At 70.4% G+C, this 115,343-nt stretch carries 98 protein-coding genes and 1 pseudogene (2 of these 99 cut by a window edge); 47 read left to right on the top strand and 52 right to left on the bottom strand.

Annotation, left to right across the window (positions count from 1 at the left end):
- A protein-coding gene (locus BC793_RS28085) for an SDR family NAD(P)-dependent oxidoreductase (RefSeq protein WP_109597522.1) crosses the window boundary here: on the top strand, positions 1–565 show its 3' portion. 209 nt of this gene lie to the left of the window's left edge; only the last 565 of its 774 coding nucleotides appear in the window; its start codon lies beyond the left edge, outside the window; its stop codon occupies positions 563–565.
- Between the two features lie 75 nt (positions 566–640).
- On the opposite strand, the gene BC793_RS28080 is transcribed toward BC793_RS28085, so the two are convergent.
- Entirely contained in the window at positions 641–1,384 is a 744-nt protein-coding gene (locus tag BC793_RS28080) for an SDR family NAD(P)-dependent oxidoreductase (protein ID WP_109597517.1), read from the bottom strand.
- Positions 1,385–2,227: 843 nt separating this feature from the next.
- Here BC793_RS28080 and BC793_RS28075 point away from each other — a divergent pair.
- Together BC793_RS28075 and BC793_RS28070 are read left to right on the top strand one after the other, a co-directional pair.
- Positions 2,228–2,743, top strand: coding sequence for a VHL beta domain-containing protein (locus BC793_RS28075; RefSeq protein ID WP_158319399.1), 516 nt, complete (start codon positions 2,228–2,230; stop codon positions 2,741–2,743).
- Positions 2,744–2,947: 204 nt separating this feature from the next.
- Positions 2,948–3,988 (top strand): CehA/McbA family metallohydrolase, encoded by a 1,041-nt coding sequence (locus tag BC793_RS28070; protein ID WP_109597506.1) that lies wholly within the window; start codon positions 2,948–2,950, stop codon positions 3,986–3,988.
- A 153-nt stretch (positions 3,989–4,141) separates the two neighbouring features.
- On the opposite strand, the gene BC793_RS28065 is transcribed toward BC793_RS28070, so the two are convergent.
- Genes BC793_RS28065 through BC793_RS28050 form a run of 4 tightly spaced genes read right to left on the bottom strand, consistent with a single transcriptional unit; the run spans position 4,142 to position 6,634 of the window.
- Entirely contained in the window at positions 4,142–4,384 is a 243-nt protein-coding gene (locus BC793_RS28065; protein WP_146246483.1) for a PrgI family protein, read from the bottom strand.
- A gap of 47 nt (positions 4,385–4,431) precedes the next feature.
- On the bottom strand, positions 4,432–5,580 hold the full coding sequence (locus BC793_RS28060; RefSeq protein WP_146246482.1) for a hypothetical protein: 1,149 nt from the start codon (positions 5,578–5,580) through the stop codon (positions 4,432–4,434).
- Positions 5,547–6,095 carry a hypothetical protein gene (locus BC793_RS28055; RefSeq protein WP_109597489.1) on the bottom strand — a complete coding sequence of 183 codons (549 nt, stop codon included), beginning with the start codon at positions 6,093–6,095 and terminating at the stop codon, positions 5,547–5,549. The genes BC793_RS28060 and BC793_RS28055 overlap by 34 nt, the downstream gene beginning before the upstream one ends.
- 47 nt (positions 6,096–6,142) lie before the next feature.
- The gene (locus tag BC793_RS28050; protein ID WP_109597484.1) at positions 6,143–6,634 is read right to left on the bottom strand and encodes an SRPBCC family protein; all 492 of its coding nucleotides are present in this window, start codon (positions 6,632–6,634) and stop codon (positions 6,143–6,145) included.
- Positions 6,635–6,804: 170 nt separating this feature from the next.
- On the opposite strand from BC793_RS28050, the gene BC793_RS28045 reads away from it, so the two are divergent.
- The gene (locus BC793_RS28045; RefSeq protein ID WP_203896401.1) at positions 6,805–7,785 is read left to right on the top strand and encodes a GNAT family N-acetyltransferase; all 981 of its coding nucleotides are present in this window, start codon (positions 6,805–6,807) and stop codon (positions 7,783–7,785) included.
- Positions 7,786–7,812: 27 nt separating this feature from the next.
- Here the strand turns inward: BC793_RS28045 and BC793_RS28040 are convergent, their stop codons facing one another.
- Positions 7,813–8,946: a hypothetical protein gene (locus BC793_RS28040; RefSeq protein WP_109597479.1), complete on the bottom strand. Its 1,134-nt coding sequence runs from the start codon at positions 8,944–8,946 to the stop codon at positions 7,813–7,815.
- Between the two features lie 1,308 nt (positions 8,947–10,254).
- Here BC793_RS28040 and BC793_RS49785 point away from each other — a divergent pair.
- Positions 10,255–10,401: a hypothetical protein gene (locus tag BC793_RS49785; RefSeq protein ID WP_158319398.1), complete on the top strand. Its 147-nt coding sequence runs from the start codon at positions 10,255–10,257 to the stop codon at positions 10,399–10,401.
- Positions 10,402–10,417: 16 nt separating this feature from the next.
- A complete protein-coding gene (locus BC793_RS28030; protein ID WP_158319397.1) occupies positions 10,418–13,072 on the top strand; it encodes an FG-GAP-like repeat-containing protein in 2,655 nt (884 codons plus the stop codon).
- Between the two features lie 6 nt (positions 13,073–13,078).
- On the opposite strand, the gene BC793_RS28025 is transcribed toward BC793_RS28030, so the two are convergent.
- On the bottom strand, positions 13,079–14,230 hold the full coding sequence (locus BC793_RS28025) for a PucR family transcriptional regulator (RefSeq protein ID WP_239170375.1): 1,152 nt from the start codon (positions 14,228–14,230) through the stop codon (positions 13,079–13,081).
- 92 nt (positions 14,231–14,322) lie between these two features.
- Between BC793_RS28025 and BC793_RS28020 the strand changes: the two genes are divergently transcribed.
- The 3 genes from BC793_RS28020 to BC793_RS28010 all read left to right on the top strand — a co-directional run bounded on the left by BC793_RS28020 (position 14,323) and on the right by BC793_RS28010 (position 19,538).
- Positions 14,323–16,545: an aminotransferase class III-fold pyridoxal phosphate-dependent enzyme gene (locus BC793_RS28020; RefSeq protein ID WP_109597463.1), complete on the top strand. Its 2,223-nt coding sequence runs from the start codon at positions 14,323–14,325 to the stop codon at positions 16,543–16,545.
- A 2-nt stretch (positions 16,546–16,547) separates the two neighbouring features.
- Positions 16,548–18,140, top strand: coding sequence for a xylulokinase (locus BC793_RS28015; RefSeq protein WP_109597458.1), 1,593 nt, complete (start codon positions 16,548–16,550; stop codon positions 18,138–18,140).
- A 150-nt stretch (positions 18,141–18,290) separates the two neighbouring features.
- Positions 18,291–19,538 carry a polyamine ABC transporter substrate-binding protein gene (locus BC793_RS28010; protein WP_109597453.1) on the top strand — a complete coding sequence of 416 codons (1,248 nt, stop codon included), beginning with the start codon at positions 18,291–18,293 and terminating at the stop codon, positions 19,536–19,538.
- Positions 19,539–19,557: 19 nt separating this feature from the next.
- On the opposite strand, the gene BC793_RS28005 is transcribed toward BC793_RS28010, so the two are convergent.
- Together BC793_RS28005 and BC793_RS28000 are read right to left on the bottom strand one after the other, a co-directional pair.
- On the bottom strand, positions 19,558–20,079 hold the full coding sequence (locus tag BC793_RS28005; protein ID WP_109597448.1) for a DUF6817 domain-containing protein: 522 nt from the start codon (positions 20,077–20,079) through the stop codon (positions 19,558–19,560).
- 79 nt (positions 20,080–20,158) lie between these two features.
- Complete coding sequence (locus tag BC793_RS28000; protein ID WP_158319396.1) at positions 20,159–20,671, bottom strand: 2'-5' RNA ligase family protein; 513 nt, start codon at positions 20,669–20,671, stop codon at positions 20,159–20,161.
- 78 nt (positions 20,672–20,749) lie between these two features.
- Here BC793_RS28000 and BC793_RS27995 point away from each other — a divergent pair, with 78 nt between their 5' ends.
- Both BC793_RS27995 and sigJ read left to right on the top strand, forming a co-directional pair.
- Complete coding sequence (locus BC793_RS27995) at positions 20,750–21,223, top strand: carboxymuconolactone decarboxylase family protein (protein ID WP_109597438.1); 474 nt, start codon at positions 20,750–20,752, stop codon at positions 21,221–21,223.
- Positions 21,220–22,194 (top strand): RNA polymerase sigma factor SigJ, encoded by a 975-nt coding sequence (gene sigJ, locus BC793_RS27990; protein ID WP_239170374.1) that lies wholly within the window; start codon positions 21,220–21,222, stop codon positions 22,192–22,194. Before BC793_RS27995 ends, sigJ begins: the two co-directional genes overlap by 4 nt.
- 68 nt (positions 22,195–22,262) lie before the next feature.
- Here sigJ and BC793_RS27985 read toward each other — a convergent pair whose 3' ends face one another.
- Positions 22,263–22,874 carry a DivIVA domain-containing protein gene (locus BC793_RS27985; protein ID WP_109597433.1) on the bottom strand — a complete coding sequence of 204 codons (612 nt, stop codon included), beginning with the start codon at positions 22,872–22,874 and terminating at the stop codon, positions 22,263–22,265.
- Between the two features lie 63 nt (positions 22,875–22,937).
- Entirely contained in the window at positions 22,938–23,816 is an 879-nt protein-coding gene (locus BC793_RS27980; RefSeq protein WP_109597428.1) for an AbfB domain-containing protein, read from the bottom strand.
- A gap of 241 nt (positions 23,817–24,057) precedes the next feature.
- Between BC793_RS27980 and BC793_RS27975 the strand changes: the two genes are divergently transcribed.
- Positions 24,058–25,119: a LacI family DNA-binding transcriptional regulator gene (locus BC793_RS27975; RefSeq protein WP_203896400.1), complete on the top strand. Its 1,062-nt coding sequence runs from the start codon at positions 24,058–24,060 to the stop codon at positions 25,117–25,119.
- A gap of 171 nt (positions 25,120–25,290) precedes the next feature.
- On the opposite strand, the gene BC793_RS27970 is transcribed toward BC793_RS27975, so the two are convergent.
- Positions 25,291–25,989, bottom strand: a complete 699-nt coding sequence (locus BC793_RS27970; RefSeq protein WP_158319395.1) for a DUF4184 family protein — start codon at positions 25,987–25,989, stop codon at positions 25,291–25,293.
- A gap of 49 nt (positions 25,990–26,038) precedes the next feature.
- Here BC793_RS27970 and BC793_RS27965 point away from each other — a divergent pair, with 49 nt between their 5' ends.
- Positions 26,039–26,767, top strand: a complete 729-nt coding sequence (locus tag BC793_RS27965) for a dienelactone hydrolase family protein (protein WP_109597708.1) — start codon at positions 26,039–26,041, stop codon at positions 26,765–26,767.
- Positions 26,768–26,951: 184 nt separating this feature from the next.
- Here the strand turns inward: BC793_RS27965 and BC793_RS27960 are convergent, their stop codons facing one another.
- Positions 26,952–27,314, bottom strand: a complete 363-nt coding sequence (locus BC793_RS27960) for a VOC family protein (protein WP_109597419.1) — start codon at positions 27,312–27,314, stop codon at positions 26,952–26,954.
- Between the two features lie 48 nt (positions 27,315–27,362).
- Here BC793_RS27960 and BC793_RS27955 point away from each other — a divergent pair, with 48 nt between their 5' ends.
- Together BC793_RS27955 and BC793_RS27950 are read left to right on the top strand one after the other, a co-directional pair.
- Positions 27,363–28,367 carry a helix-turn-helix transcriptional regulator gene (locus BC793_RS27955; RefSeq protein ID WP_239170373.1) on the top strand — a complete coding sequence of 335 codons (1,005 nt, stop codon included), beginning with the start codon at positions 27,363–27,365 and terminating at the stop codon, positions 28,365–28,367.
- 10 nt (positions 28,368–28,377) lie between these two features.
- The gene (locus tag BC793_RS27950; protein ID WP_146246480.1) at positions 28,378–29,400 is read left to right on the top strand and encodes a hypothetical protein; all 1,023 of its coding nucleotides are present in this window, start codon (positions 28,378–28,380) and stop codon (positions 29,398–29,400) included.
- Positions 29,401–29,404: 4 nt separating this feature from the next.
- Here BC793_RS27950 and BC793_RS27945 read toward each other — a convergent pair whose 3' ends face one another.
- From BC793_RS27945 to BC793_RS27930, 4 genes are all read right to left on the bottom strand, one after another.
- Positions 29,405–30,799: a sensor domain-containing phosphodiesterase gene (locus tag BC793_RS27945; protein ID WP_158319394.1), complete on the bottom strand. Its 1,395-nt coding sequence runs from the start codon at positions 30,797–30,799 to the stop codon at positions 29,405–29,407.
- Between the two features lie 49 nt (positions 30,800–30,848).
- Positions 30,849–32,315, bottom strand: a complete 1,467-nt coding sequence (locus BC793_RS27940) for a hypothetical protein (protein ID WP_109597400.1) — start codon at positions 32,313–32,315, stop codon at positions 30,849–30,851.
- Between the two features lie 61 nt (positions 32,316–32,376).
- Positions 32,377–34,326, bottom strand: a complete 1,950-nt coding sequence (locus tag BC793_RS27935) for a cellulase family glycosylhydrolase (protein WP_109597395.1) — start codon at positions 34,324–34,326, stop codon at positions 32,377–32,379.
- A 341-nt stretch (positions 34,327–34,667) separates the two neighbouring features.
- Positions 34,668–36,155, bottom strand: a complete 1,488-nt coding sequence (locus tag BC793_RS27930) for an endo-1,4-beta-xylanase (RefSeq protein ID WP_239170372.1) — start codon at positions 36,153–36,155, stop codon at positions 34,668–34,670.
- A 408-nt stretch (positions 36,156–36,563) separates the two neighbouring features.
- On the opposite strand from BC793_RS27930, the gene BC793_RS27925 reads away from it, so the two are divergent.
- The 6 genes and pseudogenes from BC793_RS27925 to BC793_RS27905 all read left to right on the top strand — a co-directional run bounded on the left by BC793_RS27925 (position 36,564) and on the right by BC793_RS27905 (position 42,697).
- The gene (locus BC793_RS27925; protein WP_146246479.1) at positions 36,564–37,769 is read left to right on the top strand and encodes a M48 family metalloprotease; all 1,206 of its coding nucleotides are present in this window, start codon (positions 36,564–36,566) and stop codon (positions 37,767–37,769) included.
- Between the two features lie 3 nt (positions 37,770–37,772).
- Positions 37,773–39,185, top strand: a complete 1,413-nt coding sequence (locus tag BC793_RS27920) for a type IV secretory system conjugative DNA transfer family protein (protein ID WP_109597384.1) — start codon at positions 37,773–37,775, stop codon at positions 39,183–39,185.
- Positions 39,182–39,262: pseudogene (locus BC793_RS52865) on the top strand (zinc-ribbon domain-containing protein); the annotation flags it as partial. The gene BC793_RS27920 and the pseudogene BC793_RS52865, both read left to right, overlap by 4 nt.
- Positions 39,263–39,436: 174 nt before the next feature.
- Positions 39,437–40,420 carry a hypothetical protein gene (locus tag BC793_RS27915; RefSeq protein ID WP_239170371.1) on the top strand — a complete coding sequence of 328 codons (984 nt, stop codon included), beginning with the start codon at positions 39,437–39,439 and terminating at the stop codon, positions 40,418–40,420.
- A gap of 100 nt (positions 40,421–40,520) precedes the next feature.
- Complete coding sequence (locus BC793_RS27910; protein ID WP_109597380.1) at positions 40,521–41,051, top strand: hypothetical protein; 531 nt, start codon at positions 40,521–40,523, stop codon at positions 41,049–41,051.
- Positions 41,048–42,697: a hypothetical protein gene (locus tag BC793_RS27905; protein WP_146246478.1), complete on the top strand. Its 1,650-nt coding sequence runs from the start codon at positions 41,048–41,050 to the stop codon at positions 42,695–42,697. The genes BC793_RS27910 and BC793_RS27905 overlap by 4 nt, the downstream gene beginning before the upstream one ends.
- Before the next feature lie 179 nt (positions 42,698–42,876).
- Here BC793_RS27905 and BC793_RS27900 read toward each other — a convergent pair whose 3' ends face one another.
- The 4 genes from BC793_RS27900 to BC793_RS27880 all read right to left on the bottom strand — a co-directional run bounded on the left by BC793_RS27900 (position 42,877) and on the right by BC793_RS27880 (position 46,234).
- Complete coding sequence (locus tag BC793_RS27900; protein ID WP_109597376.1) at positions 42,877–43,449, bottom strand: hypothetical protein; 573 nt, start codon at positions 43,447–43,449, stop codon at positions 42,877–42,879.
- A 96-nt stretch (positions 43,450–43,545) separates the two neighbouring features.
- Complete coding sequence (locus BC793_RS27895; RefSeq protein WP_109597374.1) at positions 43,546–44,385, bottom strand: hypothetical protein; 840 nt, start codon at positions 44,383–44,385, stop codon at positions 43,546–43,548.
- Between the two features lie 611 nt (positions 44,386–44,996).
- Positions 44,997–45,458, bottom strand: coding sequence for a nitroreductase/quinone reductase family protein (locus BC793_RS27885; protein ID WP_109597366.1), 462 nt, complete (start codon positions 45,456–45,458; stop codon positions 44,997–44,999).
- Positions 45,455–46,234 (bottom strand): SDR family NAD(P)-dependent oxidoreductase, encoded by a 780-nt coding sequence (locus tag BC793_RS27880; RefSeq protein ID WP_109597364.1) that lies wholly within the window; start codon positions 46,232–46,234, stop codon positions 45,455–45,457. The genes BC793_RS27885 and BC793_RS27880 overlap by 4 nt, the downstream gene beginning before the upstream one ends.
- A 126-nt stretch (positions 46,235–46,360) precedes the next feature.
- On the opposite strand from BC793_RS27880, the gene BC793_RS27875 reads away from it, so the two are divergent.
- A complete protein-coding gene (locus BC793_RS27875) occupies positions 46,361–47,020 on the top strand; it encodes a TetR/AcrR family transcriptional regulator (protein WP_109597362.1) in 660 nt (219 codons plus the stop codon).
- A gap of 59 nt (positions 47,021–47,079) precedes the next feature.
- On the opposite strand, the gene BC793_RS27870 is transcribed toward BC793_RS27875, so the two are convergent.
- The 9 genes from BC793_RS27870 to BC793_RS27830 form a co-directional block, all read right to left on the bottom strand.
- On the bottom strand, positions 47,080–47,661 hold the full coding sequence (locus BC793_RS27870; RefSeq protein WP_146246477.1) for a hypothetical protein: 582 nt from the start codon (positions 47,659–47,661) through the stop codon (positions 47,080–47,082).
- A gap of 396 nt (positions 47,662–48,057) precedes the next feature.
- A complete protein-coding gene (locus BC793_RS27865) occupies positions 48,058–48,603 on the bottom strand; it encodes an SRPBCC family protein (RefSeq protein ID WP_109597358.1) in 546 nt (181 codons plus the stop codon).
- Between the two features lie 133 nt (positions 48,604–48,736).
- Complete coding sequence (locus BC793_RS27860; RefSeq protein WP_109597356.1) at positions 48,737–49,678, bottom strand: NADP-dependent oxidoreductase; 942 nt, start codon at positions 49,676–49,678, stop codon at positions 48,737–48,739.
- Positions 49,679–49,738: 60 nt separating this feature from the next.
- Positions 49,739–50,218, bottom strand: a complete 480-nt coding sequence (locus tag BC793_RS27855; protein WP_109597352.1) for an MmyB family transcriptional regulator — start codon at positions 50,216–50,218, stop codon at positions 49,739–49,741.
- A gap of 115 nt (positions 50,219–50,333) precedes the next feature.
- On the bottom strand, positions 50,334–51,167 hold the full coding sequence (locus BC793_RS27850) for a helix-turn-helix transcriptional regulator (RefSeq protein ID WP_109597347.1): 834 nt from the start codon (positions 51,165–51,167) through the stop codon (positions 50,334–50,336).
- A gap of 14 nt (positions 51,168–51,181) precedes the next feature.
- Entirely contained in the window at positions 51,182–51,688 is a 507-nt protein-coding gene (locus BC793_RS27845; RefSeq protein WP_109597343.1) for a MarR family winged helix-turn-helix transcriptional regulator, read from the bottom strand.
- A 59-nt stretch (positions 51,689–51,747) separates the two neighbouring features.
- Positions 51,748–53,226 carry an arabinofuranosidase catalytic domain-containing protein gene (locus BC793_RS27840; RefSeq protein WP_109597338.1) on the bottom strand — a complete coding sequence of 493 codons (1,479 nt, stop codon included), beginning with the start codon at positions 53,224–53,226 and terminating at the stop codon, positions 51,748–51,750.
- Positions 53,227–53,253: 27 nt separating this feature from the next.
- A complete protein-coding gene (locus BC793_RS27835; protein ID WP_109597334.1) occupies positions 53,254–55,077 on the bottom strand; it encodes an RICIN domain-containing protein in 1,824 nt (607 codons plus the stop codon).
- Between the two features lie 76 nt (positions 55,078–55,153).
- Positions 55,154–56,167, bottom strand: coding sequence for a LacI family DNA-binding transcriptional regulator (locus BC793_RS27830; protein WP_109597332.1), 1,014 nt, complete (start codon positions 56,165–56,167; stop codon positions 55,154–55,156).
- Between the two features lie 786 nt (positions 56,168–56,953).
- Between BC793_RS27830 and BC793_RS27825 the strand changes: the two genes are divergently transcribed.
- The gene (locus BC793_RS27825) at positions 56,954–58,483 is read left to right on the top strand and encodes a non-reducing end alpha-L-arabinofuranosidase family hydrolase (RefSeq protein WP_109597330.1); all 1,530 of its coding nucleotides are present in this window, start codon (positions 56,954–56,956) and stop codon (positions 58,481–58,483) included.
- Positions 58,484–58,514: 31 nt separating this feature from the next.
- Here the strand turns inward: BC793_RS27825 and BC793_RS27820 are convergent, their stop codons facing one another.
- The 6 genes from BC793_RS27820 to BC793_RS27795 are packed head-to-tail and all read right to left on the bottom strand — an operon-like array spanning position 58,515 to position 64,546.
- Positions 58,515–59,549 (bottom strand): aldo/keto reductase, encoded by a 1,035-nt coding sequence (locus tag BC793_RS27820; protein WP_109597328.1) that lies wholly within the window; start codon positions 59,547–59,549, stop codon positions 58,515–58,517.
- A complete protein-coding gene (locus tag BC793_RS27815; protein WP_203896399.1) occupies positions 59,546–60,148 on the bottom strand; it encodes an amidohydrolase family protein in 603 nt (200 codons plus the stop codon). The genes BC793_RS27820 and BC793_RS27815 overlap by 4 nt, the downstream gene beginning before the upstream one ends.
- Complete coding sequence (locus tag BC793_RS27810) at positions 60,145–61,308, bottom strand: mandelate racemase/muconate lactonizing enzyme family protein (protein ID WP_109597326.1); 1,164 nt, start codon at positions 61,306–61,308, stop codon at positions 60,145–60,147. Before BC793_RS27810 ends, BC793_RS27815 begins: the two co-directional genes overlap by 4 nt.
- A 28-nt stretch (positions 61,309–61,336) precedes the next feature.
- Positions 61,337–62,248: a carbohydrate ABC transporter permease gene (locus BC793_RS27805; RefSeq protein WP_109597322.1), complete on the bottom strand. Its 912-nt coding sequence runs from the start codon at positions 62,246–62,248 to the stop codon at positions 61,337–61,339.
- 4 nt (positions 62,249–62,252) lie between these two features.
- Entirely contained in the window at positions 62,253–63,185 is a 933-nt protein-coding gene (locus BC793_RS27800) for a carbohydrate ABC transporter permease (RefSeq protein WP_109597317.1), read from the bottom strand.
- Positions 63,182–64,546 (bottom strand): ABC transporter substrate-binding protein, encoded by a 1,365-nt coding sequence (locus BC793_RS27795; RefSeq protein ID WP_109597313.1) that lies wholly within the window; start codon positions 64,544–64,546, stop codon positions 63,182–63,184. The genes BC793_RS27800 and BC793_RS27795 overlap by 4 nt, the downstream gene beginning before the upstream one ends.
- Before the next feature lie 94 nt (positions 64,547–64,640).
- Between BC793_RS27795 and BC793_RS27790 the strand changes: the two genes are divergently transcribed.
- On the top strand, positions 64,641–65,669 hold the full coding sequence (locus tag BC793_RS27790) for a zinc-dependent alcohol dehydrogenase (RefSeq protein WP_109597311.1): 1,029 nt from the start codon (positions 64,641–64,643) through the stop codon (positions 65,667–65,669).
- Positions 65,666–66,421: an SDR family oxidoreductase gene (locus BC793_RS27785; protein WP_109597309.1), complete on the top strand. Its 756-nt coding sequence runs from the start codon at positions 65,666–65,668 to the stop codon at positions 66,419–66,421. Before BC793_RS27790 ends, BC793_RS27785 begins: the two co-directional genes overlap by 4 nt.
- Here BC793_RS27785 and BC793_RS27780 read toward each other — a convergent pair.
- A complete protein-coding gene (locus BC793_RS27780; protein WP_109597307.1) occupies positions 66,370–67,179 on the bottom strand; it encodes an RNA polymerase sigma factor in 810 nt (269 codons plus the stop codon). The genes BC793_RS27785 and BC793_RS27780 overlap by 52 nt on opposite strands.
- A 113-nt stretch (positions 67,180–67,292) precedes the next feature.
- On the opposite strand from BC793_RS27780, the gene BC793_RS27775 reads away from it, so the two are divergent.
- On the top strand, positions 67,293–68,063 hold the full coding sequence (locus BC793_RS27775; protein WP_109597305.1) for a FadR/GntR family transcriptional regulator: 771 nt from the start codon (positions 67,293–67,295) through the stop codon (positions 68,061–68,063).
- A 14-nt stretch (positions 68,064–68,077) separates the two neighbouring features.
- Here BC793_RS27775 and BC793_RS49780 read toward each other — a convergent pair whose 3' ends face one another.
- The 6 genes from BC793_RS49780 to BC793_RS27750 all read right to left on the bottom strand — a co-directional run bounded on the left by BC793_RS49780 (position 68,078) and on the right by BC793_RS27750 (position 73,988).
- Positions 68,078–68,236 carry a hypothetical protein gene (locus BC793_RS49780; RefSeq protein ID WP_158319392.1) on the bottom strand — a complete coding sequence of 53 codons (159 nt, stop codon included), beginning with the start codon at positions 68,234–68,236 and terminating at the stop codon, positions 68,078–68,080.
- Positions 68,237–68,425: 189 nt separating this feature from the next.
- Entirely contained in the window at positions 68,426–69,322 is an 897-nt protein-coding gene (locus BC793_RS27770) for a sugar phosphate isomerase/epimerase family protein (RefSeq protein WP_109597303.1), read from the bottom strand.
- 3 nt (positions 69,323–69,325) lie between these two features.
- Positions 69,326–70,510: a substrate-binding domain-containing protein gene (locus BC793_RS27765; RefSeq protein ID WP_239170368.1), complete on the bottom strand. Its 1,185-nt coding sequence runs from the start codon at positions 70,508–70,510 to the stop codon at positions 69,326–69,328.
- 9 nt (positions 70,511–70,519) lie between these two features.
- Positions 70,520–71,503 carry an ABC transporter permease gene (locus BC793_RS27760; protein ID WP_109597299.1) on the bottom strand — a complete coding sequence of 328 codons (984 nt, stop codon included), beginning with the start codon at positions 71,501–71,503 and terminating at the stop codon, positions 70,520–70,522.
- A gap of 2 nt (positions 71,504–71,505) precedes the next feature.
- On the bottom strand, positions 71,506–72,480 hold the full coding sequence (locus BC793_RS27755; protein WP_109597295.1) for an ABC transporter permease: 975 nt from the start codon (positions 72,478–72,480) through the stop codon (positions 71,506–71,508).
- Positions 72,480–73,988 (bottom strand): sugar ABC transporter ATP-binding protein, encoded by a 1,509-nt coding sequence (locus BC793_RS27750; protein WP_109597291.1) that lies wholly within the window; start codon positions 73,986–73,988, stop codon positions 72,480–72,482. The genes BC793_RS27755 and BC793_RS27750 overlap by 1 nt, the downstream gene beginning before the upstream one ends.
- 490 nt (positions 73,989–74,478) lie before the next feature.
- On the opposite strand from BC793_RS27750, the gene BC793_RS27745 reads away from it, so the two are divergent.
- The 9 genes from BC793_RS27745 (at position 74,479) to BC793_RS27705 (ending at position 88,853) form a co-directional block, all read left to right on the top strand.
- The gene (locus BC793_RS27745) at positions 74,479–78,033 is read left to right on the top strand and encodes a ThuA domain-containing protein (protein WP_109597286.1); all 3,555 of its coding nucleotides are present in this window, start codon (positions 74,479–74,481) and stop codon (positions 78,031–78,033) included.
- Between the two features lie 56 nt (positions 78,034–78,089).
- Complete coding sequence (locus tag BC793_RS27740; protein WP_109597282.1) at positions 78,090–79,418, top strand: ricin-type beta-trefoil lectin domain protein; 1,329 nt, start codon at positions 78,090–78,092, stop codon at positions 79,416–79,418.
- A gap of 311 nt (positions 79,419–79,729) precedes the next feature.
- The gene (locus BC793_RS27735; RefSeq protein WP_109597281.1) at positions 79,730–81,193 is read left to right on the top strand and encodes a ricin-type beta-trefoil lectin domain protein; all 1,464 of its coding nucleotides are present in this window, start codon (positions 79,730–79,732) and stop codon (positions 81,191–81,193) included.
- A 118-nt stretch (positions 81,194–81,311) separates the two neighbouring features.
- On the top strand, positions 81,312–83,828 hold the full coding sequence (locus BC793_RS27730) for a sensor histidine kinase (RefSeq protein ID WP_158319391.1): 2,517 nt from the start codon (positions 81,312–81,314) through the stop codon (positions 83,826–83,828).
- A gap of 128 nt (positions 83,829–83,956) precedes the next feature.
- Positions 83,957–84,745: a hypothetical protein gene (locus tag BC793_RS27725; protein WP_109597278.1), complete on the top strand. Its 789-nt coding sequence runs from the start codon at positions 83,957–83,959 to the stop codon at positions 84,743–84,745.
- A gap of 7 nt (positions 84,746–84,752) precedes the next feature.
- Positions 84,753–85,448 carry a class F sortase gene (locus BC793_RS27720; RefSeq protein WP_109597276.1) on the top strand — a complete coding sequence of 232 codons (696 nt, stop codon included), beginning with the start codon at positions 84,753–84,755 and terminating at the stop codon, positions 85,446–85,448.
- 36 nt (positions 85,449–85,484) lie between these two features.
- Positions 85,485–86,234, top strand: a complete 750-nt coding sequence (locus BC793_RS27715) for a fasciclin domain-containing protein (protein ID WP_307784587.1) — start codon at positions 85,485–85,487, stop codon at positions 86,232–86,234.
- Positions 86,235–86,300: 66 nt separating this feature from the next.
- Entirely contained in the window at positions 86,301–87,866 is a 1,566-nt protein-coding gene (locus BC793_RS27710; protein ID WP_109597272.1) for a molybdopterin-dependent oxidoreductase, read from the top strand.
- Positions 87,867–88,133: 267 nt separating this feature from the next.
- Complete coding sequence (locus BC793_RS27705) at positions 88,134–88,853, top strand: pectate lyase (RefSeq protein WP_109597270.1); 720 nt, start codon at positions 88,134–88,136, stop codon at positions 88,851–88,853.
- Between the two features lie 74 nt (positions 88,854–88,927).
- Here the strand turns inward: BC793_RS27705 and BC793_RS27700 are convergent, their stop codons facing one another.
- Positions 88,928–89,935 (bottom strand): NADP-dependent oxidoreductase, encoded by a 1,008-nt coding sequence (locus tag BC793_RS27700; protein WP_109597267.1) that lies wholly within the window; start codon positions 89,933–89,935, stop codon positions 88,928–88,930.
- 119 nt (positions 89,936–90,054) lie between these two features.
- Here BC793_RS27700 and BC793_RS27695 point away from each other — a divergent pair, with 119 nt between their 5' ends.
- The 3 genes from BC793_RS27695 to BC793_RS27690 all read left to right on the top strand — a co-directional run bounded on the left by BC793_RS27695 (position 90,055) and on the right by BC793_RS27690 (position 91,233).
- Positions 90,055–90,576 carry a winged helix-turn-helix transcriptional regulator gene (locus BC793_RS27695; protein WP_109597264.1) on the top strand — a complete coding sequence of 174 codons (522 nt, stop codon included), beginning with the start codon at positions 90,055–90,057 and terminating at the stop codon, positions 90,574–90,576.
- A gap of 168 nt (positions 90,577–90,744) precedes the next feature.
- Entirely contained in the window at positions 90,745–90,891 is a 147-nt protein-coding gene (locus BC793_RS49775; RefSeq protein ID WP_158319390.1) for a hypothetical protein, read from the top strand.
- A gap of 9 nt (positions 90,892–90,900) precedes the next feature.
- A complete protein-coding gene (locus BC793_RS27690) occupies positions 90,901–91,233 on the top strand; it encodes a YnfA family protein (protein WP_109597260.1) in 333 nt (110 codons plus the stop codon).
- A 168-nt stretch (positions 91,234–91,401) separates the two neighbouring features.
- On the opposite strand, the gene BC793_RS27685 is transcribed toward BC793_RS27690, so the two are convergent.
- From BC793_RS27685 to BC793_RS27675, 3 genes are all read right to left on the bottom strand, one after another.
- Positions 91,402–93,090 carry a ThuA domain-containing protein gene (locus tag BC793_RS27685; RefSeq protein WP_203896395.1) on the bottom strand — a complete coding sequence of 563 codons (1,689 nt, stop codon included), beginning with the start codon at positions 93,088–93,090 and terminating at the stop codon, positions 91,402–91,404.
- A 26-nt stretch (positions 93,091–93,116) separates the two neighbouring features.
- Positions 93,117–95,942 carry a carbohydrate-binding protein gene (locus tag BC793_RS27680; RefSeq protein ID WP_109597255.1) on the bottom strand — a complete coding sequence of 942 codons (2,826 nt, stop codon included), beginning with the start codon at positions 95,940–95,942 and terminating at the stop codon, positions 93,117–93,119.
- 288 nt (positions 95,943–96,230) lie between these two features.
- Positions 96,231–97,511 (bottom strand): serine hydrolase domain-containing protein, encoded by a 1,281-nt coding sequence (locus BC793_RS27675; RefSeq protein WP_109597252.1) that lies wholly within the window; start codon positions 97,509–97,511, stop codon positions 96,231–96,233.
- Positions 97,512–97,716: 205 nt separating this feature from the next.
- Here BC793_RS27675 and BC793_RS27670 point away from each other — a divergent pair, with 205 nt between their 5' ends.
- The 4 genes from BC793_RS27670 to BC793_RS27655 all read left to right on the top strand — a co-directional run bounded on the left by BC793_RS27670 (position 97,717) and on the right by BC793_RS27655 (position 101,334).
- The gene (locus tag BC793_RS27670) at positions 97,717–99,453 is read left to right on the top strand and encodes an amylo-alpha-1,6-glucosidase (RefSeq protein ID WP_109597250.1); all 1,737 of its coding nucleotides are present in this window, start codon (positions 97,717–97,719) and stop codon (positions 99,451–99,453) included.
- A gap of 353 nt (positions 99,454–99,806) precedes the next feature.
- On the top strand, positions 99,807–100,244 hold the full coding sequence (locus tag BC793_RS27665; RefSeq protein WP_109597247.1) for a chemotaxis protein CheW: 438 nt from the start codon (positions 99,807–99,809) through the stop codon (positions 100,242–100,244).
- A gap of 94 nt (positions 100,245–100,338) precedes the next feature.
- A complete protein-coding gene (locus BC793_RS27660; protein ID WP_109597244.1) occupies positions 100,339–100,866 on the top strand; it encodes a hypothetical protein in 528 nt (175 codons plus the stop codon).
- A 171-nt stretch (positions 100,867–101,037) separates the two neighbouring features.
- On the top strand, positions 101,038–101,334 hold the full coding sequence (locus BC793_RS27655) for a hypothetical protein (RefSeq protein ID WP_239170367.1): 297 nt from the start codon (positions 101,038–101,040) through the stop codon (positions 101,332–101,334).
- Between the two features lie 36 nt (positions 101,335–101,370).
- On the opposite strand, the gene BC793_RS27650 is transcribed toward BC793_RS27655, so the two are convergent.
- The 4 genes from BC793_RS27650 to BC793_RS27635 form a co-directional block, all read right to left on the bottom strand.
- On the bottom strand, positions 101,371–103,260 hold the full coding sequence (locus BC793_RS27650) for a rhamnogalacturonan lyase family protein (RefSeq protein WP_170167277.1): 1,890 nt from the start codon (positions 103,258–103,260) through the stop codon (positions 101,371–101,373).
- Positions 103,261–103,543: 283 nt separating this feature from the next.
- Positions 103,544–104,617, bottom strand: coding sequence for a LacI family DNA-binding transcriptional regulator (locus BC793_RS27645; RefSeq protein ID WP_109597242.1), 1,074 nt, complete (start codon positions 104,615–104,617; stop codon positions 103,544–103,546).
- Positions 104,618–104,665: 48 nt separating this feature from the next.
- Positions 104,666–106,507, bottom strand: coding sequence for a DUF2264 domain-containing protein (locus BC793_RS27640; RefSeq protein WP_109597241.1), 1,842 nt, complete (start codon positions 106,505–106,507; stop codon positions 104,666–104,668).
- Positions 106,504–107,475 carry a hydroxyacid dehydrogenase gene (locus BC793_RS27635; RefSeq protein ID WP_109597240.1) on the bottom strand — a complete coding sequence of 324 codons (972 nt, stop codon included), beginning with the start codon at positions 107,473–107,475 and terminating at the stop codon, positions 106,504–106,506. Before BC793_RS27635 ends, BC793_RS27640 begins: the two co-directional genes overlap by 4 nt.
- Before the next feature lie 112 nt (positions 107,476–107,587).
- On the opposite strand from BC793_RS27635, the gene BC793_RS27630 reads away from it, so the two are divergent.
- From BC793_RS27630 to BC793_RS27615, 4 genes are read left to right on the top strand one after another with little or no spacing between them, the layout of a single operon-like run.
- Positions 107,588–108,550: an ABC transporter permease gene (locus tag BC793_RS27630; protein ID WP_239170366.1), complete on the top strand. Its 963-nt coding sequence runs from the start codon at positions 107,588–107,590 to the stop codon at positions 108,548–108,550.
- On the top strand, positions 108,547–109,428 hold the full coding sequence (locus BC793_RS27625) for a carbohydrate ABC transporter permease (RefSeq protein ID WP_109597239.1): 882 nt from the start codon (positions 108,547–108,549) through the stop codon (positions 109,426–109,428). The genes BC793_RS27630 and BC793_RS27625 overlap by 4 nt, the downstream gene beginning before the upstream one ends.
- 9 nt (positions 109,429–109,437) lie before the next feature.
- Positions 109,438–111,066, top strand: a complete 1,629-nt coding sequence (locus BC793_RS27620; RefSeq protein WP_109597238.1) for an extracellular solute-binding protein — start codon at positions 109,438–109,440, stop codon at positions 111,064–111,066.
- 7 nt (positions 111,067–111,073) lie between these two features.
- Positions 111,074–113,800 carry an exo-rhamnogalacturonan lyase family protein gene (locus tag BC793_RS27615; protein WP_109597237.1) on the top strand — a complete coding sequence of 909 codons (2,727 nt, stop codon included), beginning with the start codon at positions 111,074–111,076 and terminating at the stop codon, positions 113,798–113,800.
- A 42-nt stretch (positions 113,801–113,842) separates the two neighbouring features.
- On the opposite strand, the gene BC793_RS27610 is transcribed toward BC793_RS27615, so the two are convergent.
- Positions 113,843–114,826 (bottom strand): calcium/sodium antiporter, encoded by a 984-nt coding sequence (locus BC793_RS27610; protein WP_109597236.1) that lies wholly within the window; start codon positions 114,824–114,826, stop codon positions 113,843–113,845.
- Positions 114,827–115,170: 344 nt separating this feature from the next.
- Between BC793_RS27610 and BC793_RS27605 the strand changes: the two genes are divergently transcribed.
- Positions 115,171–115,343, top strand: partial view of a hypothetical protein gene (locus BC793_RS27605; protein WP_239170365.1) — the 5' portion only. The gene runs 124 nt beyond the window's last position; the window shows 173 of its 297 coding nt (coding positions 1–173); it begins with the start codon at positions 115,171–115,173; its stop codon lies beyond the right edge, outside the window.

Here is a 115,343-nt window from a genome sequence, read left to right as displayed (position 1 = left end):
CGGAGCCGGCCCGTTCGACGTGGTGATCCACAACGCCGGCATCGGCGGCGGGCAATCGGCCCCGGAGATCACCGAGGACGGACTGGAGCGGATCTTCCAGGTCAACACGCTTGCTCCGTACCTGTTGACCGCGCTGATGCCGACACCGGCCCGCCTGATCTATCTGACCTCGGGACTGGAGGCGAACGGCCGGGTACGCCTCGACGACGCGCAGTGGCGGACCCGGCAGTGGGACGGCATGCAGGCCTACAGCGACTCCAAGCTGTACGACGTGATGCTCGCCTTCGCGGTGGCCCGGCTGCGGCCCGGCACCCTGAGCAACGCGGTCGACCCGGGCTGGATCCGCACCCGGCTGGGCGGCCCGGACGCCACCGACGACCTGCCGCAGGGAGCCGAGACACAGGTCTGGCTCGCCACCTCACACGAACCGGCGGCCACGGTGAGCGGCCATTACTTCAAACGCCGCACGGACCTACGGGCCAACCCGCAGGCGTACGACGAGAGCCTGCAGGAGCAGTTGCTCGCCCTCTGCGCGGACCTCACCGGCGTCAAGCTCCAGGCATGACCATCCGCCGACGGCCGCCGCACCCTCCCGGGCGGCGACCATCGGCGGATGGGGCGGAGAACGGGAACCCGGCGGTCAGACCGAGAAGCCGCCGTCCACGTTGATCACCGCGCCGGTGACGTACCGGGCACCGTCACCGGCGAGATACGCGACCGCCGTCGCGATCTCGGCCGGTGTTCCATAACGGCCCAGCGCGGTGAAGCCGGTGATCGTGGCCGCGGCCGGGCCGTCAGCCGGGTTCATATCGGTGTCGATGGGGCCGGGGTTGACCAGATTGACAGTGATACCGCGCAGGCCGAGGTCCCGGCTGAGGCCCTTCGTCAGTCCTACCAGGGCGGTCTTGCTCATCGAGTACAGCGAGAAGCCCGGGAACACCGTGCGTTCCACCATGTTGCTTCCGATCGTGATGATCCGTCCGCCGTCGCCCATGTGTCTGGCGGCGGCCTTCGACGCGAGGAACGGCGCCCGCACGTTGACCGCCATCATGTGATCGAACTCCTCCCGCCCGAGATCCTCCACCGGCCCGATGAGGAACACCGCCGCGCTGTTGACCAGGATGTCGAGCCGGCCGAACTGGTCGACCGCACGGTCGACCGCGGTGGTCACCGCCTCCGGGTCGGCACTGTCCACCTGCAACGCCATGCCGCGGCGACCGAAACCCTCGATCTGCTTCATCACGACCGCGGCCTGATCGTCGCGGTGCTGGAAGGTCAGCACCACATCAGCGCCGTCCTCGGCCAACCGCGCCGCCACGCCGGCGCCGATGCCCCGGCTTCCGCCGATCACCAATGCCACTCTGCCGTCAAGATCGTTCGTCATGTCCCCACTGTGGTCTTCACGCGCGCGCTCGTCTGGCGGCAATCGGACCCGACGTTCCACATCCGGTTCGACGATTCGGCATTCACTGGTCCTGAAGGCGAAGAAGCACCAACAGAATGGTTCCATCAGCGCCCGCAGCCGGGAGCGGAGGCGGTTGCGGGGACATGGTTCCCAGCCACGAAATGGCCACTGGTGCGCTCGCACCCACGCCGGGAATGCTCGCACCCACGCCGGGAATAGAGCCTTGGCCTTCGCTCACCGTTGTCGTCTGCCCGGATCTCCTCGAAAGCGATCGCGCATCCTTTCGCAGCAATCTTCAACGCTCCCTCCCGCCCTGACCGGGCGCGTAGCGGTCGAAGTTCTCCCTCCTACCGGCGATCGCTGTCATCAATATATGAGCGAACCTTGAAATATCTAATAGGCGTCTTCGTCGCTGACGGAAGCTCGTAGCGAACGGCGCCGGAGTCCCTTATGGAATGGGAGCCCTCCCAGTCGGAAATTAGCAAAGTTTGTGAACTATAACGGTATCGGATTGCCGGGATATCGACGTTGACGATGCACTAGCTGGTGTGCAAAATCTGAATGCCCGTTGCCGCCACGCCTTCAAGAGGTTCGAAATTGTTCGAGGACACTCCCGCGACGCCCAGTGGCGATCCTGAGCCGAACACCGGCCTGCGCATCGGCCGATGGGTGCCCGATGCGGCGAACACCACGCCGCGTCCCGGCGTCCGTCGCCGCGCTGACCGCGTCCCGGCTGTTCCAGCGACCGTCACGACGTCGGCACCGGAATGGACGGCGTCGGAGCCGTCCCGGCGGCGGGTTCACCCTCGGCGTCGGAGCCGCTTGGTCGCCGCGGGCCTGGCCGGTGTCGTATCCGCCGGATCGATCCTGGCCCTGTTGCGGCCGGCCGCTGAGCCGGCCGCGGACCACGCCGATGCGGCGCCCGCCGGCGTCACGAATCCGGGCCGGTTCTCACCGGGCCCGCAGATTCCGGTCTCCGTGGAGCCGAGCACCGCACCCGCTTCGCGCCCGCCGTCACGGCGGCCACCGGCCGGCCCGGCGCCGACCACCGCTCCCGCCACGGTCACCATCCTTCCGGCGGACCACGAGAGGGGTCTGCGCTCGGTCGAGTCCGAGCGGGAGACCGAGATCAAGTTCGTCAACCACCGCGACGAACCCATCGTGATCAATTGGCTGGACTACCGGGGCGACAGGGAGCGTTACGGGATCCTCGCCACCGGCGGCGTCCGAGAACAGCGGACCTACGTCAACCACCCCTGGGTGATCACCGATCTGCGAGGCCGGAGCCTGGCGCTCCTCCTGCCCACCACCCGGCCGGCTCAGGTGACGATCACCTGAGCCCAACGACGTCCGCGCCTCTGGGCCGATCCCGCACGATGCTCAGCGCCGAAGTCAGCCTCCAGAACGCCCACATCGCCGCCACCACGCCGATCCGCGCACCGCCATCCGCTGTGACCGAGCCCGCAGGAGCAGTCCCGGTCGGCAACCGGAGCTGAAGAGCCTCTTAATGGGTCATTGCCATTTCATAGATACGATTACCTGATGGTGGTCAACGGGGATGCCGCGGAATCCATCTCGCGGGCGGCAACTTCGCCTGGAAAGAACATCCAGGGAAGAGAGCGAAACTGGTACCGGGGCGACTTCCACGTGCATTCACAGCGCTCACATGGCGGCGAACTGACGCCGGACCAGATTGTTGAGGCGGCCTGCGGGGTGGGTCTCGACTTCATCGCCATCACGGAGCACAACACCGCGGAGGGGCATGTCGATTGGGAGTCCCGGGCAGGCGATGACCTCCTGGTGATACTGGGTCAGGAAGTGGTGACCGAGACGGGTCACTGGCTGGCGCTGGGCATCAACTCCGGCCAGCTCATCGAAGGACGCTACGGCGTCCGTGACGACCGCATCGACCACAGCGTCGCCCAGGTTCATCAAGCCGGCGGTCTGTGCGTGGTGGCGCACCCCTACACGCCATACCCTTCCGGCACTTTCATGTACCCCTTCCACGGGTTCGACACGATCGAGGTGTGGAACGGCCAGTGGAGCTCGGACCTAGCCTGGCAGGCGGACAACGAAACAGCGCTGGCAGAGTGGGGACGCAGCCTGGCCTCTGGCATTCACCACGGCCGGTGGCGACCGGCGATCGGCAACAGTGATGCTCATCTGCAGGGTCAGATCGGCACTCCCCAGACCGTCGTGCTGGCCGACGAGCTGGGCACCGACGCCTTACTCGTCGCCATCCGGGCGGGACATTGCTGGATTGCCGAGTCGGCGAGCGTCAATCTCACCTTCGTCGCCCATGCCCGTAACCGCACTGCTCAGGTAGGGCAGCGGTTGGAAACCGGCGGCGATGACGTCGCCGTGAGCGTGGAAGTCAGCGGCGTACCATCCGGCACGGTCACCTTCCACACCGAACGCGGGCCCGTTCACCACGTCGATCTTCCCCGCGAGGGCACCGCGTCGATCACCTGGACCACCAGCGCCGAGCAGTCGGCCTTCGTCGGTATCGAGGTCCGCCATCCCACCCATCGCATCGCTGCGCTTACCAACCCCATTGGGCTGGTTCGTACGATCGTGAAGTGAAATCGCAACGCCCCGGCAGGTCCCTGCGGAAGATTCTTCATGAGGTTGCTGCTCGGCCGGACTGCCGTGTGCTCGCCCCCGGTGGATCCGTCAGTGTCCCGGACGACCTTGTGCTGCCGAAGGAACCGCATGAGTTTCATGAGCTGTGCCAGGTCACTTGCCGGAACGCGGGAGACGACCGAATCCGATCGTGAGAGCGGCGGCGACGGCGGTCACGCCGAGAGTGACAGCGCCGGCCGCCGGGGAAACCGTCGAGACGAGAACGATGGCCGCGGCCACACCGACGCCGAGAACGCCACCGAGAAAGACCCACTGGCGCCTGGTGAGTTCGACCGCTCCGGGGCGGAGCGCGGAACGCGATTCCTCCTCCACGTTCATCACGGTGGCACGGGTCACGGCGGTCAGCAACCCGGACCGATGTGGCCGCCGCCCGAGCGCAGAATTCAGAGCCGACCGAGAGTCGCCCGGCAACGGGAAGCCGCCTTGACCACCCGAGTGATCATCCCCGGCTGCAAACGCGCAGCCCGGAGCCGCTCCAGCTCGTCGAGCGCCTCTGCCGTGCCGATCAGTTCCAGGGAGAGGATCGCGGCATTCGCTACGACGAGGTCGCGGGCACCCTGGCCACGTACCTTCGTCGCGGCATATTCGGCCAGCGCACCGACCGCCGCCGCGTCTTCCGGGACGGGGTCAGTGACCGCGAGCAGGAACAGCAGGCCGCGCAGCGCCGTCGCGTTGTACACGTCGATCAGTTCGTCGGCGTCGAAGTAGTCGAACCGGCGGAATCCGATCGTACGGGGCAGCGGCACCAGCGCGAACCAGCGGTGGATCCGTTGCCGCCATCCCGTGGGCAGGTCGAGTTCCCGGGCCTCGCGGCTCCATCTCACCAGCGGCCGGGATCCGGTCACTTGCAGCGCGTGAGCGAGCATCGGGCGGCCCTCGGGCTCCGCATCGGCGGTCTCCGCCCACGGCTCGCCGACGTTGAGCAGGCCGTCGGCCTTGGCGATCCAGGGCAGCAGCAGGGTCGGGTCATGGCGATACTGCACGGTGCGCCGCATCACCGCGATCAACCCGGGCGGCAGCGTACCGGTCTCCCGCTCAGCGACCACCGCCAGCACGTTGAGGTCGCGAGCGAGACCGGACGTCTGCGCGCCTGTCGCGTCGATCAGGTGCCGGGCGACCGGCCAGGGCAGCTCGTCCGGATCCAGGTCGCGGGCGATCACCCCCAGCAACCCGCAGACAGCCGCCGGTGCACTCGCACGATCACCGATCGCGAGGATCAGAGCGTGCCGCCGACGGTCCGGCAAGGATTCCAGGTGGCGTAGCACCATGGCGTCGTCGTAACGCCACGAGTCCTCATTCGCCGCACCGAGCGCAACCAGTTCCTGCGCCAAGGTGTCGTCGGCGCCGGCATCGAGCAGGTCACGGACACGGCCGAGCCGCTGCGGGCCGGGAAGAGAAGCAAGCACGGCGGACAGCATAGGGATGTTTCTGTGTACGGGAGGGTGCCGCGTCAGGTGCTGCGAGCGCCGAGACCGGCCGGCCGGCTGACGACCATCGGCTACGGCGTCTCGAATTCGTCGAGGAAACGCCATCCGGGGTGTTCGCGGTGAAGGAGGTCCAGCTGACCGTGCCAGTCGGGAGATGTCAGGCGACGCGGGGGTTCGACGGTCGTCATGCCATTCTTGCGACTGAATCCCCAGCTGAACCCGGTGATCGCCTTGACCACTCGCGTATCGCCTTCGAAGTCCTTGAGGTAACCCAGGAAGCTATGGCACAGCCAATCGAGATCGGCGCCGGTTCGGCGTGCCGGCGCGTCGAAGAGGGTCGGGGTGATACCGAAGAAGCCGAACGGATGAGGGACCGCACCGACGAACATGAGGGGGTCCATCTCGAAGGCTTCCCCGCCGCTGTCGTTGTCAGTGGAGCGCACCATCTGAATCCAGCCCATCAGGCCGGCATAGCCCTTGGCCGGATAATGAATGGTGGCGTGGCAGTGCGGCAGACCGACGGCTCCCGGCGAAGCGCCCAGCTCGTCCGGATCACGAGTCACATCGACGGTGACGTCGATGGTGCCCGGGATGCCACGCAACGAGAACGGTAAATGCATGGGCAGGACCCTACCGCGCCCGTCGGTGGCCGGCGGGTGGCGACAGGTCAGCCCAGCGCGTCGCGGACGTCCGTACCGTGCTCGGCGAATGTCTTGAAGTCCCGCATGTGCTGTAGTGACTGTTTGCGGAAGGCGCTGGGCATCAGAAGCCCCATCAGCCGCATCGGCAGGCCGCTGAACCGGTATTCGTTCTCGCTCACCCAGAGAGTCTTGTCTGGACCGGCTTCGGTGAACCGGTCGCGTACGGCGCTCCACATTCCCTTGGTGACGAGTTCGCGGTCGAAGTGGACGACGGTCTCTTTCGGGATCCCGTGCAGGTCTTCCGGTTCCCGGCGCGTGATGGTCTCGGTGGCCTCGATCTCCTGCTGTCCCATTCGCAGCACGACGCGCGACTGGGTACCGGCCTGTCCGTGGATTCCGGTCAGCGGCTCGTGCAGCACCAGACCTCGCAGCCATTTCGGCAGGTGTACCGGGTCGGCGAGCATCTGGACCACCCTCTCCCGCGGCAGGTCGATCTCGATCGAGACGGTGAACTTCATGGCGGAGTGCTCCCGATTCCGAGTGGAAGGCAGGCACACACCGGCCTCGTCCTAAATTAGTCCAGTCCGCTTGTCGTCACGGCGCCGCAGACCGCGGCGCCGCCCGAGATCGACGGACTCGTCCGGTAAATCAAGCGACAGCCGCGCCCGCGGGCATTAGCCTCCGCCGAATGTCTGAAGAACTGAGCTCCCTCACGTGGCGGCCGCTCACCAGCGAGGACGCGAAGGCGGGGGCGGATCTGCTGAACGCCATGGAGGCGGTTGACAGGATCGGCGAGTTCTACGACGAGGAGGACGCACTCCAGGAGCTGATCGATCCCTATGCGGAACTGGAGCGCGGAAGTCTCGCCGCCTTCGACGGTGACGTGTTGGTCGGCTTCATGAAGTGCCGGTACGAACCGGACGCGGAGAAGGTGCATCGGGTCGTCATGGACGGCGGGGTGGCCCCCGGCTACCGGCGTAAAGGGCTCGGTTCCGTATTGGTGAAGGCCGGGGTGGCGGCGGCGAAACAGCTGCACGCGCTGTACCACCCGACGCTGAGGCTCGTGGTCGACATTCACCGGCTCGAAGGCATCGCCGGTCTGGCGGAGCTGCTGGGGTCCCATGGTTTCGCACCGATCCGCTATTACCAGCACATGGAGCATCTGCTCGGCGACGGTATCCGTGACGCCGCGATTCCCGCCGGGCTGCGGATCGAGCCGTGGTCGGAGCGCAACGACGAGGACTTCCGGCTGATCCGCAACGAGGCGTTCAAGGACGACCTGCTGTGGGCACCGATGCCCGCGGACGCCTGGCGCAGCGAGGTCATCAACCAGGCGTTCCGGCCCGCTGTCAGTTTCCTGCTCCGGGATGCGGCGAACGGCACCCCGGTGGGCATGCTGGTGACGATGTCCTGGGACGCCAACACGGCGGCCACCGGTAGCCGTGACGCGCGCTTCATGCTGATCGCGACGCAGCCGGAGTACCGCAAGCGGGGCGTTGCCAGCGCCTTGATCGCGCATGCGCTGCGCACCGCGGCCGACCAGGGTTACGACCGTGGGATCGTGCAGGTGGACTCGGAGAATCCCTTCGGGGCCTTCGGCATCTATGAGAAGGCCGGATTCACGCCGAAGCTGCGGTTCGTACGCTGGGCTCTCGAGATCCGATCTTGATTGCTGTTCGACAAGGAGGGGAGCCCGTCAGGGCTTGGTGAGCAGCGCGGGCAGAGTCTCGGAGCCCTGTCGGAGCGAGTCGAAGCCGGTGCCGTCCCCGGGCAGTACGCCCGGGACCACGAGGCGTCGGCAGTTGTCGAGTTCCACGTGGATGTCGCCTCGTGGGGTGGTCAGCACGGCGAACCGGTCCGCTGGGGTGGTGCACGGTGCCGCCGGCCGGGACACCTGGATCTCCCGCTTGACGGCCGCCCACCGGCCGGGCGGCAGCAGACCACCGGAGACGAAATCGCCCTGTGGTTTCTCGGTATTCTGCTCACTCGCCTTCACCCGGTAGACACACAGCCGTACCGCTGCGGTGTCATCGGCCAGTGGGGCGATGTCGCCCCGCCGTGTGGGCGGGTAGAAGGCGGTGAACCACACCATGTCGGTGAAAACCTGACCGCATCCGCTCGCGGCGGCCTCGGCGGACTCGACCTCCTGGATCACCCGTGTGCTGACGCGCGTCCACCGCAGCTCCCGCATGGCACCCGTGGCCTCGGCGAGCGGCTTGCCGCAGGAATCGCGGGGAATGCCGGGGCGCACCCATCGGCCCCGGGCGTCGAGCAGCACCATCCGTGGTGCGATGTGGCCCTCGGCGGTACACAGCTGTGAATCGTCGCCCGGGCCGGGCAGGGGCGGCGGCGGCACATCGGACAGAGACGGCCATGGCACGTCGGACGAGGACGGGTCCGGCGCGCCGGACAGAGGCGGCGGTAGCGCGTCGGGCAGGCGCAGCGCGGCGAGCAGGGCTGTCACCTCGTCGGCGCGGTCCTCGACGGCGATCGCGTCGGTGCCCCCGTCGGGCCGGCGTTGCGTTTCTTCCCCACACATCACGGCGGCCACCGGGAGGAAGGTGTCGACCAGGTGCGGGAGCGGCACGGTGCCGGTTCCATCGTCTGTTGGCTGCATGGACGGTTCGACGGCACAGGAACGCCAGTGCGGATGGATCTGCGGTGCACCGGGTACGGCTGACGTCGGCTGACCTTCGGTCTGCCCCATTCCACCGGTCTGGCCCGCGCAGCCGGCGGCCATCAGGGTGAGGACCCCGCCGACCGCGAGCGCCGCCCTGCCCCGGGCCACCGCGGTGGCGATCCCGGTAGCTTGAAACCGCAGTTTGATCACTGCGGGAGCCTAGAACGGGCAGGCCGCCGCCGGGCCGGTAGCCGAGCCGGTGAACGATCCCGAACGGGTACGGGCAGACGCCACCTCGCGCCCGACGGCCGCCATTCGGCCGGGCCGCCCGGACGGAGGAGCCGATTGCCGATGCGTTCCTGGCAGCGCGGTTGTCACGAGGAGGGGATCCGTGACGTCGTCACCTTCGCACGAGCATCCTCGGCTCCCACTCCGGATGGCACCGCGACAAAGTAGCCGATGTGAATGCGGGTCGAAGCCGTCAACTTTCCGGGTGGTATCGGAGCGATCGCCACATTCCCAGAGCCCAGGAGAGGTCTCTGGAGTCATCACTGATAAACGCTACTTGAACATACGTGCCGCGCCTGATGGTGTACGCAAGGAGGCCCCACTGCATGCGTTCGCCGTGGGCCTCGGGGTACCAGGACCCGTAGCGAAGGTCCCCGGTTTCGCCGTCCCTCTCCCTGAACCGGGATACCGGTGCGGGATGAACGTCGTGGAGAATGTCGGTCAGGATGTTTTCGGGAGACTGCTCGATCGGCGGTTCCCAAACGGCCAGCCAGATCGTACGCACCGGCGGCCCGACAGAAACAAACTGGAGAACGTCATCGACGACACGACCACGAAAAGAGTCGTCAAGGTCAATGCTCCAGTCCCGGGTCAGACCGCGTCGCGACACGCACCCATCCTCACATGCTGCCGTCCGAGTACGCCCGTCGCCGGTCTCGCCACCTTCCGTAACGGGAGTCGGCCAGCGTGGACGGCCCGCTCCGGTGAGTAGGCAGCTCGCCATTGATCACCGGGCTGTGGGCTAGGGCTGCTTCCTGGGCCGGGAAGCAGCCCTCACCCACAGGTGGCCGCTCAGATCGGCCGAAGATGATCGTCCGCCTATGTGAAACTGCCCCAACCGGTTGACTTCGCCTCAGCGCGAGGAACGCTGACTGCCTCAACTGGCCGCGTGCATCGGCAACCTTGCGGGCCGTGATGGTTCAAGCGCTTGCGAGTCGGCGGTCGCCGAGAAGGCGCTTCCCGGTGTCCGCTCATGGACGGCGACCTGGAGGATGATCCGGCCCGGCTCCGTGTGCAGTGCGACGACGGAGAGATCAGCCCGAGCGGAATCGCCTCCGGCCCGCGATGCCTCACCTGTCGCTGAGAGGGTTCGTCCCTGACGAGGCCACGCTCGCCGACGGTCACCGGAGACCCGCTGACACGAACCCGCCGCCCCACGCCGGATCGATGATCATGAAAAGATCCCCGGAGATCGATTCACGGGGAGGACTTCTTGTCCAGTTTTCGCAGATGGGCCGCGTTCGTACTCGCGGTGATGGGTTTCCTCGGGGTGGCAGCCGCACCGACGGCGGCGGCGCCCACAGCAAGAACGGCGCCCGCACCGGCGGCGGCACCCGCAGCAAGAACGGCGGCGTCCGCATCGGCGGCGGCGGCTGACACGGCGTTCCGGGTGGTGACCTACAACGTGTGTGGCTCCTACGTCGGCAACTGCTCGTATCAGACCACCGGCCGGCCCGACTCCCAGCAGTGGGCGGCGCGGCTGAAGAGCCAGATCCTGACCGAGGACGGCCGCCAGCCGGACGTGATCATGTTTCAGGAGATGTGCGCGACGCAGCGCGAGGTGGTCCGTGAGGCGATGCCGGGTTACGGGGTGGCGTGGGTGCCGTTCTTCACCCACGGCCTGTGCCCGCGCTGGGACCGCGGCTACACGGCGGCGGACTACAACGAGTTCGGCACCGCGATCTTCATCAAGGGCGCTGCCGCCGATCTGCCCGAGCAGGTCGAGACGCTGACGCCGATCGCCGCGGCCGGGGCCCAGGTCCGCAAGCTGCTCTGCACGAGCGGGGTGGTCGGCGGCCGGGACACGCTGGTCTGCAACGTCCACACGGCCGGTGAGATCGCCGACGCGGGGGCGCCGCAGATGATGGCGGCGATCAACCGGTTCGCGCAGGGGCGGCCGGTGCTGTTCGGTGGCGACCTGAACGCCGACCCGTTCGACCCGAACCTGAACGCCTACTACGGCATCGAGGGCGGGGTGGGCCCGTTCACCGAGGTCGACCAGGCCAACCGCAGGTTCTTCGATCCGCGCTGTGCCCGGTTGACGCTGTGCCGTTCCGGTGACATGACCACCGAGGGTGCCGAGCCGCGCAAGTTCGACTACCTGTTCGGCACGGCCGGCCGGATCTCGTGGACCGGCAGCCGGGCCATCACCCCCGCCGCGGGCAGCCTCACCCACCAGCCCGATCACCGGGCGCTGCGCGGTGACGCGGTGTGGAGCGACGACGTCACGGCGCCGGCGGTCCCGTCGGTCGAGCCGGCGAGCCGCGGCGTCAACGAGTACGGCGTGGTGGACGGTGTCAACTGGGCCGGTGTCCGTAAGGCCACGGCGGGCCGTTTCGCCGGCGGCGACGACCTGGCCGACCTGCTGGTGGTGCGCTGGAACGGCGATGTCCAGCTGTATCCCAACGAGGGCGGCCGGCTCGGCGCACCGACGACCGTGGGTACCGGCTGGACGGACGCGGCCCGCGTCACGTCCGGTGACTTCACCGCCGACGGCCTCGACGACGTGGTGGTCCGGTGGACGTCCGGGACCGTCTTCGTGTATCCGGGCGACAACCGGGGCGCCCTCGGCGACTCGGCCATGCTGCGTACCCGGTACTTCTTCAAGTCGGCGACCGACCTCATCGCCGGCGACCTGAATCAGGACGGGGTCACGGATCTGCTGACCCGGCAGGGTGACGGCACCCTGCTGCTCTACCCCGGCGGGACCGGTGACCCGACCGGGCTGGGCTCCGCGGCGTCGGCCGCCCCGGACGGTCTGGCCAGCGGCTACATCGACCGCGACGGCACCACGGATCTGCTGGTACGCCAGGTCGACGGCTCGCTGCTGCTGCGTCCGGGCGGGTCCGGCGCGGCCCGTGTCCTGCAAACGGCGCCGGCGAGCCTGAGCGTGCGCCCGATGTTCGAGGTCACCGGTGATTTCTCCGGCGACGGGCGGACCGATCTGGCGGTCCGCTGGGGTCATGACGCCGACCGGGTCAAGGTCCACGCGTCGCCGGCCGACGTGATCGACCCGGCTCAGGGCACCCCTCTGCCGGCTGTGACGCACGGCAGCGGCTTGTTCGCCGCCACCCAGGTCGCCGCCGGTGATCTGACCGGCGACGGCAGTTCCGATCTGGTGGTGCGGTGGCGCTGGGGCAATGCCGAGCTGCTGGCCGGCAACGGCGACGGCACCTTCACCAAGCGTGGCCCGGTCGGTGCGGCCGGCCAGTGGTCGAACACCGCGCACCTGATCATCGGGGAGTACACCGGTGGCGGCGGCCGGGACATCGTGGAGCACCGCCGGGACGGCAGCGTGCTGCTGTATCCCGGGAACGGGACCGGTGTGCTCGGGACGGCGTCCACGCTGCGTACGTCCGGGGGCTGGTCGGACGCCGTGGAGGTGGTCGGCGGCGACCTCAACGACGACGGCAATGACGACCTGCTGGTCCGGTGGACGGCCGGCAGCGTCCACCTCTTCACCGGCGACGGCCGCAGCGGGCTGGACAGCCGGATCATCATCCGGGACGCGGCCGACGGCTGGTCCGACGCGGTCGGCATGACCGTCGGCGACCTCACCGGCGACGACGGCAAGGACGACATCCTGGTCCGCTGGCGGGCCGGCAGCGCCTTCCTCTACCAGGGCCTGGGTACGGGGGCCATCGGCGCCCGGACCGAGTACCGGCCGGCGGGTGCGCTGACGGCGGCGTCCGCGGTGCTGGTCAGCGGTCCGGACATGATCATCAAGTGGAGCGACGGCAGCACTCGGCTCTACCCGGCGACCCCGGCGACCCCGGCGACAGCGGCGACCCCGGCGACAGCGGCGACCCCGGCGACAGCGGCGACAGCGGCGACAGCGGCGACAGCGGCGACGGTGACCGTCCGGTCGTTCGATCTCGGTTCCGGCGTCGACCGGTTCGAGTTCGGTAACGGTGGCGCCTGGACCGGTGTCGCGGCGGTCCGCGGCAGCGCGGCGATCACCCCGCCGGCCGGTGCCACGAGCATGCAGGTGGTGGCGGTCGACGAGTTCGGCAACCGGTCCGGCGTGGCGACGGTTGCGGTGGGCTGACCGGCTCTACCGGTCGGCCAGCACCAGCTGGAGTTCGAACCGGACCCGGGGGTCGTCGAGGTCGTCGCCGAGGAGTTCGCGCAGCCGGTTCAGGCGGTAACTGACCGTCTGGGGATGCACGAACAACTCGGCGGCGACCGCCGTACGCGAGCCCCAGTGCCGTAACCAGCTGGCCAGGGTGATCAGGAAGGCATCGCGCTGGCTCGCGCGCAGCCCGGCCAGGGGTGCGAGCCGCTGGGCGGTGAGGACCGCGAGGGCGCCGGGTTCGCCGCGTAACGCCAGTGCCGCGAAGTGGTCGTCCACGAAGATCGGTTCGGGGCCGGGCGTGGTCAGTTCGGCGGCCCGTTCGGCGAGGCGGACGGCCTGCGGCACCTCGGTCCACGGCAGTGCCGGGCCGACCACCGCGTCCCGGCCGTGCAGGGCCTCGGCGAGGGCGGCCCGGTCGGCGCGGGGCCCGGTGCGCAGCAGGAGTACGGCGTCGCGGCCCCGCTCGGCGACCACCCCGTCGGCGCCGAACCGGAACCGGGCGTCGCGGGCCTGGTCGGGCGGCAGCAGCACCGGTACCACGCCGTCGACGCCGGGCCAGCCGATGCCGGTGGCGGCCTCCCGCACCAGGTCGGGTGGGCTGCCGCCGGCGAGCAGCAGGTCGGCCAGCTGGCGGCGGCGCCGGTCGCCTTCGCCGGCCTGTTCGCGCAGCTGGCGGGCCAGGCCGTCGGTGCAGGCGTTGGCCAGCTCGTCGATGAACGCGTTGGTGGCGTCGGACAGGTCGATGACCTCGGCGACGCTGACCGGGCGCTGCTCGGCGAGTGCTTCGGTGGCGGTGCGCAGCAGCAGGCGCGACGCGACGCGCAGCGACGCGAGCAGCGCCTCCGGGCCGCGGCTCTCCCGGGCCTCGGCGGCGCCGAGCGCCACGAACACCTCCCGGATGCGTGGCGGCAGCGCCGGCTCGTCGGTGCCGGCGAGATCGAGGAAACGGTCCAGGGCGACCTGCACGGCGGTACGCACGTCGCGCTCGAATTTGTCGCCACCGGCGTCGCTGCTCTCGCCCACCGCCGCCGCGATCGCCGCCACGGCCGCGGGCAGCCGGGGCCGCATGGCGACGGCCAGATCCGCCGGCACGTGCAGCCAGGGCGAATTTGTCACGCCGTGATAAGTCACGTGCCTATTCTTACTGGTTCACCGACGATGCTTCGATCGGGAAGCCGGACGACGATGGTTCGAGTAAGACCCCAGCGACCTGAGGATCCGCCGTGAAACATCGCCTTTCCCGCCAGCACGTCGTGGACATGTGCCGGACGATGCTCGACCGCGGTTATCTGAAGGCGACCGAGGGCAACGTCTCGGTCCGCATCCCCGGTCATGAGCTGTACGCGGTGACGCCGAGCAACTACGACTACGACAGGATGCGGGTCGACGACATCTGCATCGTCGACTTCAACGGCAAGCACGTGCCCGACCCGGACGGTGCCGGCGGTCTGGTCCCGTCGATCGAGTGCGGCATGCACGCCAACGTCTACCGCGAGCGGCCGGACGTCAACGCGATCGTGCACACCCACCAGCCGTACGCGTCGGCGCTGGCGTTCCTGCGCAAGCCGATCCCGGCGCTCACCGACGAGCAGGTCCGCTTCCTCGGCAAAGAGGTCGCGATCATCGACTACGCCCCGTCCGGCACCGGCTTCCTGGCGAAGAACGTGCAGAAGAAGGTGGCGAGCGGCGACAACGCGTTCATCATCGCCAACCACGGCGTGGTGGCGCTGGGCACCGACCCGGACCGCGCGGTGTTCAACATGGCGCTGCTGGAGAAGGTGTCGATCGCCTATCTGATGGCGCTGACGTCGGAGGCCGGCAAGGTCTACACGATTCCGGACACGATCCGCGAGATCGCCTTCAGCAAGCTGCGCAAGGACGAGAAGCGGATCGCCGCGCAGATCACCGAGGCCGTCGAGCCGATCCGGGTGCCGGCCGACGAGGAGTTGCCGAGCAGTTCGGTCGTCGAAGCGCCGGCGGAGTCGGCGACCTCCGCCGAACTGGGGTACTCGATCAGTGAGTATCCCGACGTGGACGACACCATGCGCCGGCTGAAGGCCCTGGTCGCCCAGCCTCTGCGCGGCCTGCGCCACGACGCGCTGCTGGACACGCTGAACTACTTCGAGACCAAGTGCACGGCCTCGAAGGAGATCACCGAGCGGGCCAAGAAGCGCATTCCCGGCGGGGTCCAGCACAACCTGGCGTTCAACTACCCGTTCCCGCTGGCGATCGACAAGGCCGAGGGCGCGTATCTGACCGACCGGGACGGCAACGTCTACATCGACTTCCTGCAGGCCGGCGGCCCGACGATCCTGGGCAGCAACTATGCGCCGGTCAACGAGCGGGTGGCCGAGGTGATCAAGGAGTCGGGGCCGGTCACCGGGCTGTTCCACGAGTACGAGCTGAAACTCGCCGAGATCATCCACCAGTACATGCCGCACATCGAGATGTACCGGTCGCTGGGTTCGGGCACCGAGGCCGTGATGGCGGCGGTGCGCGCGGCCCGGGCGGGCACCGGCAAGAAGATGGTGATCAAGGTCGGTGGTGCCTACCACGGCTGGTCCGACACCGTCGTGTACGGGCTGCGCGTGCCCGGCTCGTTCCGGATGAACGCCAAGGGCATCCCGTTCGGCGCCACCGGCCGTACCCGGGAGGCGTTCCCGCATGATCTGGGCACGCTGCGGCGCAAGCTGATCGAGAACCGGGTGCGCGGTGGCACCGCCGCGGTGATCGTCGAGCCGCTCGGTCCGGAGTCCGGCACCCGCCCGGTGCCGAAGGACTTCAACGCGAACGTGCGCAAGCTGTGCGACGAGTTCGGCGCGATGCTGATCTTCGACGAGGTGGTGACCGGTTTCCGTACCGGCCTGGGTGGCGCGGCCGGCTACTTCGGGGTCACGCCCGACCTGACGGTGTTCGGCAAGGCGGTCTCCGGTGGCTACCCGATGGCCGGCGGGGTGGGCGGCAGTGCCAAGGCGATGGCGGTGTTCGGTTCGGGTCTCGACGGCAAGAACGGTGCGCACATCCAGGTCGGCGGCACCCTGTCGGCGAACCCGCTGTCCTGCGCGGCCGGCTACTTCGCGATCCAGGAGATGGCCCGGACGAACGCGCCGGTGATCGCCGGGAAGGCCGGTGACCGGCTGACCCGCGGCCTCCAGAAGCTGATCGACAAGTACGGTCTGCCGTACGTGGCGTACAACCAGGGCTCGATCGTGCACCTGGAGTCCAGCGCCGTGCTGATGCTCGACATGCGCAACCCGGTCAAGCTGTTCAAGGAGAACAAGGGCCGTAAGAAGCTGATGGAGCAGATGGGCGCCGCCTACGCCGCCCACGGTGTGATCACTCTCGCCGGGTCGCGGATGTACACGTCGATGGCCGACACCGACGAGGTCATCGACGACGCGCTGTCCCGTTTCGACCAGGTCTTCGCGCAGGTCGAGGGAGTCTGACGTTGGCCATCCCGCCGCAGATCCTGGCGATCGACCTCGGTACCTCGGGGATGAAGGCCGCCCTCGTCGCGGCCGACGGCACGGTGACCGGCTGGGCCGAACGGCCGGTCCCGCTGGTGGTGCTGCCCGGCGGTGGGGCCGAGCAGGACCCGGTCGCCTGGTGGGACGCGCTGGCCGAGGCCGTCGCCGACCTCGGCCGGACCTTCCCGGACCATCTGCGTGCGGTGACGACCATCTGCTCGTCGACGCAGGGCGAGGGCACCATCGCGGTCGACGCCCACGGTGACCCGCTGACGCGGTGCATCAGCTGGCTCGACATGCGCGGGGCCCCGCATCTTCGCAGGCAGTTCGGGGGCTTCCCGGCGTACGACGGCATCTCGGTCCGGAAGATCGCCCGCTGGCTGCGGCTGACCGGCGGTATGCCGTCGGTGACCGGAAAGGACCCTGCCGCGCACATGCTGTTCGTCCGCGACGAACTGCCGGACGTGTACAGAAAGACCAGAACCTTCCTCAATGTGCTCGACTGGATCAATCTGAAGCTGACCGGCCGCACGGTGGCGACAGTCGACTCGATCCTGACCTCGTGGGTCACGGACAACCGGAAGGCCCCATCCATCCGGTACTCCGCCGCGTTGGTCGCCGCCAGTGGAATCGATGCGGACAAGTTCCCGCCGATCGTGGCCTGTACCGAGGTGATCGGCACACTGGCCCCCCATGCTGCCGATCACCTCGGTCTCCCCCGGTCGGTGCAGGTCGTCGCCGGGGCGATCGACAACACCGCCGCGGCGATCGGGGCGGGCACCATCCGCGACAACGAGACGCACCTGTATCTGGGAACCTCGTCGTGGATCGCCGCGCACGTGCCGAAGAAGAAGACCGATGTGCTGACCGGCATCGCGTCGATCCCGTGCGCCATCCCGGACCGCTATCTGATGACCGCGTTGCAGGCCACCGCCGGGGCGAACCTGACCTGGCTGCGCGACAAGATCGTCGAATACGACGATCCGATCGTCAGTGCCGGGCACGTCAGCCGCGACGAGGGCACCATCTTCGACGCCTTCGACAAGATCATCCCGATGGTTCCGGCAGGCGCCAACGGCGTCATCTACACCCCGTGGCTGTACGGCGAGCGCGCCCCCGTCGACGACCCGAACCTGCGGGCCGCGTTCCTGAACATCTCCCTCGACACCACCCGCTCCGATCTGCTGCGCGCGGTCTTCGAGGGCGTCGCCCTGAACACCCGCTGGCTGGCCAAGGCCGTCGACAAGTTCCTCGGCACCCCCGTCTCGTCGATGGTGATCACCGGCGGGGCGGCCCGCTCCGACTCGTGGTGCCAGATCTTCAGTGACGTCCTGGGCGTCGAGATCCGCCGGGACGCGAACCCGGTGACCGTCAACGCCCGCGGAGCCGGCTGGATCGGCGCGGTCGGCGCGGGCCTGATCTCCTTCGACGACATCCCGGCCCTGACCCGCAACGACCACGTCTTCACGCCGGGCCCGGACCACGCCCGTTACCTGGAGATCTACGACATCTATCAGGACCTGCACAAACGACTGGCCCCGGTCTATCGCCGCCTGAACCGCCAGGCCGATTGAGGGCCTCCGATCCACCCGGGGCGGGTGGGCCGCCACCCACCCGTCCCGGGCCTCCACCGGTCGTACCTGCCGGTGAAGCCTTGTTACCGATGGGTAAAAAGCGGTGGCCCGCCTACCGTTCATGATCAGGATCTACCTGATCGGAGTCTGATGTTCCACCGCACCGCCACCGACCCGGCCCTGCTGCGCGGTCTCACCCGGCGACGTCTGGGGCGGCGTGACGCTCTTCGGATCGGCGGGCTGTCCGCGCTCGGCGCCGCCCTCGCCGCCTGCGGGGTGCAGGGCACCGGCCGGCCGCGGGAACTCACGGGTTCCGAGATGGCCGGATTCTGGGACGGCAGGAAGCAGAACGGGCGCGTCGACTTCGCGAACTGGCCGCTCTACATGGACCCGTCGAAGCCGGAGCTGGCGAAGTTCACCGCCCGGACCGGGATCCAGGTGAACTACCAGGAGGTCATCCAGGAGATTGGCCCCTGGTTCGCCAAGGTCCAGCCGCAGTTGTCGGCGAAGGAGCCGATCGGCTTCGACCTCATGGTGATCACCAACGGCATCCAGTTCGGGCAGTTCCGGGCGGCCGGGTTCCTCGCCCCGCTCGACCACACCCGGCTGCCGAACTTCACCGGGAACGCGGCGACCCGGTACACCCAGGAGTCGTTCGATCCGGCGAACGTGTTCAGCGTGCCGTGGGCGTCCGGGATCACCGGCATCGCGTACGACCCGGCCAAGGTGAAACGGCCGATCACCAGCCTCGCCGACCTGTGGGATCCGGCGTTCAAGGGCAGGGTCGGGATGATGTCCGACGTCACCGAACTGGCGAACTTCGGCCTGCTCGCCACCGGTGCCGAGCCCGCCGGATCGGATCAGGCCGACTGGACGAAGGCGGCCGCGAAGCTCCAGCAGCAGAAGGACGCCGGGCTCGTGCGCAACTACTACGAGCAGGACTACCTCGACGCTCTCGGCAAGGGCGAGATCTGGATCTCGCAGGCCTGGTCCGGTGACATCTTCCAGAAGAACCTCAGCGACGGTACGAACCTCGAGTTCGTGATCCCGAAGGAGGGCGGCACGATCTGGACGGACAATCTGGCCATCCCGGTCACCGCCGCCAACCCGGTCGACGCCCTCATGCTGATCGACTTCTTCTACGAGGTGGAGAACGCCGCCTCACTGGCGGCGTACATCAACTACGTGTGCCCGGTCCCGGCCGCCCGCGACCGCATCCGCAAGGACGCGGCCGCCCTGTCCGGCGCCGACCGTAGGGCCCTGCGGGACGTCGCCGACAGCTCGCTGGTCTTCCCGAGCGAGGCCGACTACGAGCGGCTGCACTACTACGTCGGGTTCGACACCGCCGAGGAGCAGAGGGAGTTCGCCGCCACCTTCGAGCCGATCACCCTGAGCTGACCGCCGGCGGTCGTCGCCGTCACGGGGTCAGCAGGCGGCGGACCTCGGTGGCGACGGCCGGCGACGTGATCGGTGACCAGGCCGCGAACAGATCGGTGAAGTAGTCGCGGTGCGCGGCCAGCAGGGCCGGGTCGTGCTCCAGGACGTCCAGCTCGTTGACGATGCTCAGGTCGACGAACGGGGTCAGCTGCCAGTCGGCGATGCGCACGGCGGCGCCGGTGAACCGGTCGGTGATCCGGTGCGTGGCGGCCAGGTCCGGCCAGGACAGCGAACGGTCGCAGGCGGCGTAGAGGTAGACCAGTTCCTCGGCGTTCGGGCCGATCAGCTCGCGCAGCGTGTCCCGCTCGCGCCAGAACAGCAGCGCCAGATCGAAGCCGTCGGTCCCGTACGCGGCATGCGCCAGACCGGCGGCCTGCACGTCGGCGTCGTGACCGAGGGCGGCCAGACGATCCCGGACCCGGCACAGATGGGTGTAGAGCGTGCCACCCGGATGCTGAACCGTCTCGGTGCCACGCTCACGCAGCCATGCCTCGACACTCATCAGCCGAATGTACGAGCATGATCAACGATCCGCCGCCCCGGAGCGTACCGAACGGGCCACGCACCGCTCCCCCACCTGGTCAGCGCCCGTGCGGCGACGTCCGATCGCCGTCGAGGGGAAGGCCGGTGCAGTCGGTGACCGTGCGGGCCTCGGTGTCGTAGGAGCGGACGCCGACGGCGTCGCCGTCGATCGCCGGGATCCCGGCGAGCAGCGCCAGCGCGTCGGCGCGCTGGGTCTCGGGCAGGTTGAGGGCCAGGCTGACGTGCGGTACCCAGACGTCCGGGGCGTGCAGGGGGTTCGTGGCGTCCAGGGCCTGCCAGACTTCGGCCTGCACCTGTCGCAGCCGCGGCGAGTCGGCGGTGCGGACCAGGGCGCGGCCCAGCAGGCGCACCGGCCCGAGACGGACCGGCACGGGCAGCCGCAGCGCGGGCAGGGCCGGCAGGGACGCCGCGACCGCCAGGGTGATGTGCGGCCGGTTGGTGGGGTGCGTGTGGGTGGCCAGGCTGCGCAGGCCGGCGGCGTGCAGGATCCGCCACAGCTCGCGGACGGACGTGTCCAGAGTGTCGTCGATCACCAATTCCACGGTGCGCACGGCCTCCGATGCTGTCACAGATCCGCGGGCTGTCCTGTCTCAGAGGGCGAACAACGAAACACGACAGAGGAGTTCGCCATGGAAGCTCGTCTCGACCTGTTCGCCAACCCGGTCGCCGGGAAGATCCTCAAGCACTTCACCGCTGCCGGGAAGGCGGCCGCGGAGGCGGGGCTGCCGGAGTCGACGCGGGAGCTGGTGCTGTTGCGGGCCAGCCAGATCAACGGCTGCGGGTTCTGCGTCGACATGCACACCAAGGACGCCGCCCACGCCGGGGAGACCGCGCAGCGCCTGCACCTGGTCGCGGCGTGGCGGGAGGCGACGGTGTTCACCGACGCCGAGCGGGCCGCCCTGGAGCTCACCGAGCAGGCCACCCGGATCGCCGACGCGGCCGGTGGTGTGCCCGACGAGGTGTGGGCGGACGCGGCCAAGCACTTCGACGAGAACCAGCTGGTGGCGCTGGTGGCGGCGATCGCGACGATCAACGCGTTCAACCGGATCAACGTGATGGTGCAGCAGCCGGCCGGCTGGTACCGGCCGGGTCAGTTCGCGTGACGTCATCGGACGAGACGGCGGCGGCCGGTTACCGGCCGCTGCTGTTCTCCATCGCGTACGGGATGACGGGCTCGGTCGGCGACGCCGAGGACATCGTGCAGGACGCCATGCTGGGGCTGGTCAAGGCCCGGCGGGCGGGCACCGCGGTGGCGAACGTGAAGGCGTACCTGACGACCGCGGTGACCCGGCTGGGCATCAACCACCTCGGGTCGGCGCGGGTGCGCCGGGAGACGTACGTCGGTGCCTGGCTCCCGGAGCCGCTGGTGGCCCCGGCCGGGGAACGTGGTCCGGCCGAGCACGCCGAGCTGGCCGACTCGCTGTCGATGGCGTTCCTGGTGCTGCTGGAGGCGCTGTCGCCGGTCGAGCGGGCGGTGTTCATGCTGCGCGAGGTGTTCGGATTCGGATATCCGGAGGTCGCCGCCCTGGTGGGCAGGTCGGAGGCGAACTGCCGGCAGATCTTCGCCCGCGCCCGGCAGCGCGTCGACGCCGGTGTTCCGGCGCCGGACGGTCCGCCGGAACGGCAGGCGGAGGCAGCGGCGCTCGCCGACCGGTTCTTCGCGGCCGCGGCGGGCGGCGACATCGACGCGCTGATGGTGATGCTGGCCCCGGACGTCGTGCTGATCGGTGACGGCGGCGGCAAGGCGCAGGCGCTGGCGACGCCACCCACCGGCAGCCTGGCGGTGGCGCGGTTCTTCGCCGGCCTGTTCCGCCGCTTCGGCCGGATCGGTGTCACCCGGCGCCCGGCGCGGGTGAACGGCCGCCCGGGTGCGGTCTTCCACGACGCCCACGATCGGATCCTCGCGGTGATGTCACTCGACATCACCGACGGCCGGGTCCGGGCGGCACGGTCGGTGGTCAACCCCGACAAGCTGCGCCATCTCGGTCAGGTCTCCGACCTGGGGCTTCGCCGCAATCCCGACCATCCGGTACGCCCGGAACAGCCCCCGACAGCAGAACAGACGGTCTCGTAGGCTCCGCGCGGCGTGACTGCGGCGCGGGGCCGCAGCGCGACCGCCGGGCTGAATCCGGTGGCCGGCGGCTACCCGCCCATCTCGTGCAGCCGGTCCTCGATCATGTCCCGTAGTCCGGCCCGCCGGCTGTGCAGCACCTCGGTGAGCCGGGCGATCTCGGCGAGCGCGGCCTCCCGCTCGCCGGCCAGGCCGTGGATCGCGGTGGCGTGCCGGTGGCGGGCGTCGCTGTCGATGGTAGCCGCGGCCAGTTCGGCGTCGCTGGTCATCTGGTCGGCTTTGGCGCGGGCGTTGTCGAGCAGGGCCCGTGCCTGCTCCTCGGCCTCGCGCAGGTGGTCGTCGGCGTGGCGCCGGGCGACCGCGAGGACACGATCGTTGCCTTCGGCGGGCCGTTGTGTCTCGCGGGCGCGGGCGAGTTCGGCGGTCAGCGCCCGTGCCTGTTCCTCGGCGCGTGCCTGCGCGGCGCGCAGCCGGTCCAGTTCGGCGGCGATGCCGGCCGCCTCCTGTTCCGGCGCGGCGTGCTGGAGTCGTTCGCGCAACGCCCGGTTCTGGCCGCTGAGGCGGGTGAACGCCCGCTCGGCCACACCGAGGAACTCGTCGACCTGGTCTCTGTCGTAGCCGCGTTCACCCGGCAAGGGGTCGCGGAATGCCATCTTCTGGATGTCCGCCGAGGTGAGGGGCATGGTGGATGTCCGTTCGGTCAGTTCGGGAAGCAGCGCCCGGTGCGGGCTGTCGGGTCGGGACGCTCAGATCGGGGGCAGCGCCCGAAACGGTGTCGCCTGGGCGGCCGTGGACCGCACGAGCCGGACGAGCCCGTCGGCCCGGATGAGGTGATGGTCCGGGAAGTTCACCGAGCGCAGCGCGAACCCGCCGCCCGATGCCTGCGGGCAGAACGTGGCGTCGGACCGGTAGAGACCGGACGCATCGTATCGTTCGAGAAGCAGCACGTAGTTGCGATGCCGCAGGTAGAAGCCGGGATGCTCGGCGGATTCGAAAGACACGCAGCCGGCGTCGGCGAGCCCCTGCCGGACCAGGAAGTGCCCGCTGAGTCCCCGGGCGGTGCTGTCGGCTTCGATCCGGGCGACGAAGTCGCGGTTGCGCAGCCGGTACCCGGTCAGCCCGGTCACGCCGACGCCGACGGTACGGCCGACGGTGAAGGCCGGGTCCGGCGCCGGAGTGGAGGACGTCCGGCTGGGGGTGGGTGAGCCGCTGCCGGGCCGGGTGGTGGTGCCGGCGCTCACCCTGCGGATGTCCCGGCTGGGCGGGGCCGCGCCGCCGGGCGGGGCGGGGAACACCGACACCGGCGGGGATGCCGCCGCGGGTGACCTGGTCAGCTGCGCCGGGAGCGCGAACTCGGGCTGTCGTGGCGGCTCGTCGCCGAGCACCACGATGGCGGCGATGCCGTAGCCGAGCGTGGCCAGGGCGGTCGCGGCGACGAGCGCCAGCACCGGCCGGCTGGACAGCCGGGTCGACGGCGGAATCGCTCCTCCGAGCTGCGACGCAGGCCCTCCGGGGCCGCGTGGTTGCGGCCCGGCGGCGGTGCTGGCGTACTCCGTGCCACCCGGCGCGTAGGGCGGGATCCATCCGCCGATGCGCTGGGTTTCGGAGTTGTCGGCCTTCGTCATCTGGTGTGGGGCTCCTGGTCACGACAAAGGTAAAGAAGGGGTGGGACGGCGCGTCCCTGACAACGTTGTCAAGGGAGTGAACGTGAGCTCTCCATCGTTGTCAACAGATTGTTTCGGGAAGGTTTGTTATCCATGGTCAGTGAAACGTATCGACGCCTCGTTCGCCACCTGACAGCGTTGTCTGGGCCGGGACGCGCGTTTACGCTGTAGCCCGATCGGCGAGCACGGGGGACGAGGGGCGATGGCACCGGAACGGACGTCCCGTGGGCGGGGCAGCGGCCGGCCCACGATGAACGACGTCGCGAAGATCGCCGGCGTCAGCCTCAAAACGGTCTCCCGCGTCGTCAACAACGAGGAGAACGTCTCTCCCCTGCTGGTCGCCCAGGTGCGCAGCGCGATCGCGATCCTCAACTACAGTCCGGACATCGGGGCCAGCACACTGCGGCGCAGCGACCGCCGGACCGAGATGATCGCGTTGCTGCTCAAGGACGTCGGCAACCCGTTCTTCGCCACCCTGCACCGGGCGGTCGACGACGAGGCCCGGGCCCGCGGGGTGCAGGTGATCACCGGCAATCTCGACGAGTGCTCGAACCGGGAACGTGAACTGGCCCGTGCCATCACCATGCGCCGCGCCGACGGCCTGATCATGGCGACGGTCAGCGAGGACCAGAGCTACCTGGCGTCGGAGCTGCGGGTGGACACGCCGGTGGTGTTCGTCGACCGGCCCGGCACCGGCTTCCCGGGCGACACCGTGCTCGCCACCAACGTGCTCGGTGCCACCGAGGCGACCCGGCACCTGGCCGCCCACGGGCACCGCCGGATCGCCTGCCTCAGCGACAACGTCCGGATCCCGACGGCCCGGCTCCGGCAGGACGGTTACCTGGCCGGGCTGCGGGAGATCGGCATCGAACCCGACGAGCGGCTGATCCTCACCGACCTGGGTTCCGAGGCGCTCGCCGAGAGCCGGGTGCTGGAGCTGTTCCACCGGCCCGACCCGCCGACCGCCCTGTTCACCGCCCAGAACTCGGTGACCGCCGGTACGGTGCGGGCGCTGCGCCGGCTCGGCCTGCACCGTACCGTGGCCGTGGTCGGCTTCGACGACTTCCCGCTGGCCGACCTGCTCGAACCGGCGATCACCGTGATCGCCCAGGACCCGGCGGCGATGGGCCGCACCGCCGCCCAGGCGCTGTTCCGCCGGATCGACGGCCACACCGGCCCGCCCGCCGAACACTGGATCCCGACCACCCTGATCCGCCGCGGCTCCGGCGAACTACGCCCCGCCCCGGAAAACGCCAGACCCTGACCGCGACCCCGCCCCGAAAACCCGGCTGGCTCCCACCGCTGCCAAAAACCCGCTGAGACAGCGGTGACGACCAGCCCGAAAAACCCGGCTGGCTCCCACCGCTGCCAAAAGCGCGCTGAGACAGCGGTGGGAGCCAGCCGGATTGGGGGTGGATCGGGTGGGGGTCCGGGGTCAGGTGGGGGCCGGCGTGTGGGCGGGGCGGCGGCCGCCGATGACCAGTGCGGCGGTGAGCAGGCCGAGGGCGAGGGCGGTCAGGACCCGTACGCCTGTGGTGTGGGGAAGCGACGCGGCCGGGAGGAACGGGGTGACCGCGAGCAGCGGCACCGCGACCGCAGCCACGACGGACCAGAACCGGACCGGCTGCCGGGAGGCGAACGGCGCCGCCCCGTGCCACTGCACCAGGAGACGCCGCCGGCCGATGACCGCCGCGATCGCCGCCATGACGGCGAGCCCGACGAGGTGCGCGGGGTATTCGATCGCCGGGAACCAGGCTTCGAGCCCGTCGAGGACCAGGTGGCTGCCGGCGCCGATGATCGCCGAGGTCACGGTGATCCACCAGCGGTGCCCGGAGGTGCGCAGCGCACCGTAGTCGCGCAGCGCGAACGGCCCGCCGGCGGGCAGGTGGGCGGCGATCACCGGGACCGCGCGGCGCACCATCAGGCAGCCGAGCAGAGTGACCGGCAGGCAGAAAATGATCAGTCCGTGCAGCTGGTGGGAGAGCGGCCAGACCGGGAGGCCGCTGCCGTCGACGAGGTACGCCACGTCGGGTGACGCCGCTCCCAGGGTGAGGGCGACACCGTCGAACCAGCGGGGCCGCCACAGTTTGAGGGGCAGGATTCCGGCGGGATGGGTGGGAAATGTACTCGGCACCGTCCGCACGATAGCCACCCGTGCCCACCGGGCCCCTAATGTGCTGATCATGAAGTTACGTGAAGAAGAGGTCCGGGTGGGCGATATCCGGACGATCGTGATCAGCCCGGCCGGTGATGACGACAGCGGGAGGAAGGGTCTGCTGCTGTACACCGACATCTTCCAGTTGACCGAGTCGACGCTGCGTACGGCCCGGCGTCTGGCGGCGGACGGGTTCGTGGTGGTGGTGCCGGAGATCTATCCGCACGGGCCGCTGGCCGGGGTGGCCCTGGAGTTCGACGACGCCGGCAAGCAGCGGGGCCTGGCGGGGGCGGCGGCGACCACGACGGCGGCGTTCGACGCCGACCGGACCGCGGTGCTGGACTATCTGGACGCCCGGCCGGATGTGTCGGACGTGTTCGTGACCGGGTTCTGCATCGGCGGCCATCTGGCGTTCCGGGCCGCTTTCGATCAGCGGGTGAAGGCGACGGTCTGCTTCTACCCGACCGGTCTGCACAACGGCGCGCTGGGTGCGGACGCCGACGCGGGCAGCCTCGAACGGGCCGCGGAGATCCGGGGACGGCTGCTGATCGTCTTCGGCAGTCAGGACTCGCACGTCCCGGCCGACGCACGGCTGGACATCCTGCGCCGCCTCTATGCGGCCGGGCTGACCGACCTGGAGTTGCACGTCTACACCGGCGGGGAGCACGCGTTCATGCGCGACGTCGGCCCTCGCCACGACCCCGCGCTCACCGATCGGGCCCTGATCGAGGCGGTCGCCTTCTTCCGCGAAAGCTAGATTCCACCTCGGCGGGAGAGTTCGCGGCCTGTCCGAGGCGTACCGCATCGCGACCTCGACCGACCGGATCCCCGGGACCCGGGTCGCCTCCGTCACCGGCGGTGACGGAGGCGAGGACCGTGGCGCCGACCGCGGGCACCGCGCGTCATGGTCACGCGGTACGCGAATTCCAGGTGTGCGGCCGCTAGACCGACGCGGAGATGCAGAACGGGTGGCCGGCCGGGTCGAGCAGGACCCGCCAGCGATCCGGCTGCGGCTGGTGGTCCGGCTTGGTGGCGCCGATCGCGAGGATCGCCGCCTCACCGGCCTCCAGGTCGTCGACGCCCAGCTCCACGTGCGCCTGCTTGGGCACGTCGGCGCCGGGCCAGGTCGGCGGCAGGTACTTCTCCACCTTCACGAAGCCGATGCCGTTGCCGGATGCGCCGAGGTAGACGAACTCGTCGCTGGTGTAGGAGATCTCCATGCCGAGCAGCTTCACGTAGAAGTCGGCGAGGGTCACCGGGTCGTCGCAGTCCAGGGAGAAACCGACATAACGGGCGAGTGCCATGGTGGTGTTCCTTTCGTCTTCGTCTCGTCGCCGATGACCCTGCCACGCATGACTGACATCCTGTGGCAGTCTTCGGGAATGCGTGCCAGCCGTCTGCTCTCCGTGGTCCTGCTGCTTCAGGACCGCGGCCGGCTCACCGCGCAGCAGATCGCCACCGAGTTGGGCGTCTCGGTGCGCACCGTCTACCGCGACATCGAGGCCCTCGGCGCGGCCGGCGTCCCGGTCTACGCCGAACTCGGCGCCAACGGCGGCTATCAGCTCGTCGACGGCTACCGGACCCGGCTCACCGGCCTGACCCCGCAGGAGGCCGGGACGATCTTCCTGGCCGGGGTGCCGGAGGCGGCCGCCGACCTGGGGCTCGGAGCCGTGCTCACCACCGCCGAACTGAAACTGCGGGCCGCGCTCCCGGCCCGGCTCGCCCGGCACGTCGACGAGGTCCGCGACCGCTTCCACCTCGACGCGGCCGGATGGTTCCGCGAGACCGAGACCCACCCGCACCTGGCGGCCCTGGCCGGGGCGGTGTGGAACCGGCGACGGGCCCGGATGCGCTACCGGCGATGGCGGGAGCCGCGCGAGGTGGACCGCGACATCGAGCCGCTCGGCATCGTCCTGAAGGCCGGCGTCTGGTATTTCCTGGCCCGCGTCGACGCGGAGATCCGCACCTACCGGGTGGCGACGATCCTGGACCTGACCGTGCTCGACGAGACCTTCGAACGACCCGGCGACTTCGACCTCGCCGCGACCTGGGCGGCGTGGGCCGCGGACTTCGAACGGCGCCTGCACCGCTCCGAGGCGACCGTGCGGCTCTCCCCCGCCGGCCTCGACCGCATCCCGTATCTGATGACCCGGGCGATGGCCCGCAACGTCCGCGACGCGCTCGGCGAGCCCGATCCGGACGGCTGGACGACGGTGACCCTGCCGATCGAGTCGGTGAGACACGCCCACGCCGAGTTCCTGCGCCTCGGTGAGGACGTCGAGGTCCTCGCCCCACCGGAACTGCGCGACCTGATGCGCGCCAGCATCACCGCGATGGCCCGCCGCTACCGGTGCTAGCGTGCCCGCCATGCCGATCGAACCCGTGACGGGCGAGCCCCCGATACCCGTCGACAGCCCCGAGGACGTCGCCGTGCTCGTCGAGCACCTGGCCCGCGGCGACCGTGACCCGGCATGGCTCGGTGACCACTTCGCCTATCTGGCCGGCACCCGGCCACAGTGGTTCCAGCCGTATCAGGAGCAGGTCGTCGACGGGTTGCTGGAACGGTTCGAGGTGGCCTTCGACGACCAGTGCCAGTTGCTCGCCGGGGCACCCGACGCCTGCGTGCAGACGCTGGCCCGGCGGCTGCGCGACAGCCAGGACTTCCACGACGCGCTGGCGCTGTCGGCGATCGGCACCGGCGCCGCCCTCACCGCCATCGCCGAGGACGTACGCAACGGCGGCGACCGGGAGATCTACGAGGACTCCGGCATCCGGATCCCGTCGACCGGACCGGCCGAACCGAGGTTCAGCCCGCACCGCCGGGCCGTGTTCCTCGAGCCGGGTGACTTCCCGGACGCCGAACATCCGGTCGGGCTGCCGATCGACCGGGTGGTGGCCGACCCGTCGTCGAGCCCGGTCGTCTGGCACTACCTGTCACTGCGGCTCGCCGACGTGCCGGGCCTGCCGGCCTGGCCGGCCGAGCGGGCGCACCTGGCCGCCCCGGCGTCGACCGGCCGATGGACGGTGTTCGCCGAGTCCGGCGCCGACGGCCGCTATCACGGCGAGCAGGTCGTCGACGAGGACGAGCCGGACGATGACGAGTTCACCGACGAGCCGGACTTCGGCCGCGGCCGGGTGCTGCTGCGCCCCTACGGCCCCGACCTCGTCTACAGCAACGGTCACGTGCACACCACACCGGGACTGGTCGGTACGGCCGGCGGCCCACCGATCGGCCTCTACCCGAACCCGTCCTGCCCCTCCTGCAAACGCCTGATGTTCCATGCGGTCACCGTGTCGAGCATGGTCCGCGAGCACGGCGACGGACCGCGCAGCCTCTACCTGTGCGAGGACTGCCAGACCGTCGCCATGACCGCCACCGGCTGGAACTGACCGGTCAGGCGGCCTCGGACGTCGCCGGCGGCGCCAACTCCATCAGCGGCTCGACCGCGGGCCGGGCCAGGTAGTAGCCCTGCGCGTGGCAGATCTGGTTCTCGGTGAGGGCGGCCAGCTCGCCCGGGGTCTCCACACCCTCGGCGATCACCACCATCCCCAGCGAGACGGCGAAGTTGGCCATCGCGCCGATCAGCGCGAAGCGGGCCGGGTCCACGTCGTTGTCGGCGATGATGCTGCGGTCCAGCTTGATGATGTCCGGGCGCAGCCGCAGGATGTGCTGCATCGAGGCGTAACCGGCGCCCGCGTCGTCGACGGCCAGGCGTGCTCCCATCGACCGGATCCGGTCCAGGACGTCGGCGACCACGCTGTAGTCCTCGATGGCGGTGTGCTCGGTCACCTCGACCACCACCCGCCGGGCCTGGTCACCGAGCCCGGACAGCAGGGCGAGCAGCCGCGGGTCGGTCAGCGTCTGCGCCGACAGGTTGATCGACAGGTAGCCGTGCGACGGCAGTTCCGGCAACCGGCGGCAGGCCAGGTCGACCGCGTGCAGCTCCAAGTCGATGCCGAGGCCGACCTCCCACGCCTCGGCGAACCACAGGTCCGGCGTCCGCTTCGGCTCGGCACTGAACCGGGCCAGCGCCTCCATCCCGGCGATCCGCCGGCCGTCGATGTCCACGATCGGCTGGAGCACCACGTACATCGCCTCGGGGTCGTCGAGGGCCTGCTCGATCCGGGCCCGCGACTCGGCGTACCGGCGCTGCTGCTCGTCCTGCACGTTCTGGGCGACGGTCTCCGCCGTGACGTCGGCGGTGAACCCGCGGTACCCGATCGTCCGCCCGGACTCGTCGTACATCGGGGCGACAGTGGTACTCAGGTGCCGTACCGAACCGTCGGTGTGCCGCGCCTCGGTGGCCAGATCCTGGCGGCCACCCGGGTCGACGTGCGGCCGGGCCGACGCCGCGTCACTGATCAGGTCGCACACCGTACGGCCGAGGACGTCGGTGGACCCGTGTCCCAGCAGCGTCTGCACCCCCTCGCTGGAGTAGGTGATGCGCATGTCCGCGTCGGTCTGCCAGATCCAGCCGTGCGCGTTGTCGACGGTGTCCTGGAACGCCTGCACCGCGTCGCGTTCGCGGACGGTGAGCAGCCGCTCGAAACGCACCAGCCGGCGGGTGACCACGGCCGCGTACGGCAGCCCGACGAGCCCGATCATCCCGAACCACTCGTCGGGCTCCGGGAACTCGCCGGCGTTGACCGCGTCGATCCAGTCCCACACGTACGACACCAATGCGATCACCATGCTCGCGGCGAGCACGAGGACAGCGGACGAGACGACACGACGCGAATGCAGAATCTCGTCGGTCGCCGTCGGGCGGGGCTGTGCCTGGTCAGTCACATGCTGAAGGTCGGCACCCGGATGCCGCGCCTGAGGAGTCGCCGGGGAGTCAGAGCCCGGCCCGGTGCAGCAGAGCCGCCATGGCGTCGACCGGCAGTGCCGGGTGCGCGCCCGCCGCGGCGGCGACGCGCTCGTCCGCATCGTCGAGGAGCCGGACCAGCGCGGACGCCGGCATCCGGGGGTGGGCGGCGGCTGCGCTGCGGACGTCCGCGACCGGGTCGGCGGCCAGTGCGGCGAGGATCTCCACGGGAAGTCCGGGGTCGCGGGGCCCGAGGACACGCATCCGCGGGTCGGGATCGGCGGCGAACCGGCGCAACGCCTCCGGCGGGAACGGGTAGCTGTCGGCGGGCCGGGACCGGCCGCCCTTCGACGGTCGCCGGTGCGCGCGTTCGATGCGTTCGGCGTTGGCCACGTCGACGAGGTGCGGCGCATGACCGACGACCGTCTCCGGCACCCGGGGATCGTCGTCGGCGAGCAGCCGGCGCACCGCCCCGGGTGGCAGGGACGCGGCTGCCACGGCGGCGGCGATCCGGAAACGGACGTACGGCGAGCCGACATGCCGGACCGGGTCGGCGGTGACCCACGGCAACGGGCCGTACCGCAGTACCCCGGCGGCCTCCCGGTCCTCGATCAACTGCACGAACGCGAGGTCGTCCAGGTCCTCCAGACCGGGGTGGTCGAGCAGGGTGTCACCGGACGCCGCGTCCTTACGGTGCACCTCGTCGTGGATCAGTGCGCGCAGCGGCTCCGGGGTGTCCTCGCGGGCGAACACGGCCGCCTGCACGGTGGCGCTGTCGTCGGATGCCAGCCGGTCCCGTACCCCGGCCGGTAGACCGGGATGCCGGGCCAGTTCGCGGCGCACCTCATAGTCAGGGTCACCGGCGAGACGGGCGGCCCATCCCGCGGTCAGCGTCAGGTGACGAACCGCCCCGGCCCGGGTGACCGGATCGGCGATCAGGGCCGGTAGCAGGTCGGCCGGGATTCCCGGGTGCGGCAGCCGGGTGTGGTAGGTGGCGCACGCGGCCGCCCGTACCGTCTCCTGCCGGTCGGTGAGCAGGCGGCGCCGCACCCCTTCCGGAAGATCCGGCCAGGTCCGCGCCAGGGTCTGCCGGACCTCCGGGTCCGGGTCCCCGGCGAGCCGGGCCCGCAGGTCGGCCGGCATGTCGTGGTTCTCGGCGAGAGCGACGCGCAGCCGCTGGTACGGGTCGGTCACCAGGCGCTCGAAGGCCGCGCGGTCCGGCTCCCCCGCCGCTGCCGAGGCGACCGCCCATCGCACCGTCGGATCCGGATGCCCGGCGAGTCGCAGCCGCACCGAGGGCGCGACGGCCCGATTGCCGGCCAGCGAGGTCAGCAGCCACGACCAGTCGGTGGCGAGCATCTCCTCGACCAGCTCGCCGGTCAGGTCGGCGCGCCCGGCCACCCGCCCGAACCCGCGGCGCCAGGCGATCAGCCGGCGCAGCAGGTCGGGCGGAAGGGCGGGGTTCGTGGCCAGGCCGTCCAGCGCCGCGTCAGACATGCCGGACAGCGTAGAGCGGTGACCTGCGGGCCGCTGCGGCCCACAGGTCACCGCGACGGTCTCAGGACAGGGTGCAGGTGATCGGGGCCGGTGTGGTGGCGGTGCCGTTGCCGACGAGGCCGAACGTGGTGGACGCGCCAGCCGCCAGGGCACCGTTGTGGGCGGCGTTGCGGACGGTCACCGCCGGCGTGCCCGCGACACCGTTCCAGAGCGAACCGACCGTGGTGCCGGCCGGATAGGTCCAGTTCACCGTCCAGGCGGCGCCCGCGGTGGTGCCGGTGTTGCGTACCGTCACCTCGGCCTGGAATCCGCCGGTCCAGGAGGTGAGGGTCTTGTAGGTGGCGGAGCAGCCCTGATCGCCGTTGCCCCCGCCGGCACTGGTGGTGACGCTGCGGGCGGCCGACGCGGCGGAGACGTTGCCGGCCGCGTCGCGGGCACGGACGGTGAAGGTGTACGCCGTGGACGCCGCCAGTCCGGTGGCGGTGTAGGACGTCGCCGACACGGTCGCCACCACGGTCCCGTTGCGCAGGACCTCGTAGGCGGTCACGCCGACGTTGTCGGTGGCCGCCGTCCAGCTCAGGGCCACACTGTTCGCGGTGATCGTGCCGGCGGCCGGCTGGCCGGGCGCGGTCGGTGCGGTGGTGTCGCCGCCTTCGCCGCCGTCGCCGTAGCGCTGGCCGAGGCTGATCCCGGTGCTGCTGCCGGCACCGCCGAGCGGCACCTGGTGGTCGAGGCCGACGAACTTGCCGGCGTGCTGCCACAGCGCCGGTTTGAGCAGCGCGTACTTCTGCTCGTCCCAGGTCTTCCAGTCGTCGAGCAGCAGGCCACCGGTGTCGCCGGAGTTGGGGTTGAGCACCCAGAACGTCTGGTGCAGGCGGTGCTCGACGATCAGGTCACGCAGCGCGGTCATCCACTTGTCCTGGCGCGCGTCCTGGCCGAGCCGGCCACCCCATTCGCCGATGAGCAGCGGCGCGGTGTTGTTCTCGTGCAGGTAGAACCAGTTGGGCCGCCACACGTCGTCGGTGAGGCTGGCCTTGTCGAACGGCTTGTCGAACCACGGCTGGTTGAACACCAGCGGCCCGTAGTCGTGCGGCGAGTAGACGAGCTGGTCCTGGTGGGCACCCAGGTTGATGGGCTGGTCCTTGGCGCCGCGCAGGTTGCCGCCCCACCAGTTGTAGTAGTAGTTCGGCGACAGGTCGGGGTCGGTGTTCGGGGAGTTCCAGGTCTCGCCCTCGCGCGGGTGGACCTCGTTGCCCTCGACGAGGATCAGCACCTCGGGGTTGATCGCGAGGATCCGCCTGGCGGCGGTCTCGGCGGTGTGCTTCCAGTTGTCGACGTCGGTGGAGTTGTCCCACTTGGCGCGCGGCGGCTGGTTGGGCGTACCGTGCGGCTCGTTCTTGAGGTCGAAGGCGACGACCGTGTCGTTGGTCTTCCAGCGTGCGGCGGCCCACTCCCAGCCCTGGTAGAACAGCTCGGGAGTGATCGAGCCCTTGTACCAGACCGGGTGGATGTGCCCGGAGTTGTCGGCCTCGGCGGAGTGCACGTCGAGCAGCACCTTGACGCCGAAGCGCTCGCACAGCTCCAGCCAGAACTCGAAGATCTCCAGGCTGTCCATGCCTTCGAGTTCCGGGTTGGCGTAGGTGTTGACGTTCGGCACGGCGGCCTGCCCGTTCTTCCATTCCAGCAGCAGCTGGGTGGAGATCGGCACGCGGACCAGGTTGATGCCGCGGTCGGCCATGGATTTGGTGATCTCGGTGATGTTGGCCGACCACAGGCCGTGGAAGACCCGCTCGGAGGCGTTGAAGCCGAACCAGTTGGTTCCAGTGAGCCAGACCGGGTTACCGGCTTCGTCGACGATCTGGTTGCCCTGCACGTGGAGCCAGTCGGACGTCGGCACGGCCGCTGCCGCCTCGGGCGCGGCCACGGCTGGCGCGGTGACGCCGCCGGTCAGCGCCAGAGCAAGCCCGGCAGCTGCGGCGGCCAGGCGTCTCCTTGCTTGCCTGTCGAACACGCTCGAACTCCTTCATGGGGGATCGGGGAGGGGAGCGCGGGAGCGCTCCCACAACATCCTGTGATCTCCCGGACACAAAGCACAACCCTCAGCCATCAATGAACGTCAAATTTCCGAAAGGGGCCTTCTCCCCCGCCGTTCGTTTGCCGAGCCGGCGGCCCGTCTGCTGTGGCCGCCGGAGACGCACATGGCCCGGTACTGCCCGTTTCGCCGGCGAAACGGGCAGTACCGGGCTTGCACCCCGAGTCGCTCGGCGGTGCTACGTCGCAGGAACGGCGGAGGTGTGCCGCAAGGCGATCCTGGTGGCGCAGGCATGCCAGGCGCACCCGTCGTTGCTCACCTCACGTGGCGGTGCAGGTGAGGGTCGTACCGGCGGCGGCACCGGTGCCCTGGAAGCCGAACTCGGTGAACTGCCCGGCGGCGATCGGGCCGTTGTAGCCGACGTTGGCGAACTGCACGGTTCCGCTCGTCCCGGTGCGCTCGGCGCTCCAGTGGTTGGTGACGGCGGTGCCGGTGGGTAGGCCCGCGGTGACCCGCCAGCTGTTGATCGACGAGGATCCGGCAGTGACCCGTACGGTCGCGACGAACCCGCCGGTCCAGGAGTTGAGCGACACGGTCGCGGAGCACGGGGACGGGTCCGTGGGCGTGCTGGGGGAGACTGAGGCGGACGGTGATATCGACGGGGAGACCGGCGGGGAACTCGGGTTCCCGCCGGAGCGGCCCTTGTTGAGCTCGTCGAGCACGGCGCTGTAGGCGGCCTTCTTCTGGTAGTTGCCGCTGCCGCCGGTGAAGAGCAGACCACGCTCGGAGGAGCGCCAGGACTCACTGTCGGCGATGCCCCACACGGTGATGCCGGTGCACCCGGCGACGTTCAGGCAGGCGCGTACGACCTTGCGGTAGTTGTTCGCCTGTCCCTGCCCGATGTCGTTGTTGCTGAGGTCGTCGTCGATGTCCAGCTCGGTGATGTGCACTTCGACGCCCAGGTCGGCGAAACGCTGGATGTTGGCCTGGAGGTCATCGGTGATGACACTGTTCGGATTGTCGTTGAAATGCGCCTGGAAACCGACGCAGTCGATCAGACGTTCCGTGCCCTGCGTGTACGCCCGGACGATGTCGTACAGAGCCTGGGCCTTGTTGTTGCGGGCGCCGCCGCTGACCGTCAGGCCCTCGACGTCGTAGTCGTTGATGCAGAGCTTCGTGGTCAGGTTGTTCTGCTGCACGACCTCCTTGGCCCGCCGGAAGGAATTGCGGATCACGTCGGTGTCACCGGCGTCGAAGAAGTCGCCGTCACCGTTGGCGTCCCGGCTCAGACTGTGCGGCCACTGGGTGCGCCGCCTGCCGTTGTTGTTGTCGTCGAGCGCCTCGTTGACGACGTCCCAGTAGGCGATCCGGCTGCCCCACCGGGTGAGCGCGTTGCCGATGAACGTGTTGAGCGTCGCCTGACTGGTGCCCTGCAACTGGCCCGCCTGTGAGTGCCAGACCAGCGTGTGGCCCCGTACCAGCATGTTGTTGGTCTGGGCGTAGTTGACCAGAGTGTCGGCGTTCCCGGTGTTGCGCAGTCCGCCACTGGAGGTGGCGATCGTGTCCGGCTTCATGTCGTTCTCGGGGGTGAGCTGGCCGAATTCCTGGCTGACGATGGAGCTGAGCCGTCCCGGCGAGGCGGCGACCCCGAAGAAGAGCCCGGCCTTCGCCGCCGCGGCTCGCAGGGTGGTCTCGGCGGCCAGGGCGGGAGCCTTGCCCACGGCCACCGCGCCGGCGCCGGCCAGTACCGCGACGGCCAGCGCCGCGATCACCGGCCGATACCTGGCGCGGCCAGAAGGGATGTTCACGAGGATCTCCTTCCCCGGCCGCGAAGGCCGGCACGGCGCAGTTTCTGGAGCCTCGTGCTCTCCTCGGCAGCGCGCCGAGCCCTCGGCGACATCGATTGTCATGACTCTGTGACCGAGACGTTAACATGCGAAGTACTGGAAATCTCGGCCAAATTCCGAAACTTTCGGCGGTGCCGTGCCGGCGGCGGGCGGATCCGTCGCGCTCCTCTCCTTTTCGGGGAACGCCTCCGCCTGGGCGCGCTTGACGCGGACATCGGTGGCGATCTCTAGAGTGGACCTTCGCCGACGACGTCCGGGGAGGTTGGCGAAGTGTTCTGTGATCAATGTGGGCACGCCCTGCCCGATTCTGCGGCGACGGTGTGCCCGGACTGCGGTGCGTCGCTGAACTCCACCGCGGAGACACCGGCGATGGCAGCGCGCCGGCCGGTGGTACCGGGGCGGGCGGCGCGGGGGCCGGGGTGGCGGGCGTGGCTGCGGGCCACGATCGGCCGCAACGTGGCCGGCACGCTCGCCGGAATCGTCGGGGCGTGGTTCGGGGTGCCGATGGTGCTGCTCATGGCGGGGGTCGGCGGCGTGGTCGGCGGGCTGGCCGGGGTGGTGTCCGGGACGGTGGTCGGCGTCGGGGTGCTGGACCGGCTCGACACGTTGCTGGAGTTCGTGTTCCCGCTGCCCGTGTCGTCGAGCGAGTTGTTGCCGACCGCGGCCGCGCAGATCGGCGGGATCGTGGGTGGGCTGATCGGGATGGTCAACGGGGCGCTCACGCTGGGCTGGATGACCGCGGTGTTCCCGTGGCAGCAGCTGTACGCGGGTGATCCGTTGTGGCCGGTGTCGGTACTGCTGGGCCAGGTCGCGGTCGCCGTGACGGTGGGCGCCCTGTACGTGTGGTGGTCGGCCGGCACCGAAGCGGTCCGGCTGCGCGTCGGCGGGGCCCGGGAGTTGTCGCGGCGCGAGGCCGATTGGCTGCTGCCGATCCTGGCCGAGGCCGGCGAACGGCTCGGCCTGGACGCCCTGCCGCGGTTGCTGATCGACGACCGGCGGGAGCCGAACGCGTCGGCGGGGATCCGGCACATCGTGATCAACGCCGGGCTGCTCGAGCAACTGGACCACGACCGGGAGCAGATCGCCGCGGTGCTGGCGCACGAGCTGGCGCACTGGCGCGACGGCGACGCGATCGCGATGGCCTGGGCCAAGGGCGTCGCCCTGCCGCTGTTCCTGGCGTTCGAGCTGGCCGACCGGGCGCTGCGGGCGGCCCGGATCCGGCCCCTGCAGTTTCTGGTGCGGCTGCTGTCGTGGTCGGTGCTGGCCACCGTCCGCTACGGGGTGCTGCCCGCACAAGCGACGTTGTGGCGGGCTCAGGAGTACCGGGCCGACGCCGCGGCGGCCGCCGCCGGCTACCAGGACGGCCTGCGCCGGACGCTGGCCTACCTGCGCGGCTCGTTCGACGGGCAGCGCTCGGGCTGGGACCGCACGCTGCTGGCCTCGCACCCGCCCAACGAACTGCGCCTGGACCGCCTCGAACACGACGACCGCGTGTATCCGCTGCACGAGGAGCACCCACTGGTGCGGGCGCTGCCCGGCTGGACCGGCGACAGCACCGTACGGAAAGGCTGGTAGCCGGTGGACTTCCCGCCGATCGACTCGTTCACCGTCACCGCCCGGCAGGCGGTCTATCTGGGCCTGGACCCGCTCGACGGCCACCGGCCGTGCTGGTCGAACTCCAGCGACTCCGTCGGGGTCGTCGGGCCGCCCCGCTACGGCAAGAGCTCCGGGATCCTGATCCCGACCCTGATGGGCTGGGACGGCCCGGCGGTGGTCACCTCCACCCGCCCGGACCTGTTGCAGTTCACCGGCAACCGGCGCCGCGAGCTGGCGTCCGGCCGGGGCGGGCACGTGTACGTGTACGACCCGTTCGCGTCGGTGCCCGGGGTGACCAGCGTGCAGTGGTCGCCGATCGCCGGGTGTGAGAACCCGTCGGTCGCGTACCGGCGGGCCTCGGCGATGGTCGCCGTGGTCGGCCAGGGCATCAGCGACAGCGCGCACTGGACGACCGGCGCCGCCTCGATCCTGCGGGCGCTGTTCCACGCCGCCGCCCTCGACGGCTCCAGCATCGTCGACGTGCGGCGCCGGCTGGCCCGGCAGGAAACCGACCCGGCCGCCGCGGTGTTACGGGCCTCGACGTCGGAGGCCGTGGACTGGGCCGACGACCTCGACGCGCTGCAACTGCTCGGCGACCGCGAACGCGGGAGCTTCTACTCGATGGCCCGCAACTGCATCGACGCGACCGCCGAACCCCGGGTCCGCGCCTCCGCGCTGGGCCCGTACCTGGACATCGACGCGTTCCTGACCTCCGGCTCGACACTGTTCATCGTCGGCCCGTCACACCATCAGAAGGTCGCGGCACCGCTGATCGTCGGCCTGGTCGACGCGATCGCCCAGCGCGCCGCCGAACTCGCCGCCACCCGGCCGGGCGGCCGGCTCGATCCGGCATTGCTGCTGGCCCTGGACGAGATCGCCAACATCGCGCCCTTGGAGTCGCTGCCGTCGCTGGCGTCCGAGGGCGGCGGCGCCGGGATCGTCACTCTGTGGGCCGCGCAGAGCCTCGCCCAGCTGCGCGCCCGCTACGGCGCCGACCTGCAGCAGGCCATCCTCACCGCCACCACCGCCAAGGTGATCTACGGCGGCATGTCCAACGGCGCCGACCTGCGCGACATCTCGTCGTGGGCCGGGGAGTACCGGCAGGCCCAGACCACCTACTACGCCGGCGGCCCCGATCCCGCCCACTCCCCCGACCGGCCGGGCCGGCTGGCCGACCGCGACGCCTCCGGCCGGCAGCACGCGATCGGCTCGCTGTACCGGCCGGTGCTGCCCGTCGACGCGCTGCAGCAGCTCCCGCCCGGGCGGGCCTGGCTGTTCTACCGCTCCGACGCGCCGCTGCTGGTCGAGACCCGCCCCGCCGGGCTGATGCCGCCGTACAAGGCACTGTCCGGCTACACGCCGCTGCTGCCTCTCACCCCTCCGGCCGCGCCGTGACCGCCGCCGCCCCGGCCTGCCCGCGCTGCGGCGCCCCGAACCGGGACAACGCCCGGTTCTGCCACGCCTGCGGCGCCCCACTGACCTCCCACCCCGCACCGGGGCCTGACCCCACGCCCACCCCACCGGCGCCCTCACCGGCACCGGCGGAGCCGGTAGCTCCGGCTCCGGGGCCTCCGCCGCGGGCGCCGGCGTGGTGGACCCGGCGTCCCAGCGGCCGTGCCCCCTGGCTCGCCGGCGGCGGTGCCGCCGTGCTGCTCGTGCTGGCCCTGCTCGGTTACCTGGCCGTCGTCGCGATCAACGATGCCCGGCACCCGCCCGAGCAGCCGGTCCGGGAGTTGTTCGCCGCCCTGACCGCCCGCGACACCGCGGCCGCCGCCGACCTGGCCGGCTGCGCCTCACCGGCCTGCACCGGGACCGCTCTGGCCGGCGGCTATCAGCCGCCGGAACACGTCGACATCGGTGAGCCGGTCTACGGCGATCCAGCCGACATCACCCGGCGCCCGGACAAGTCGATCGCGTTCGTGCCGGTGTCCTACCGGTTGTCCGGCGCCCGGCAGGAGACCACCATCCGGGTGCAGCGCACCGGTGACGGCCTGGCCCGGCCCTACCGGATCCTGTACGGCGCCACCGGACGGCTCACCATCACCGGCGTCCGCGTCGCGCAGGTCCAGGTCGGTGCCGCCACCGTGCCCGCCGGCGAGCCCGACGGGCCGGGCCTGACCGTGCTGCCCGGCACCTACAGCGTCCAGGCCGCCGGCGACGTGCTGTTCGCCCCGGCCGAGGCCGGCCCGGTCCGCGTCGACGTCCCGGCGACCGCCGACAGCCGGGCCACCCCGCAGCAGGTCGCGCTCACGGTACGGGTCCGGCCTGAGGCCGCCGCCCAGGTCGACGAGCAGATCCGTGCGCTGCTCACCGACTGCACCAGGCAGACCGATCTCCGCCCGCCCGGCTGCCCGTTCCAGGTACCCGGCATCGTCATCGGCGCCGACGACGTGCGCTGGTACGACCTGCAACCGCCGACCGTGGAGATCGTCCCCGTCGATGACCCCGGCCTCACCGGCGCCCCGGCGACCGTGCGGACCGTGACGCCCGGCCAGGTCACGGTCACCTACACGGCGTTCACCAGCGTGACCCGAACCCGCGACACCATCACTCAGCGCCTTCCCGTGCAGGTCGGCGGCACCGTCACCACCGATCCGGCAGACCCGGCGACGGTTACCTGGACTCGATAGGACTGCACCCCTCGCCGAGCCGCCGCCGACTACCGTTACCGATGTCGATGCGGGTCGGTGGAGCGCGCCGACGGGATCACGACTGGATATTGGAGGAGCCATGGCCGCGGCGTTGACCATCAAGCGCAGTCCCGGGCAGCTCGGCGACGACCTGCACCGGCTGGTCGACGCGGATTGGACCGCGGTGTGGGCCGGGCCGGACGGCGACGACCCCCGTGGCTGGGCGCACCGGATCGGCTGGGAGCTGACCAGCATCGGCCCTGACCTGGACCTGACGGTTTCCGCGGCGGGCGCCAGTGTCACCCTGTTCCGCGAGCCCGGCGCGCAACGCATCAACGAGGCGCTGCAGGTGCTGTGGAAACGGCGGGCCGCGACGTCCAGCGACAATGCCGCGGTCATGACCGACGCGCTCGATGCGTGGCCGGGCTACCTCGCCGCGGCACAGACCGTGCTCGGGCCGGCCATCGAGGACGGCCAGGCCGGGCGGGTGAGGTCCGCGGTCTGGCCGCGACCGGACATCGGTGTCGTCGTCACGCTGTGGATCAATCTTGCCGTGGGAACCGCCGACGGCAGCCGGCCGGGCAGTGCCTCCTTGCGGCTGGCGTTCACCCCGTACCGCGACGGCCGGTGAGCCGTCGGGTGCAGCTCGTCCCCGAGATGTGGGATCGAGCGGTTGATCTTCAGCGGCAGCGTGAGGCCCGGCGCCCCGATGATGCGGGCGTCCAGCGGTGCGCCGAACGGCTGCGTTCCCTGGCCGGAGATCAGGACGTGCTGGATTACCTGTGGCAGCGCGCCGAAACCATGGACCTGAGTTCCCCGTTCGACGGCGCCACCCTCTGGGCGTGGCGGTCGCGGCACCCGTCGACCGGCGACTTCGTGGGTAACCGCTACGTTGCACAAGCCTGGGCCGAGCACGTCACCCGCCTGGACCCGACCCGGCCGGCCACCGTCATCCACCTCACGCCGGGCGGTACCGAGATGGACCAGCACTGGCTCAACGACCGGCGCACCATCGAGGCCCTCGACCTCGACCCCGACGATGTCCGCGAGGTGTGGGACCGGCTGTCGGAGCGCTACGCCGAGAACATCCACGGCCGGACGGTGGTGTTCTCCGATCACGCGCACACCGCGGCGATCCTGTACAGCACCGAGTTGCCCGCCGTGCGGCGCACACCCGACGCCGGCGCCGACCGGATCGCCTTCGCCCACCCGCCGCCGGAGAAGATTCCGGCAGCCCTGCACGCCCTGCTCGAGCCCGGCCCGGTGCGGGCACGAATCCAGATCGACGATCCGGCCCTGCCGGGATACGTCGACACCGCGGCCCTGCTCCGGCTGGCCCCGGCCGAGCGGCAGACACACCTCGCCGAGGTGATGGCGCAGGTCGACGCCGAGGACCTCCGCGTCGCCGGAACCCTGCGGCCGCAGCCACAAGAAGCCGAACCCGTGGCCCCGAACCCGGCCGCCGCGCAGCTCCCTGACCCGGAGCCGGAGCAGCGCGAGCCCCCCGTTCCCGGCTGGCGGACCCGGCCGCACGGCATGATCCGCACCGCTGACCTGCCGACCGCGATCGCCGCCGCCGACCGCGCTGCCGCCCAGCTCGAGGCCGGCGCGCGGAATCGGGCCGCCGAAGCCCGGCGGCTACACGAAACCGTCCAGCGCGGGCAGGGACCGGCCACGCGTGCACTCGAACAACGTCGAGCCGCCCTGACCACCCGGGTCGACGCCGCCGCAGCCGCCACCGCGGCCCGTGACGCGGCCGCCGAGCAGTACGCCCTCTCCCGCCAGGCGTGGCAGGACATCCACCAGCTGGCGGAGCCAGCCCAGCAGGATGCCCACACACTGCGCGAAGCCGGGACCTCCCCTGAAGAGATCGCCGCCCGTCGGCAGCGGCTTCGTGACGCCGCACGCAACGCCGTTGCCGAAGCCCAGCGGCATGAACGTCGCGCTGCCGACCACGACCAGCTCGCCGGCGGCATCGACGGTTCCGCCGCCGCGGCGGCGGAACTCGAGGACCTCACCCAGCGGTGGGACCACCACACCGACGACGCCCGGCAACGTGACCTCGGCGCGGAGCACGACCTCCACCAGCGTGCCGACACCACCCTTGAGCAGGCGAAACAAGCGGCCCGGGACGCTGCCGCCCTACGCGGCGAAGCGCGTCTGCGCGGCACCCTGGACCAGGCGACCGCCGAGCGGGAAGAAGCCGAACGCGAGGAAGTCTCCCGGGAAGCGGCAGCTGCCGAACGCGACCGCGACGGCCCCTCCCTCGGCCTGTAGACCAGCACCACCGCCGTGCGCTGCCGGCGCGCCCAGGGGCGTACCTGTTTCCCGGGTCCGCTTTCCCCGGCACCCCGGTGCCCGCACGGTCAGCGATCCGCGCCGGCGGACTGCGGGCGTTTCGGTGCCACGACTGCCGGCGCCGATGCCCGGGGCATCGGCGCCGCGTCACCCGACGGCTACAGGTTGCACTCCTGTCGCCATGAATGCGAACCGATCTCATCGTTCGCGAACCCGCCGTCGTCGAACCGCTCCCAGCCGAGCCCCAGATCGCCCCAGAAGTCGCCCTGGCCCAGGCACATCTTGGCGCCCTCCCAGCCGATGTCCCTGAACATCATGACGTCGTCGTAGGTGTCGGGAACGCCGTTGTTCCACACCGAGCTGGCCATGTTGTCCAACATGTAGTCCTCGTACCACGCGAAGTTGTAGCAATCGCCGCCGTACGGCATGTTCCACGTCGGATGCCGCCAGTCGCCGTGCTTGTCGTCCCACCGGCAGTATTTGGCGGACGTGTCCCAGTTGCGGTGCTCGTACGCGTAGAAGTAGCCGTCCCCGGCCAGCGCGCTCAGCGAGGCCGCATCGGTTGTCTGGTGCGGAGTGCCGGCCGCTCCCGGCACTCCGGTCGCTCCCGGCGCGGGGGCCGGGCCCGAGGTCTTACCGGCCGCCGCGCTGCCGGCGGGTTTCGGGTCCGCCGCCGCGGCGGGCGCCGCAGCCAGGACCGCACCGATCAGAATGGCGGAAACCACTGCCATGTGCCTTTTTCTCATGCACTTCCCATTCACTCGATGTGTTCCCCCGCCGGCGTCGCCGGCGGTGATATCAACCCGGTGCCAGACCGGGCAGCCCCTTCAGCACTGCGGCAGCAGAGCGCAGGCCCGCGGAACCGCGGCCTCCTCCAGGCGCCGACGTGTCTCGATCTCATCGGCGTACTTCGTGCGCACCGAGGCGGCGTATCGCTGCTCGAGGCCTCGCGCAGTGGCCGCGAGCCCACTGCTGTGCGCGCAGGTGGCCTCCGCGACGGCGGTCCGGATCTCGCGTTCACGGGTGGCCCCGGGTGCCGTGCGAAGATCCTGATGAGCCTTCGACGGGTTGTCGTAGTGGTATCCCCGGCCGCGCATACAGGTCGCCCACGCGCCGAGGGCCGAGCGATAGGCCGGATCGGCCAGCACCTCGGCGACCCAGATCCCGGGCAGGTTGTCGGTCACCCGCTCGACGCGGTACCAGGTGGCCAGGTCGCCGTACAGCTCACGTTCCGCCTCGGCGATGCAACTGTCGCTGCTGCGCCGCACCACCCCACCGCTGGGCAGCCGCGCCTCGGTGACGGACGTGCTGCGAGGTCCGGCCCCGTTCATGGCCAGCAGGATCGCGGCCCGGCGGGCCGGTGGAAGACCGTCCAGAAACAGCTTCCGCGGGCTGGACTTCCGCTCCCGCTCCGCCTGGTCCATCAGGTCGGTGCCGTACCCGTGCGAGGTTGCCCACTCGACGTCGTCGACACCGTACGGAAACTCCCGCAGGTCCAGACCCGAGGCTGCGACCTCGTCCGGCAGTGTGAGTCCCCGCCGCGCGAGACAATCGTTGGCCAGCCGGCTCCGCGCACTGTCCAGGATGTCCGCCGTCGCGCTGATCCGCTCGGCCTTCGCCGCGGGTGCGGAGCCGGCGAAGACCCGGACCGCGAAGAGACCCGCCACGGCAAGGCCGGCAACCGACAGTCCGATTGCCAGCCTACGAATATTTCGGTTCCGCATTTCGCCCCCCGCGCCCTACCGCCCCGTTACTCCGGCGAAGGTATGCGGAGCCGCTTTCACCGCGCTTACGTCCCGCTTTCACGGGCTCGGCAAGCCCCGGCGGACGAGCTCCCACCACCGGCATCGGCCGAGCCCGGGACGACCCGGCTCGCGACGTACTCGTCTGCCGGTGGTCGATCAAGCGCCGAAGGCGTCCGACGGACGGCACGGGCAGCCTGATTCACCACCGGTAGAGCATCCTAGGAACCTAACCTATGTGCTCGTATGCCGGTGACCAGAGGCGTCGGCCTTCTTGAGCAGGGCGCTGCGCCTGGAGGAGGCTTCGCCGGGAGCCCGCCCCGGGCGGAGTTACTCAGATACCGAACCGGCTTGCCGAGGGACTCCGCGTAGGCGATCTCCCGCCGGGTCGACTCCCCTACATAGCCGCCCCGATCCACGACTGAACGGCAGGACAAGTCCACGTCGTCCCCTGGACGTCCGCTTGTGCCCCCGAACGCGCCCTGTCCATGACGTGAGCGTTCGGCCGTTTGCCGCGCCTCAGCATGCGAGGCGGCTCAGTGGAAGTCGATGCGCATCAGCCTGCTGGCGGCCCAGTCCTCTGGACGGGTCGGCCGGACGGTGCCGGGGTCGTGAGGCTGGTTGAGGTCGTCGACGATGGCCGCGATCACCGCCGCCCGTTCCGCGGAATCGGTGACGGTCGTCGCGTACGCCGGCAGGTCCGCTCTGATGCCGTTCTTGAGGTGGAAGGTGAAAGCGGGGTTCGCCCGCAGATTCGCGTACCAGCCGGTCGCGCCTCCGCCCGCTCCACTGCAGAGATAGGTAACGTCGTTGGCGCGATAGAAGAAGATCTCGATGCGCCGGGGCCGTCCGGTACGCCGCCCGGTGGTGGTGATGTCCACGATTCGTTCGCGGGTTCCGGCCGCGGGCGTGATCCTGATGGCACGCCTGATCTTGTGCGGCAGGTGCGCCAGCGGGTCAGGCGCGCTGTGCTCACCATGCCCGCCCGCGTGGTTCATGCGGCTTCCTTCCGCAGCGCGGGGCCGAGGAGCAGTCCCCCGTCGATGACATACTCGGCGCCGGTGATGAAGGCCGCCTGCGGCGAGGTGAGGAACAGCAGCAGCGCGGTGATGTCGGCGGGCTGCCCGAGTCGCGGGACGGCGAACGGCTCGGGTGAGTAGAAGTCGGCGATCGGGGCGTCGCTGCCGGCCGCCGGCTCGGTGATGAACGGAGTGGCGACGACGCCGGGGTGGATGGCGTTGACGCGGATGTTGTCGCGGCCCAACTCGAGGGCAGCGGTCTGGGTGAGCCCTCGAACCGCCCACTTGCTGGCGACATAGGGCGCGTAGAAGGCGGTGCCGCCGATGCCCATGGTGGAAGCGATGTTGATGATCGATCCTCCCCCCGCGCGCCGCAGTGCCGGGGCGGCCGCCTTGATGCCGAGGAAGGTGCCGGTGAGATTGATGTCGAGGATGCGCGTCCACGTAGCCCGGTCGGTGGACTCGATGAGGGCCGGCGGGTTCTGCACCCCGGCGTTGTTGACCAGGATCGTGAGCGCACCGAAGGCCTTCTCGGTCTCCGCGACGGCGGCGGCCCACGACTCCTCCCGGGACACGTCGAGGCGGACGAAACGCGCCCCGTCTCCCAACTCGGCGGCGAGACCGGCACCACGCTCGGCATCGATGTCAGCGATGACGACGTCGGCGCCTTCGGCATGCAGGGCGCGAACGTGGCTGGCTCCCTGCCCACCGGCGCCGCCGGTCACGAGAACGGTCTGCTTTTCGAAGCGGGACATCAGGATCCTCCGGTACGTACGGGGAACGGCAACCCGGAAGCGGGTGGTGAGTCGATCGACTCACCATGCCGAAGTTACGCCCCGGCGAGTGGTGAGTCAACCCACTCACCTCGCTATGATGGGCGCATGACTCCAGCGCCGTCGGCCTATCACCAGCGCGTGGCGGAGGAGAAGCGCGCGCTCATCGTGCAGGCCGCCACCGGGCTCTTCCTCGAGTTGGGCTACGACCGGGCATCCCTGGCGCGTGTCGCCGACAGTGCGGGCGTGTCGAAGGCGACGCTGTTCAAGCAGTTCCCGACGAAGGCGGCATTGTTCGATGCCATCGTGCTCGACTCCTGGGCCGAGAACGACGTCGCGGACGTGCCGCCCGCCGGTGACCTGACGGCCGGCCTGACGGTTCTGGGACGGCGCTATGCGGCGCTGTTGAGCCAGCCGGAGATGACCGACCTGTTTCGCATCGTCATCGCCGAACTGCCGCGCTTTCCCGAACTGGCCAAGACGCATTTCTCCCAGGGCAAACTGCCGTACTTCGAGTCCGTCCGGACCTACCTGCTGGCCGAGCGCGACGCGGGGGCCGCAGACATCGCCGACCCGGAGATGGCCGCCACGCAGTTCCTCGGCATGATCTCGAACTATCTGTTCTGGCCGCGACTTCTGCTCCCGGACTGGACGGTGGCCCCCGCCCGCACGACCGCGGTCGTGGAGGAAGCCGTCCGAACCATGGTTGCGCGGTATGGCACCGAGGTTCACCGGGACTCCCCGGGTTCGGACACCGGTTCGGAGTGACTCGGCACGACCGGCATGCAGGGCCTCCCCTGGTACGGGGAGCCCCTGCACGGCACCGGTCAGCAGGGATGAATGGAGCCGACCCAGTTCCACGGTGCGACGTCGTCCTGGGAAGGGGCGCCCGGAGTGCTGTAGCGGAGCACCCCGCCCTTGTCCCGCATCCGCGCGCTCGTACCCCGGGACTGGTTGTTGATCCACGAACCGTCGTACACCAGGTAGTTGCGGTACTCGGCGCAGGAGTACCGCTGTTCCACCATGCCCTGGAAGTAGATGTTGCTGTACTGGCAGAAGTGGCGATACGGACAGGGTTCCGCCATGAGCCGGCCCGCAGCGGTCCGCCCGGCCGGCGAGTCCAGGTTCCGTGCGTAGAGCTCGCCGGGCAGCGGGAGCAGCACCGTCGCGCCGGGCCGCTCGATCCTGTTCAGCGCCACCTGGGTACCGCCGGCCCGTACGATCTCGGCGGTCACCGCCGTCTGCAACTCACGGGCCTCGGCGCTGGACAACCCGACGCTTCGCGCCTGCGCCGAGAACGCCGCCGCACCGGGTGCCGCACCGGCCGCGGCGGTCGTCCCCAGGACCATGCCGCAGGCCGCCGCCAGCACAACGACCGTCCGCTTCCATCTGCTCGTGCTCCGCGTCATGATTGACCTCCTCGTCGATTTGCCTAACCCGTCACACGTTAGGGAGATTTGTCGCTGATGCGGCGCGGGTGGCAGCAAGCGGCCACCCGGGGACGGGTCGAAGGCGCGGCTCCGATGTGGTCCTGCCCGATGAGACAGTCCCGGTAGACCGTCGAAAGCCGCTCTGCAATCCGCTGCGGCAGCTCATCCAGGCTCTGCTTCCGTCAGCACGCGGGCTTCCCCGGTGGATCAGTAGACGAAGCGGGAGACCGCGACGTTGGCCTCCAGCGACATCCGGGACAGGTCGGCGACGGAGCGTTGGGCGCCTTCCACCGACTCGGCGGTCTGCCGCGCGTTCGCGCATCACGGCACACCTCCCGCAGGCGCTCAGAACGTCCGCGCATGTGAGCGCCGTGGTCAGGACCGCTCTGACGTCGCCGAGGGGGTGAGGCCCGCCGGCGGTTCGGCTCCCGCTTCGATGACGGTGACGCATCGGTCGAGGGCGGCGACCATGTACCGGCGCCACAGTGGGGCGAAGGGGCCGGCGAGGATCCATCGGCGGCCGGGGAGCGGCTTGAACTCGTAGGCCCACCGGATGAGGGTGCCGGGCCCGTCGGGGTTGACGTTGAACTCGCCGCGGACTCCGGCCGCGAGTCGGGACAGGACGTTGGTGAAGTTCGTCAGCTCGTACGCGAAGCTGTGTCCGTCGGTGTATTCGGTGAGTTCTTCGTCGGCCTGGGATCCGTCGTCGAACCGGGGGTTCCGTCGTGCGCCGACGTGGTCCCAGGGTCCGGTCTGATTCGCGACCAGTGTGATGCCGGGGAACGGTGGCACCGGGCGGAAGACGGTGGGCAGGTCGATGGGGACCAGGGCCCGGAAGGTGTCCGCGGGTGCCTTCCAGGTGCGTTGCTGGACGGTGATGGTGACGGTCTTGTCGGCGGGGCCGACGAGGAGTTCGGTCATGATGCAGTGCTCCGCGATCAGGGCCGGATACCGGCCGGATGTCGTTGTGGGGGTTGGCGGGTGGGAGTCGCAGCCCGGTGCGGTCGGCGCCGATCCCGCCGGCTCCCGAGGGCGGTGGAACCGGGTGCCTTCCCTAGTCGAGGGTGGCGCCGGGGGCGACGAAGACGACCTTGCCGTTGATCGGGGCGGTGGCGACTTCGGCGTGCACCTGCGCCAGTGCGGCCAGCGGCACCCGCCGGGTCGCGCCGAGGTGCAGCCTGCCCGCGTCGAGCAGGGTCACCAGCTGGGTGAGCTGGTGGGCGTCGGGACGGAAGAAGAGATTGATTCCCCGTACGCCGCGGGCCTCGTCGGACGCGGCGGGCATCCACACCGTGGTGTTGACCAGCACACCGCCGTCCCGGATCACGCCGGCCAGGGCGGCCATCTGCTCCGGGGCGATCGGGGCGACGTTGAGTACGACGTCGACCGGCTCGGACAGCTCCGGGATCCCGGGGCCGTGGATCTCGTCGGCGCCGGCCGTCTTGGCCTGCTCGGAGGTGCGCGGGCCGGTCGTGGCGATCACGTATGCGCCGGCGTTCTTGGCCAGTTGCACCGCGTAGCCGCCGACGACGCCGCCCGCGCCGTTGATCAGTACCCGCCGGCCGGTGGTCAGCTTTGCGTGGTCGAACAGGGCCTGCCATGCGGTGAGCCCGACCAGTGGTAGTCCGGCGGCGTCCACCAGCGGGACGCTCGTGGGGGCGGCCGCCAGGATCCGGGCCGGGGCGATGACGTATTCGGCGGCCGCGCCGGTGCTGGTCAGCGGCAGGGCGCCGATCACGCGGTCACCGACGTCGAAGCCGGTCACGTCCTCGCCGAGCGCGTCGACGGTGCCCGCGATGTCGATGCCGGGGGTGTGCGGCAGCCGGATCGGGATGGGGCCCCGCATGACACCGGCGCGGATGTTGCCCTCGACCGGGTTGAACGACGTCGCCGCCACCCGGATCCGGACTTCGCCGATGCCGGGGACCGGCTGGTCCACGTCCTCGTACCGCAGGACCCCGGGGGTGCCGTACTCGTGGAAACGCACTGCCTTCATGATGATCCTCGTCGTTCGAAGAGATCGTGCTCCGGGTCCGAAGCACGGGTGATGCGGGGGTCACCGCCGGTCGGCGGAACCCTCCTCGCCACTCCCGGCGGCCAGGGAACGCAGCTTCGCGTGGCTGACGGAGCCGGGGACAGCCGTGAAGACCAGCAGCACCTGGCGCTCCACCGGACAGACCAGCAGGTGGCGGTACAGTGCCAAGCTGCCCAGTGCGATATGCCGATAGCACCTCGGGCGGTGCCGGACGGGGACACCCACCTCGACGAGGTGGCGTTCACGCGCCGACGGGTCGCTCAGCCACCGGTCGACCAGAGAATGCGACGAGCCCCCGGTCCGGGAGTAGTCGCCGAACAGGGCGATCGACGGACGGGTCTGCAGCAGCACCTCGCCGGCCCGGGAGAACACCGTCGCGGGGTACTCCGGCAGGCGCTCGACGATGAGCTCCAGGACCGGGCTGGCCCGGTGACCGGGCCGGCCGGTTGCCGCCTCGTCAGGGCGCCGCTGGAGAAAGTGCGCCAGTATCTCGCGATCCACATTGCTCACCGCCTTCCCGGTTCGACCACACGAGCGTGGCGCAGAACGGAAGGCGGGTGAATGGTCTCGTCATCCACGGTATGGCAGACCATGGACAAGAGGGATCAGGCTCGGCTCATGCCTCGTCGCCGGCCGCGGTGGTCAGGCGCCGGAGCTTCGCCTCACTCAGCGATCCGGGTTCGGCCATGAAGACCAGCAGGTCCTGGCCCTCGTCGGGATCCACCAGCCGCCGGCTGTACAACTCCAACTCGCCCAGTCGCGGATGGCGGTAGCGTTTGAGGTCGTGGTGATGGGTCACGTCCACCTCGTGGCGCCGCCAGAGCCCGGCGAACTCGGGGCTGACCGCCAGGAGCGCGTCGACGATCTCCCCGGCCGTGCCCGCCGGGTCGGTCGTGTACGCCGCCCGCAGGTCCACGGTGAAGACCCGGGCGCGGATGTCGTGGTCCTCGGGCGGGTAGATGGCCCGCTGGGCCGGGTCGGTGAACCAGCGGTAGACCAGGTAGCGCGACAGGCCCTCGAAACGGGTGTAGTCGCCGAACAGCGCCACCGCCGCCGGGGTCTGCAGCAACGCCTCACCGAACCGGGAGAACACGATCGCGGGCGTGTCCGAGAGGTGCTCCGCGATGGTGCGGATGGCCAAGCCGACCCGGTCGTCCGGGAGCGCACGCCGTGGAGCCGCGTGCCCCCCGAGGGCGAACAGGTGCTCCCGCTCGCTCGGGCTGAGCCGCAACGCCCCGGCCACGGCGGCCAGAATCTGCTCGGACGGCATCGGGCCGCGCTTCTGCTCCAGGCGGCTGTAGTAGTCGGCCGACATGCCGGCCAGCACCGCGACCTCCTCGCGCCGCAGCCCACCGGTACGACGCCGCGCGCCCCGCGGCAGCCCCACCTCCTCCGGCTGCAGTGCTTCGCGCCGGGCCCGGAGAAAGTCCGCCAGCAACGCGCGGTCCATCGATCTCCCCTGCCTCAGCCGGTCGGGTTGCGCCGGGCGCGAGGCTTGGCGGAGCGGGGCGGGGCAGCGCGCATGTGGTCACGGACCCGGCCGACGATGGCGTTGAGGGCGGTGACGTCATCGCCGGTCAAGGGTTCGAACAACAGGTGCCGGACGCGGTCGACATGCCCCGGGAGCACCCGGGCGACCAGGTCGCGGCCGGCATCGGTGACCGCGACCATGACACTGCGCTCGTCGTCCGGCGACGGCGAACGGGTGATCAGGCCACGCTTGTCCAGCAGGCCCGCCTGATAGGTCAGCCCGCTGCGGCTGTAGACGACACCGTCGGCCAGGTCGGTCATCCGCAGCCTGCCCCCGGGCGCGTCGACGAGCCGGGCCAGGAGCTGGAACTGCACATAACTGAGGTCACCGTCGATGCGCAGGTGCTCGTCCACCGCGTACTGAAGAAGGCTGCTGACCTCGACCAGAGCGAAGTAGGCACCGAGTTGCTCCGCGCTCAGGCCGGGCGCCGCTTCACTCATCCCGTGATCATACCTGCTTTGAATTCGAAGTTATCCGCCGAGACCGGGAGTGGGAACGCTCACCGGTAGCCGGCCGCGGTGATGTTGGCCTGTACGGCGTTCTCGGTGGCGTCCGACGGGTAGCCGGAGACCATGGCGCCCTCGTAGAACGTGCCGGCGCTCTGATTGGCCCCGCCGTCGGGCTTGCAGCAGTCACCGCCGCTGCCGAGGACGATCGCACCCTGTTTGCGCATCGGGCTGTAGCCCGACGGCAGCGCGCCGTCCCACAGCGTGTAGAGGCCGCCGGCCTGGGCGTTGCTGCCCTTGATGGCGAACCGCGACGTCCCGTTGTTCTTCAGCGTCGCGGTGACGAACTTGCTGGTGAACGCCCGCTGGTTGGTGTTCCAGGTGCTGCTGCCGCCCGGGAACAGACCCCATTCGAGGTCGGCCTGCACCCACGGCCCGGTCCCCGAGCAGCCGCCGAACCAGCAGCTCGTGCCGAAGTAGATCGCGTCCATCGCACCGGCGGCGTCGGCCTTGCGGGTGGTCTCGCTGTTGCCGTAGTCGAAGCAGCAGCCGCTGTTGACGTGCGTCCCGCTGGTGACCATGTACATGCCCTCGGGCGCGCTGCCGGTGGGGACGCCGGTCAGGTGCCCGTCGCGCCAGTAGCTGTTTCCCGGCTTGATGTAGAGCGAGTAGGCCTTCGAACCGCCGATGGTCAGCGACTCGGTCGTCGCGACCGCCGGCGAACTCTGCGGCGAACCGGGTACCACTGTCGAACCCTGGTACCACAGGTCGTTCCCGCGGCCGGACTGGTCGAACAGGACGGTGATCACGCAGGTCGTACCCGCGCAGAAGGAGTCCTGGTTCGCGGCGTCGGCCACGCCGGCGCTGAGGGTGCCGATGTTCCGGGTCGTGTTGTCCGAACCACGCCGGACCTGGTAGAGGTTGCCGCGGTAGGAGCTGTAGAGCGCCCGTACCGTGCTGTGTGCCGCCACGCACGGCGTACCGCCGGCCGCGTAGAGGTCGCAGGGTCCTCCGCCGGTGCCGCCACCGGGAACGACCTGGGCCCACTGCTGGTTGGCCCCTCCGTTGCAGGTCCACAGGATGATCCTGGTGCCGTTCGCGGTGCCGGCCGCGTTGGCGTCGAGGCACAGTCCGGACTGCACCCCGGTGATCGTGCCGTTGTCGTTGACGTTCCACTGCTGGTGGGACTGGCCGCTGCAGTCCCAGAGGATCACGGCGGTGCCGTTGGTGGTGCCGCGGCCGGAGGCGTCCAGGCACTTGTTGCCGTACACCGTGAGTTGCCTGCCGCTCGTGTAGGTCCAGGACTGGCCGGTGGCACCCGAGCAGTCGGCCAGCTGGATCTGCAGGCCGTTGGTGGTGGCGGAGTTCGGGACGTCGAGGCAGCGTCCCGACTGGCCGCCGACGATACGGGTGGGGGTTCCGACGGTGGCGGCCGAGGCGGCGGCCGCCCCGGTGAACAGCAGGCTCAGGACGGCGGCGAGGACGACGAGACGCCGGCTGCGACGCCGGACGGGAAGCGGTCGATCAGTCATTGCGGTTCCTCATCACAGGAGTACGGGTCATCGGCCGAGTAGGCGCCAGGTCTGATTGAGCGGGCTGCCTTGCGAGGCGGGGTTGCAGGTCCACTGGTGGACCGGGGCGCGCGCCGCGGTCGAGATGCCGCTGACGTCGACGCACTTGCCGCTGTGCCGGGCGACGAGCTGGTGGTCATGCGGGTCGTTGCCGGCGTAGCCGACCCGGCGCAGGACGAACTGCTGGTTCTGCGCCCCGCTCAGGCAGGTCCACTGGTGCACGACGGCACCGTCGGCGGTGGACCCGCCGCTGACGTCGAGGCACTTGCCGCTCTGCTGGTTGACCACCGTATACGTGTCGGAGACCCCGGCCACCGGGCGGAAGACCCACTGCTGCTGATCGCCTCCCTCGCAGGGGAACTGCTGCTGCCGGTTGCCGTCGGTGGTGCGCAGATCGGTGTTGTCGAGGCACTGCCCGCTGTGCTGCGCGACGGCGACACTCGCGAAGCTCGTGTCGGTGGGCGGCAGCACCGTGACGGTGTACGCGTCGGTGACGGTGTTGTTGGCGATGGTCACCGTCGTGGCGTTGCCGTTGAGTGTGAGCACCCGGTCCTGCACGGTGATCGGGCCGGCGACCGCGCCACCGTTGTCGTACGGGATGCGCTGCACCCGCACGCGCACCCGGTTGTCGACCACGACGCCGCTGGTGGCGTTCAGTCCCCGCAGGTTCACGGCGATGTTGCCGGTGGTCCGGCCGCCGCCGATCAGGATCCTGGCGCTACCGCCGGTCCTCGTGGCGTAGGCGTCGTATCCGGCCGACGCCGTGGTGGCGACGGCGGTGCCGGTCTGCTGGGCGTAGAAGCGGTAGACCCACCATTCGCCCTTGGGCCGGTACTGGCCGGCCGAGCTGTGGGTGAGCAGGTTCCCGAGGTCGTTGTGCAGGTTGCCGCCACTGGCCCAGTTGGCGCGCAGCCCATCGGCACCGGCCCGTTCGAGGCGGGTGATGTACCAGGCCCCGTCGGCGGGGTTCTGCTCGTTCCCGGCGCCGTACTCGTTGATCTGGTACGGCCGGGGGTGCGCGATGCCGCGGGAGTCGAGTGTGGCGTTCGCCGCGGCGACGTCGGCCACCGGGTCGCCGGGCAGCGAATGCCAGCTGATGATGTCCGGCACCACGTTGTTGGCCCTGACGTGGTCGAGGTACTGGTTCCACCAGGCACCCGCGGCGGTGGTGGGTACCCCCGCCAGGCTGGGGCCGACGATCAGGGTGCCCGGCATGTCGGCCCGCAGCCGCTGATGGGTCCGCCGCCAGAGCTCGAAGTACTGGGCCTGGCTGCGGTTCCAGAACGGGGTGATGTTGGGTTCGTTCCAGATGTCCCACTCGACGGGGATGCCGGTCGCCTTCACGTCGTTGATGACCCGGGTGAGGAAGTTGTCGTAGTCGGTCCAGTTACCGTTGTCGCCGGGGAACCGGGAGATGGCGGCACCGTCGGCGCCCCACAGGTCGTGGGGAAGCAGGACGAACCTGCCGCCGAGCGCCCTGGTCCGCAGCATCTGGGCGCGGGTGGCGTTCCATCGGCGGTCGTAGCCGCCGCCGACCCATCCGCCGCCGGGCAACTGGGCGCCCCCGGCCCGCATGGCCTGGTATCGGATGTCGGTGAAGAAGTGGTCCGGCGGTGCGGCGCCGTTCTCGGTCATGCCGTAGATCCACCCGGATGCGCGGTGGGCCGGCGCGGTGGTGGCGGCGGCGAAGTCGACGCTGATGCTCTGGTCATCGGCCCGGGCCGGGGACGGTGCGGCCAGGACGCCGAGTGCGGCCAGCGCGCCGGCCAGGATGCGGACGGCCCGGGTACGGGTCGGGGATGCGGGTCTCACAGTGCCTCCGGTGGGGGATGAGGACAGCAGGAGTCGCGGGAGGAGCCGGCGGCTCGTCCCGGGGAGGAGGGACGGCTCAGTGGGGGTGGACGGGGCCGGTGCTGTCGCGCAGCGAGATGGGGGGTGCGAGCAGCAGGTGACGCGGTGGGCCGGCGGGTGCGGCGATCCTTTCGAGGAGCAGTTCGACGGCGTGTGCGCCCATCTCGAGGGTGGGCACGTCGGCCGCGGTGAGCTGAGGGCGGAAGCCTTCGGCCCAGTGCCGGGCGGCGACCCCGGCGATGGACAACTCGCGCGGGACGGCGATGCCGAGCCGTTCGAGGCCGCGCTGGAGACCGGGCAGGCTCGCCTCGTTGATCGTGGTGATGGCGGTGACGCCGGGGTGGCGGTCGCGCAGCTGTTCGATCCACTCCTCGCCGGCGGCGGCGTCGTCGGGGCACGGCAGCTCGATGCCGGTCAGGCCACGCTGGAGCACGGCCTCGGCGAACCCGGCCTGCGCCCGGTGTGCCGGGCCGTAGCCGACCGCGACCAGTTCGGCGGAACGGTTGAGCAGGGCGATGCTGCGGTGGCCCAGATCGGCGAGGTGGTGCACGCAGCGGGCGACCAGCGCGGCGTAGTCGACGTCGACCCAGCAGGTGCCGTGCGGGTGGGCGGTGTGACCGATGGTGACGAACGGAATTCCCTCGTGCCGCAACCGGGTGACGCGTTCGTCCTCGAGCCGGATCTCCATGAGAATGATCCCGTCGGCTCGCCGGCCGGAGATCAGCCGCTCGAAGGACCGGTCGTGGTCACCACCGGACGGGGAGAGCAGCACGTCCAGGTCGGCCCGTGCGGCGGCCTCGACGACGCTCGCGACAAAACCGAGCTGCATGTCGGTGAGCCGCAGGCTGGCCGGCGGGATGACCAGCCCCAGGGTGCGGGTACGGCCTTCCTTCAGCGCCCGGGCGGCGGCGTTCGGCCGGTAGCCGATCTCGTCGATCACTGCTTGGATCCGCTGTCTGGTCGCCGTGCTCACCGATCGGCGCCCACTCAGCGCGTACGACACGGTGCTGCGTGACACCCCGGCCCGGCGGGCGATCTCGCCGATGTTCATGGACACCCCCTCGCCCGACCCGGCAGCTCGACCCGGGCCGCCGCCGGACGATCGGTGGGGTCCTCGCGGTGTCGAATCGGTTCGCGGCCGAGGCTAGGTAGCCACATCCAAGGATGTCAATATCGATGACGGGGATGTTTCGAAAAGCAGCTAAAGGGGGCCCGGGGAGGCGCCGCGCCGTCGAGAGACGGATGTCGAATCGATTCGAACTTCGATCGGCACGGGGTCCCTGTCCGCGTCGGCGCGCGGTCCGCGCCCGTCGGCGGTGAACGCAAACATCCGGAATCTGAAAAAATCAACGCCCGAGAGTTGTTATGTCGAGTCGGCCCCGAGAGTCGGGGAGGAGTCTCACCAGTCGGCACCGCACTCCATTTGGTGCGCCCGCATTTCGGAAAAGCACGGTTTTCCGGCGCTCCACGAGGACGAACGCATTTGCGTCGGCAACTCGGAGCGGTTCCCGGAAAAAGGTCCCGACAAAATCGTTACGCGCCGCTCTCTCACATGGTCGTGGGGTCGGACCCACTTGAGGGCTACGAAATGCTCTGGCAATATCCGTACCCAGCTTGGGAACGCTCCCGGAAGCGCCGTTCCGTCGCCCCATTCCCCCCGTTTCCGTCCGCCCCACAACCCCCCGCTTCGGCATCTTCCCGTACGCCACCCAGGCTCTCGGCGGCACGATCACCGTGCACCGGTTCGACCTGACCGCGCCCTGACCACGGGCCGGCTCGTCCGGATCAGCTGATCCCCGCCCCATCCCCCGCTTCGTGATCCGAGGAGAACAACCGCATGCATCCCGTACCCCCGGACTCGGTCGCCGAGCCCCTCCGCTCCCGCCGCCGGGCCTGGTGGCGCAGCGCTCTGGCCGCGACGGTCCTGCTCACCGCTGGTGGGGTCGTGGCGGTGACCGCCTCCACCGCCTCCGCCGCCACGATCGACACCAATGCCTCGTACGTGCTGGTGAACCGTCAGAGCGGCAAGGCCCTGGACGTCTACAACCTGGCGACCAGCGACGGTGCGCGGATCACACAGTGGACCCGCAACGACGGCGCCCAGCAGCAGTGGCAGTTCGTCGACTCGGGCAACGGCTTCTACCGGTTGAAGTCGAAGCACTCCGGCAAGGTGCTGGAGGTCTACAACCTGTCGACCGCCGACGGTGGCTCCATCGTCCAGTGGTCCGACAACAACACGACCAACCAGCAGTTCAGCGTGCAGGACATCGACGGCTACATCCAGCTGATCAACCGCAACAGCGGCAAGGCCGTCGAGGTGCAGGGCGCGTCCACGGCCGACGGCGCCAACATCGTCCAGTACAGCGACTGGAACGGCGCCAACCAGCAGTGGCAGCTCGCCCGGGTCGGCACCACCACGCCCCCGTCGTCCTCGCCGCCGACCGGTGGCAACTGCACCCTGCCGTCGTCCTACCGATGGTCGTCGACCGGCCCGCTGGCGCAGCCGAAGGCCGGCTGGGCGTCGCTCAAGGACTTCACCATCGCCCCCTACCAGGGCAAGCAGCTGGTGTACGCCACCACGCACTCCAGCTCGCTCAACGGCGGTTGGGGCTCGATGAACTTCGGTCTCGTCGACAACCTGAACCAGCTGTCCACGGCTCCGCAGAACACGATGAACCAGAGCACCGTCGCGCCGTCGCTGTTCTACTTCGCGCCGAAGAACATCTGGATCCTCGCCCACCAGTGGGGCGGCCCCGCGTTCTCCTACCGGACCTCCACCAACCCGGCCAACGCCAACGGCTGGTCCGCCCCGCAGACCCTGTCGACCGCCCAGGTCACCGACCCCGGCACCGGCGCGATCGACCACACCATCATCGGCGACAGCCAGAACATGTACCTGTTCTTCGCCGGCGACAACGGCAAGATCTACCGCCAGATCATGCCGATCGGTAACTTCCCCGGCAGCTTCGGCTCGAGCTTCACGACGATCATGAGCGACACTTCGGAGAAGATCTTCGAGGCGCCGCAGGTGTACAAGGTGCAGGGCCAGAACCAGTACCTGATGATCATCGAGGCCCGGACCGCCTCCTGGGAGCGCTACTTCCGCTCGTTCACGGCGACCAGCCTGGGCGGTACCTGGACGCCGAACGCGGTGGACTACAACAACCCGTTCGCGGGCAAGGCCAACAGTGGTGCCACCTGGACCAACGACATCAGCCACGGTGAACTGCTGCGTACCAGCGCGGACCAGACGAACACGATCGACCCGTGCAACCTGCAACTGCTGTACCAGGGCCGCTCGCCCAGCTCGGGCGGCGACTACGGGCTCCTGCCGTACCGGCCGGGCCTGCTCACCCGCCAGCGCTGACGACGGTGCCGGTCACGCGTTGACCGCACGGTCACGAGCCGCCCCCGCCGCACGGCGGGGGCGGCTCGCTCCGTCCCGGCGGGACCGTGGCGGCCGGGAGGAGACCGTCCGCGACCAGATCCCGCCACAGGGCGGCGGGGATGTCGGTGGTGAACCGCTGGACGTCCTCGTCGACCTCGCGGGACGAGCGCATGCCGACGGCCACGGCGGTGACCGCCGGATGCAGCAGGGGAAACGCCAGCGCCGCCGCGGGCAGATCGACCCCGTGGTCGGCGCAGATCGCCGCGATCCGCCGGGCCCGCCGCACCACCGCGCCGTCGGCGGGCCGGTAGTCGTAGGTGGCGCCGGGCGCGGGCTGCACGGTGGAGAGCAGCCCGGTCGCGAAGACTCCGGCGACGACGACGGCGACGCCGGCATCCCGGGCCGGGGTGAGTACGGTCTCCAGGGCGCTGTGGTCGAGCAGCGAGTACCGGTTGGCGATCATGATCACGTCGACCAGTCCCTCACCGATCAGGGTGCCGAGGCCCGCGGCCGCGTTCGTTCCGACACCGATGGCCGCGACGACCCCCGCCTCCCTCAGTCGTGCCAGCGAGGCGAGAGCTTCCCGGGCAGCGCCGTCCCATGCCTGGTCCGGGTCGTGCGCGTACAGGATGTCGACCCGGTCGAGCCCCAGACGTTCGAGACTCTCCCGCAGGGACCGCTCGACGCCGGCGGGGGTGAAGTCCCAGCGCCGCTCCAGGTCTCCGGGCACCACGAAACCGTCGTCGTCCCGGTCGAGTGGGCGGGCGCGCGGCACGAGCAGCCGGCCCACCTTGGTGGAGATCACGAACTCGTCGGGTGACCGGTGGCGCAACTCGGCGCCGAGGCGTCTCTCGGACAGCCCGAGCCCGTAGTGCGGGGCGGTGTCGAAGTAGCGGACCCCTCTCTCCCAGGCCCGGCGCAGCGTACGGCCCGCCTGCTCGTCGTCCACGGCGGTGCCGAGATTACCGAGCGGGGCACCACCGAGCCCGAGGACGCCGTACGGGGTGCGGGCCCGCTGAAGCAGTTTCTCGACGGCGCCGTTCACGTGCCGAGCCGGTAACAGGTCGCGGCGGTTCCCGACAGGATCGCCGTCCGCTCCCCCGCGCTCAGTTCGCCGATCAGCTGGTCCACGGCCGTACGCCAGACGACCGGCCCGGTGCTCAGGCAGGCCAGCGGCCAGTCGGACCCGTACATCAGCCGATGTGGTCCGAACGCCTCGACGGCCACGCCGACCATCCGCCGCAGCCGGGCCGGGTCGGTCACGAGACCGGCGAGTCCGGAGATCTTGGCGTGCACGTTCGGCTGGGCGGCGAGCGCGCGCAGCCCGGTCTCCCAGTCGTCGTCGGCGCTGTCCGCGGCGCCGCCGAGGTGGTCCAGGACGAAGCGGACGCCGGTGAGGTCGATCCAGCCGACGACCGCGGCTGTTCGTGGCCCGGGTCCGGCGAGCAGCCGGCGGGTCTCGGCGATGCTGTTGCCGGCCTGGACGACCACGGCGGTGTCGCCGCCGGTGTCGTCGAGCATCCGTTCGAGGTCGGCGGCGCCGAAGTCGCGGTCGATGGCCGCCATCGTCTGCGGGTCGATCCTGGGCTGCGGGTCGGTGGCGCGATCCCACAGGTGGACGTGCGCGTCGATCACCCCCGTCATGACAGGGGCCAGAGGTCGTTCCGGGAGTCGGGGACCAGCCGCAGACCGGCCCGCCGGGGACGCACGTGCGGGCCGGTGATCGCGGCCACCGGGTTGGCGGCGCGTACCGCGTTGATGTGGTCCTCGTCCACCCGGATGCCGATGCCCGGCTCGTCGCCGAGGACGATGCCGCCGTCCATGATCTCCTGGTCGATCCGCAGGCCGATCGGCGCGTCGAGGTGCTGAACCTCGAAGGACAGGTGATTGGGTACGGCGGCGGCGGCGTGCGCGACCGGGTTGGCGTGGTACGACACCGGGCTCACCGGCAGGTCGTGGCTGTGCGCGACGGCGGCCACCCGCAGGAAGTGGGTGATCCCCCAGACGTTGCCCACCTGCACGATGTCGACGGCGTCGGCGTCGAGCAGTGGCCGGTACTGCTCCAGGCCGGTGAGGTTCTCCCCGGTCGCCACGGCCGCCCGGATGTGCTGGCGCACCGAGGCGAGACCGGCGGCGTCCCATCGGCGCACGGGTTCCTCGATCCAGGCCAGGTCGACGGTGTGCTCCAGTTCGCTGACGAAACGGACCGCCTGCGTACGGTTCCAGGCCTCGTTGGCGTCGAGCATGAGTGCCGGGTGGGTGGCGTTGCGGTGGAGCACGTCGCGGACGGCCACGAGCCGGCGCAGGTCGTGGGTGACGTCGAGGCCGCCCTTGAGCTTGGCGGAGCTGAACCCGCGGTCGGCGTAGCGTTCGTAGAGGCGGACGAGGGCGTCGTCGTCGAGCGCGATGTCGAGGCCGGAGGCGTAACCGGGGACGAAACGGTCCAGGGCCCCGAGGGTGCGCCAGAGCGGTTCACCGGCCGCCTTCGCCTTGAGATCCCAGAGGGCCATGTCGATCGCGCCGACCGCCCCGAACGTCGCCCCCGCGTGTCCGGTCTTGAAGACCCAGCTCAGCATGCGGTCGTAGAGGGCGGTGACGGCCCGCGGGTCCTCTCCTTCGATGGCCCCGAAGATCCGGTCGATGTCGCCGTGGGGGCCGACACCGACGCCTTCGAGCCCGTCATCGGTCTCGAGGATCAGCACGTGGACGTCGGTGTGGGCCTCGGGCATCACCCCGTTGGCGTCACCGGTCAGCCGTCCCCAGTCGTGTTTGGTCAACAGGCTGCGATAGCCGGTGACTTTCATGTCGGCTCCTTGGGGCTGAAGAGGGCGCTCACTCCTTGGTCCCGCCGGCGGTCATGCCGGCCACCAGGAAGCGTTGTGACACGAGGAAGACGATGAGGACCGGCAGCACCGAGACGACGGTCGCCAGGGCGAGCGTCGGCAGCTGGACGGACTGCCCGCCGGCGGAACTGGGGTTGAACGCCGGGGTGGAGGCGAGCAGGGAGGTGAGTCCGACCTGCACCGGATACCCGTCGCTGGAGGGCAGCATCACGAACGGCAGGAAGAAGTTGTTCCAGTTCTGCACGAAGCTGAAGAACGCGACCAGGGCGACGATCGGCGCGGCCAGTGGCAGGGCGATCCTGGTGAAGACCTGGATCTCCCGGCATCCGTCGATCCGCGCGGCGGCGAGCAGGTCGCGCGGAATGCTCGTGGAGAAGTAGATGTAGGTCAGGTACACCCCGAACGGGAAGAACGACATCGGCAGGATCACCGACAGCGGGCTGCCGATCAGGCCCACCGCGTTGAGTTCGAGGAAGATCGGCAGCACCAGCGCGGTGTTGGGGATGAGCATGACGATCAGGGTCAGCACCAGCAGCAGCCGCCGGAACCGGAACCGGGTCAGTGCGAGCGCGTATCCGGCCGGAATGCTCACCACGAGGGTGATGACGAGCGCACCGAGCGCGTACGACGCCGAGTTCGTCATCCAGGTGGTGACCGCGCCGTCCTGGAACCCGAAGAGCTGGCTCCAGTTGGTGGACAGGTCGCCGGCGCTGCCGACGGCGAACGGGTTGCCGACACTCAGCGCCCGCGCCGATTTGGTGGTGGCCAGCAGCAGCCAGACGATGGGGACGGCGAAGAACAGGACGAACACCACCACCATGACGGCGATGATGGTACGGGCGCTCCAGCCGCTGACACCGCGACGGTGGGCCGTCGCGGAGCCGGTGCGCGCAGAGGTCATGGGTTCACTCCCGCTCGAACAGGCCGCCGCGCGTCACGAAGACGGCCGACAGCGCGAGGGCGACGACGAGCAGCAGCAGCGAGATAGCCGCCGCGGTGTTGAAGTCGTTCTGCTGGAACGCGTACTGGTAGGCGAGCTGGTTGAGGGAGTAGTCGTTCGGCACGACGGCGTTGCTGGCCTGCGAGAGCAGTTGCGGTTCGACGAACAGCTGGGTGCCGGCGGCGAGCGACATCATGCTCATGTAGGCGATCCACTTGCGCAGCATCGGCAGCTGGATGCGCCAGGCGATCTGGACGGCGTTCGCCCCGTCCACCCGGGCCGCTTCGATGACCTCGGCGCTGATGTTGTTCAGGGCGCCGTACATGATGACGATCCAGCCGCCGGCGCCGGTCCAGAAGGCGATCACGGCGAAGATGACCGGCAGGTTGCCCGGCAGGATGACCTGCACGAAACTGTCGAAGCCGAACAGTCGCAGCAGGCCGCCCACCGGGCTGGCCGTCGGGTCGAGGACGAACAACCACAGCAGTACGCTCGACGCGCCCGCCAGCGCGCCCGGCAGGTAGAAGACGAACCGCAGGGTCCGGCTGAGCCACCGGACCCTGATCGCGTGGACGATCACCGCCAGCACCGTCACCAGCAGCACCAGCGCGACCAGCCAGATGATCAGGTAGAGCGCCACGTGCGAGACCGCGGGCCAGAAGCGGAAGTCGCCGACCGCCTTGGTGAAGTTCGCCAGGCCCGCGAAGCCGCCGGTGGCGTCGGTGAACGCGAGGTACACGGCATACAGGGCCGGCAGCAGCCCGAAGGCGAGGGTGAGCACCGCGTAGCCGGAGATGAGGCCGTAGCTGAGCAGGCTGTCGCGGGTGGCGGGCGGACGGGCGGGCGGCCGCCGTGTCGCCACGGCCGCCGCCCGCGCGGTCCGGTCGACGAGGGTCATCCGACCGTGTATCCGTCGACCTGCGCCTGATTCTTGATCGCCGTCTGCCATTCCGGCAGCAGCGTGACCAGGCTCTTGCCCTCGGCGATCGCCGGGGTCATCGTCTTGGCCCAGACGGCTTCCTGGCTGAAGATGCCCGAACCCCAGCCGGGCCAGATCGACGTGCCGGCGGTGACGATGGCCTTCAGATCGGTGGCGTAGTAGCCGCTGGACTCCTGCTTCGTCACCCACTTCTCGGCGGCGGGCCCGTATGCGGGATAGCCGGGGGCGAGCGCCACCTGGTAGTCGTCGGCCGTCGTGACGAACTCGGTGAAGATCCGGGCGGCCTTGAGGTTCTTCGAGTGGCTGCTGACGAACCAGGTGCCGCCGCCGACGTTGCCGGTCACCGCCTCCTCGCCCTGCCAGGCCGGTGGCGGGGCGACACCGAGCTGGCCGGCCGGGACGTTGAGCGACTGCGGGTTGTTGAAGATGGCTCCGGCGTACCAGGCCGGTCCCGGCATCATGAGCACCTTGCCGGCGTACTTCTGGACGAATTCCGGCGTGAAGACGCTGACGTTCGGGGTGGTGCCGTTCTTGATCAGCGTGTCGAGCATCGAGGCCGCCCGCTGGCACTGCGGGGTCGTGGTGTTCACCGTGACGCTCTTGGGGCCGGTGATCTCGTTCGCCTGGCACTTGCTGCCCCAGAAGAAGACCTCCGGGGTCCAGGCGTCGCCCACGGTGCCGATGATGTGGCCGGGATGTTCCCCGGCGACCTTCTCACCGAGCGCCCGGTATTCCTCCCAGGTGCCGGGGACCTGGTATCCGAACCGGTCGAACAGCGCCTTGTTGTACCAGAGCACGACCTGGGCGAGGTCGTTGCGCAGGCAGTGGACCTTGCCGTCGACGGTGCACGGGTTCAGCGCGCCGGGGGTGAAGTTGTCGAGCGTCTCCTGGGGGACGAGTCCCCCGTTCAGCACGGCGGCGAACGCCTGCTTGCCGTTGCTCTGCTGGCTCGCCCAGGCCGCGTCGTTGTTCTGCGTCGAGAACACCACGTCGGGCCAGCCGCTCTGGGTGCGGTCGAAGAGCTGGATCTTGGTGCGGAACGAGTTGGAGCCGTTGGCCGAGCCGTCGTAGGTGACGACCTCGATCGGCACCTCCGGATGGGCCTTCTTGAAGGCGTCGGCGGCCTTCACACGGTCGGCGTCCACCCAGACCGTGATGGGGGCCTTGTCGTCCTGGGCGACCTGGGGGAATCCGTAGGCGCCGGCGGTGGGTCCACTGTCGTCGCCGCCGCAGCCGGCGAGGGCGAGAGCAAGGACCGCGACGCCGCCGAGGGCTGTCAACAGAGAGCGGGTGGAGCGGGCACGACTGGAACGGACCATATCGGTGTCCTTTTCTGATCTTCCGTATTGACGTCGCAGTCACCGGCCCGAAATATAAGGGCATACGTATTATGTTTGCAAGGGAGGATCGCGCATGATGGGCACCATGTACGAGGGCTCGGGCCGACTCCGAACGGCTGCTGTGGACGTGGGCCCACCGGGACCCGGCGAACTGCAGATCGCCGTTGCCTACTGTGGACTGTGCGGCACCGATCTGCACATCGTCCACGGCGACATGGACGCCCGGGTGCGCACGCCGCTGGTGTTCGGGCACGAGGCCTCGGGAACCGTCGCCGCGGTCGGCGCCGGCGTGCAGGGCTGGACGGCCGGTGACCCGCTGACCGTGATGCCGCTGATCTGGGACGGCACCTGCTCCGCCTGCCTCGCCGGCCACCAGCACATCTGCCAGAACCTGGTCTTCGTGGGCATCGACTCCCCCGGCGCGCTGCAACAGCGCTGGAACGTCCCCGCGTCCATCGCGGTACCCCTGCCCGGCGACCTCGACCTGCGCACCGCCGCACTGGTCGAGCCCGCCGCCGTGGCCGTGCACGACGTCCGCCGCTCCGGGCTGCACGTCGGCGATCATGCCGTCGTCCTGGGTGGCGGCCCGATCGGCCTGCTCATCGCGTGCGTCGCCCGCGAGGCCGGGGCGCACGTCATGGTCGCCGAGATCGACGGGTCCCGCCGCGCCCTCGTCGCGGCGCTCGGCTTCGAGGTACGCGACCCGGCCGCCACCGACCTCACCGCCGAGGTCACGAGCTGGACCGGCGGCGTCGGCGCCGACGTGGTGTTCGAGGTGTCGGGCGCCGCCGCGGCAGCCCGCGCCACCACCGCGCTGGCCAGGGTCCGGGGCACGATCGTCGTGGTCGCCATCCACACCGCCGCCCGCGAGATCGACCTGCAGCGCGTCTTCTGGCGCGAACTCCGCCTGCTCGGCGCACGGGTCTACCAGCGATCGGACTTCGAGCGCGCGATCGAACTGCTCCGCCGCGGCGTCGTTCCCGCACCGACCCTGATCTCCGGCGTCGTGCCGCTGTCGGAGACCGCCACCGCCGTCGAGGATCTCTCGGCCGGCCGGGCCATGAAGATCCTCGTGGACGTCGCCGGGGAGGTCCGGGCATGAGCGGGCTGTTCGATCTCGGTGGACGGCTGGCCGTCGTCACCGGCGCGCGCCGGGGCATCGGCCGTGCGATGGCCGAGGCGCTGGCGGCCGCCGGCGCCGACATCATCGGGGTCAGCGCCCGGTTGCGCGACGACGACGAGGTCGCCGGGACGGTCCGTGCCCTGGGCCGCACCTTCGAGGCCCGCGCCGTCGACTTCGCCGACCGCGCCGCGGTGCTCGCGCTGGGCGCCGAACTGGCCGCGCGGGCGCCGGACATCCTCGTCAACAACGCGGGCACGATCGAACGGGCACCCGCGGCCCGGCACCCGCTGTCGGCCTGGGACCGGGTCATCGAGGTCGACCTGTCGAGCCAGTTCGCCCTCACCCAGCTGGTCGCCGCGCCGATGCTGGAACGCGGCAGCGGCAGGATCATCTTCACCGCCAGTCTGCTGAGCTTCCAGGGTGGCATCAACGTCCCCGGCTACACCGCCGCCAAGTCCGGCATCGCCGGGCTCACCCGGGCCCTGGCCAACGAATGGGCGGGCCGGGGCGTGAACGTCAACGCGATCGCGCCCGGCTACATCGCCACCGACAACACCGCGGCGCTGCGCGAGGACGCCGACCGCTCGCGGTCGATCCTGGAGCGGATCCCGGCCGGGCGCTGGGGCGACAGCACCGACCTCGCGGGCGCCACCGTCTTCCTCAGCTCGGCGGCGTCCGGCTACGTCTCCGGCACGATCCTGCCGGTCGACGGCGGATGGCTGGGCCGGTGACCGGAGGCCGCCCGGTCATCGGCACATCGGTGCCGCCTGCCCACCAGCCGCTCCAGCGGCACCGGGTCGCCGGCGGCGCGGGCGCAGACCGGGCACGACCGGGTGTGCCGCGCGACGCGCTTGCGCCACAGCGGCCCCGGCACCCCGTCCCAGTCCGCCAGCACCGAGGTCAGCTGTGCGCACCGCGGGCGGGCCTGCAACGCGGCGACGACTGACCGGCTCAGCTCCAGGCGGCGGCGCATCCGCTGGACCCGCACCCCGGCGTGAGCAACGGTCGTTCCCAGCGCCGCCGCCAGCTCGTTCCTGGTCAGCCGACCGGCGGCCTGCAGCCACCACAGCGCCAGCAGCGCCCGGTCGGCCGGGTCGAGCCAGCGGCCGGCGCGTACCACCTGCCGCCGGTGACCGGACAACTCGACCTGCAGCAGGGTCAGGTCCTCCACGTCGGCGTCGGGCAGATCGACCGCCTCGTCCAGCGGCGCCGTGCGCCGCGACTCGGCCTGCCGCCGGTGCAGGTGGGTGCTGACCTGCCGGGCCGCGATCGTCGTCAGCCAGGAACGGAAACTCTCCGGGGTACGCAGCGCGTGCAGGTTGCGCAGCGCGCGCAGCAGGGTGTCCTGCACGACGTCATCGGCGTCCGGATCTGCACCCAGGGTCCTGCGGACGGTGGCGTACACCAGTGGCAGGCATGCGGCGACGAGCTCGTCCAGCGCCCGCCGGTCCCCGGCCTGTGCGGCGGCGATCACGGTCGACTCGCTCATCGCGCCGGGCGGTCCGCCGTCACGTTCCCCGGGAGGTTTCATATGACGTACGACGACTGGACTGCCGTATAGTGCGGGAATGCCCGCAGTCGCCGCGGGCCACGGAGGGTGATATGACGGCAGCAGCGCAGCCGGCGGCCGGCGTCGACGGGTCGCCCGCGTGGACCCGGCGACCGGCGAACCTCGCCACGGCCGTCACGGCGGAGCTGGTGCAGCGCATCGTCCGCGGGGTCCACCCCTCAGGCTCCACACTGCCGCCCGAGCCGGTGCTCTGCGCGACCTTCTCGGTCAGCCGCACCGTGGTGCGCGAGGCGGTCAAGGTCCTCCAGGAGAAGGGGCTGGTGCAGGTCCGCCAGGGTGCCGGCACCATGGTCACCCCACCCGCGATGTGGAACATGCTCGACGAGCTCGTCCTCGGCGCCGCCATCGCCGAGGACGACAGCCTGTCCGTGCTCGACGATCTCGTGGTCACCCGCCGCCTGCTCGAGTCAGACATGGCCGACGTCGCCGCCCGCCTGGCCGACGACGCGGCCGTCGAGCGGCTCCGCTCGCTGGTCGACCGGATGGACGAGCTGGTCGACGATCCCGTCGCCTATCACGAGTACGACCGCACCTTCCACGACACGGTCATGCAGGCCTCCGGCAACCGCATCGCCCGCGCCGTGGTCCGGGCGCTGGAGAGCCAGGTCATCAACACCGCCCGTTACATGGGACGCACCGAGCGGGCCCTGTGTGTGGCGTCCAACCGCGGGCACCGGCGCATCTACGAGCGGATCGCGGCCCATGACCCCGAGGGCGCGGCCGAGGCCATGTTCACCCACATCACCGAGGCGTGGGTGGTGCGCCGCAGCGGGCCGGACGAGCCGGTCCGGCTGCGGCGCTGACACCCGGCGGCCGGTCACCGCAGGATCCGTCGCCGGTCGGCGCGGCCGTGGCAGCATGGGTGGATGCCCGTGCCGCGGAGACGGCCGTGGTCGCCGTTGAACGGGTTCCACGACGGCGGGTAGCCGCCGTCGGTGATCTGCCGGCACAGGGTGGACGACGAGGACACCAGCACAGGCAGCTCCTCAACGTGGCGGGTCGGCACTGACGGCGCAGTGCCGTGGAGGGCTCCGCGGGCCTGGGCCGCGCGGTGTCGGCTGCCGTGCAGCGATCACCGGCCGGGTCGGCGTGACCGTCCGGTAATCGCTGCGCGGTAGTGGAGACGTGTGCGGTAGATAAGACGTATGACGTATCACCCATGACGTTAAATTGATGTTTCGCCCAAGTCAAGCGACGCCTGTCTATCGATCTGCCGGGTGACCGATCGCAGGTGGGCCAGGCCGTCCAGCGCCAGCAGGTCCTGCGACCGGGCCAGCGGACGCCAGATCGAGGCCGCGGTGGCGATCGTGTCGTTCAGCGCTGTGAACGACTCCAGGCACACCGCGCCGGCGTATCCGGTCGAGTGCAGGGCACCGAAGAAACGCGGCCAGTCGAAGTGGTCCCGGCCCGGCGCACCCCGGTCCGTACCGCTGACCTGGACGTGTTTGATGTGCGGTCCGGCGACGCCGAGGATCGCGTAGGGATCCGACTCCTCGATGTTCATGTGATAGGTGTCGATCATGAGACCGACGTTCGCCGGCAGGCCGTCGATCAGTTCGAGCGCCTGCGTCACGGTGTTCACGACGCTGGTCTCGTAGCGGTTGAGCGCCTCCACACCGATGCTCACACCGCGCTCGCCGGCGTAGTCGGCGACCGGCGCCAGCGCCGCACGGAACTCCGCGTAACAGGCGGCACGGTCCGCCGGCGACATCCGCCAGGTCCGGCCCACCGAGGCGTAGACCGGGCCACCGACACAGGGCGCCCCGAGGACCGCCGCGTTGTCCACACAGGTCCGCAGGTACGCCACGGTCGCCGCGACCACATCGGCCGGTGCCGCCACGAGCTCACGCCCGGGTGGGGTCACCGCACAGACGCCGGCCGCGGCCAGACGGTGCGACGCCAGCAGGTCCCGGGTGCGCACCGGGTCCCAGTGTCCCGGTTGCTCGAGCGGCAACTCGACCGCGTCGAACCCGAACGCGGCGATCCGGGGAACGAGCTCGGCCAGGGCCGCATCGTCGACGGGCGAGGCCCACACCCACGGGTTGACCCCGATGGTGTACACCGGCTACCTCCAGCGCTCTGGGTAGCCGGGCAGCTCCCGGCAGCCGCACACGGCATAGTGCAGCGGCGGCATGTCGGCGTCGATGTACTCGTCGAGGTTGTCCTGGGTGATGGTCGGCTGCGGCAGCTTCCACGGGCTGGACACCGGTTCGCCGTTCAGGATGCGCAGCGCGGCCAGCACCGGCGTACGCCACTGGTAGGTGGGATAGGTCGGCGCGACAGCGGTGAGCTTGCGTTCCTTCCACTGCCGCAGGAAGTCGAGCTGGTCCTCGCCGTTGATCGGCGGCACCGGCCGGCCCGCGTCGACGAACGCCTCGACGGCGGCGACCGCGACGGCTCCCGCGTCCATCCAGACACCGTCGATCGTGCCGTACCGCTGGATGTAGTCGTTGACGATCTTCTTCGTCTTGGCCGGGTCGCCGTCGGTGAACTCGACACCGACCACGTCCGCGCCGGCCTTGTCGAACGCGACCTTCGCGGCTGACCAGCGGGTCTCCAGCACGTCGACGCCGGGCAGGATCCGCAGGGCGAGCACCTTGCCGCCCGGCTTCATCCGGGAAGTGATGAACTCCGCCGCGACGTGTCCGAAGCCGTACCCACCGATCGGGTTGATGAAGGTGACCGGGCAGGTCGAGTCGACGCCACGGTCGAAGACGACGACCGGCAGCCCCTGCCGGCACGCGGCCTCGACGGCCGGGGTGAGGGTGGCGGTGGTGTTCGGCGACACGATCAGCGCGTCGCAGCCCTTGCCGAGCAGATCGTTGATGTCCGCGATCTGCTTCTGGTCCTTGCCCTCGGCGTCGACGTGGACGAACTCCTTGATCCGGCTTCCGTGCGTCTCCACCTCGGCCTGCATGGTCTTGAAACCGACCTGGCGCCACGGGTTGTTCAGACCCGCATTCGAGAAGCAGATCTTGTACGGTCCCGGCTTCTTGAACTTCGCGGTCTCCACCATTTTGGGGTCGAGCACCTGCTCCCACGGCTTGCCGGCGGGCCCGGCCGGGGTGGCGCCGAGCAGGGCGAGCTCCTTGTCGTACTGCGCCTGCACGAAGAACTTCGACTGTTCGCCGGTACCCGCCCCGGCCTGCGGGGACGCGCCGGTCGACGCCACGGCGGTGGGCTCGTCGGTGGCGCACCCGGCCGCCGTGAGCAGGGCGCCGATCGCCAGGACGGTTATCAAAGGTCTCACTGGGTCCCCTTATCTGCGAACGGAACGCCGGGCCGAGACGGCCACGGCGAGCAGGATGATCGCGCCCTGCACCGCTGTTCTGAGGGCGCCCGGGACGCCGTAGAAATTCATCAGCGTGAAGAGCGTCTCGAGCGTGAGGGCGCCGAGCATGGCGCCGACTACCGAACCGCGGCCGCCGCCCAGGGCCACGCCGCCGAGGACCACCGCGGTGATGGCGCCGAACTCCAGGCCGGCGCCGGCCTGGAAGGAGACACCGCTGTACCCGCCGATGAGGATCGCGGCGACGGCCGCGGCCAGTCCGCTGAGCACGAACGCCATGGTCTTCACGTGGTGGACCCGCACCCCGCTCAGCTCGGCGGTCCGTGGGTTGCCGCCGGCGGCCACCAGGGTCCGGCCGAAGTCCGAACGGTTCAGCAGCACGGCCAGTACGGCCACGGCCAGCAGGACCAGCACCGCGAACGGGAGGCGGCCCACCAGGACCACGTCCTCGAACGCCCGCCGGCCGAAGCGGCGGAACTCCTCGGACAGCCCGCCCTTCGGTGCGCCGTCCGACCACAGGTAGACCGCGCCGACGAGGATCAGGTACATGCCCAGGGTGGTGATGAAGGACGACACCCGCAGCCGGGTGGTGACGAGGCCGTTGACCAGGCCGACGGCCGCCCCGGACGCCAGCAGCAGCACCACGACCGGCCAGGTGCGGGAGGGTTCACTGTCGATGAGCCGGGCGGCGACCACCACCTGCGCGGTGACCAGTGAGCCGACGGACAGGTCGAACTCCCCCGCGACGATCACGAAGTACTGACCGGCGGCGAGCACGATGATCGGCGCGGACCGGCCGAGGAACGACATCAGCGACGACGGCGCGAGGAAATCCGGCTGGCGCACGGTCAGCAGCACCAGCAGCACCGCGAGGAGCACCAGGATCGGGACGAGACCACCGGTGCCCGGCCGGTGCGGCCGTGTCGCGAGCAGGCGGCGTTCAGCGATCCGCATGGCTACCACCCCGCCTTGCGCACCGCACGCCGGGCGTGCACGGCGACGGCCGCGATGATGATCACGCCGCGGATCACCTGCTTGACGAAGGCGTCGACCTCGAGCTGGTTGAGGATGGCGTCGATGCTGGCGAGCAGCAGGACACCACCGACGGTGCCGGCCACACCGCCGCGACCACCGGCCAGGGCGGTGCCGCCGAGGACCACGGCCGCGATCGACTCCAGGTCGTACAGGCCCTCCGTGCCCACCCTCGGCGCTCCCGAACCGAGCCGGGCGGCGAGATAGACACCGGCGAGACCGGCGCAGAGCGAGCACAGCACATGGGCGATGACGAGTACCCGGTCGTTGCGGACGCCCGAGAGCCGGGCGACCTGCGGGTCACCGCCGACGGCGAGCAGATGGTGACCGAACCGCGTCCGGGTCAACACGATCCCGACGGCCGCGGCGACGGCGAGCAGCAGCAGGAACGACACGGGCACCGGGCCGACACGCTGATAGCCGAGGCTCTGCACGAGGGCCGGCGAGGTCCGGCCCGCCGGGCCGTCGTAGCCGTTGTCGAGATAGCCCTTCAGCAGCAGCCCGACGCCCACGGTCGCGATGAACGCGTTGATGCCCGCTTTGGTGACGAGCAGGCCGTTGAGCAGACCGACCGCTGCGCTGGCCAGCAGCGCCAGCCCGACACCCGGCAGCAGCGCCGCGTCGCCGCCCTGCATGGCCTCCGCCGCGACCAGGGTGCTGAGGCTGACCACGTACGCCACCGACAGGTCGAGCGAGCCGCCGATGACGACCACGGTCTGCCCGACCGCGACGAGCCCGAGCCCGGCGGCGACGTGCAGCAGGCTCACCGTGGTCGACTGGTTGAACAGCTGGCCGCCGTCGACGGTGACGACCAGCCAGCCGACCGCCAGGGTGAGGGCCAGGGCGACGAACACGCCCGGCGTGGCCCGTCTGGCCGGCAGGGTGAGCGCGGTGCTCATCAGGCCGCCGCCGGTACGGTGCCGAGGGCCAGGGTGAGCACGTCCTCCTCGGTGGCGCCGGCGGGCAGCTCCCCGGCGATCCGGCCGTCGCGCATCACGATGATCCGGTCACTCATCCCGAGCAGTTCCGGCAGATCCGACGAGATCATCAGCACCACCGCACCGTCGCGGGCCAGGCGGCGCACGAGGTCGTGGATCGCCGACTTGGCGCCGACATCGATACCCCGGGTCGGCTCGTCGAACAGCAGGATCCCGGGTTCCAGGGCCAGCCAGCGGGCCAGCACGACCTTCTGCTGGTTGCCGCCGGACAGGAAGCGGATCTCCTGGTCCTCCGCGGCGGCACGCACGTCGACGGCGGTGAGCAGGTCGCGGACCCGCGCGGTACGGGCGGCGCGGCCACGCCAGGCGGGACGCAGGGCACGACCGGCCAGCAGCGCGTTGTCCAGCACCGATCCCCCGGCGACGATGCCCTCACCCTTGCGGTCCTCGGTGAGGTAGGCGATACCGGCGCGCATCGCGGCACGCGGCGAACGCAGGCGGACCGGTTCGCCGTCGAGGGTGACGTCGCCCGTGGTGAAGGGTGCGGCGCCGAACAGGGCACGCGCCAGCGCCGACCGCCCCGAACCCTGCAGTCCACCGACGCCGAGCACCTCGCCGGCACGCAACCGCAGGTCGACGTCGCGCAGTCTCCGGTTGCCGCCGTTGCGGACGGTGAGCCGGACCGGACGGGGCTCGTCCGGCCCCGCGCGTTCCGGGTAGTAGTGCGAGAGGTCGCGGCCGACCATGTGCCGTACCAGCCGGTCGGGGTCGGTGTCCGCGGTGTTCAGGGTGGTCACCAGCCGGCCGTCCTTGAGCACGGTGATCCGGCCCGACAGGTCGAAGACCTCCTGGAGGCGGTGCGAGACGTACAGCACGCCGATCTGCCGCTGCTGCAGCCGCCGGACGAGCGCGTAGAGCCGCTCGACCTCGTTGTCGGCGAGCGCCGCGGTGGGCTCGTCCATGATGAGCAGCCGCGCGTCCAGGGCGAGCGCCTTGACGATCTCGACGATCTGCTGCTGTGCCACACCGAGACGGCCCACCGGGGCGCCGGGTGGCAGCGCGCTCTCGCCGATGGAGGCCAGCAGGTCGGCGGTGCGGTCGAGCATGGCCTTGCGGTCGACGAGCCCTCGGCGTACCGGCTCGTGGCCCAGGAACACGTTCTCCGCGACGCTGCGCTCGGGCAGCAGGTTGAACTCCTGATGCACGATGCCGATCCCGGCCCGCTGGGCGTCGCGCGGGGCGCCGAACCGCCGCGGCACGCCGTCGAGCGTGATCGTGCCCTCGTCGGGGGCGTACCCGCCGGACACGATCTTCATGAGCGTGGACTTGCCGGCGCCGTTCTCACCGACGACGGCGTGCACCTCGCCCGCGAGGACGTCGAGGTCCACCTCGCCGAGGACACGGACCCCGAGAAACGACTTGCCGATGCCCCGGAGTGTGAGCAGTGGCGACGGCAGAGCGTCAGACATCAGCGGCCCCTACGATGCGTGGTTCAGCAGGATTGGATCGTTGATAAGCGAATCGATTCCGTGCGCGTGGAACTGCACGCGCCGGCAGCCGTCGCCGCATTCTCGGGATATCGACCCGCGGCGATCAAGCCTCACGCTGGACGACAGCGTAGATGCCCCGAGAACCGCTGACAACGCCGGGAACGCCGGTCACATCGTCGAAAATTCAGAGCCCGAAAATGTGTAATGAAATCCGTCCCGCCATAGTCGTATTGACTTACGGCGATTCCCGAACGCATGCTGGCCGGGCAGACCACGGGAACGAACGGCGCTCGGCATGACGCTGCGCCATCTCCCGGAGGGACCTGACTGCCCGTCGCGGCGGACGGCATGACGATCTGACCGGCACACGCACGCCTTCGGTACGCCCCGCACACGCGGCTCGTACCCCGGCGCATCCCCGCGTGCCCGTGGTCCTCAGCCCCTTCCCCCCGGCAGTACAGGAGACGGCATGCGTCGCAGTGCATTGATCATCGGGGCGATCGCGGGTCTGCTGTTGTCGTTAGCGGTCGTCGTTCAACCGGCGTCCGCGGCCCCAGCGTTCCGCGCCCTGCTGTTCACCAAGACCACCGGTTACCGCCACGACTCGATCCCCGCCGGCGTCGCCATGTTCCAGGAGCAGGCCGCCGCCAACAACTTCGAAGTGGTGCACACCGAGGATTCCACCGCCTTCACCCCGGCCAACCTGGCCACCTTCGACGTGGTCGTGATGTTCCAGACCTCGGGCATGGTGTGGACCACGACCGCCCAGCGGCAGGCGGTGGAGGGCTTCCTCGCCTCGGGCAAGGGCATCGTCGCCGTGCACAACGCCGTGGACATGGGTATCGAGAACGAGTACCCGTGGTGGGACCAGACGATCAACGCCGGCGCCCACATGCCGGAGCACTCCCCCGGCGTGCTGGCGGGCACCGCCGTCGTCGCCGACAAGGCCCACCCGTCGACGGCCGGCCTGCCGGACCGCTGGAACCGCAGCGAGGAGTGGTACAACTTCGACCGCAACCCGCGCGGCGACGTCCACGTCCTGGTCACCGCCGACGAACGCACGTACAACCCGGGCTCGCGGGCGATGGGACCCGACCACCCGATCTCCTGGTGCCGCAACACCGGCGGCGGCCGGGTCTGGGCCACCGGCATGGGTCACGCCATCGCGTCCTACAGCGAGGCCGGGTTCCGCAACCACGTCCTGGGCGGCGTCAAGTGGGCCGCCGGCAACGCACCCGGCGACTGCGGCGGCACCGTCTGGAGCAACTTCGAGAAGCGCACGCTCGACGACAACACCGCCGACCCGATGGCCCTCGCGGTCACTCCCGACGGGCGGGTGCTCTACGTCCAGCGCGGCGGCCAGGTGAAGATCTTCCGCCCGGCCGCCAACAGCACCGTCACCGCCGGCACGCTGAGCGTCTACACCGGCGGTGAGGACGGGCTCACCGGACTCGCCCTGGACCCCGGCTTCGCGACCAACGGCTACGTCTACCTGTACCACTCGCCGGCCGGCAGCACGACCGACGTCAACCGGGTCTCCCGCTTCACGCTCACCGGCGACACCCTCAACATGTCCAGCCAGGTGACGATCATCGACATCCCGGCCTACCGGGACCGCACCTTCCCGGAACCGGGGCACACCGGCGGCTACATCGAGTTCGGGCCGGACGGGAACCTCTACATCGGCACCGGTGACGACACCCCGCCCAACCTCGACACGAACTGGCAGGGGTGGGCACCGCTCGACTGGCGGGCCGGCAAGTCCCACCTCGACGCCGCCCGCTCCGCCGGCAACACCAACGACCTGCGCGGCAAACTGCTGCGGGTCCGGCCCTCCGCCGGCGGCGGATACACCGTCCCGGCCGGGAACCTCTATCCGCAGGGTACGGCGCAGACCCGGCCCGAGATCTACGCGATGGGCTTCCGCAACCCGTTCCGCTTCTCGATCGACCCGGCCAACGGCTGGGTCTACCTGGCCGACTACGGCCCCGACCGCAGTGGCGCCACCACCAACCGCGGCCCGGAAGGGCTCGTCGAGCTCAACGTCATCAAGGCGCCGGGCAACTACGGCTGGCCGTTCTGTCACGGCAACAACCAGCCCTACGCGCCGTTCAACCCGGACACCGGCGTGGTCGGTGCCAAGTTCAACTGCGCGGCACCGGTCAACAACTCGCCCAACAACACCGGCCTGACCAGCCTCAAGCCGGTCGTCGCCCCGAACATGTGGTACGGCTACGGCACCTCACCGACGTTCCCGGAACTCGGCTCCGGCGGGTCGGGCCCGATGGGCGGACCGGTCTACCGCTACGACGCCGCCAACCCGTCGGCGACGAAGTTCCCGCAGTACTACGACGGCGTGCACTTCTTCTACGAGTGGACCCGCAACTACATCAAGGAGGTACACCTCGACGCCGCCTCGGCGGTCACCCGCACCAACCCGTTCCTGCCCGCGGGGAACTTCGTCAAGCCGATGGACATGGAGTTCGGCCCGGACGGCTCGCTGTATCTACTGGAGTGGGGTTCGAACTTCGGCGGCGGCAACAACGACTCCGGCCTGTACCGCATCGACTACATCCAGGGCGGACGGTCCCCGATCGCCAAGGCCACCGGGACCCCCACCAGCGGCAACGCACCACTGACCGTGCAGTTCAGCAGCGCCGGCACGACCGATCCCGACCCTGGCAACACCCTGACCTACCTGTGGACCTTCGGTGACGGCACCACCTCCACGGCGGCGAACCCGTCGCACGTCTACACCGCCAACGGCAACTACACCGCCCAGCTGCGGGTCACCGACAACACCGGCAAGACGTCCTTCGCCAACGTGCAGATCACCGTCGGCAACACCGCACCGGTGGTCACCATCACCGTGCCGCCCAACGGCGGGATGCTGAACTTCGGCGACCGGGTGCCCTACACGGTCACCGTCTCCGATCCGGGCGGCGCCGCCATCGACTGCGCCAAGGTCCTGGTGAACCCGGCCCTCGGCCACGACGACCACCAGCACGAGACGACCGACTACCCGGGCTGCTCGGGCACCATCGCCACGGACCTGCTCGGCGGGCACCCCGACGGCGCCAACCTGTACTACGTCCTCAGGGCGCGCTACACCGACAACGGCGGTGCCGGCGGCGCATCCCCGCTCACCGGTTACGCCCAGGCGACCCTGCAACCCAAACACAAGCAGGCGGAATACTTCACCAGCCAGTCCGGCGTACGGGTGGTCGAGCAGGCCGCCGCGGAGAGCGGCAAACGGATCGGGGACATCTCCGCCGGCGACTGGGTGGCGTTCAACCCGATGAGCCTGTCCGGCATCACCAACGTCAGTTACCGGGTGTCGTCACCGAACAGTGGCGGCTCGATCGAACTGCGCGCCGGCTCACCGACCGGCACGCTGCTGGCCACCACACCGGTGCCGAACACCGGCGGCTGGGACAACTACCAGTCCACACCGGCGGTCAGCACCGCCGCCCTGGCCGGGACCCACACCCTGTACATGGTGTTCCGGGGCTCCTCCGCCAGCACGTTCGACCTCGACTCGTTCACCTTCGGTGGCACCGGCGTGGGCACCGGCGCACCCGATCCGGGTGGTGTGGCCGGCCGTACCTGGACCGTCACGGCCCAGCACAGCGGCAAGCTCGTCGACGTCAGCGGCGCGTCGACCGCCGACGGGGCCCAGGTCGTCCAGTGGGCGGCCACCGGCGGCCCCAACCAGAAATGGCAGGCCGTCGACGCGGGCGGCGGCGCCGTCTATCTGAAAGCGCAGCACAGCAACAAGTGCCTCGACGTGATCGGCGGCTCCACCGCACAGGGCGCTTTCCTGCAACAGCTCACCTGCAACAACAGCAACCAGCAGAAGTTCCTCGTCGCACCGGCCGCCACCACCGGTGTCTACACGATCAAGAGCGTGCCGAGCGGGCTCTGCATCGACGTCAACGGTGCCGCCACCACCGACGGCGCCCGCCTCCTGCAGTGGGCCTGTCACACCGGAACCAACCAGCAGTGGCGGTTCACCGCGGCATGACCCGCCGCGGTGTCCCCCGCCGCCACTGCGCACCACCACCAGGAAAGGAAGCACCCATGCGAGAACCATCCCGTTCCCCCCGATGGCGCACACTGCTCGCGGTCGCCACAGCCCTCGTCTGCACCGCCGGCGGTGTCACCGGCATCCCGTCGGCCGCCGCGGCCGCGGATCCGGTGACGACCCTGGCGGCGAGCGCGGGCTGTGGCAAGGCTCCCACGCTGACCAGCGGTGCCCGCACGATCCAGAGCGGCGGCCGGACCCGTAACTTCATCCTGCGGGTCCCCGACGGCTACGACAGCAACCGCCAGTACCGCCTGATCTTCGGGTTCCACTGGAACGGCGGCACCGCCAACGACGTCGACTCGGGCGGCACCAGCGGCTACCCGTGGTCGTACTACGGGCTGCGGGCGCTGTCCGGCAACAGCGCGATCTTCGTCGCGCCGCAGGGCCTGAACAACGGGTGGGCCAACTCCGGCGGCGCGGACCTGGTCTTCGTCGACGACATGATCAGGCAGATCGAGGCCGGGCTGTGCGTCGACACGACCCAGCGTTTCGCCGGCGGGTTCAGCTACGGCGGCGGCATGAGCTACGCCCTGGCGTGTGCCCGCCCGACGGTGTTCCGGGCGGTCGCGGTCTACGCCGGCGGGCAGCTCAGCGGATGCAGCGGCGGTACGGAGCCGATCGCGTACATCGGGTTGCACGGCCTTCGTGACCCGGTGCTCAACATCTCCCAGGGCCGGTCGTTGCGGGACCGGTTCGTGCGCAACAACGGCTGCACACCGCAGAACCCGCCGGAACCCGCGCAGGGCAGCCTCACCCACACCGTCACCACGTACTCCGGGTGCCGCGCCGGATATCCGGTGGTGTGGGCCGCCTACGACGCCGGCCACACCCCCGGCCCCGTGGACGGCTCGGCCGGTGACTTCGAGCCGGGCGAGCGGTCCTGGACCCGGCCCGTGGTGTGGAACTTCTTCGCACAGTTCCAGACCGGCGGGCCCGACCCGCAGCCGACCACGTTCCGGCTGCGCAGCGAGTCCGCCGGCCGGTGCCTGGACGTCAACGGCGCCAGCTCGGCCAGCGGCTCTCCGATGATCGTCTGGGACTGCCACAGCAACGCCAACCAGCAGTTCAGCCAGAACGGGCAGGAGCTGCGGGTGCTGGGCAAGTGCCTGGACGTGCCCGGCAACACCGCCGGCACCCGGGTGCAGATCTCCGACTGCACCGCGAGCGCCGGGCAGCGATGGAACCTCAACGGCAACGGCACGATCAGCAACGCCCAGAACGGGCTGTGCCTGGACGTCAGCGGTGCCGGCACCGCCAACGGCACCGCCGTGGTCGTCTGGAGCTGCCACACCGCCGCCAACCAGCGCTGGTCACGGGCCTGACCGGCAACCGCATCACGACAGAGGTGGCCCCTACCTTCCGGGGTGGGGGCCACCTCTTCGCGGCGCCGCGGGTCAGCCGGCCCGCCACCTCGATGCCCTCGTCGCACGACGCCGCGAAAGACCGCCCATCCGCAGCGAAAAATAATGGTCCGAAAAGTGTTACACGGAAGCGTCTCACCCTGTCGTATATCGAATGGACGAAACGCCGCCACATTGTCCCGCCGGTCCCGTTGTGAAGCCCGAAACACCCTGGTTATATTCGCAATAGTCAATGGATAGCCAAACTCGAAAACCGCCCGACAAGGAGCACCATGATCCGACGAGGTCCCGGTTCCCGTGTGGCCGGCCGGCTTTTCGCGGCGCTGGCCGGCGCCGCGGCGGCACTCACGGCGATCCCCCTGGCCCTGCTGGTCGCCGTGCCGGGCGCGTCCGCGGCGACGAACCAGTTTCAGGGCGTCAACTGGGCCCGTGCCGGCGACAACTTCCATCCGGGCCCGCTGGTCCTCTACGGATTGAGCAGCACCGACAGCTACGCCACCGTCCGGGCCAAGGCCGATGCCGTCTTCGCCGGCTTCGAGGGCAATCTCGGGGCGAACACGGTCCGGCTGCCTATCAACACCTACTCCGTCGGCACCGCCTGGTGGAACTCCTACACCGGCGTCATCGACTCGGCCACCACCCGTGGCCTGAAGGTCATCCTGTCCTACTGGGACGACGGCCGGGCATCCACCGGTGGCCGCCTGACCGACACCGCCGCCTTCAACACCATGTGGAACACCGTCGTGGACAGGTACGGCCCCAACTCCCTCGTCCACTTCGAGCCGATGAACGAGCCGCACGGCTACAGCGCCACCGACTGGAAGAATGTGGCCGCCGCGTGGCTCGCCGCGCGGCCGTCGGTGCCCCGCAACCGCATCTTCATCAGCGGGTCCGGGTTCAACCAGGACATCAAGACGGTGTGCGCCGACAGCCGCTTCGACGGGACGTACCTGTCCCTGCACCACTACACGTTCTTCAGCGGCGCGAAGACGTACGACGCGTGGGTGACCTACCTGAAAGACGCCATCGGCACCTGCGCCGGCCGTACCGTCATCGACGAGTTCGGCGCACCCATGGACACCGGCCTCAATTATGACGACGCCAACAGCACCGACAACTTCGTCCGCTATTTCCGCGCCACCACCCAGGTGCTCCGCGAGCTCGGCATGGGCTCGGTCTACTGGCCCGGGATCGGCGGCAAGCTGACCGCCGGCCAGAGCGACGACTGGTACGCCATGCAGAAACTGCACGGCAGCGGCACCAACCTGACTCTGACCACGCCCAACGTCTCCGGCGCCGGACGGTTGCGGTACGCCTGGGGCCGTACCGGCACAGACCCGAGCCCGGCGCCCGGCAACCGGTTGCGCAACACCGGCTCGGGCCGTTGCCTCGACGTTCCCGCCGCCGGCACTGTCAACAACACCCAGGTCGCCATCTACGACTGCGGCACCGGCACGAACCAGCAGTGGACCGGCACCTCCGCCCGGGAGCTGCGGGTCTACGGCAACAAGTGCCTCGACGCCCGGGCCAGAGGCACCGCCAACGGTACGGCGGTCGTCATCTACGACTGCAACGGCGGCACCAACCAGCAGTGGACCGTCAACGGCAACGGCAGCATCACCGGGGTGGCCTCCGGGCGCTGCCTCGACGTGGCACAGAACGGCACCGCCAACGGTGCCCGCATTCAGCTGTGGGACTGCAACGGCGGATCCAACCAGGCGTGGTCCCGCGCCTAGGGTTCCGCGCGCTCGTCCAGGGATGGGCGTTTTACCATGGTTTGACCCGCGCCAACCGGGAATACGCAGCCGGAAGAGCTCCGCGTTCGCGGGGCGGTGCGACGACCGGGGGCTGGTCATGTTTGTGCTGGATGAAGCCGTCATCGGTGACGCCGCCCGCTTGGCGGCGGTGGAGCGAACCCGCCGGGTGCTACCGGCACAGCCGATCCCGCTCGACGGTATCGCCCGGCTGGCGGCCGGGTTGCTGCACACCTCGATGGCGGCGGTGACCCTCGTCGGCGAGCAGGAGGAGTTCTTCGTCGGGGTCACCGGCATGCCCGAGTCGCTGACGTCGCAGCGACGCGCGCCGCTGGCGTACTCGGTGTGCAAGTACGTCGTCAGCCACGACCATCCGGTGGTGTGCGGTGACATGCGCGGCGACGACCACGAGCAGTTGCATGAGCACCTGCTGATGACCGAGTTCGGGGTACGCGCCTTCCTCGGGGTGCCGGTCCGCGACGGCCAGGACCGTGCGGTGGGTTCGCTGACCGTGTTCGACACCACGGCACGGCAGTGGACCGATGACGAGACCGCCGTCCTGCTGGAGATCGCCGAGTTGTTACGGCCTCCGGACGTCGAAGAGGCGGCGGTCGCGACGTTGGACAGCGCGGCGCTGCTGGACAGCGTGCAGGAGGCGTTCCTGGCACTGGACCCGGACGGGGTGGTGGTCGGCTTCAACCGGGCCGCCGAGAATCTGCTCGGGTTCACCGCCGATCAGGTGTGCGGGCGGCACTTCGATGACCGTCTGCTGCCCGATTACGGCGGCCAGCCGATCGCTGCGGCTCTGGGCCGGCTGTTCGCCGCCGGCCCGCATCGCCCGGTGCTGCGGGAGGTCGACGTGCGGCATCGTGACGGCCACCGGCTGACGGCCAGGGCATCGATGTCCGTGGTGCGCGGTTCGGCGGGTCCGCTGGCCTGTGTCTTCCTCACCGACCTGTCCGAGCGGGCCGCGGCTCAGGAGCTGGCGGACCGGCACAGCAGCTTCCTCGCCGCGCTGCTGGACAGTCTCACCGTGGGCGTCATCGCCTGCGACGGGGAGGGCCGGGTGGTGCTGCTCAACCGCGTGTTACGCGAGATCCAGGGACTGCCGGCCACCGGCGCCGTACCCGAGGACTATCCCGCGTCGGTGGAGGGACTGCTGCACGACACGGCCCGGCAGCCGATGCCGTGGCGGCAGACTCCGCTGATGCGGGCCTACCGGGGCGACCACGTCGAAGCGGTGGATGTGCTGACCATCGCGCCGGGTCACCCGGCCCGGATCTTCGCCACCACCGCGCAGCCCATCACCACCGGCGACGGGCGGCTGCTCGGGGCCGTCGCCGTGGCGCACGAGCTCACCGCGATGCGCCGCGCCGAGCGATTCCGCAGCTGCCATCTCACCGTTCAGGAGGTGCTCACCGCGGCCGGCTCGATAGCCGAGGCGACGCCGCACGTTCTGCGGGTGCTGGCCACCACGCTGGGCTGGCCGTGCGCCGAACTGTTCCTCATCGACGAGCTCACCGGTGAACTGCGCCCGGTGGGGCATTGGGACGCCTCCGGCGGCGACCAGAACGACGACGGCGACTTCTTCGGTCATGTTCCGGTCCGCGGGCACGGCATCACCGGCCGGGTCTGGCAGACCGAACGCGCGATGTGGGTTCCCGACATCGCCGGCAGCGCGGACCTGAACAACCCGTTCGAGCAGTCGCGGGTGCGGGCCTGCGCCCGGCACGGTATCCGTACCGTCCTGGCGGTCCCGGTCCGTGACGGCGGCACGTTGCTGGGCGTGCTCACCTGCTACGCGAGCGCCCCGGAACCACATGAGCAGCTGCTCACCGTGCTGCTCGACGGCGTCGCCGCGCAGCTCGCGGTCTACGTCGCGCTGCGCCGGACCGAACAGCTCAACCGCCAGCTGGCGCGCGCCCAGGACGACTTCATCGCCCTGGTCGGTCATGAGATGCGCACTCCGCTGACGTCGATCGCCGCCAACGCCGAGATGCTCGGCGACGACGCCGACGCACTGGACGGCGAGCACCGGCAGATGGTCGACGCCATCACCCGCAACACCTCGGTGCTCCAGCAGATCATCGACACGCTGCTCGAACTCGCCGGCATGGAATCCGGTCACCTCACCCCGCGTACCGAGGACGTCGATCTGGCGGCGATCGTCGCCGACGCGGTCAGGCGAGCCCGGCACGGGGCGGCCGACAGCGGTGTCCGTCTGCGCTGCGATCTACCGCCGCGCCTGGCCCTGCACGGTGACGGCGCACGGCTGCGGCAGGTCGTCGACGACCTGTTGTCCAACGCGGTGCGATACAGCCCGCTCGGCGGGGATGTCGACGTGCTGCTGACGGCCGATGACGACATGGCCGAACTCCGCGTCAGCGATACCGGCATCGGCACCCCGGCACAGGAACGCGACCGGGTGTTCGACCGGTTCTTCCGGGGCAGCAACGTCCGCCACCACGGAACCGCGGGCAGTGGGCTCGGGCTCAGCCTCGCCCGCACCATCGTCGGACTGCACTCCGGCACCATCCGGTTGACCGGCAACGAGCCCTCCGGCACGGTCGTGACCGTCCGGCTCTCCGTACGACAGCCAGCGCGGCCACCGGCGTAGGGCCGGTCGGCGGCACGGTTCCCGGGCCGTTACCGCGCCCAGCACGCGAAACAATATCGATCGCTGACCAAGCCGTATGGCCCCCGGCATCGAATCCCTGTCGACATCCCTCGACAAGGAGCACCTCGATGAGACTTCGCCGAAGCCTGTTGGTCCTGCCCGCTGCCGCCGCCCTCCTGTTCGCCGTACCGACCGCCGCGTTCGCCGATGAGAGCGTGCAGGTGAAACTCGACCCGCTGAACAACTCCGGCGCCTCGGGGACGGCGACACTGACCGCGACCGGCAACGGCGACCTCACGATCAGTATCCGGTCGACAGGGCTGGTCCCGAACTCCCCGCACGCACAGCACCTGCACGGCTCGGTCGACGGCATGGACTTCCACTGCCCGCCGATGTCCGCCGACAAGGACGGCAACGGGTTCGTCAGCACCGAGGAGGGTCTGCCGTCCTACGGCGACATCTTCATCTCGCTGACCAGCAAGGGCGACACCACCAAGGCCAGCGGCCTGGCCGTCGACCGGATGCCCACCGCCGACGCACGGGGCGACCTGTCGTACGACCGCACCATCGCCGGTGCCGACCTGCCGGAAGGCACCCTGCGACACCTCAAGGACCTGCACGTCGTACAGCACGGTGTGGACGCCAACAACAACGGAAAATACGACCTGGAAGGTCTCGGCGAGTCGACGCTGGCCACGTCGGCCGGCCTGACCGGCATCCCGCAGGAGGCCACCGACCCGGCGACCTGCGGCATGGTCACCGGCGCCGCGGCCGGCTCGGTGCCGGTCGGCGGCGTCGACACCGGCGACGGAAGCAGTCTCGCCGACTCCGGCCGCATGTACGCCATCGGCGGCATCACCCTGCTCGCCGCCGCGGGCCTCCTCGTCGCCCGCCGCCGGCTGCGCGGCGAGAACTGAGCCGGCGATGAGCGACGCCGGCACCACCACGTCGGCCGGGAGCCGCCGGGGGCGCTACCTGCTCCCGGCGGTGATCCTCGTGCTCACCACCGTCGGCGTGGCCGCCATCGCCCGCGGCGCGACGAGCCGCACGGCCCCGCCGCCGGTGGCCACAGCCGTAGCCGCCACCTCGCCGGCGGGCTCCGGGTCCGCACCGTCCGCGCCGGGGGCGTCCGGCACCGGACTCACCACGGGTCCGCTGATGAGCACGTCGTCACCGACCCGGATCTCCATCCCCGCTCTGCGGGTCACCGCAGCGGTGATCGGGCTGGGCCAGCGCGCGGACGGCACCATGCAGGTGCCCGGGGACGCGCGATCCGTCGGCTGGTACACCAGGGCTCCGGCCCCCGGCGCGCTCGGTCCGGCGATCCTCGCCGGTCACGTCGACTACCAGGACCAGCCCGGCACCTTCGCGCGCCTCGCCGACCTGAAACCCGGCGACACCGTGAACGTCGGCCGCGCCGACGGCAGCATGGCCATGTTCGCCGTCACGAAGGTCGAACGGCACCCGAAGAACCGGTTCCCCACCGCGGCGGTCTACGGCGCCATCGACCACGCCGGTCTTCGCCTGATCACGTGCGGCGGCGACTTCGACCCCGCCGCCGGGCACTACGAGGACAACATCGTCGTCTACGCCACCCTCAGCATGGCCCACCCCGCCTGAATCACCCGGCCCGGATCATCGCCGGGCCCGCTTCCGATGTCCGCCGCCGGCCGGGCCATGGCGATCCGGCGAAAAGAAATCCTGGATCGGACCCATCCGCTGTCGGAGCTGTTCCGAATCGTTGGTGTAAGCCCCGATGATGGAGGAAAAAACCAAATGCGCGTTATCAAGTTCACCGCCGTCACCGCCACCGCCCTGTTCTCGATCTCGCTGGCCGCGTGCGGCGGCGACGCCGACGACAGCACCGCCGCCCCGGCCGCGCCGACCATGACGACCGCGGCGGCAAGCCCGTCGCCCATGATGAACATGGTCAACTTCGGTCCGGGCTGCGCCGCGGTGCCGACCGACCCGGCGAACAAGGGCAGTTTCGAGTCGATGGCCCAGGTGCCGGTCGCCACCGCCGCCTCCGGCAACCCGCTGCTGTCGACCCTGGTGTCGGCGGTCAAGCAGGCCGGCCTCGTCGACTCGCTGAACACCGCTGACGGCATCACCGTGTTCGCGCCGACCAACGACGCCTTCGGCAGGATTCCCGAGGCCGACCTGAAGAAGGTCCTGGCCGACAAGAAGACGCTGTCCAGCATCCTGACCTTCCACGTGGTGCCCGGCAAGCTGACGCCGGCCGACCTGGCCGGCACCCACAAGACCCTGCAGGGCGGCGAGGTCACCGTCAGCGGCAGCGGCCAGCAGTTCAAGGTCGCCGACAGCGCCTCGGTGATCTGCGGCAACGTGCAGACCGCCAACGCCAACGTCTACATCATCGACACCGTGCTGATGCCCCAGAGCTGACCCGCCCGGATCCGGTCCGAACGATCCGGCTCGTGGTGAGCCGGTCCCCTCTCCTGGAGGACGTCGATGCAACGCATCATGGTGGGCGCGGCCTCCGGGATCCTCGCCGCAGGCTTCGGCGTCGCGGCCGCGGAACTCCTCGCGGCCGCGACCCGCCCGCAAGCCGGACCGCTGGTCGCCGTCGGTGGCGCGCTCATCGACGCCACCCCCACCGCGGTCAAGGAATTCGCGGTACGCGAGCTCGGCACGTACGACAAACCCGCCCTGCTCGCCGGGATCATCGTGGTGCTGCTGCTGTTCACCGCCCTCACCGGTGTCCTGGGACTGCGCCGCCGGATCGCCGTCGCGGCCGGCGCCGTCCTCTTCGGCGCGGCCGGCGCCGCCGCAGCCCTGTCCCGGCCCGCCGCCGGCATGGTCGACGCGGTGCCGTCGCTGTTCGGCGCCGTCACCGCCGGCGCCGTCCTGTGGTGGCTGCTGCCCCGGGCCGCACCCGGGCCGGCCGACCTCGGTACCCGCACCGGCGAGCCCTCGGCCGAAGGAGCGCAAGCACCGCCGGCTCCCGGCGTATCCGGGCGCGATGTCGACCGTCGTGCCTTCCTTCGCGCGGCGGCCTTGGTCGCCGGTGGCACCGCGATGGCGGGAGGGAGTGCGCAATGGCTGAGGCGAGCCCGGGCCGGCGCGGCCGCCAAGACCCGGGAGGCGCTACGTCTGCCCGCACCGGCCAGCCCGGCCCGGCCCGTGCCCCCTGGTACCGGACCCGGTTTCGTCACCGCCACCAGGGACTTCTACCGGGTCGACACCGCCCTCACCCTCCCCCGCATCGACCTGGACACCTGGCGGTTGCGCCTGCACGGCATGGTCGACACCGAGATCGAACTGTCCTTCGACGATCTGCTCGGCCGGCCGCTGATGGAACGCGACATCACCCTCAACTGCGTGTCCAACGAGGTCGGCGGGCCCTACATCGGCACCGCGCGCTGGCTCGGCGTACCCCTGGGACCTCTGCTGCGCGAAGCCGGGCTGCGGGCCGGCGCCGACCAGCTGATCGCCCGCTCGGCGGAGGGCATGACCATCGGCACGCCCCTCGACGTGCTGCTCGACGGACGCGACGCGATGCTGGTCGTCGGCATGAACGGCGAACCCCTGCCGCCGGCCAACGGCTTCCCGGTACGGATGCTCACCCCCGGGCTGTACGGCTACGCCGGTGCCTGCAAATGGCTCACCGAACTGCAGGTCACCACCATTGCCGACTTCGACGCCTACTGGGTGGAACGCGGCTGGGCCGCCCGCGGGCCCGTCAAGACGGCCTCACGCATCGACAGGCCGAAACCGTTCGCCCGGCTCACCGCCGGCACCCAGATCATCGCGGGCGTCGCCTGGGCGCAGGGCCGCGGCATCAGGACCGTCGAGATCAGCATCGACGGCGGTGCCTGGAACCCGGCCGAACTCCTGCCGGTGCCGTCCACCGACACGTGGGTCCAGTGGCGCCACGCCTGGAACGCCACACCGGGACCGCACTCCATCGCCGTACGCGCCACCGACGGCACCGGCAGCCCGCAGACCGAAGAACGCGCCACACCCTTCCCCGACGGCGCCACCGGCTGGCACACCACCACCGTCACCATCACGTGAACCGCACGGGGCCGGCCGCTCGGCGAACAGGCCCGGGTGCGGACAGACCGTCTCCACCGTTCCATTTCTGACATGGGCCTAATGACCACAATCCTGCAACAAAGCTGCAAACGATATTCATTGACTTAGGTCGATAAGAAACGTCATGTTGGAGATGTCCCCCTCCGAGACACCGGCCGCATCCCCACGGAGTCGCACGCTGTTGTGGCTCCAGCCGGTTCCGCCCACCTTGCTGGAAAGGTGGGCCTCCCCCAAGGAAGGTCCCACATGAAACGACCGCGCTTGCTCATCGGTGCCGCGGTTCTGGCCACCGCCATGGCCGGTTCCGTCGCGATGGTGAACGTGGCATCGGCCGCAACGGACGTGTCGGTCACCGCATCGATCAAGGTGACCGGCACCTTCGACGGCGGCGGGAAACGCTACATCGGCTCCGGCGCCCTCGGCAGCGGTGGCCAGAACGAGGGCCAGGACCCGATCTTCGCCCTGGCAGCCGGCGCCACCCTGAAGAACGTCATCCTGGGTGCTCCGTCCGCCGACGGCGTCCACTGCGCCGGCAGCTGCAACCTGACGAACGTCGTCTGGCAGGACGTCGGCGAGGACGCCGCCACCTTCCGCGGCACCAACGCCACCGTCGTGATCGACGGCGGCAGCGCGGCCAGCGCGTCGGACAAGGTGTTCCAGGACAACCGCGGCTCCGGCGGATCGGTGACCATCAAGAACTTCAAGGTCTCCAACTTCGGCAAGCTCTACCGCTCCTGCGGCAACTGCTCCACCCAGGCCGCCCGCAAGGTGACCATCCAGAACGTCACCGCCACCAGCGGCAAGGTCATCGCCGGCGTCAACACCAACTACGGCGACGTGGCGACGCTGAAGGGCAACAGTATCGGCAGCATCCCGACCTGCTGGCTCTACACCGGAAACAACACGGGTGCCGAGCCCACCAAGACCGGCACCGGAGCGAACGGCAGGAACTGCATCGTTTCGTGACAACAATGCGTGCGGAAGCCGTCCAGAGAAAGTTCCTTCGGACGGCTTCCGCACGTTCCAGGCCGCGGCCGGTGTCAGGGCGTCATCCGGACCACGACCTTGCCCGCCCTGGCGCGCCCCTCCTCGACGTAGGCGAGGGCCTCGCGGGTCGACGCGAAGTCGAAGACCCGGTCCACGACGGGGCGGATCGTTCCGGCGTCGACGAGGGTGGTGATCTCCCGCAGCTGGTCACCGCTGGCCCTCATGAACAGGAACGAGTACCGGACCCGGTGGTGCCGGGCGCGTCGCCGGATCCGCAGACTCAACGCGGCCATGGCGAGCCGGACGACCGGGCCGGCCCCGAGTTCCCGGGCGAAGGTGGGGTCGGGCGGCCCGGCGACGCTGACGACGATCCCGCCCGGCTTGAGGACCTTCAGGGATTTCTCGAGCGTCTCGCCGCCGACGGTGTCGAGGACGACGTCGTAGTCGTGCAGGAGCGTTTCGAACGCCTGGTTCCGGTAGTCGATGACGACGTCGGCGCCGAGGCTCTTCACCAGGTCGGCCTTGGAGTCGCTCACGGTCGTGGCGACATGGGCGCCGAGATGTCTGGCCAGCTGGATGGCGATGGTGCCGACGCCACCCGCGCCGGCGTGGACGAGCACCTTCTGGCCGGGCCGCAGGTTCGCCCGTTCGACCAGAGCCTGCCAGGCGGTGAGGGCGACCAGGGGCAGGGAGGCGGCCTCCTCGGCGGTGAGCGCGGCGGGCCGGGCGGCCACGTCGTCCTGGTTCATGGCGATGAGTTCCGCGAAGGCGCCGATCCGGTTCTGGTCCGGACGGGCGTAGACCTCGTCGCCGACGGTGAAGCGGGTGACCCGGGAGCCGACGGCGGTGATCGTGCCGGCCAGGTCGTTGCCGAGGACGAACGGCGCCCGGTACGGCAGGATCACCTTGAGGTCGCCGGCGCGGATCTTGAGATCGAGTGGGTTGATGCTCGCCGCGTGGATACGGACGAGTACGTCGTCGGCGCCCACCCGCGGGTCGGGTACGTCGCGGCCCTGCACGGTGTCGGCGTCGCCGTAGCGGTCGACCACGAATGCCCTCATCGATCTCTCCCTCTCCCGGTGGCGCCGCGGTCCGTGTCGTCCCGGCGTCGGCCCTGTGCATCGGTCGCGGCGGCCACCACCTGAGTACAAAAAGTAAACCTAGCAGGTAGACTGAGGGCATGGACACGACCGCCGACCTCTTCGCCGACCGGGACACCGCGAACTGCTCGATCGCCCGCACCCTGGAGGTGGTGGGCGAGAAGTGGACCCTGCTGATCCTGCGCGAGATCTGGTACGGCTCATCCCGCTTCAGCGACCTGCACCGCATGCTCGGCTGCCCCCGCAACCTGCTCGCGGACCGGCTCCGCACACTCGTCGAGCACGGCATCCTGGCCACCGAGACCTACCAGGAGGAGGGCGCCCGCAGCCGCTCGCGGTACACGATCACCGCCAAGGGCAACGACCTGGTGCCGGCCGTGCTGGGCCTGTTGCAGTGGGGCGACCGCTACCGCGCCGACCCGGCGGGCCCGGCCGTCATCACCCGCCACCACGGCTGCGGCGGCACGCTGTCCGTGCAGGTCCGCTGCGAACACGACCACCACGTGCGGGCCGCCGCCGTCGAAGCCGTTCCGGGCCCGGGCTTCCGGACACGGACGGACCCGGCCGCCGCCGGCGAGGCGGCACCCCGGCAGGCCGGCTGAATCCACTCGCCCGCGGGTTGCATCCGGTACCCGGGTACGGGCCTACCGTCGAACGGACGGCGAGGCCGTCCTGCTCGACATCGAGGTCCCGGCCGCACACGCCGACGTTCTGGCCTCGCTCGCCCAGCGCCGCCGACACGGCGCCCGCTCGATGACGCGGGTGCCCTGATGGACGCGCTCCGCACGGGTGAGGTCGCCGACCTGCTCGACGCCGGCCGGCGCCGCCATCCCAGCGCTGCGGCAGCCCCGGTTGTGGGTGCTGACCAGGACCGGCGTACGGCACCCGGCCGGTTCCGGCGCCGGCCGGTGTGCTGACATACGCCGGTGACGATCATCCGTTCTCTCCTGTTGTTCGCCCTCGCCGCACTCGCTGAGATCGGCGGCGCCTGGCTCGTGTGGCAGGGCGTACGTGAACACCGAGGCATCTGGTGGATCGGTGCCGGCGTCGCCGCGCTGGGCGCCTACGGCTTCGTCGCGACCCTCCAGGCCGATGCGAACTTCGGCCGCGTCCTCGCCGCGTACGGCGGGATCTTCGTCGCCGGGTCGCTGGGCTGGGCGATGGTCGTCGACAGGTTCCGGCCGGACCGCTACGACGTCATCGGCGCCGCGATCTGCCTGGCCGGCGTCGCCGTCATCATGTACGCCCCACGGACCTGACCGGCACCGCCGGACGCCGGCCACCCCACCGCCGGACGCCGGCCACCCCACCGCCGGATGCCCGGACCGGGCTGCCGCGATCACCCGGTGGGGCGACGGTGCGGCATCCGGCCCGGGCATCCCGGCGGTGCGGAGCTTCCGGTCAGGCGCCGTCCTCCGGCGGTGCGATCACGGAAGGGTCCAGCGTTGGTTGGTGCCGCCGTGGCAGGTCCAGATGATCAGCTGGGTCCCGTCGGCGGAGCTCGCGCCGTTGGCGTCCAGGCACTTGCCCGACTGCGGGTTCACCAGGGAGCCGTTGGCGGCCGGGGTCCAGGTCTGGCCGCCGGACCCGGTGCAGGTCGACAGTTGGATCAGGGCGCCGTTCGCGGTGGCACCGCCGGCGACGCCCATGCACTTGCCGAGTGCGCGCAGGGTGTTCCCCTCGACCGTCCACCGCTGGTTGGTGCTGCCGGTGCAGCGCCACAGCTGGATCTTCGTGCCGTCGGTGGAACTGGCGCCGCTGACGTCGGCGCACTTGCCACCGGCGCCGGTGATCGGGCCGGTCCGGGGCACCGTGCCACCCGACTCCTTGATCCGGATGTTGCGGAACGACACATCGTCACCGGTGCCGTGGTTCTGGATGCCGATGTGACCGGAGGCCAACGACCGTACCGGATCGGTGTTGGTGAAGTCGTTGACCTTGACGCCGTTGAGGAAGACCTGCAGCCGCTCGCCCTCGACCAGCAGTTCGAAGGTGTTCCACTCACCGGGTGGGTTCAGCGCCGCGTCGCGGGCGGTGACGTCGGCGGACTTGAACCCGTACACCGCGCCGGTGGTCCGGTCCGGCGTGTCGGTGGCGTCGATCTGGACCTCGTACCCGTTGGCCATGGCCGCGTTCGGATCGCTGCCCGCCGGGAACCCGATCAGTACGCCGGAGTTGTCGTCGCCCGGCATCATCCAGTCGAGTTTCAGCGAGTAGGAGCGGAACTCCCGGGTGCTGTACCACAGCATGCCCAGCCCACCGGACGACGTCAGGGTCGCGTCGCTGTTGCCGAAGCCGCCCGGCCCCGCCTGCGACCAGCCGCTGGTGGACCCGTTGTAGAGGGCGGTGTAGCCGGTCTCCGGCCGGCAGTCGGCCTTGGTGCGGTTGGCCGCGTACCTGATGCCGCCGAGGATCAGCGCCCGGAATCCCGCCTCGGTGTAGCTGCTCTGGGTGTGGCCGCTGCCGGTGTAGAACGAGCGCCCGCCCTGGTAGGGCTTGCACCAGGTGTGCGGGTGGTCGCCGCCCATCGTGCCGCCGGAGTAGGTCGACTCGTCCAGTGCGGACAGCACCCGGGCCGACGAGCGGGGGTTGGTCCGGAAGTTGTACCACTCGTCGGTACGCACGGCTGTCGGGCCCTGGCCGGCGGTGGCCGCGTGCGCCCGGTTCTCCACCCGTACGGTCGCCTGCTGGATCGCCGGGTGGGAGGCGAAGTAGGCGCCGACCAGCTCGCCGTAGAACGGCCAGTCGTATTCGGTGTCCGAGGCCGCGTGCACCCCGACGTACCCGCCGCCGGCGCGGATGTAGTTCTCGAAGGCGGTCTGCTGGGTGGCGTTGAGTACGTCGCCGGTGGTGTTGAGGAAGACGACGGCCTCGAACCGGGCCAGGTTGGCGGCGGTGAACTGGGTGGCGTCCTCGGTCGCGGTCACCGTGAAGCTGTTGGCCGCACCGAGGTCACGGATCAGTTGGATGCCGGCCGGGATCGCGTCGTGCCGGAAGCCGGCGGTCTTGGAGAACACCAGCACGTCGTACGGTGTGTCGGCGGCGTTCGCCGGGGTGCCGCCGGTGCCCGCGACGGCCAGGAGCACCGCCGCCGTGACGCCGAGGACTCTGCGCATCAGGTGTCGCACTGTCGGGGTTCCTCTCATGGCAGGGTCCAGCGTTGGTTGGTGCCGCCGTGGCAGGTCCAGACGATCAGCTGGGTGCCGTTGGCGGAGCTGGCGCCGTTGGCGTCGAGACACTTGCCGGACGCGGCGTTGACCAGGGATCCGTTCGTTGCCGCCGTCCAGTTCTGCGCGGCGGCACCGGTGCAGGCCGACAGCTGCACCAGGCTGCCGTCGGCGGTCGCGCCGCCGGCCACGCCCATGCACTTGCCCAGGGCCCGCCAGGTGGTGCCGGTGCGGGTCCACTGCTGGTTGGTGCCGGTGTTGCAGGTCCACAGTTGGATCTTGGTGCCGTCGGCGGAGCTGCCCCCGTTGACGTCGACGCACGCACCGCCCGCGCCGACGATCCGGCCCGTCGTCCCACCGGTGGCCGCGCCGAAGGTGAACGCGTCCAGGTCGAACAGGTTGCCGGTACCGCCCTGGAAGGTCAGATACAGGGTGGTGGTGCCGGCCGGGACGCCGGACAGTGTCGCCGACACGTCGGTGAAGGTGTCCCAGCCGCCGGTGACCGGTACCGTGACGGACCCGAGCACCGTGCCGGTGGGAGATCCGGTGCGCACCGAGAGGGTGCCGCCGGCGCCGGCCGACGAGACCCGGGCGGTGAACCGGTTCTCCCCGCCGAGGGCGTAACGCTGGAACGCGATCCAGTCGCCGTTGCTGATGTCACCGACGGTCTGCCCGCCCTCGGCGCTGGCCTTGCTGTAGAGGGTGGTGCCCGACTGGGTGTTGCGGTGTTCGGCCTGCCGGTGGCGCGGCTGGAGGATCTGCTGCGTGTGTGTGGTCAGCGCCGGCTGGCCGTTGGCGCCCCGGTCGGTGTACTCCGCGTCGAAGACCGCGTACAGGTTGGCGGCCGTGTCGTGCTCGCCGTCCGCCGGGATCTGCAGGGTGCCCGTGCATCCGGTGCTCGAGGTGATCGGATGCGCGTGGTCGTCGTGGCCGAGGTAGTAGCTCAGCTTCACCCGGGCGCAGTCGACGGTGCCGTCCTCGGGATCCGACACCGTGATCGTGTACGGCACGGTGTCACCGAAGCTGAACAGGGCCCCGTCGGCGGGCGCGTTCAGTACGACCGTGGGTGCGGTGTTGCCGACCGTGATCACCAGTGAGGTGGTGGCGGTGAGACCGGCGGGATCGGTCACGGTGAGCGTCACCGTGCGCTGGCCGTTGCCGGTGAAGGTGTGGCTGGGGTTGGCCGCCGTGGAGGTGCCCCCGTCACCGAAGTTCCACGCGTAGGTCAGCGCGCCGCCCTCGGGGTCCGACGAACCGCTCGAGGAGAAGTCGACGGTCAGTGGCGCGGTGCCGGACGTGCGGTTGGCCGCGGCGCGTACCGTCGGTGCCTGGTTGTTGCCGGCCTGGTTGTACTCGATGCGGTACAGCGCGGAACTCGCGTCGCCGCTGCCCCAGCCGGTGCCGTAGTCCAGGACGTAGAGGGCTCCGTCGGGGCCGAAGGCACTGTCCATGATCTGGGTGCCGCGCCACGGGAAGTCGCTGATCTGTCCGGCCGACCCGTCGGTGTTGACGTCGATGGTCTTGATCCAGCGCCGGCCGAACTCCATCGCGAAGTAGTGCCCGTCGAGGGCGGCCGGGAACTTGACCGTGGACGGGTTGGCGGCGTCGTAGCGGTAGACCGCCCCGCCCATCGGCGACTCGGAGCCGCAGCCGAACGCGGCCAGCGAGCAGTTGTCGTACTTGATCCACGCCGGGCGCGCGGCCGGCAGGGTGGTCAGGCCCGTGTTACGGGGGGAGTTGTTGACCGGTGCGGCGCAGTTGAACCGGCTTCCCGACGGTCCGGACGGGAACACGTAGTCGACATAGGTCTCGGACGTCGTGTTCGCGCCGGTGCAGTAGGGCCAGCCCAGGTTGCCGGCGGAGGTGATCCGGTTGAACTCGACCTGGCCCGCCGGTCCCCGGGTGGTGCTGGTCGTGCCGGCGTCGGGTCCGTAGTCGGCGACGTACAGCGCACCGTTCGCCTTGTCGACGCTGAGCCGGAACGGGTTGCGCAGGCCCATCGCGTAGATCTCCGGCCGGGTCCGGGCGGTGCCCTGCGCGAACAGGTTGCCCGCCGGGATCGAGTACGTCCCGTCCGCGTTCACCTTGATCCGCAGAACCTTGCCGCGCAGGTCGTTGGTGTTGCCGGCGCTGCGCTGCGCGTCGTAGACGGGATTGCGGTTGGTGCGCTCGTCGATGGGTGTGTAGCCGCCGGAGTCGAACGGGTTCGAGTCGTCGCCGGTCGACAGGTACAGGTTGCCGGCCGCGTCGAAGTCGATGTCCCCGCCGACGTGGCAGCACATGCCCCGGTTCGTCGGAACCTCCAGCACGGTCACCTGGCTGCCCGTGTTGAGGGTGTAGTCGGCGTTGAGCGTGAACCGGGCCAGCCGGTTGACCCCGTTCCAGGCGGAGAAGTCGGTGCCCGTCGCCGGCGCGTCACCGCCGGGAGTGGACAACGGCGGCGCGTAGAAGAGGTAGATGTGCCGGTTGCCGGCGAATCCGGGGTCCACCCCGACGCCCTGCAGCCCCTCCTCGTCGTGGGTGTACACCGGGAGGGTGCCGATCACGCTGGTGGCTCCGGCGGCGGTGGTCCGGCGCAGGACTCCGTTGCGGGCGGTGTGCAGCACCGAGCGGTCCGGCAGCACCGCCATCGACATCGGCTCACCGAGCTCCGACACGCCTCGGGCGAGTTCGACCTGCTGGAAGTCGGCCGCGTTGACCGGATGGGCGGCGGCCGGGGTCCCGGGGCCGAGGACGGTCGCCACCATGCCGGCGGCGGTAAGAACGACGGTCGCTGCCGCCGCCATCACGCGTGGTCTCATGCGATGGACACACCTTCGTCGGGTTCGAATGCGGACGTGGAACCTCGAGATGTGGGAACTCGGCGATCGCTGGGCCCGGCGGCGCTCGCAGCCGGGGCGGTCCCCGCCGCCCCGGCTGCATTCCGCGCGGTCCGTGGTGAGCCCTCACACCATGCGGATCTTCATCGGGTTACGCTCGCGATACGACCCGATTAACATGTGACGTCTTATGTTAAGGCTCACAATCGATGCGAGTCAATGTCGTCGGATGCTCTCCCCCGATCGCGACGGCGAACACGCCGTGGCCGATCAACGTCCGGACGGCTGCCCGGTGCCGCGGAGGTTGCCGAGGACGTCGGAAGGCACCGGCTTACCCAGCATCTGACAGATGTTCACGATGTCCGCACCGAAGAGGACGGTTCGCTGGAAGCGCTCGGTGGCGGGGTTCTGGGCCAGGTCGTCGGGTTCCCCGGTGGTATCGGTGATCGCCGTACGCCGGCCGTCCTCGGTCGCGACGGCCGTGCTGTGATGGCCCATCGTGTCACCGCCGTGGCCCCACACCGTGCCGCACGGCGAGTCGGTCCGCAGCAGGCCCAGGCCGTAGCCACCCTTGATGGGGAAACTCCCGGGCAGTGCCACGGTGGTCTTCATCTGCCGCAACTGCTCCTGGGAGAACAGCTCGCCCTGGAGCACCGCGGAGAAGAACCGGGACAGGTCACCCGCGGTGCTGATCATCGCGCCGGCGGCACCGGCCCAGCCACCGAGCGGCCAGCCGGAGACGTCGGTGTACCGCGGGGTTCCCCCGGCGTAGCTGATCGCGTACCCGTGGGCGTAGCCGCGGCCGGTGTGGGTCGCGCGGGGATCGGCGAAGTAGGTGTGTTTCAGCCCGAGCGGGTCGGCGATGCGCTGTTCCACCAGGTCGGGCAGGCTCTTGCCGGTCTGCTTCTGCAGAATCATCCCGAGCAGCGTGTAGTTGGTGTTCGAGTACTGCCAGCCCTGGCCGGGCTCGAAGTAGGGCTCGTGCGCGAAGGCGACGGCGAGTAGTTCCGCATCGGTGTGGACGTGCTGGGGATCCCTCTGCATGTCGACGAAGAACTCCGGGTCACCGGTGTAGCTGAACAGGCCGCTGGAGTGGTTGAGCAGCATCCGGACGGTGATGTTGGCGCCGTTGGGGACGACGCCCGGCAGGTAGGTCTCGACCGGTGCGTCCAGCCTGATCCTGCCGCGGTCGACCTGTTGCAGGATCAGCACGGCCGTGAAGGTCTTGGTGTTGCTGCCGGCCTCGAACTGGTCCCGGGTGGTGATCGGGCGGCCGGTCCTGCGGTCGGCGACGCCTCGGGCCAGGGTGTACACCCGGCGCCCGTTGTCGATGCGGGCCAGGTATCCGGGCGGTCCGACCGCGAGGACGTGCCGGGCGACCTCGCGCTGGAGAGCGTCGTCGACGGGAGTGGCCGTCGCGTCTACCGGCCTCGGCTGATCGGCGGCGGCGGCCACTCCGGTTCCGGTCAGTGCCGCCGCCGTCGCCAGTACCAGCAACGTCCTGCGGAGGGGGTGAGACGATGTCGCGGGGGTATCGGTTCGGATCGTCATGCATCGATCCTGGCGAGAATCGTCGCCAAGATCATTGACGCCTGCTACCCGATCCGGCGTGCAGTCACCGGTACCGCACCGGTAGGGCCTGCACTACCTCTACGGTGCTCGCCCGGACGCTGACCAGGTCCCGGACGACTCCTATAATTCGCCGGGGTGGCCTCCGGCGATCGAAGCACCCGTGCAGAAAGCAGGCCCACCACTGATGACCATCGCCCCGTTCGCGATTCAGGAGATCCCGTTCAGCTACCGCGGCTCCTGGTTCGACATCTCCCCGGTGATCGCCGAGAAGGTCTGCGCGGAGGATCTGCACCTGGTGTCCCACCAGACCGGTATGCATCCGGTCCTGCGCTTCGAAGCCCGCGACGGCGGTGCCCGCACGGAACCGGCGATCATCGCGACACCGGCCCGGCTGTCGTGGCGGCACCCGCACGGCACGATCGATCTGGTCTACCAGGACGCCGACACGATCCGCCTGCGGGGCACCGGCCTCGGCCTGCGCATCGCCGCCGCGCACACCGCCCTGACCCCGTTCGGCGGCACCTACCTCTACCGTGACCCGGCCGACGGCGCCCACGTTTTCACCTCCTACGAGACGGGGCGCCGCTACCGCGTCACCGTCCTGACCGGCTCCACCTCCCTCACCGCGGAGGGCCGGGAGCTGCTCGGCGGCGGCGACCGCCATCTGGAGCTGCCGCAGGAGACGCCGTGGGAGATCGCCGTCGAGGAGTACCGGACGGCCCGCCCCCCGTACCGCGCCGATCGCCCGTTCGACGAGGTGGCCGCGGCCGCGCAGGCGACGTTCGACGGGTTCGCCGACGCCGTCGCACCCTGGCGTACTCCCGACACTCCCGCGGCCGAACTGGCCGCCTACGTCATGTGGTCGGCCACGGTGGCGCCCGGCGGCTTCCTGGCCCGGCCCGCCGTGCTGATGTCCAAACACTGGATGGACAAGGTCTGGAGCTGGGATCACTGCTTCAACGCGATCGCCCTCGCCGCCGGCGACCCCGAACTGGCCTGGCACCAGTTCATGCTGCCCTTCGACCACCAGGACCCGGCCGGCGCGCTGCCCGATTCGGTGACCCACTCCGAGGTCCTCCACAACTTCGTCAAACCACCGATCCACGGCTGGGCGTTCGGGCATCTGCGGCGGCTTTCGCCACAGCCGCTGACCGACGACCGACTGCATGCGGCGTACGAGCGGATGAGCGCCTGGACCCGCTTCTGGCTGGACCGGCGTCGGGTCCCGGGCCGGCAGCTGCCGTACTACCAGCACGGCAACGACAGCGGCTGGGACAACGCCACCACGTTCGACAGCGGGCGGCTGCTGGAGACCGCCGACCTGGCCGCCTTCCTGCTGCTCCAGCTCGCACAACTGTCGAGCCTCGCCACCGAACTCGGCGATCCCGTCGTGGCCGCCGAGTGGGACGACACCGGTCACGGCATCAGGACAGCCCTGTTCGAGGAGCTCTGGGACGGCACCGGATTCGTCGCCCGGCGCCCCGACGACGCGACCACCAGTTCCAGCACCAGTCTGCTGGCCCTGATGCCCATCGCGCTCGGCGCGGAGCTGCCCGACGACGTCCGGGACCGGCTGGTCACCGGCCTCCGCGCGCATCTGACCGCCAACGGTCTGGCCACCGAGCCCGTCGACTCCCCGCACTACGCCGCCGACGGCTACTGGCGGGGTCCCATCTGGGCGCCGTCGACCGTACTCATCGAAGACGGCCTGCGCCGGGCCGGCCACACCGCCCTCGCCGACGAGGTCAGCAGCCGTTTCCGGGCCCTGTGCGAGAAGTCGGGCTTCGCCGAGAACTTCGACGCCGAGACGGGCGCGGGACTACGCGACCGCGCGTACACCTGGACCGCCAGCAGTTATCTGATCCTCGCCGAAGCCTTCGAGAGCCGCCGGACCGGCACCGGGTCGCCGGGACGGCCCTGACCTCCAGCCGTCCAGGCAGGGCCCGCCGGTTTCCGGGCGGCCTGTGCGCACGACGCGACGTCGCGCTTTCGTCATGGTTCCTCCCGTGGTGTGCCGGTGCGGGCCGGAGGATTCGGTGTGGGCCTCGCTGTCCCACTGCGTGTGGCGCCGGTCGTAGCAAGGGCCGGCCCGCGTCCTTCGGCCGGGGGCGACGGCGAGACCGGCGTACGGCGGATCCGGTCCGCGGCGGCCGCCCGTGGTGCGCCGGACGGCGGAGATCACGCCTAAGTCCTTCGCTCGGGCCCGATTCTTCCGATAGTCCTGGTGATCCGTCGGAATATGTCCCCGGCGGCCGTCACTCCGGGGAGCCACACATGTCCAGTCGCCAGTTCGTCACTTTCGAGGTCGCCGGCCAGTTCTTCGGCGTGGACGTGGACGCGGTGCAGGAGGTGCTGTCGTACAGCGAGTACACGCCCGTACCGATGGCACCGAACGCGGTCGGCGGGCTGTTCAACCTGCGCGGGCAGGTGATCGCCGCCGTGGACCTGCGTGTGCAGTTCGGGCTACCACGCCGTGACATGTCCGGCCTGGTCATGAACGTGATCGTGCGGTACGCCGGTGAGCCGGTGAGCCTGCTGGTGGACCGTATCGGGCAGGTCGCCTACCTGGACGCCGACTCGTTCGAGGAGCCGCCGGCGACACTGACCGGCCCGTCGCGGGCACTGGTCACCGGCGCGTACAAGACCGAAGGCCGGTTGCTGCTGGTCCTGGACGTCGCCGAGTGCGTGAACACCGCCCGCGTCCCGGCCTGACACCGGCCCTCGAACCGCCCCGGCACGACGACCTCGGCCGCGGCCGCCCCGCTACCATCCTCCGGACCGACGCGGACCGGAGGATGGTGTTGCGGTGCTGACGACCGTGGGACAGGTGGCGGACCGGGCGAGGGAACTCGGCATCGCCGTAGTGGCCGGGCCGGACGGGGACGACGTGCGCGATCAGCCGTTGTCGTACTACGGCGACGACCCTGCCGGTGCGCTCATCGACATGATGGAGGAATGGGGCGCCGGCGTGCGGGTGCACCCGAAGGTGGACAGCCACCTGGCCGGCTATCAAGACCTGTTCGACCGTTTCACCGCCATCAGCGGCGGCACGGTGACCATCACCGACGTCGAACTCGTCGAGGAAAGCGACGGTGAGCGTATCCGGATGTCCGTCAACGGCGACGAACTCGTCTGGCACCTGGAGCATTACTCCGACCGGTACATCGATACGCTGATGGTCGCCGAGATCGCCGGCCGTCTGACGCCGCGCGACGGCACCGACCCACGGGTCTTCGTCGATGTCCAGGACACCGACGATCAGCTCGGGTTCATCTTCGCCGACCCCGCGGCCCTGTCCCTCCTGATCCGTGAACTCGGACTCCCCCATGCCTGACCCGACCGGCCCTCCGGCGACCGAGCCAGCCGATCGCCGGGTCGCTGTTGCCGCTGATCATGGACGGCGCCCAGGCCGGCAGCCCGGCGACCGGTGACGCGGCTCATCACGGCGGCCAGGGCTCTGATCGAGGCCGGCGGAGCTGACAATCCCAGGGTCAGGGACGAAGTGATGCGTGACTTCGTGGAGCGGGTCACCTTCGCGACGGCCGGCGACATCAGAGGCATGCTGGACGACGTTCTCGCTGACGACTGGATGGCCCTGCCGCCATGGGCCCGGAATCTCTCCTACCGTCTGGCGTGCCTGCAGCAGCCGGGTGATCGTGAACTGCTGCGGGAAGCAGCCGCGGACCTGTACTCCTTCGGCCCGGACTGGGACGGGCATGCGCAGCGGCTCAGAGACGCGGCGGACGGCATCGGGCAGGTCGTGTCCCGCCGATCATCGGAGCCGGATCAGGCGCCCCGGTGACCCGCGGCCGGGTGCCCGGCCGCGGGGTCTGCGCTGTCAGCGGGGGGTGTAGCTGATGTTCGGCCGGGGCGGGGCGGTCATGTTCGCGCCGAGGAAGTAGTCGACGTGATGGGACTGCATGTAGCCCTTGAGGGTCATGGCGTTGCGGTACGCGGGGTTGTGGGCGAGCGTGTAGAGCCGGGTGCCGCTCGGCACGTTCGTGGTGAAGATGATCAGTTCGTTGAAGGCCGCGTTGGTGTAGACGACCTCTTCACGCCAGTCGCCGAGGATGTCGCCGGAGAAGGTGGGCCCGCTCTGTGCCGCGGTGACCGCGCCGAAGTTCCAGGTGCTGACCAGCCGGGGCACGCTGCCGCTGGTGGTCGGGGCGGCCGGGTTCCACTTCTCGATCTTGCCGGCGTTGAGGAGTTCCATCATCGTGTCGCCGTCCCACCACAGGCCGAGTTGCGGCCAGGGGGCGAGCGTCCGGTTCGGTTCGGCGAGCCGGTTGGTGGCGGCGTGGTAGAGGCCGGAGAACGACCACACCTCGTAACCGGGGGTGCGGGGATCGATGTCACCGGCCATGCCGCGGCCGACGTCACCGACCCCGGACTCGATGTGCTTCCAGATGATCTGGCCGGTGCCGGCGTCGTAGTAGTACTCCCGTAGGCCGCTGGGGTTGTCCTGTTGCACGCCGTACCCCTGGAGGCCGGCCCGGTTGGGGTCGATCTTGGCGATGTGGAAGCGGTCGCCGTGCACGACGCCCTGCGGGCCGAGGGAGTAGCGCAGTCTGCCGTCGCCGTTGAGGACGAAGCCGATCTCGGCGATCTCGTCCCTGCCGTCGCCGTCGACGTCGATGATGCGGGTGTTGTGCCCGTCCGGCAGGTCCTGGTTGCCGCGCAGGAACTTCCACTGCATGGTCACCGCGGAGCCGGTGAAGCGCCAGGCGGTGAACATCAGGTTGAAACCGCCGTTGCCGACCCGGTTCTTCATGTACGCGACCAGGCTCGGGTTGACGCCGTCGAGGTGCCCGACCCCGAGCCGGGCCATCATCGGCCCGTCGGCCAGGTAGTCGGCCGGTACGGCGGCGGTCGCCCGGGGTGCCCCGGTCAGACCGTCGAGGATCGCGATGAACTGCCGGTTGTCATCGGCGTTGCCGAACGTGGTGCCGTTGCCGAACCGGACCCCGTCGGCGATGCGCAGCGCGACCTCGGCGCGGCCGTCGCTGTCGAGGTCGTAGACGGTCACGCCGTCGTTGTGGCCGACGTCGATGGTCGCCGAGCCGCCCTCGATGTTGTCCTGGTCGATGCTGTTCGGGCCCATGTCGACCGACCACAGGAACTGCCCGTTGCTGCGATAGGCCTCGATGCTCTGCGGTGAGGTCTGGCGGTCGAGCACGTAGTCGTACTCGCCGTCGCCGTCGAGGTCACCGGTCCAGACGAACTTGACCGCCCCACCGGCGCGCAGCGGCACCCGCACCACGGGCTCGACCGCGTTGTTGGCCTTCAGGGTGAAGGCGCCGCTCGGGGCCTGCTCCGCACCGTTGAGCACCGGGCGTACCCGATAGGTGTTGGTCTGGGTGAGGTTGGCGGTGGTGTCGGTGAAGTTCGTGCCGCCGGTCAGCACCGCCGCGTTGAGTCTGACCTCGGCGGCACCGCCGGTCGACCGGTAGACGTTGAAGCCGACACCGGCCGGGTCCAGGCCGAGCAGGCGCCAGCTGACCAGCACGCCGGTGGTGCTTGAGCGCACCGCGACGACGCCACGGCCGAGGCTCTCCATGGTGCGGGCGGCGGCGAGGGGTGCCGGGGCCGCGGCGGCGACGGCCGGGCCGACGGTGGACGCGGCGGACGGCAGGGTGGCGATCACGATGGCCGCCGTGGGGATCAGCAGGCCGAGGGCTCCGGCCAGCAGCCGGATCCGTAACCGGCGAGGGGGATGTGCGGCAGACATGACGAACCTCTTTCACACGGACTCGGCGCCCGGCCGCCACCGGGAGCAGGGGGATGATCCGGATCAGGTGGGCGCCGACCGTCGAGGGGGATGTCGGCCGCCCCCGCGATCCGGAGGGCAACGGTGCGTGAAACCGTTTTACCTCTGGGATCGGAACACGGCGCACAGACGGATGTCAATGGCGCGCAAGCGTTTACCACCGGTGGGCGTACGGTCGCGGCCGGGAGCTCCGGGACGGCCTACCGGCGCGGCCCGGAGGGTCCGCGCACCGGGATGCGCGAGGTCATGACGGCGGGATCGGGCGGACCGAGTCGCGGACGACGATGTGGGTGCCGAGGACGACGTGCTGGGGCGGGGCGGTGCTGTTCTCCTCCCGCTCCAGCGCCAGGCGCACCGCGGTACGACCGAGTTCCTCGTGCGGCACGTGGACCGTGGTCAGGCCGATGTCCGCGGAGGGCGGCAGATCGTCATACCCGATCATGGAGATGTCGTCGGGGATGCGCAGGCCGCGCTCGAGCAGGGCCTGGCGGGCGCCGGCGGCGACCAGGTCGTTGGCGGCGAGCACCGCGGTGAAGTCGGGCGGTCCCGCGTCGAGGCGCCGGCGCATCATCCGGTAGCCCTCGGAGCGTTCCAGGGTGCCCTCGACCTCCAGGGCCGGGTCGTTGTCGAGGCGGAATGCGGCGAGCGCCCCGCGGTAACCGGCGATGCGGCCCTCCGAGGTGGTGTAGCCGGGCCGGTGGCCCAGGTAGAGGATACGGCGGTGCCCGGCCGACAGCAGGTGGCTGGTGGCCGCGCGGGCGCCGCCGGTGTTGTCGAACTCCACCACCACGGTCGGCAGGTCGGGGCCGAGCGGCGGGCGGCCGCAGAGCACGAGCTGCGAGCCGGCCGCCGTGAGGGCGTGCGCGTAGTCGCGCATCCGTTCCCGGTAGTCCTCGTCGTCGACGACGTTGCCGACCACGATCACCGCGTCGGCGTGGGCCTCGCGCATCAGGCGCATGGTGGCGAGCTCGCGGGCCGGGTCACCGCCGGTCGTACCGATCAGGCAGAGCCGGTCGTCCTGGGCGGCCTGGCTCTGGGCGCCCTGGGCCACGTTCGCGTAGTACGGCGAGATGACCGAGTTGACGATGATGGCGATCGTCTTGGTCGCTCCGCCGGAGAGGGCGCGGGCGTGGGCGTTGGCGACGTAGTCCAGCTCGCGGACCGCGCGCATCACCCGTTTGCGGGTGGTGGGAGCGCTGGAGTAGGTGCCGCCGAGGATGCGCGAGACGGTGGCGATCGAGACGCCGGCCGCCGCGGCGACGTCGCGGATCGTCGGGCGCCGGCCGGGCTGCTCCGGCGGTGCGGCGCGGCGTGGCATGGGCCCTCCGGCTTCGACGGCATGGATGTGAAACGCAGTGTAACCGGTTTACCTTTCTGCTGTGGGTGCTGCCGGCCGCCGCTGGAAGGACGGGGCCGGGTCCAGCGTCACCGTGGCCTGTTCACCGTCGTGCCAGCGCAGGGTCACACCCGTGCCGACCTGGGCCGAGCACGACCGGACCGGGCCGGAGGTCAGCGCGACCAGCAGGACGTACCAGCGGGTGCCGCCGGGATGCTCACCGATCAGGTACGGCGTCGCGGAGTGCTCACCGAACGCGTCGGCGCCCACCGCCTCGCGGGCCGCCGCACCGCTGAACCCGTGCAGCCCGTGTACCGCACTGCGCAGTCCGTCCGGGCGGGACACCACCACTGCGGCGCCCTCGGCCTCGACGGCCGGCGGCCGGGAGCCGGCGAGCGCGTACCCGCCGGCGCGTACCCGGTGCCCGGGTGGAGCGGTGACCTGCACGATCCGCGCCTCGAGGGGCCCGTGTACCACCGAGGCGACCACGACGCGTACCGCTCCGGTGGGCAGCACGTCCTCGTAGGAGGAGGCGGCGCACCCGTCGGCGATCATCACCCGGGAGATGCGGCGCCGCAGGGCGACGGTGCCGTCCGGAGCGAGGACGGCCACGTGGTTGTCGACCGGATCGGTGTGCGACGCCTCGTCCATCTGCGGACCGGTGTGGCTGCTGTACGCCAGCCGCAGGTACAGCGGGTCCGGCGGGACCCCGGGCCGGGCCTTGCGCGCGCGGTCGCTGCCGTGGTTGATCAGCCGCACCACGCCGTCGGACCGGGTGGACTGCACGAGCCATCCGGGTGCGGGCATCGCCTGCACCACGTCGCCGGCCGGGGGCTGCCCGGGTGCGGTCCACACCGGATGGCCGGCGGGTAGCAGCAGCCCGAGGAAGGCCTTCGACGCCCAGTACGGCGACGCGGGGCCGGAGTACGGCTGCACCACCGGCGCGAACGCACCGTGCCAGCCGAGCGGCAGCAGACCCCTCTCGTCCGGCGCCCCGCGGTCGGCGAAGTACCGCAGCGCCGCACCGGTGATCCGGCTCGTGGTGCCCGGCGACAGGGGGGTGGCGCCGACCAGGGCGCCGAGCCACAGCGGCGCGACCGTGGCGAACCGGTAGGTCAGCGAGCGGCCCTGATGCACCGGCGCCCCGTTGTCGGCGAACAGGTGCTGGTACTGGTCGAGGAAGGTGTGCAGGCGGCCGGCGTACCGGCGTGCGCGGTCGGTGTCGCCGCTCATCCGTGCCCACAGCACCGGATAGAGGTGCATGGCCCAGCCGGAGTAGTAGTCGAAGCACTGGCCGGCGCCGTCGCTGTACCAGCCGTCGCCGTGGTACCAGTCCTCGATGCGGTCCAGGGCACCGGTGATCTCACCCGGCTCGTGCGGCCCGCCGGCGTCGGCGAGGAACTGCTCGACGACGGCCTGGAACAGGATCCAGTTGTTCGGGGGCGTCCGGGCGCCGATCATGCCGGACAGCCAGTGCACGACCCGTTCCTGCTGGGCGCCGGTGAGCCGGTCGTAGAGCCAGGGGCGGGTCTCGTGCAGTGCCAGGGCGATGCTCGCGGCTTCGACCAGGGGCTGGCTCATGTCGGTCAGCGGCGGCCAGGCGTAGGGGTGTGCGGGGTCGGTGCCGGCGACGAGGCCGGCCGCGTAGCGTTCGAGGAGGGCGGGCGGTACGTCGCCACGGGCGCCGGCGATCCGGAACGCCGCCAGCAGGAACGTCCGGGCGTACCCCTCCAACCCGTCGCTCCCGGGTCCGGCGATACCGGGCCGTCCCGGCAGCCGGTATTGGGCAAAACCGTCGGTCGCGTAGGGCGTCACGGCGTCGAGCAGCCGGTCGGCCGCCGCCTCCCAGTGCGCTCGCGTCGCGCCGGTCATGCGCTCAGGGCCAGGTCGCCGGCGCTGACCGCGCCGAGCAGCGGCCGGCCGTTCAGCAGCCGGTCGATCTCGGCGGTGGCGAACTCGCCGAGCCGCCGCATCTCCCGCCCCTGTGCGCCGGCGAGGTGCGGGGTGATGTGGACGTTCGGCAGGCTGAGCAGGGGGTGTCCCGGGGGCAGCGGTTCGGGATCGGTGACGTCGAGGACGGCGGAGATGCGGCCGCCGGCGCAGTGCCGCAGGAGCGCCGCGGTGTCCACCAGGGAGCCGCGTGCCGTGTTGATCAGGACGGCGCCGTCCGGCATCAGGGCGAGGCGCCGGTCGTCGAGCAGGTGCCGGGTCTGCGGCAGGGCGGGGGCGTGCACGGTCAGCAGGTCGCTGCGGCGGCACAGTTCGTCGAGGTCGACCGGTTCGGCGCCGAGGCGGGCGGCCTGCTCGGGCGGGATCGTCGGATCGTGCAGCAGCCGGGTGACGCCGAAGTCGGTCAGGCGGGCGAGCACCATGCGGCCGATGCGCGAGGCGCCCACCACGCCGACGGTGGCGCCGAGCAGCCCGCCGGCCGGTGGCACGCCCGGCATGCGGCCGGTGGAGCCGTACTGCCGGGAGAGGGTGAGCGCCTGCTTCGCGGCGAGCACCAGCATGGCGATCGTGTACTCCGCGACCGGGACCGCGTTGGCGTCGGCGGCCGACGAGACGGTCAGGCCGCGCTGGAAGACGACCGGGTCGAGCAGTCTCTTCACCGAGCCGGCGGCGTGCACGCAGGCACGCAGCCGTGGCGCGGCACGCAGGACCGCGCCGCCGACCCGGGGACAGCCCCAGCCGGTGATCAGGATGTCGGCGTGACGCAGGGCCGTGGTCGCGGCCGGGGCGTCGAAGGTGGTCAGCGTGAGTGCCGGATCGAGATCGACGAGCCGGCAGAGCCGGTCCATGACGTCGGGCGGGAAGGCGCCGTCGCGGGCCCACGAGGCCATGGCGAAAACGGCGGTCGGTCGTGTAAACGTTTCCACCCTTGTTTACGGTACCGAGAACGTACACGCTTGTGAATCTCTTGACTCGATTCTGTAACCGTTTTAGTTTGGCACCGTGACGACACAGATCACTGTCGATGTCGCGCCGCCCGGCGTGGAGACACCGCCGCCACGGCCGCGCCGGAGCCGGGCGCGCGCCGACCGTGTGCTGCTGCTTCTGGCCGCGCCCGCCCTGCTCTACTTCCTGGTGTTCCACTACGGCTCACTGTTCGGCAACGCGCTGGCGTTCCAGGAGTACGTGCCGTTCCTGGGACTGCGCGACAGCGAATGGGTCGGCCTGGCCAACTTCCAGCGGATGGTCGACGACCCGGGCTTCTGGAGCGCCGTCGGCAACACGCTGCTCATCGCCGTACTCCAGCTGGTCTTCTTCTTCCCGGCGCCGCTCGCCCTGGCGCTGCTGCTGCACAGCATCGTCGGCGACGTGCTGCGCCGCTTCGTGCAGAGCGTCGTCTACCTGCCGCACTTCCTGTCCTGGGTGATCGTCATCGCCCTGTTCCAGCACATGCTCGGTGGCGCCGGTGTGCTCAACGGCTGGTTCTCCGACCTCGGCATCGGCGGCATCTCGATCATCGGCAATCCCGACCTGTACCGGCCGCTCGTGGTCGTCCAGCTCATCTGGAAGGAGTGCGGCTGGGCCACCATCATCTTCCTGGCCGCGCTGACCCAGGTCGACCAGCAGCTCTACGAGGCCTCGGCACTCGACGGCGCCGGCTGGGGACGGCGGCTGTGGCACGTGACGCTGCCGTCCATCCGCGCGGTCATCGTGCTGCTGCTGGTGCTGCGCCTCGGCGAGTTCCTCTCGATCGGCTTCGAGCAGTTCTTCCTGCAACGGCAGGCCGTCGGCCCGGAGGCCGGCGAGGTGCTCGACACCTTCGTCTACTTCACCGGCTTCGCCGACGGCGACTTCGGCTACGCCGCCGCCGTGGGGCTGTTCAAGGGCGTCGTCGGTGTGGCCCTCATCTACGCCGCCAACAAGATCGCGCACCGGCTCGGCGAGCAGGGGGTGTACCGGCGATGAGCACCTATCCGGCCTGGCAGGGCCGCCCCACCGCGGCAGTCCGTGTCCTCAAGGGCGCCGCGCTCGCCGTCATCGTGCTGCTGGTGCTGTTCCCGATGTGGACCGTGCTGGCCACCAGCCTCGCCGACCCGCAGGACGTCATCGCCAACGGCGGCTGGGTGATCTGGCCCCGCACCTGGTCCACCGAGGCCTACACGGCCGTCCTCAGTGGGGGCATCATCTCCCGCGCCCTGCTGGTCAGCGCCGGTGTCACCATCGCCGGCACCGCCCTGAGCCTGGCCAGCACGATCGGCCTGGCCTACACGCTCAGCCGCCCCCGGGTGTACGGCGGCCGGCCGATGCTGCTGCTGGTGCTGTTCACCTTCCTGTTCCCGCCCGGCATGGTCCCGCTGTTCCTGGTGGTCCGCGGCACCGGCCTGTTCGACCAGTACGCGGCGCTGATCCTGCCGTTCCTGGTCAACGTCTTCAATCTGGTCGTCATGCGCGGGTTCTTCCAGTCGATCCCCGGTGAGCTGCTCGACGCGGCCCGCATCGACGGGGCCGGCGAGTTCGCCATCCTGCGCCGCATCGTGCTGCCGCTGTCGAAGGCGGTCATCGCCGTCATCGGCCTGTTCTACGCGGTCGGCTACTGGAACCGGTTCTTCGAGGCGATCATCTACTTCAACGACCAGACGAAGTGGCCGATCGGCACCGTCCTGCGCCAGTACGTCACCGGTGGCGCCGCGATCGCCGAGAACAGCGGCGAGGTCGCCGGCGCCTCCCCCCAGTCCGTTCAGATGGCCGTCGTCGTCCTGGCGACCGTCCCCATCGTCTGCGTCTACCCGTTCGTGCAGCGCTACTTCGTCAAGGGCGTACTCACCGGCGCCCTCAAAGCCTAGGAAGAGGCGATGACCGTGTCGTCCCCCATCAAGCGCCGGACACTGCTCACCCTCGCCGGCGCCGGCCTGCTCAGCGGCTGCGGCGGAGGCGGCGGTGGCCGCGGCGACGTCTCCAACGCCGGCAAGGACCTCGCGCCGTGGCCCACCCACGTGCCCTTCCCGGGGCCGGCCCCGGACGCGCCCGGCGACGACACCGGCGTCCAGCCGCTCTACCTCACCTATCCGCAGAAGCTCACCCGGTCGGTCACCGACACCGTCGGCGACGGTTCGAAGGTGACCGCCATGGTCGTCACGTTCGGGGCACCACCGCGACCCGTCGAGGCCAACCAGCTCTGGCAGGCCGTCAACAAGGCACTCAACGTCGACCTCGACCTGATCGTGGTGCCCGATCCCGAGTACGGCCAGAAGATGACCACCCTGATGGCCGGCACGGACGATCTGCCCGACATCATCATGTTCACCAACCTGGCCCTGCCCAACGCGCTGGAGTTCGTGCAGGCCCGCTGCGCCGACCTGTCCGCCCACCTCAGCGGCGACGCGGTCAAGGACTATCCGAACTTGGCGAACATCCCGCCGTACGCGTGGCAGGGCATGGGCCGCGTCGGCGGCCGGATCCACGGTGTACCCCTCGAACGGCCGAAACCCGCGAACAGCCTGTTCGTCAACCGCACCGTGATGGACCGGGCCGGCATCGCGCTGGACTGGAACCGCGAGCAGTACATCGACGCCATGAAGCAACTCACCGGGCCCCGCAAGTGGGGCGTCGGCTGGTTCAAGACGCTGTTCACCGGGCTCGGGGGCATCACCTACCACGCCGGGTCGCTGGGCGCCCCGAACGGCTGGGCGGAGACCGGCGGCGCGTTCACCAGCACCATCACCACGCCGCAGTTCACCGAGGCCCTCGACGTGATGAGCCGGCTCGTCGCCGCGCGCACCCACTTCCCGGACAGCCTCACCGCCAGCTCCACCGATCTCAAGGCCCACTTCCACAACGGCGCGGTGGCGTCGATGAACGACGGCTTCGGCGCCCTCAACCTCCAGACGCTCACCTCCATCGGCAACCGCTTCGAACTCGGCCTCGGCCGCCCGTACGGTGCCGAACCCACCCCCTGGCAGGGCCCGGGGCTCTTCGGTTTCGTGGCGTTCAAGAAGGCCGACGACGCCCGCATCAAACTCCTGCTGCGGGTCGTGAACCACCTGAGCGCCCCGTTCGGCACCACCGAGTACGAACTGGCCAACTACGGCGTCGAGGGAAAACACTTCACCAGGGACGCCGACGGTGTGAAGACCCTCCCGCTCTACGACACCGAGAACAACTCGCTGCTGCCCATCAAGTACCTCGGGGTGGCTCCGTCGGTGCTCTACCTGCCGGGCTATCCGAAACAGGCGCAGGCCGCGTACGACTGGCAGCGGGCCGGCCTGCCGAAGAGCGTCGCGAATCCCGCCGTCGGACTGCGCTCGGCCACCGAGGTCGCCCGCGGCGCGCAGCTCAACCAGATCATCGGCGACGGCATCGCCGCCGTCGTCTTCGGCCGCCGCCCGCTCTCCTCGTGGCCGGAGGTCATCACCCAGTGGAAGAAGGCCGGCGGCGACCGCGCCGCCGAAGAACTCGCCAAAGAGAAGCAGGCCACCCGATAGGAGCCGGATGTCTCCCCTCTCCCGACGTACCCTGTTGCGCGGCACGGCCACCGGTGCCGCCGCGGGGCTCCTCGGTACCGCGCACTCCCCCGCCACCGCGCACGCCGCGCCCGGACCCGTCACCCTCGCCCCGGCCCCCGACGAGATCCCGTTGACCTGGCTGGAGGAGATCACTCCCGGCGTGCTCGCCGCCGGCACCACCTTCGGCGTGCCCTGGCCGAAGGGCACCGTCGACCGCGACCAGACGTTCGCCCTGTCCACCGCCGACGGCACCCCGGTACCGGTACAGACCTGGGCCACCGGATTCTGGCCGGACGGCTCCCTGAAATGGTCGGCCCACGCGATCGGCGCCGGCGTTCCCGCGGCACCGCGATACCGGCTCGCCCTCGGCACCGCCGCGGTACCGTCCACCGCGGTGACGGTCGCCGACAGCCGGGACCGGGTCGTCGTCGACACCGGTGCCATCACCTGTGTCCTACCGAAGAAGGGCGCCGCGCTGGTACGCAGCATCAGCCGCGGCGGCACCGTCATCGCCCGCGACGGTGAACTCGTCTGCCTGCGCGGCGACGACGCGGTCGACGACGAGGAGGGCGGCGTCCGGCGCGACCGGTTCACCGGCCAGGTCGAGACCGTGACGGTCGAGCAACGCGGTCCGGTCCGGGCCGTCGTCCGTCTTCGCGGCAGACACCGCAGGGGTACGCGCCGCTGGCTCCCCTTCGACGTACGTTTCTACTTCTACGCCGGCAGCGACGGCATCCGTGTCGTGCACTCGTTCGTCTACGACGGCAACGCGAAGAAGGACTTCATCGCCGGGCTCGGACTGCGGTTCCAGGTGCCGATGCGCGACGAGCCGCACGACCGGCACGTCCGGTTCGCCGGGACCGGTGACGGCGTGCTCGCCGAGGCGGTCCGCGGGATCACCGGCCTGCGCCGTGACCCCGGTGCCGCCGTTCGGGCCGCCCAGGTGGCCGGCACGCCCACCCCGCCGCCGTCCACGTGGGACACCCGGGTGACGAGCCGCCTTCAGTACATCCCCACGTTCGGTGACTACACCCTGCGGCAGCTCTCCGCCGACGGGTTCCAGATCCGCAAACGCACCCGCCCCGGACACGGCTGGATCCCGGTCGACGCCGGCACCCGCGCCGGAGGTCTGGCCTACGTCGGCGGCCCGGGCGGCGGTCTCGCGCTCGGGATGCGCAACTTCTGGCAGCTGCACCCGGCCCAGCTCGACATCCGCAACGCCGCCACCGACACCGCGCAGGCCACGATCTGGTGGTGGGCACCCGACGCGCCGCCGATGGACCTGCGCTTCTATCACGACGGCATGGGCCAGGACACCTACCCGGAACAGCTGGAAGGCCTGGAGATCACGTACGAGGACTACGAGCCGGGCTTCGGCTCCCCGTACGGCGTCGCCCGCACCACCGAGCTGATGATCTGGGCGCTGGAGGCCACCCCGCCGGCGACCGCCTTCGCCGCCATGACCGAGGCGGTACGCGTCCCGCCACTGCTCGTCGCCGCGCCCCAGCACCTGCACGCCGCCGGGGTCTTCGGCGACTGGACGCCGGCCGACCGCTCCACTCCGGCGCGCACCGAGATCGAGGACCGCCTCGACTTCCTCTTCGACCACCACCGCAAGGAGGTCGAGCAACGCTCCTGGTACGGCTTCTGGGACTACGGCGACATCATGCACAGCTACGACCCGGACCGGCACGTGTGGCGTTACGACGTCGGCGGGTACGCCTGGGACAACTCCGAACTCTCCACCGACCTGTGGCTCTGGTACCACTACCTGCGCACCGGCCGGGCGGAGGCGTTCCGCTTCGCCGAGGCGATGACCCGCCACACCGGCGAGGTCGACGTCTACCACCTCGGCAGGTACCGCGATCTGGGCACCCGACACGGCGTGCAGCACTGGGCCGACAGCGCCAAACAGGTGCGCATCAGCAACGCCGGCTACCGCCGCATCTACTACTTCCTGACCGCCGACGAACGCGTCGGCGACCTGATGCGCGACCTGGTCGACTCGGACCGGACGTTCCTCGTCCTCGACCCGATCCGCAAGATCCGCACCGGGCCGTACACCCCGGACCCGCACGCACTCGGCGTGGGCACCGGCACCGACTGGGGCTCGATGGCGCTGGCCTGGCTCACCGAATGGGAACGCGGCGGCGACCCGATCGCCCGCGAGAAGCTACTCAACGGCGCCCGTACCATCGCCGCCATGCCCCACGGCTTCCTCCAGGGCAGCGGCCTGTACGACCTGGCCGACGGCACGTTCGCCCCGGCCGCACCGGCGGTCAGCGTCGGCTCCCTGGGTGCCGTCTTCGGCCTGGTGGAATTGTGCAGTGAGTTGATCGGCCTGACCGGGGACCCCGCCCTGACCGCCGCATGGCTGCAATACTGCCGCCTCTACAACGGCACCGCCGCCGAACAGATCGCCGAGACCGGCCAGTCGTTCGGCAGCCTGAACCTGCGCCAGGCCCACTCCCGCCTGACCGCGTACGCGGCCGCGAAGCTCGGCGACACGGCGCTGGCCGACCGTGCCTGGCGCGAGTTCCACACCGGACATGCCGGCTATCCGCGCACCATGTCGTTCCAAGCCACCCGGGTGCAGGGGCCCGGGGTCCTCAAACCGATCGACGAGGCGGCGGCCCTGTCGGCCAACGCCTCCGCCCAGTACGGCCTGGCCGCGATCCAGTGTCTCGCCCTCGTCGGGCATCGCCTCAGCTGAAACAGGCCTCCCTTCCGGGATCCGGTGATCGCCGGGTCCGGCTCACAGCGACAGCACCAGCGGCATGCTCGCCAGGTATGTCGCGAGCAGCACCGCGCCCTCCCCGCGGGTCAGGACCAGCCCACGCCCCAACAGGCCCCAGGCGAGGACGGTGGTCACGACCATGACCAGCAGCAGGCCGCTCGCAGCCGGGACGGGGCCCGGGGCGGCGAACCCGATCACCGCGCCGCCGAGCAGGCTGTTGAACAGGTTCGACCCGAACAGGTTCCCGACCACCAGATCCGACTCGCCGCGCCGCTGCGCCTGAACGGTGGTCACCAATTCCGGCAGGGACGTACCGAGCGCGACCAGCGTGAATCCGATGATCAACGACGGCACGCCCAGTGCGGTGGCGATCGATGAGGCGTTGACGACCAGCAACTGTGCGCCGGCCAGGACGCCGGCCAGGCCGAGCAGGGCCCGGACCGGCTCGCGCCAGGCGGCCGTTCGGCGACCGCCGCCGGAGTGCGTCGTGGCGGGTTCGGTCACACCGTCGCCGGCGACGTACTCCCTGGTCTCCTCGGCCAGTTCGGTGTTACGGCCCTGCCCGGCCCACCGCACCAGCAGCCACAGGGTGCCGACGGCGGCGGCCAGGAGGGCGACAGCGGCGATCACCGTGAGCCCGGCCCAGGCCGCCGCGGCGAACAGGACCACCCCGGCGACGGCGAGGGGCACCTCGCGGCGGATGACCGTCGAGGCGACCGCGACCTTGGCGATGAGCGCGGCGACGCCCAGGATGAGGGTGAGGTTGAGAATGTTGGAGCCGGTGATGTTGCCCAGGGCGATCCCCGTGTCGCCACGGGCCGCCGCCAGGCCCGACACGAGGAACTCCGGCGCGGAGGTGCCCAGGCCGATCACCACGACGCCGACGACGACCGGGCTGATGCGCAGGCGGGCGGCCATCCGGGACGAGCCCAGAACGAGGTGGTCGGCGGCCACGGTGAGCAGCACCAGACCGGCGACGGCGAGCAGAATTGAAATGATCATGGTGGCTCCCGGAAGACGGCGGCGAACAGCGTCATGCCGACCAGACTTCCCGGCGCACCGGCGCTCACCGTAGCGCACGCGCGCACGCACCGTGGCCCACGTCCCCCCACGTCGCCGCCCCGTCGACGCGGGCCCGTCCGCCGTCGGCGGCACCGGCACCCGCGCCCGTCCGGCCGGGCGGCGGTGCCGCCACGGGCCACCCCGAATTCACGGCACAGCGGCTCAGCAGAACCATGCCGGAGCCGATCGGGAGAGTGCGGGCCGTCGATCGGCAGTTCCCGCCACCGACCTCGCACCGACCGCCCGCAACGAACCGGTGTCGGTGCCGTCTTCTTGGAGATCGCGTGACCTCACCACCGTCAGACAGCGTCGTCTACGGCCTGCGACGCCCCACCATGACCGACGCCCGCGAGGCCATGCACCGCGTGCACGGCCACACCGGCCGCTCGACCTGGGCCCGGCTGATCGCCGCGGCCCACCTCACCGGGGAAGAGACCGACGAACCGGCCCTGCTGCG

The sequence above is a fragment of the Actinoplanes xinjiangensis genome (assembly GCF_003148685.1).
In the GTDB taxonomy this organism is placed as follows: Bacteria; Actinomycetota; Actinomycetes; order Mycobacteriales; family Micromonosporaceae; genus Actinoplanes; species Actinoplanes xinjiangensis.
The sequence above is the reverse complement of the archived record's forward strand: the minus strand, read 5'-3'. Positions and strand labels throughout refer to the sequence as shown.

What these genes read in the sequence shown, in the direction of transcription:
- BC793_RS28080 (WP_109597517.1), bottom strand. Translation starts at nt 1,384, where the DNA reads ATGACGAACGATCTTGACGGCAGAGTGGCATTGGTGATCGGCGGAAGC.
- BC793_RS28070 (WP_109597506.1), top strand. Translation starts at nt 2,948, where the DNA reads ATGGTGGTCAACGGGGATGCCGCGGAATCCATCTCGCGGGCGGCAACT.
- BC793_RS28060 (WP_146246482.1), bottom strand. Translation starts at nt 5,580, where the DNA reads ATGGCGTTTCCTCGACGAATTCGAGACGCCGTAGCCGATGGTCGTCAG.
- BC793_RS28055 (WP_109597489.1), bottom strand. Translation starts at nt 6,095, where the DNA reads ATGCATTTACCGTTCTCGTTGCGTGGCATCCCGGGCACCATCGACGTC.
- BC793_RS28050 (WP_109597484.1), bottom strand. Translation starts at nt 6,634, where the DNA reads ATGAAGTTCACCGTCTCGATCGAGATCGACCTGCCGCGGGAGAGGGTG.
- BC793_RS28045 (WP_203896401.1), top strand. Translation starts at nt 6,805, where the DNA reads ATGTCTGAAGAACTGAGCTCCCTCACGTGGCGGCCGCTCACCAGCGAG.
- BC793_RS49785 (WP_158319398.1), top strand. Translation starts at nt 10,255, where the DNA reads ATGGGCCGCGTTCGTACTCGCGGTGATGGGTTTCCTCGGGGTGGCAGC.
- BC793_RS28010 (WP_109597453.1), top strand. Translation starts at nt 18,291, where the DNA reads ATGTTCCACCGCACCGCCACCGACCCGGCCCTGCTGCGCGGTCTCACC.
- BC793_RS28005 (WP_109597448.1), bottom strand. Translation starts at nt 20,079, where the DNA reads ATGAGTGTCGAGGCATGGCTGCGTGAGCGTGGCACCGAGACGGTTCAG.
- BC793_RS27995 (WP_109597438.1), top strand. Translation starts at nt 20,750, where the DNA reads ATGGAAGCTCGTCTCGACCTGTTCGCCAACCCGGTCGCCGGGAAGATC.
- BC793_RS27985 (WP_109597433.1), bottom strand. Translation starts at nt 22,874, where the DNA reads ATGCCCCTCACCTCGGCGGACATCCAGAAGATGGCATTCCGCGACCCC.
- BC793_RS27980 (WP_109597428.1), bottom strand. Translation starts at nt 23,816, where the DNA reads ATGACGAAGGCCGACAACTCCGAAACCCAGCGCATCGGCGGATGGATC.
- BC793_RS27975 (WP_203896400.1), top strand. Translation starts at nt 24,058, where the DNA reads ATGGCACCGGAACGGACGTCCCGTGGGCGGGGCAGCGGCCGGCCCACG.
- BC793_RS27965 (WP_109597708.1), top strand. Translation starts at nt 26,039, where the DNA reads ATGAAGTTACGTGAAGAAGAGGTCCGGGTGGGCGATATCCGGACGATC.
- BC793_RS27960 (WP_109597419.1), bottom strand. Translation starts at nt 27,314, where the DNA reads ATGGCACTCGCCCGTTATGTCGGTTTCTCCCTGGACTGCGACGACCCG.
- BC793_RS27955 (WP_239170373.1), top strand. Translation starts at nt 27,363, where the DNA reads ATGACTGACATCCTGTGGCAGTCTTCGGGAATGCGTGCCAGCCGTCTG.
- BC793_RS27950 (WP_146246480.1), top strand. Translation starts at nt 28,378, where the DNA reads ATGCCGATCGAACCCGTGACGGGCGAGCCCCCGATACCCGTCGACAGC.
- BC793_RS27940 (WP_109597400.1), bottom strand. Translation starts at nt 32,315, where the DNA reads ATGTCTGACGCGGCGCTGGACGGCCTGGCCACGAACCCCGCCCTTCCG.
- BC793_RS27925 (WP_146246479.1), top strand. Translation starts at nt 36,564, where the DNA reads ATGGCAGCGCGCCGGCCGGTGGTACCGGGGCGGGCGGCGCGGGGGCCG.
- BC793_RS27910 (WP_109597380.1), top strand. Translation starts at nt 40,521, where the DNA reads ATGGCCGCGGCGTTGACCATCAAGCGCAGTCCCGGGCAGCTCGGCGAC.
- BC793_RS27900 (WP_109597376.1), bottom strand. Translation starts at nt 43,449, where the DNA reads ATGGCAGTGGTTTCCGCCATTCTGATCGGTGCGGTCCTGGCTGCGGCG.
- BC793_RS27885 (WP_109597366.1), bottom strand. Translation starts at nt 45,458, where the DNA reads ATGAACCACGCGGGCGGGCATGGTGAGCACAGCGCGCCTGACCCGCTG.
- BC793_RS27880 (WP_109597364.1), bottom strand. Translation starts at nt 46,234, where the DNA reads ATGTCCCGCTTCGAAAAGCAGACCGTTCTCGTGACCGGCGGCGCCGGT.
- BC793_RS27875 (WP_109597362.1), top strand. Translation starts at nt 46,361, where the DNA reads ATGACTCCAGCGCCGTCGGCCTATCACCAGCGCGTGGCGGAGGAGAAG.
- BC793_RS27870 (WP_146246477.1), bottom strand. Translation starts at nt 47,661, where the DNA reads ATGACGCGGAGCACGAGCAGATGGAAGCGGACGGTCGTTGTGCTGGCG.
- BC793_RS27865 (WP_109597358.1), bottom strand. Translation starts at nt 48,603, where the DNA reads ATGACCGAACTCCTCGTCGGCCCCGCCGACAAGACCGTCACCATCACC.
- BC793_RS27860 (WP_109597356.1), bottom strand. Translation starts at nt 49,678, where the DNA reads ATGAAGGCAGTGCGTTTCCACGAGTACGGCACCCCCGGGGTCCTGCGG.
- BC793_RS27850 (WP_109597347.1), bottom strand. Translation starts at nt 51,167, where the DNA reads ATGGACCGCGCGTTGCTGGCGGACTTTCTCCGGGCCCGGCGCGAAGCA.
- BC793_RS27845 (WP_109597343.1), bottom strand. Translation starts at nt 51,688, where the DNA reads ATGAGTGAAGCGGCGCCCGGCCTGAGCGCGGAGCAACTCGGTGCCTAC.
- BC793_RS27840 (WP_109597338.1), bottom strand. Translation starts at nt 53,226, where the DNA reads ATGACTGATCGACCGCTTCCCGTCCGGCGTCGCAGCCGGCGTCTCGTC.
- BC793_RS27830 (WP_109597332.1), bottom strand. Translation starts at nt 56,167, where the DNA reads ATGAACATCGGCGAGATCGCCCGCCGGGCCGGGGTGTCACGCAGCACC.
- BC793_RS27825 (WP_109597330.1), top strand. Translation starts at nt 56,954, where the DNA reads ATGCATCCCGTACCCCCGGACTCGGTCGCCGAGCCCCTCCGCTCCCGC.
- BC793_RS27815 (WP_203896399.1), bottom strand. Translation starts at nt 60,148, where the DNA reads ATGACGGGGGTGATCGACGCGCACGTCCACCTGTGGGATCGCGCCACC.
- BC793_RS27810 (WP_109597326.1), bottom strand. Translation starts at nt 61,308, where the DNA reads ATGAAAGTCACCGGCTATCGCAGCCTGTTGACCAAACACGACTGGGGA.
- BC793_RS27805 (WP_109597322.1), bottom strand. Translation starts at nt 62,248, where the DNA reads ATGACCTCTGCGCGCACCGGCTCCGCGACGGCCCACCGTCGCGGTGTC.
- BC793_RS27800 (WP_109597317.1), bottom strand. Translation starts at nt 63,185, where the DNA reads ATGACCCTCGTCGACCGGACCGCGCGGGCGGCGGCCGTGGCGACACGG.
- BC793_RS27795 (WP_109597313.1), bottom strand. Translation starts at nt 64,546, where the DNA reads ATGGTCCGTTCCAGTCGTGCCCGCTCCACCCGCTCTCTGTTGACAGCC.
- BC793_RS27790 (WP_109597311.1), top strand. Translation starts at nt 64,641, where the DNA reads ATGATGGGCACCATGTACGAGGGCTCGGGCCGACTCCGAACGGCTGCT.
- BC793_RS27785 (WP_109597309.1), top strand. Translation starts at nt 65,666, where the DNA reads ATGAGCGGGCTGTTCGATCTCGGTGGACGGCTGGCCGTCGTCACCGGC.
- BC793_RS27780 (WP_109597307.1), bottom strand. Translation starts at nt 67,179, where the DNA reads ATGAGCGAGTCGACCGTGATCGCCGCCGCACAGGCCGGGGACCGGCGG.
- BC793_RS27775 (WP_109597305.1), top strand. Translation starts at nt 67,293, where the DNA reads ATGACGGCAGCAGCGCAGCCGGCGGCCGGCGTCGACGGGTCGCCCGCG.
- BC793_RS27760 (WP_109597299.1), bottom strand. Translation starts at nt 71,503, where the DNA reads ATGCGGATCGCTGAACGCCGCCTGCTCGCGACACGGCCGCACCGGCCG.
- BC793_RS27755 (WP_109597295.1), bottom strand. Translation starts at nt 72,480, where the DNA reads ATGAGCACCGCGCTCACCCTGCCGGCCAGACGGGCCACGCCGGGCGTG.
- BC793_RS27750 (WP_109597291.1), bottom strand. Translation starts at nt 73,988, where the DNA reads ATGTCTGACGCTCTGCCGTCGCCACTGCTCACACTCCGGGGCATCGGC.
- BC793_RS27745 (WP_109597286.1), top strand. Translation starts at nt 74,479, where the DNA reads ATGCGTCGCAGTGCATTGATCATCGGGGCGATCGCGGGTCTGCTGTTG.
- BC793_RS27740 (WP_109597282.1), top strand. Translation starts at nt 78,090, where the DNA reads ATGCGAGAACCATCCCGTTCCCCCCGATGGCGCACACTGCTCGCGGTC.
- BC793_RS27735 (WP_109597281.1), top strand. Translation starts at nt 79,730, where the DNA reads ATGATCCGACGAGGTCCCGGTTCCCGTGTGGCCGGCCGGCTTTTCGCG.
- BC793_RS27730 (WP_158319391.1), top strand. Translation starts at nt 81,312, where the DNA reads ATGTTTGTGCTGGATGAAGCCGTCATCGGTGACGCCGCCCGCTTGGCG.
- BC793_RS27725 (WP_109597278.1), top strand. Translation starts at nt 83,957, where the DNA reads ATGAGACTTCGCCGAAGCCTGTTGGTCCTGCCCGCTGCCGCCGCCCTC.
- BC793_RS27720 (WP_109597276.1), top strand. Translation starts at nt 84,753, where the DNA reads ATGAGCGACGCCGGCACCACCACGTCGGCCGGGAGCCGCCGGGGGCGC.
- BC793_RS27715 (WP_307784587.1), top strand. Translation starts at nt 85,485, where the DNA reads ATGTCCGCCGCCGGCCGGGCCATGGCGATCCGGCGAAAAGAAATCCTG.
- BC793_RS27710 (WP_109597272.1), top strand. Translation starts at nt 86,301, where the DNA reads ATGCAACGCATCATGGTGGGCGCGGCCTCCGGGATCCTCGCCGCAGGC.
- BC793_RS27705 (WP_109597270.1), top strand. Translation starts at nt 88,134, where the DNA reads ATGAAACGACCGCGCTTGCTCATCGGTGCCGCGGTTCTGGCCACCGCC.
- BC793_RS27700 (WP_109597267.1), bottom strand. Translation starts at nt 89,935, where the DNA reads ATGAGGGCATTCGTGGTCGACCGCTACGGCGACGCCGACACCGTGCAG.
- BC793_RS27695 (WP_109597264.1), top strand. Translation starts at nt 90,055, where the DNA reads ATGGACACGACCGCCGACCTCTTCGCCGACCGGGACACCGCGAACTGC.
- BC793_RS49775 (WP_158319390.1), top strand. Translation starts at nt 90,745, where the DNA reads ATGGACGCGCTCCGCACGGGTGAGGTCGCCGACCTGCTCGACGCCGGC.
- BC793_RS27685 (WP_203896395.1), bottom strand. Translation starts at nt 93,090, where the DNA reads ATGCGCAGAGTCCTCGGCGTCACGGCGGCGGTGCTCCTGGCCGTCGCG.
- BC793_RS27680 (WP_109597255.1), bottom strand. Translation starts at nt 95,942, where the DNA reads ATGAGACCACGCGTGATGGCGGCGGCAGCGACCGTCGTTCTTACCGCC.
- BC793_RS27675 (WP_109597252.1), bottom strand. Translation starts at nt 97,511, where the DNA reads ATGACGATCCGAACCGATACCCCCGCGACATCGTCTCACCCCCTCCGC.
- BC793_RS27670 (WP_109597250.1), top strand. Translation starts at nt 97,717, where the DNA reads ATGACCATCGCCCCGTTCGCGATTCAGGAGATCCCGTTCAGCTACCGC.
- BC793_RS27665 (WP_109597247.1), top strand. Translation starts at nt 99,807, where the DNA reads ATGTCCAGTCGCCAGTTCGTCACTTTCGAGGTCGCCGGCCAGTTCTTC.
- BC793_RS27655 (WP_239170367.1), top strand. Translation starts at nt 101,038, where the DNA reads ATGCGTGACTTCGTGGAGCGGGTCACCTTCGCGACGGCCGGCGACATC.
- BC793_RS27650 (WP_170167277.1), bottom strand. Translation starts at nt 103,260, where the DNA reads ATGTCTGCCGCACATCCCCCTCGCCGGTTACGGATCCGGCTGCTGGCC.
- BC793_RS27645 (WP_109597242.1), bottom strand. Translation starts at nt 104,617, where the DNA reads ATGCCACGCCGCGCCGCACCGCCGGAGCAGCCCGGCCGGCGCCCGACG.
- BC793_RS27640 (WP_109597241.1), bottom strand. Translation starts at nt 106,507, where the DNA reads ATGACCGGCGCGACGCGAGCGCACTGGGAGGCGGCGGCCGACCGGCTG.
- BC793_RS27635 (WP_109597240.1), bottom strand. Translation starts at nt 107,475, where the DNA reads ATGGCCTCGTGGGCCCGCGACGGCGCCTTCCCGCCCGACGTCATGGAC.
- BC793_RS27625 (WP_109597239.1), top strand. Translation starts at nt 108,547, where the DNA reads ATGAGCACCTATCCGGCCTGGCAGGGCCGCCCCACCGCGGCAGTCCGT.
- BC793_RS27620 (WP_109597238.1), top strand. Translation starts at nt 109,438, where the DNA reads ATGACCGTGTCGTCCCCCATCAAGCGCCGGACACTGCTCACCCTCGCC.
- BC793_RS27615 (WP_109597237.1), top strand. Translation starts at nt 111,074, where the DNA reads ATGTCTCCCCTCTCCCGACGTACCCTGTTGCGCGGCACGGCCACCGGT.
- BC793_RS27610 (WP_109597236.1), bottom strand. Translation starts at nt 114,826, where the DNA reads ATGATCATTTCAATTCTGCTCGCCGTCGCCGGTCTGGTGCTGCTCACC.